The organism is Bradyrhizobium elkanii USDA 76, assembly GCF_023278185.1.
Classification (GTDB): Bacteria; Pseudomonadota; Alphaproteobacteria; order Rhizobiales; family Xanthobacteraceae; genus Bradyrhizobium; species Bradyrhizobium elkanii.
Genome location: NZ_CP066357.1, coordinates 287,995 through 402,731, shown reverse-complemented (window position 1 = coordinate 402,731; position 114,737 = coordinate 287,995). Strand labels below are relative to the sequence as shown.

Annotated in this window: 73 protein-coding genes and 38 pseudogenes (1 of these 111 running past the window's edge); 55 read left to right on the top strand and 56 right to left on the bottom strand. The window is 60.0% G+C overall.

All coding sequences use genetic code 11. The features are described from left to right. Positions 1-101: 101 nt before the first annotated feature. From istB to JEY66_RS45005, 3 pseudogenes are all read right to left on the bottom strand, one after another. Positions 102-823, bottom strand: a pseudogene (istB, locus tag JEY66_RS45015) (IS21-like element helper ATPase IstB). Positions 824-841: 18 nt separating this feature from the next. Further along, positions 842-2,370, bottom strand: a pseudogene (gene istA / locus JEY66_RS45010) (IS21 family transposase). Between the two features lie 173 nt (positions 2,371-2,543). Next, positions 2,544-3,218 (bottom strand): annotated as a pseudogene (locus JEY66_RS45005) (transposase); the annotation flags it as partial. A 709-nt stretch (positions 3,219-3,927) separates the two neighbouring features. On the opposite strand from JEY66_RS45005, the pseudogene JEY66_RS45000 reads away from it, so the two are divergent. Both JEY66_RS45000 and istA (JEY66_RS44995) read left to right on the top strand, forming a co-directional pair. Next, positions 3,928-4,197, top strand: a pseudogene (locus tag JEY66_RS45000) (transposase); the annotation flags it as partial. 172 nt (positions 4,198-4,369) lie between these two features. Further along, a pseudogene (gene istA, locus JEY66_RS44995) lies at positions 4,370-5,335 on the top strand (IS21 family transposase); the annotation flags it as partial. 248 nt (positions 5,336-5,583) lie between these two features. Here the strand turns inward: istA (JEY66_RS44995) and JEY66_RS44990 are convergent. Next, positions 5,584-6,211: pseudogene (locus JEY66_RS44990) on the bottom strand (IS256 family transposase); the annotation flags it as partial. Positions 6,212-7,063: 852 nt separating this feature from the next. Next, a pseudogene (locus JEY66_RS44985) lies at positions 7,064-8,344 on the bottom strand (IS256 family transposase). Between the two features lie 239 nt (positions 8,345-8,583). On the opposite strand from JEY66_RS44985, the gene JEY66_RS44980 reads away from it, so the two are divergent. From JEY66_RS44980 to tnpC (JEY66_RS44965), 4 genes and pseudogenes are all read left to right on the top strand, one after another. Continuing rightward, complete coding sequence (locus tag JEY66_RS44980; RefSeq protein WP_198390678.1) at positions 8,584-12,669, top strand: amino acid adenylation domain-containing protein; 4,086 nt, start codon at positions 8,584-8,586, stop codon at positions 12,667-12,669. 72 nt (positions 12,670-12,741) lie between these two features. Beyond that, positions 12,742-13,140, top strand: coding sequence for a transposase (locus JEY66_RS44975; RefSeq protein ID WP_026193420.1), 399 nt, complete (start codon positions 12,742-12,744; stop codon positions 13,138-13,140). After that, the gene (tnpB, locus tag JEY66_RS44970) at positions 13,137-13,493 is read left to right on the top strand and encodes an IS66 family insertion sequence element accessory protein TnpB (protein WP_011090953.1); all 357 of its coding nucleotides are present in this window, start codon (positions 13,137-13,139) and stop codon (positions 13,491-13,493) included. The genes JEY66_RS44975 and tnpB (JEY66_RS44970) overlap by 4 nt, the downstream gene beginning before the upstream one ends. A gap of 134 nt (positions 13,494-13,627) precedes the next feature. Continuing rightward, positions 13,628-15,179 (top strand): annotated as a pseudogene (gene tnpC, locus JEY66_RS44965) (IS66 family transposase). Positions 15,180-15,290: 111 nt separating this feature from the next. Here tnpC (JEY66_RS44965) and JEY66_RS45260 read toward each other — a convergent pair. The 3 genes and pseudogenes from JEY66_RS45260 to JEY66_RS44955 all read right to left on the bottom strand — a co-directional run. After that, positions 15,291-15,413, bottom strand: a pseudogene (locus JEY66_RS45260) (IS256 family transposase); the annotation flags it as partial. 372 nt (positions 15,414-15,785) lie between these two features. Then, positions 15,786-16,667: an aldo/keto reductase gene (locus tag JEY66_RS44960; protein WP_018273895.1), complete on the bottom strand. Its 882-nt coding sequence runs from the start codon at positions 16,665-16,667 to the stop codon at positions 15,786-15,788. A gap of 398 nt (positions 16,668-17,065) precedes the next feature. Further along, positions 17,066-18,130 (bottom strand): IS630-like element ISRj1 family transposase, encoded by a 1,065-nt coding sequence (locus tag JEY66_RS44955; protein ID WP_011084514.1) that lies wholly within the window; start codon positions 18,128-18,130, stop codon positions 17,066-17,068. Positions 18,131-18,567: 437 nt separating this feature from the next. Here JEY66_RS44955 and JEY66_RS44950 point away from each other — a divergent pair. Further along, positions 18,568-18,892: pseudogene (locus tag JEY66_RS44950) on the top strand (hypothetical protein); the annotation flags it as partial. Positions 18,893-19,034: 142 nt separating this feature from the next. On the opposite strand, the pseudogene JEY66_RS44945 reads toward JEY66_RS44950, so the two are convergent. The 3 genes and pseudogenes from JEY66_RS44945 to JEY66_RS44940 all read right to left on the bottom strand — a co-directional run bounded on the left by JEY66_RS44945 (position 19,035) and on the right by JEY66_RS44940 (position 21,172). Further along, positions 19,035-20,196 (bottom strand): annotated as a pseudogene (locus JEY66_RS44945) (transposase). A gap of 512 nt (positions 20,197-20,708) precedes the next feature. Further along, entirely contained in the window at positions 20,709-20,861 is a 153-nt protein-coding gene (locus JEY66_RS45690; RefSeq protein WP_018273892.1) for a transposase, read from the bottom strand. Between the two features lie 95 nt (positions 20,862-20,956). Beyond that, positions 20,957-21,172 carry a hypothetical protein gene (locus JEY66_RS44940; RefSeq protein ID WP_129557537.1) on the bottom strand — a complete coding sequence of 72 codons (216 nt, stop codon included), beginning with the start codon at positions 21,170-21,172 and terminating at the stop codon, positions 20,957-20,959. Between the two features lie 1,822 nt (positions 21,173-22,994). On the opposite strand from JEY66_RS44940, the gene JEY66_RS44930 reads away from it, so the two are divergent. The 5 genes from JEY66_RS44930 to tnpC (JEY66_RS44910) all read left to right on the top strand — a co-directional run bounded on the left by JEY66_RS44930 (position 22,995) and on the right by tnpC (JEY66_RS44910) (position 28,884). Next, positions 22,995-24,080, top strand: coding sequence for an HlyD family secretion protein (locus JEY66_RS44930; RefSeq protein WP_018273889.1), 1,086 nt, complete (start codon positions 22,995-22,997; stop codon positions 24,078-24,080). A gap of 30 nt (positions 24,081-24,110) precedes the next feature. After that, complete coding sequence (locus JEY66_RS44925; RefSeq protein WP_018273888.1) at positions 24,111-26,264, top strand: peptidase domain-containing ABC transporter; 2,154 nt, start codon at positions 24,111-24,113, stop codon at positions 26,262-26,264. Between the two features lie 189 nt (positions 26,265-26,453). Next, a complete protein-coding gene (locus tag JEY66_RS44920; RefSeq protein ID WP_026192391.1) occupies positions 26,454-26,852 on the top strand; it encodes a transposase in 399 nt (132 codons plus the stop codon). Next, entirely contained in the window at positions 26,849-27,205 is a 357-nt protein-coding gene (gene tnpB, locus JEY66_RS44915; protein ID WP_018273887.1) for an IS66 family insertion sequence element accessory protein TnpB, read from the top strand. Before JEY66_RS44920 ends, tnpB (JEY66_RS44915) begins: the two co-directional genes overlap by 4 nt. A gap of 134 nt (positions 27,206-27,339) precedes the next feature. Beyond that, on the top strand, positions 27,340-28,884 hold the full coding sequence (gene tnpC / locus JEY66_RS44910) for an IS66 family transposase (RefSeq protein ID WP_224517700.1): 1,545 nt from the start codon (positions 27,340-27,342) through the stop codon (positions 28,882-28,884). A gap of 261 nt (positions 28,885-29,145) precedes the next feature. Here the strand turns inward: tnpC (JEY66_RS44910) and JEY66_RS44905 are convergent. From JEY66_RS44905 to JEY66_RS44875, 8 genes and pseudogenes are all read right to left on the bottom strand, one after another. Continuing rightward, positions 29,146-29,251: pseudogene (locus JEY66_RS44905) on the bottom strand (transposase); the annotation flags it as partial. 92 nt (positions 29,252-29,343) lie between these two features. Further along, positions 29,344-29,611 (bottom strand): annotated as a pseudogene (locus tag JEY66_RS44900) (IS110 family transposase); the annotation flags it as partial. Position 29,612: 1 nt separating this feature from the next. Continuing rightward, on the bottom strand, positions 29,613-31,022 hold the full coding sequence (locus JEY66_RS44895; protein WP_166354042.1) for an NAD(P)/FAD-dependent oxidoreductase: 1,410 nt from the start codon (positions 31,020-31,022) through the stop codon (positions 29,613-29,615). Continuing rightward, complete coding sequence (locus JEY66_RS45685) at positions 31,015-31,308, bottom strand: (2Fe-2S)-binding protein (RefSeq protein WP_080650474.1); 294 nt, start codon at positions 31,306-31,308, stop codon at positions 31,015-31,017. Before JEY66_RS45685 ends, JEY66_RS44895 begins: the two co-directional genes overlap by 8 nt. Continuing rightward, positions 31,301-32,476 carry an NAD(P)/FAD-dependent oxidoreductase gene (locus JEY66_RS44890; protein WP_018273884.1) on the bottom strand — a complete coding sequence of 392 codons (1,176 nt, stop codon included), beginning with the start codon at positions 32,474-32,476 and terminating at the stop codon, positions 31,301-31,303. Before JEY66_RS44890 ends, JEY66_RS45685 begins: the two co-directional genes overlap by 8 nt. Beyond that, the gene (locus JEY66_RS44885) at positions 32,469-33,404 is read right to left on the bottom strand and encodes a dihydrodipicolinate synthase family protein (RefSeq protein ID WP_018273883.1); all 936 of its coding nucleotides are present in this window, start codon (positions 33,402-33,404) and stop codon (positions 32,469-32,471) included. Before JEY66_RS44885 ends, JEY66_RS44890 begins: the two co-directional genes overlap by 8 nt. Positions 33,405-33,806: 402 nt before the next feature. Further along, positions 33,807-34,061 carry a hypothetical protein gene (locus JEY66_RS44880; protein ID WP_141382139.1) on the bottom strand — a complete coding sequence of 85 codons (255 nt, stop codon included), beginning with the start codon at positions 34,059-34,061 and terminating at the stop codon, positions 33,807-33,809. A gap of 116 nt (positions 34,062-34,177) precedes the next feature. Continuing rightward, positions 34,178-35,392, bottom strand: a complete 1,215-nt coding sequence (locus JEY66_RS44875) for a hypothetical protein (protein ID WP_244620934.1) — start codon at positions 35,390-35,392, stop codon at positions 34,178-34,180. 676 nt (positions 35,393-36,068) lie between these two features. Here JEY66_RS44875 and tnpC (JEY66_RS44870) point away from each other — a divergent pair. The 3 genes and pseudogenes from tnpC (JEY66_RS44870) to JEY66_RS44860 all read left to right on the top strand — a co-directional run. Then, positions 36,069-37,223 (top strand): annotated as a pseudogene (gene tnpC / locus JEY66_RS44870) (IS66 family transposase); the annotation flags it as partial. A gap of 23 nt (positions 37,224-37,246) precedes the next feature. Continuing rightward, the gene (locus JEY66_RS44865; protein ID WP_018273878.1) at positions 37,247-37,708 is read left to right on the top strand and encodes a hypothetical protein; all 462 of its coding nucleotides are present in this window, start codon (positions 37,247-37,249) and stop codon (positions 37,706-37,708) included. Positions 37,709-38,000: 292 nt separating this feature from the next. Next, positions 38,001-38,369 (top strand): hypothetical protein, encoded by a 369-nt coding sequence (locus tag JEY66_RS44860; protein ID WP_018273877.1) that lies wholly within the window; start codon positions 38,001-38,003, stop codon positions 38,367-38,369. A gap of 547 nt (positions 38,370-38,916) precedes the next feature. Here the strand turns inward: JEY66_RS44860 and JEY66_RS44855 are convergent. Further along, positions 38,917-39,351, bottom strand: coding sequence for a hypothetical protein (locus tag JEY66_RS44855; protein ID WP_018273876.1), 435 nt, complete (start codon positions 39,349-39,351; stop codon positions 38,917-38,919). A 798-nt stretch (positions 39,352-40,149) separates the two neighbouring features. Here JEY66_RS44855 and JEY66_RS44850 point away from each other — a divergent pair. Then, positions 40,150-40,410, top strand: a pseudogene (locus tag JEY66_RS44850) (transposase); the annotation flags it as partial. Between the two features lie 238 nt (positions 40,411-40,648). Here the strand turns inward: JEY66_RS44850 and JEY66_RS44845 are convergent. Then, positions 40,649-41,444: pseudogene (locus tag JEY66_RS44845) on the bottom strand (IS110 family RNA-guided transposase); the annotation flags it as partial. Positions 41,445-41,477: 33 nt separating this feature from the next. Then, positions 41,478-41,564 (bottom strand): annotated as a pseudogene (locus tag JEY66_RS45755) (hypothetical protein); the annotation flags it as partial. Positions 41,565-41,660: 96 nt separating this feature from the next. Here JEY66_RS45755 and JEY66_RS44835 point away from each other — a divergent pair. Together JEY66_RS44835 and JEY66_RS44825 are read left to right on the top strand one after the other, a co-directional pair. Continuing rightward, on the top strand, positions 41,661-43,301 hold the full coding sequence (locus JEY66_RS44835) for a flavin-containing monooxygenase (RefSeq protein WP_018273874.1): 1,641 nt from the start codon (positions 41,661-41,663) through the stop codon (positions 43,299-43,301). A gap of 1,048 nt (positions 43,302-44,349) precedes the next feature. Continuing rightward, the gene (locus JEY66_RS44825; RefSeq protein ID WP_198390676.1) at positions 44,350-44,901 is read left to right on the top strand and encodes a VOC family protein; all 552 of its coding nucleotides are present in this window, start codon (positions 44,350-44,352) and stop codon (positions 44,899-44,901) included. A 200-nt stretch (positions 44,902-45,101) separates the two neighbouring features. On the opposite strand, the gene JEY66_RS44820 is transcribed toward JEY66_RS44825, so the two are convergent. Then, positions 45,102-45,362 (bottom strand): hypothetical protein, encoded by a 261-nt coding sequence (locus JEY66_RS44820; protein WP_018273870.1) that lies wholly within the window; start codon positions 45,360-45,362, stop codon positions 45,102-45,104. A 103-nt stretch (positions 45,363-45,465) separates the two neighbouring features. Between JEY66_RS44820 and tnpA (JEY66_RS45680) the strand changes: the two genes are divergently transcribed. Together tnpA (JEY66_RS45680) and tnpB (JEY66_RS44810) are read left to right on the top strand one after the other, a co-directional pair. After that, positions 45,466-45,771, top strand: a complete 306-nt coding sequence (gene tnpA, locus JEY66_RS45680; protein ID WP_018273869.1) for an IS66-like element accessory protein TnpA — start codon at positions 45,466-45,468, stop codon at positions 45,769-45,771. Between the two features lie 130 nt (positions 45,772-45,901). After that, positions 45,902-46,237, top strand: a pseudogene (gene tnpB / locus JEY66_RS44810) (IS66 family insertion sequence element accessory protein TnpB); the annotation flags it as partial. A gap of 110 nt (positions 46,238-46,347) precedes the next feature. Here tnpB (JEY66_RS44810) and tnpC (JEY66_RS44805) read toward each other — a convergent pair. The 3 genes from tnpC (JEY66_RS44805) to tnpA (JEY66_RS44795) form a co-directional block, all read right to left on the bottom strand. Further along, complete coding sequence (tnpC, locus tag JEY66_RS44805) at positions 46,348-47,946, bottom strand: IS66 family transposase (protein ID WP_018270215.1); 1,599 nt, start codon at positions 47,944-47,946, stop codon at positions 46,348-46,350. Positions 47,947-48,046: 100 nt separating this feature from the next. Further along, entirely contained in the window at positions 48,047-48,400 is a 354-nt protein-coding gene (gene tnpB, locus JEY66_RS44800) for an IS66 family insertion sequence element accessory protein TnpB (RefSeq protein ID WP_018270214.1), read from the bottom strand. After that, on the bottom strand, positions 48,381-48,821 hold the full coding sequence (gene tnpA / locus JEY66_RS44795) for an IS66-like element accessory protein TnpA (protein WP_035693717.1): 441 nt from the start codon (positions 48,819-48,821) through the stop codon (positions 48,381-48,383). Before tnpA (JEY66_RS44795) ends, tnpB (JEY66_RS44800) begins: the two co-directional genes overlap by 20 nt. A 161-nt stretch (positions 48,822-48,982) precedes the next feature. Here tnpA (JEY66_RS44795) and tnpC (JEY66_RS44790) point away from each other — a divergent pair. The 8 genes and pseudogenes from tnpC (JEY66_RS44790) to JEY66_RS44755 all read left to right on the top strand — a co-directional run bounded on the left by tnpC (JEY66_RS44790) (position 48,983) and on the right by JEY66_RS44755 (position 55,648). Further along, positions 48,983-50,543, top strand: a pseudogene (gene tnpC / locus JEY66_RS44790) (IS66 family transposase). 29 nt (positions 50,544-50,572) lie between these two features. Further along, positions 50,573-51,163, top strand: coding sequence for a UPF0149 family protein (locus tag JEY66_RS44785; protein ID WP_018273867.1), 591 nt, complete (start codon positions 50,573-50,575; stop codon positions 51,161-51,163). 164 nt (positions 51,164-51,327) lie between these two features. After that, positions 51,328-51,800, top strand: a pseudogene (gene tnpA, locus JEY66_RS44780) (IS66-like element accessory protein TnpA). After that, positions 51,781-52,146, top strand: a complete 366-nt coding sequence (gene tnpB, locus JEY66_RS44775; protein ID WP_041483025.1) for an IS66 family insertion sequence element accessory protein TnpB — start codon at positions 51,781-51,783, stop codon at positions 52,144-52,146. Before tnpA (JEY66_RS44780) ends, tnpB (JEY66_RS44775) begins: the two are co-directional and overlap by 20 nt. Before the next feature lie 39 nt (positions 52,147-52,185). Further along, positions 52,186-52,512, top strand: a pseudogene (locus JEY66_RS44770) (transposase domain-containing protein); the annotation flags it as partial. A gap of 23 nt (positions 52,513-52,535) precedes the next feature. Next, entirely contained in the window at positions 52,536-53,297 is a 762-nt protein-coding gene (locus JEY66_RS44765; protein WP_224518127.1) for a DUF2169 domain-containing protein, read from the top strand. Between the two features lie 144 nt (positions 53,298-53,441). After that, positions 53,442-54,224 (top strand): annotated as a pseudogene (locus JEY66_RS44760) (IS5-like element ISBj2 family transposase). Between the two features lie 74 nt (positions 54,225-54,298). Beyond that, positions 54,299-55,648, top strand: a complete 1,350-nt coding sequence (locus JEY66_RS44755; protein WP_018273862.1) for an IS701-like element ISBj6 family transposase — start codon at positions 54,299-54,301, stop codon at positions 55,646-55,648. A gap of 98 nt (positions 55,649-55,746) precedes the next feature. Here the strand turns inward: JEY66_RS44755 and ltrA are convergent, their stop codons facing one another. The 4 genes and pseudogenes from ltrA to JEY66_RS44735 form a co-directional block, all read right to left on the bottom strand. After that, on the bottom strand, positions 55,747-57,222 hold the full coding sequence (gene ltrA / locus JEY66_RS44750) for a group II intron reverse transcriptase/maturase (protein ID WP_011084718.1): 1,476 nt from the start codon (positions 57,220-57,222) through the stop codon (positions 55,747-55,749). A 394-nt stretch (positions 57,223-57,616) separates the two neighbouring features. Further along, positions 57,617-58,141: pseudogene (locus tag JEY66_RS44745) on the bottom strand (IS630 family transposase); the annotation flags it as partial. A 280-nt stretch (positions 58,142-58,421) separates the two neighbouring features. Then, the gene (locus JEY66_RS44740) at positions 58,422-59,465 is read right to left on the bottom strand and encodes an IS110 family RNA-guided transposase (protein ID WP_018273859.1); all 1,044 of its coding nucleotides are present in this window, start codon (positions 59,463-59,465) and stop codon (positions 58,422-58,424) included. Between the two features lie 89 nt (positions 59,466-59,554). After that, positions 59,555-59,824 (bottom strand): annotated as a pseudogene (locus JEY66_RS44735) (integrase core domain-containing protein); the annotation flags it as partial. A gap of 79 nt (positions 59,825-59,903) precedes the next feature. Here JEY66_RS44735 and JEY66_RS44730 point away from each other — a divergent pair. Next, positions 59,904-60,923 carry an IS110 family RNA-guided transposase gene (locus JEY66_RS44730; protein ID WP_018273858.1) on the top strand — a complete coding sequence of 340 codons (1,020 nt, stop codon included), beginning with the start codon at positions 59,904-59,906 and terminating at the stop codon, positions 60,921-60,923. Positions 60,924-61,150: 227 nt separating this feature from the next. On the opposite strand, the pseudogene JEY66_RS44725 reads toward JEY66_RS44730, so the two are convergent. Continuing rightward, positions 61,151-61,282: pseudogene (locus JEY66_RS44725) on the bottom strand (integrase core domain-containing protein); the annotation flags it as partial. Here JEY66_RS44725 and JEY66_RS44720 point away from each other — a divergent pair. From JEY66_RS44720 to JEY66_RS44710, 3 pseudogenes are all read left to right on the top strand, one after another. Next, a pseudogene (locus JEY66_RS44720) lies at positions 61,283-61,621 on the top strand (IS30 family transposase); the annotation flags it as partial. 41 nt (positions 61,622-61,662) lie between these two features. Continuing rightward, positions 61,663-61,957: pseudogene (locus tag JEY66_RS44715) on the top strand (integrase core domain-containing protein); the annotation flags it as partial. A 191-nt stretch (positions 61,958-62,148) separates the two neighbouring features. Beyond that, a pseudogene (locus JEY66_RS44710) lies at positions 62,149-62,406 on the top strand (transposase); the annotation flags it as partial. A 2-nt stretch (positions 62,407-62,408) separates the two neighbouring features. Here the strand turns inward: JEY66_RS44710 and JEY66_RS44705 are convergent. Continuing rightward, positions 62,409-63,773: an IS110 family RNA-guided transposase gene (locus JEY66_RS44705; protein WP_018273855.1), complete on the bottom strand. Its 1,365-nt coding sequence runs from the start codon at positions 63,771-63,773 to the stop codon at positions 62,409-62,411. A 227-nt stretch (positions 63,774-64,000) separates the two neighbouring features. Here JEY66_RS44705 and JEY66_RS44700 point away from each other — a divergent pair. Then, positions 64,001-64,876 (top strand): annotated as a pseudogene (locus tag JEY66_RS44700) (IS3 family transposase); the annotation flags it as partial. A 30-nt stretch (positions 64,877-64,906) separates the two neighbouring features. On the opposite strand, the gene JEY66_RS44695 reads toward JEY66_RS44700, so the two are convergent. Further along, positions 64,907-65,194 carry a hypothetical protein gene (locus JEY66_RS44695; protein ID WP_390894018.1) on the bottom strand — a complete coding sequence of 96 codons (288 nt, stop codon included), beginning with the start codon at positions 65,192-65,194 and terminating at the stop codon, positions 64,907-64,909. A 27-nt stretch (positions 65,195-65,221) separates the two neighbouring features. On the opposite strand from JEY66_RS44695, the pseudogene JEY66_RS44690 reads away from it, so the two are divergent. Then, positions 65,222-65,515 (top strand): annotated as a pseudogene (locus tag JEY66_RS44690) (class I SAM-dependent methyltransferase); the annotation flags it as partial. A gap of 339 nt (positions 65,516-65,854) precedes the next feature. On the opposite strand, the gene JEY66_RS44685 reads toward JEY66_RS44690, so the two are convergent. Then, the gene (locus JEY66_RS44685) at positions 65,855-66,034 is read right to left on the bottom strand and encodes a hypothetical protein (protein ID WP_209911823.1); all 180 of its coding nucleotides are present in this window, start codon (positions 66,032-66,034) and stop codon (positions 65,855-65,857) included. A gap of 440 nt (positions 66,035-66,474) precedes the next feature. Here JEY66_RS44685 and JEY66_RS44680 point away from each other — a divergent pair. Further along, a protein-coding gene (locus tag JEY66_RS44680) for an IS3-like element ISRj2 family transposase (RefSeq protein ID WP_109866565.1) occupies positions 66,475-67,604 on the top strand; the annotation gives its coding sequence in 2 pieces (ribosomal slippage) (positions 66,475-66,727 and positions 66,727-67,604; 1,131 coding nt in all). Positions 67,605-67,639: 35 nt separating this feature from the next. Here the strand turns inward: JEY66_RS44680 and JEY66_RS44675 are convergent. The 5 genes and pseudogenes from JEY66_RS44675 to JEY66_RS44655 form a co-directional block, all read right to left on the bottom strand. Next, on the bottom strand, positions 67,640-68,431 hold the full coding sequence (locus JEY66_RS44675) for an LPD7 domain-containing protein (protein ID WP_209911821.1): 792 nt from the start codon (positions 68,429-68,431) through the stop codon (positions 67,640-67,642). Next, complete coding sequence (locus JEY66_RS44670; RefSeq protein ID WP_209911818.1) at positions 68,415-70,361, bottom strand: type IV secretory system conjugative DNA transfer family protein; 1,947 nt, start codon at positions 70,359-70,361, stop codon at positions 68,415-68,417. Before JEY66_RS44670 ends, JEY66_RS44675 begins: the two co-directional genes overlap by 17 nt. Then, complete coding sequence (gene virB11, locus JEY66_RS44665; protein WP_018273651.1) at positions 70,327-71,358, bottom strand: P-type DNA transfer ATPase VirB11; 1,032 nt, start codon at positions 71,356-71,358, stop codon at positions 70,327-70,329. The genes JEY66_RS44670 and virB11 overlap by 35 nt, the downstream gene beginning before the upstream one ends. Beyond that, positions 71,355-72,500, bottom strand: coding sequence for a type IV secretion system protein VirB10 (virB10, locus tag JEY66_RS44660; RefSeq protein ID WP_026193368.1), 1,146 nt, complete (start codon positions 72,498-72,500; stop codon positions 71,355-71,357). Before virB10 ends, virB11 begins: the two co-directional genes overlap by 4 nt. An 11-nt stretch (positions 72,501-72,511) precedes the next feature. Beyond that, a pseudogene (locus JEY66_RS44655) lies at positions 72,512-72,877 on the bottom strand (TrbG/VirB9 family P-type conjugative transfer protein); the annotation flags it as partial. 3 nt (positions 72,878-72,880) lie between these two features. On the opposite strand from JEY66_RS44655, the pseudogene JEY66_RS44650 reads away from it, so the two are divergent. The 4 genes and pseudogenes from JEY66_RS44650 to JEY66_RS44635 all read left to right on the top strand — a co-directional run. Next, positions 72,881-73,816, top strand: a pseudogene (locus JEY66_RS44650) (lactate dehydrogenase); the annotation flags it as partial. A gap of 246 nt (positions 73,817-74,062) precedes the next feature. Then, the gene (locus JEY66_RS44645; protein ID WP_018273647.1) at positions 74,063-75,748 is read left to right on the top strand and encodes a ParB/RepB/Spo0J family partition protein; all 1,686 of its coding nucleotides are present in this window, start codon (positions 74,063-74,065) and stop codon (positions 75,746-75,748) included. A 92-nt stretch (positions 75,749-75,840) separates the two neighbouring features. Further along, positions 75,841-76,317 (top strand): hypothetical protein, encoded by a 477-nt coding sequence (locus JEY66_RS44640; protein ID WP_018273646.1) that lies wholly within the window; start codon positions 75,841-75,843, stop codon positions 76,315-76,317. 43 nt (positions 76,318-76,360) lie between these two features. Then, positions 76,361-76,741, top strand: a pseudogene (locus JEY66_RS44635) (DUF7007 domain-containing protein); the annotation flags it as partial. A gap of 970 nt (positions 76,742-77,711) precedes the next feature. On the opposite strand, the gene JEY66_RS44630 reads toward JEY66_RS44635, so the two are convergent. Together JEY66_RS44630 and JEY66_RS44625 are read right to left on the bottom strand one after the other, a co-directional pair. Then, positions 77,712-78,841 (bottom strand): IS3-like element ISRj2 family transposase gene (locus JEY66_RS44630; protein ID WP_086023025.1). Its coding sequence is split into 2 segments (ribosomal slippage): positions 77,712-78,589 and positions 78,589-78,841, totalling 1,131 coding nucleotides; the frame shifts between segments, so codons are not numbered across the junction. 521 nt (positions 78,842-79,362) lie between these two features. Further along, complete coding sequence (locus JEY66_RS44625; RefSeq protein WP_018273642.1) at positions 79,363-79,548, bottom strand: hypothetical protein; 186 nt, start codon at positions 79,546-79,548, stop codon at positions 79,363-79,365. A 381-nt stretch (positions 79,549-79,929) separates the two neighbouring features. Between JEY66_RS44625 and JEY66_RS44620 the strand changes: the two genes are divergently transcribed. Continuing rightward, positions 79,930-81,264 carry an IS5 family transposase gene (locus JEY66_RS44620; protein WP_018273626.1) on the top strand — a complete coding sequence of 445 codons (1,335 nt, stop codon included), beginning with the start codon at positions 79,930-79,932 and terminating at the stop codon, positions 81,262-81,264. Between the two features lie 21 nt (positions 81,265-81,285). Here JEY66_RS44620 and JEY66_RS44615 read toward each other — a convergent pair whose 3' ends face one another. Then, the gene (locus JEY66_RS44615) at positions 81,286-81,639 is read right to left on the bottom strand and encodes a hypothetical protein (RefSeq protein ID WP_018273641.1); all 354 of its coding nucleotides are present in this window, start codon (positions 81,637-81,639) and stop codon (positions 81,286-81,288) included. 780 nt (positions 81,640-82,419) lie between these two features. Here JEY66_RS44615 and JEY66_RS44610 point away from each other — a divergent pair. Next, positions 82,420-83,457, top strand: a pseudogene (locus JEY66_RS44610) (winged helix-turn-helix domain-containing protein); the annotation flags it as partial. A 156-nt stretch (positions 83,458-83,613) separates the two neighbouring features. On the opposite strand, the gene JEY66_RS44605 reads toward JEY66_RS44610, so the two are convergent. Continuing rightward, positions 83,614-84,957: an IS1380-like element ISBdi2 family transposase gene (locus JEY66_RS44605; RefSeq protein ID WP_018272321.1), complete on the bottom strand. Its 1,344-nt coding sequence runs from the start codon at positions 84,955-84,957 to the stop codon at positions 83,614-83,616. 551 nt (positions 84,958-85,508) lie between these two features. On the opposite strand from JEY66_RS44605, the gene JEY66_RS44600 reads away from it, so the two are divergent. The 3 genes from JEY66_RS44600 to JEY66_RS44590 all read left to right on the top strand — a co-directional run bounded on the left by JEY66_RS44600 (position 85,509) and on the right by JEY66_RS44590 (position 88,597). Next, positions 85,509-85,952 carry a hypothetical protein gene (locus JEY66_RS44600; protein WP_224518123.1) on the top strand — a complete coding sequence of 148 codons (444 nt, stop codon included), beginning with the start codon at positions 85,509-85,511 and terminating at the stop codon, positions 85,950-85,952. A 567-nt stretch (positions 85,953-86,519) separates the two neighbouring features. Continuing rightward, positions 86,520-86,957: a YybH family protein gene (locus JEY66_RS44595; protein WP_018273628.1), complete on the top strand. Its 438-nt coding sequence runs from the start codon at positions 86,520-86,522 to the stop codon at positions 86,955-86,957. A gap of 510 nt (positions 86,958-87,467) precedes the next feature. After that, a protein-coding gene (locus tag JEY66_RS44590; RefSeq protein WP_109866565.1) for an IS3-like element ISRj2 family transposase occupies positions 87,468-88,597 on the top strand; the annotation gives its coding sequence in 2 pieces (ribosomal slippage) (positions 87,468-87,720 and positions 87,720-88,597; 1,131 coding nt in all). Between the two features lie 103 nt (positions 88,598-88,700). Here the strand turns inward: JEY66_RS44590 and JEY66_RS44585 are convergent. The 9 genes and pseudogenes from JEY66_RS44585 to JEY66_RS44545 all read right to left on the bottom strand — a co-directional run bounded on the left by JEY66_RS44585 (position 88,701) and on the right by JEY66_RS44545 (position 97,683). Continuing rightward, a complete protein-coding gene (locus JEY66_RS44585; RefSeq protein WP_018273968.1) occupies positions 88,701-90,224 on the bottom strand; it encodes a hypothetical protein in 1,524 nt (507 codons plus the stop codon). Between the two features lie 125 nt (positions 90,225-90,349). Beyond that, positions 90,350-90,976: pseudogene (locus JEY66_RS44580) on the bottom strand (LabA-like NYN domain-containing protein). Positions 90,977-91,226: 250 nt separating this feature from the next. Beyond that, positions 91,227-91,466, bottom strand: a complete 240-nt coding sequence (locus tag JEY66_RS44575) for a hypothetical protein (RefSeq protein WP_041482974.1) — start codon at positions 91,464-91,466, stop codon at positions 91,227-91,229. A 141-nt stretch (positions 91,467-91,607) separates the two neighbouring features. Beyond that, on the bottom strand, positions 91,608-91,886 hold the full coding sequence (locus JEY66_RS44570; RefSeq protein ID WP_157183511.1) for a hypothetical protein: 279 nt from the start codon (positions 91,884-91,886) through the stop codon (positions 91,608-91,610). 176 nt (positions 91,887-92,062) lie between these two features. Continuing rightward, on the bottom strand, positions 92,063-92,851 hold the full coding sequence (locus JEY66_RS44565) for a class I SAM-dependent methyltransferase (protein WP_080650490.1): 789 nt from the start codon (positions 92,849-92,851) through the stop codon (positions 92,063-92,065). After that, complete coding sequence (locus JEY66_RS44560) at positions 92,844-93,476, bottom strand: HAD-IA family hydrolase (protein ID WP_157183510.1); 633 nt, start codon at positions 93,474-93,476, stop codon at positions 92,844-92,846. Before JEY66_RS44560 ends, JEY66_RS44565 begins: the two co-directional genes overlap by 8 nt. A gap of 240 nt (positions 93,477-93,716) precedes the next feature. After that, entirely contained in the window at positions 93,717-94,835 is a 1,119-nt protein-coding gene (locus tag JEY66_RS44555) for an amino acid--tRNA ligase-related protein (protein ID WP_018273962.1), read from the bottom strand. A 17-nt stretch (positions 94,836-94,852) separates the two neighbouring features. Continuing rightward, positions 94,853-95,848: a S66 family peptidase gene (locus tag JEY66_RS44550; RefSeq protein ID WP_026193427.1), complete on the bottom strand. Its 996-nt coding sequence runs from the start codon at positions 95,846-95,848 to the stop codon at positions 94,853-94,855. A 752-nt stretch (positions 95,849-96,600) separates the two neighbouring features. Next, on the bottom strand, positions 96,601-97,683 hold the full coding sequence (locus tag JEY66_RS44545; RefSeq protein WP_018273960.1) for an IS630 family transposase: 1,083 nt from the start codon (positions 97,681-97,683) through the stop codon (positions 96,601-96,603). Positions 97,684-97,808: 125 nt separating this feature from the next. Here JEY66_RS44545 and nodU point away from each other — a divergent pair, with 125 nt between their 5' ends. Both nodU and JEY66_RS44535 read left to right on the top strand, forming a co-directional pair. After that, positions 97,809-99,491: a nodulation protein NodU gene (nodU, locus tag JEY66_RS44540; protein WP_018273959.1), complete on the top strand. Its 1,683-nt coding sequence runs from the start codon at positions 97,809-97,811 to the stop codon at positions 99,489-99,491. A 566-nt stretch (positions 99,492-100,057) separates the two neighbouring features. Beyond that, a pseudogene (locus JEY66_RS44535) lies at positions 100,058-101,393 on the top strand (IS5 family transposase). A 193-nt stretch (positions 101,394-101,586) separates the two neighbouring features. Here JEY66_RS44535 and JEY66_RS44530 read toward each other — a convergent pair. After that, positions 101,587-101,790, bottom strand: a complete 204-nt coding sequence (locus tag JEY66_RS44530) for a hypothetical protein (protein WP_141382161.1) — start codon at positions 101,788-101,790, stop codon at positions 101,587-101,589. A gap of 623 nt (positions 101,791-102,413) precedes the next feature. On the opposite strand from JEY66_RS44530, the gene JEY66_RS44520 reads away from it, so the two are divergent. The 5 genes and pseudogenes from JEY66_RS44520 to JEY66_RS44495 form a co-directional block, all read left to right on the top strand. Then, positions 102,414-102,809: a hypothetical protein gene (locus JEY66_RS44520; RefSeq protein ID WP_157183509.1), complete on the top strand. Its 396-nt coding sequence runs from the start codon at positions 102,414-102,416 to the stop codon at positions 102,807-102,809. 770 nt (positions 102,810-103,579) lie between these two features. Then, complete coding sequence (locus JEY66_RS44515) at positions 103,580-103,762, top strand: hypothetical protein (RefSeq protein WP_141382157.1); 183 nt, start codon at positions 103,580-103,582, stop codon at positions 103,760-103,762. A 114-nt stretch (positions 103,763-103,876) separates the two neighbouring features. Then, positions 103,877-104,800: a radical SAM protein gene (locus JEY66_RS44510; protein ID WP_018273954.1), complete on the top strand. Its 924-nt coding sequence runs from the start codon at positions 103,877-103,879 to the stop codon at positions 104,798-104,800. A 1-nt stretch (position 104,801) separates the two neighbouring features. After that, on the top strand, positions 104,802-105,734 hold the full coding sequence (locus JEY66_RS44505; protein WP_157183508.1) for a DUF4097 family beta strand repeat-containing protein: 933 nt from the start codon (positions 104,802-104,804) through the stop codon (positions 105,732-105,734). 738 nt (positions 105,735-106,472) lie between these two features. Next, positions 106,473-106,907: pseudogene (locus JEY66_RS44495) on the top strand (helix-turn-helix domain-containing protein); the annotation flags it as partial. Between the two features lie 396 nt (positions 106,908-107,303). On the opposite strand, the pseudogene JEY66_RS44490 reads toward JEY66_RS44495, so the two are convergent. Beyond that, a pseudogene (locus JEY66_RS44490) lies at positions 107,304-108,817 on the bottom strand (ISNCY family transposase). Positions 108,818-109,265: 448 nt separating this feature from the next. Here JEY66_RS44490 and JEY66_RS44485 point away from each other — a divergent pair. Together JEY66_RS44485 and JEY66_RS44480 are read left to right on the top strand one after the other, a co-directional pair. Then, on the top strand, positions 109,266-109,514 hold the full coding sequence (locus JEY66_RS44485) for a hypothetical protein (RefSeq protein WP_018273951.1): 249 nt from the start codon (positions 109,266-109,268) through the stop codon (positions 109,512-109,514). Between the two features lie 616 nt (positions 109,515-110,130). After that, positions 110,131-111,213: an Acg family FMN-binding oxidoreductase gene (locus JEY66_RS44480; protein ID WP_018273949.1), complete on the top strand. Its 1,083-nt coding sequence runs from the start codon at positions 110,131-110,133 to the stop codon at positions 111,211-111,213. Between the two features lie 210 nt (positions 111,214-111,423). On the opposite strand, the gene JEY66_RS44475 is transcribed toward JEY66_RS44480, so the two are convergent. Then, positions 111,424-111,645, bottom strand: a complete 222-nt coding sequence (locus tag JEY66_RS44475) for a Mom family adenine methylcarbamoylation protein (RefSeq protein WP_018273948.1) — start codon at positions 111,643-111,645, stop codon at positions 111,424-111,426. 319 nt (positions 111,646-111,964) lie between these two features. Between JEY66_RS44475 and JEY66_RS44470 the strand changes: the two genes are divergently transcribed. Then, positions 111,965-113,233, top strand: a complete 1,269-nt coding sequence (locus tag JEY66_RS44470; RefSeq protein ID WP_018273947.1) for an IS256 family transposase — start codon at positions 111,965-111,967, stop codon at positions 113,231-113,233. 29 nt (positions 113,234-113,262) lie between these two features. Here JEY66_RS44470 and JEY66_RS44465 read toward each other — a convergent pair whose 3' ends face one another. Continuing rightward, positions 113,263-113,523, bottom strand: coding sequence for a hypothetical protein (locus JEY66_RS44465; protein WP_141382153.1), 261 nt, complete (start codon positions 113,521-113,523; stop codon positions 113,263-113,265). 457 nt (positions 113,524-113,980) lie between these two features. Here JEY66_RS44465 and JEY66_RS44460 point away from each other — a divergent pair. Then, positions 113,981-114,737 (top strand): IS3-like element ISRj2 family transposase gene (locus JEY66_RS44460; protein WP_129557670.1). Its coding sequence is split into 2 segments (ribosomal slippage): positions 113,981-114,233 and positions 114,233-114,737, totalling 1,131 coding nucleotides; it runs 373 nt beyond the window's last position; the frame shifts between segments, so codons are not numbered across the junction.

Genomic DNA, 114,737 nt, shown 5'->3' with positions numbered 1-114,737 from the left:
CCTCGATAGACCCGCACCGGGAGCATCTGCGGATTTCACGGATCGTGAGCATCGATTTCGCGCGATCGTGAGCAGCCCGCTACGGCCGATGGGAGATAGAGTCAGTGTTCTGGTTGGCCGTCAAGGGTGATGGTTTTGGCGCTGCGTTTTCGCATGCTTTCTCCGGTGAGCTGGAGGCGGTGGCGTTGTGGACGAGGCGATCGAGAATGGCGTCGGCGACCGTGGGGTCCCCAATGGCTCCATGCCAGGTGTCCACGGGGAGCTGACTTGTGACGATGGTGGATGCGCGGCCATGGCGGTCCTCGAGGATTTCGAGCAGATCGCGGCGTTCCCAGAAGCTGAGCGCGGCCGAGGCTTTTGAGGAGCCGGGCGTAACGTCCGTCTCCGCGCGCGAGCGCGAGCGCCTCGAACAGCCTTGGAACGCGATGATAGAGGACTGATCGGTTGTCGCGGCAGGCCTTGTGGCCGAGCGCGCAGGCTAACCAACTTTTGCCCAGGCCGGTTGCCACCGGTGACGAGCAAATTCTCGTGGCGATCGATCCAGCGACCTTCGACGAGTTTGGCGAAAACGGCGGTCGATGCCCCCGCGGGTGCGCAGATCGACGTCCTCGACGCAAGCAGTCTGGCGCAGTGCGGCGATCTTGAGGCGCGTGGTGAGCCGCCTGGTGTCGCGTTCGGCGGCTTCGCGGTCGACCAACAGGCCGATGCGATCTTCGAACGGCAGGGCTTCGAGATCGGGCGATCGGCGCTGCTCCTCGAAGGCCTTGGCCATTCCGGTCAGGCCAAGCTCGATCAGCCGTTCGTGGGTTGGGTGGTTAAGCATGCCGGGTCTCTCCTTGCTTCAGTGGAAGTAGTCGCGTCCGCGGATGTTGCCGTGGCGCAGGGGCTGGTGCTCGAAAGATTCGTCGAAGAACGTGCGATCGAGGCCGTTCTGGAGGATCGATCTAATCGAGGGACGGAGCGCGCCTTGATGAGGATGCCCCTCCGGCAGGCTGCGTCGAGGCGTTCGGCGCCGTAGCTTTTGACGAGCGCCAGAATGCCAAGGCAGGTTCGAAAGCCTTGTTCTGGATGGGGCCGGGCGTCGATCACGGCCTGGAAAAACGCTGCTGTCGAAGGACCGATCCGCTCGCCGGCGGCGATCACCGCGGCGGGGGTCCATTTGCCGTAGCGGCGATGGGCGCTGGGCATGTGGTCGGCGATGGGTGTGTCCGCGTCGGTTGGGCGCGCGGGCATGGCTGGCGATCCGCTGGCCCTTGTGGAAGATCTCGACCGTCCGATCGTCGATACGGGCATCGACCAGCTCGCCAATCAGACGATACGGCGCGGAGTACCAATGGCCGTCGACCTCGACATGATAATCGGGAGCGAGGCGGCAGCGCTTCCAGCGCGAAGCCATAAGGCTGATCTGGCAGCGGGGTTAGCTTGGGTTTGTCGAGTTCGGCAAACAGTTCGGCGCGGCTTGAGCCGAAGCCACGCATTTGACGAGCATTGAGTTCGTCGACGAGTGTCTTGATGGCGGCGTTGAGCTCGGCCCGGGAAAAGAAGCACTGATTGCGCCGGGCCAGAATCCAGCGCTGGGCGATTTGCACCGCGACCTCGACTTCGCCTTGTCTTTTGGGCGCCGCGGCCGTGCGGCGAGAATGGCCGTGCCGTAATGGCTCGCCATCTCGGCATAAGTGCGATTGAGCCGGGATCGTAGCGGTCGGGTTGCTGACGGCGGCTTTGAGGTTGTCGCAGACCACGAACGTCGGCGTTCCGCTCAAAAACGTGAACAAGTTGACGTGGGCCCGGATCCAGTCGGCCAAGCTCTCGCTGGGGCAGGCCTCGGCGTAGGTGTAGTTCGAAGCGCCCATCGCCGCGACGAACAGCTTCATCGGCTGCACTTCCCCGGTCAGGGATCGACGATGTCGATGGTGTCGCCGGCGAAATCCACGAACACCTTCTCGCCGCCCAGATGAATCTGCCGCATCGAAGGTCGGACCCGCCCCTTCCAGGCCTCGTAGGTAGTGCAGAACCACGTGTACCCGAAACCGTCGGGATTAACGGCGCGATACTCCTCCCAGAGCAGGCGACGGGTTACGTTGCGCCGGCGGAGCTCTTTATCGATGTAGCTCCAGTCGGGCACCGGCCGCTGCGGGCTCTGAGACGCTGGTCGTGGGCCGGGAAAAGCAAAAGCTCCAGGTCTTCATCGGTCATTCCCTCCGGAAGCGGCCAGCTCAACCCAGCAGAGCGGGCGCGGCTCAGGTAGCTGTGCACAACGCCGTTGCTGACGCCCACGCTCCGCGCGATGGCCCGCTCTGGCAGGCCTTGAAAATGTTTTAACCGAAGGACTTCCTTGATCCGGCGCATCGACAATCTCTGGGTAGGCATTGGACTTCCTCGTTAACCACGAGGTCATCCCTAAGCCGGTTGAGTTGTCGGCCGAAGCGCTGCAAGGCTCCGAAAGCCTTGCTCACGATCCCGCGAAATCGTTGCTCACGATCGTCTGAAATCTCTGCTCACGATCCCCTGAAATCCGCGCTCACGATCCCCCGAAACGCGCATGGGGACCCGCCAAAATACCGGAACGCCTCTTCGTGGAGCTGCGCCCAGACTTGTTGGCTGGACTTCCAGACTACCCGCCGGAAGCTGCGCCGCGAGTAGCGTAGCGTCATCACGAACAGGCGGGGACGACGGTACCGCCCGTTCTTCGGATCAACCGTCGGCGCGCCCTCGCCATAGTCGACCTGAGCTTCCTCGCCGGGGAGGAACTCAAGACGATCAAACTGCTCAGGATCAGCGTGCCGCAACCGGCGCACAAACCGCTTGACACTCTGGTAGCTGGACGGAAAGCCAAATTGATCAACCAGGTCCTGGTAAATCGCCTGCGCGTTCCGCTTCAGCCGGACCTGTTCTTCGATCCACGTCCGATGCGCTTCGCAAGCCGAACGGGCCAGGCTGCTGGTAACCGTCGCTTCCGATGTCCAAAACGGTGGTCGGGGTGGAGGAATTTGGCCGTCCGCGCTCACCGAGCCGGTGGTCACTTCCCCGGGGGAATTTGCCTCCGCACCAGCCCGCAGCGCCTGATAACGCCGGATCGTCTTGCGATCGACACCCGTCAGCCGGTGAATCTCGCGCTGGCTGGTGTTGCGATCAAGTAATGTAAGTACGGTGCTTTGCAGATGTCGCTTCAAGACGTTCAACTCCCCGGCCCCTTGCTGGCTAAAGGGGTCGAACATAAACGTCCTGCCTGACCGGCTACTGCTGTTCAGCGGCGCTGACGGCGATCATCAGGTGGGGGAGTTTCAAGTGACCCATACCCGGGGGATTTTGACCGACCCACGGGGCGTTATCCGGTTCTTGTCCATCGGTCGCGGATTGCTCCACGCTTTCTTCAGACCCCGTCTTGCGACGACGCCCTTGCGCTTCGCTAACCCTTCGCCACCATCAGGCTGGGTAGAGGACTTCCACCTCCAAGCTGTCGTTCATACTCGGCACACAGAAAAGGGGCCGCGGGGCCCCTTGCCGGTTGCAATCTTACTCGTAATGAAACGCCAGCCCCGGCGAACCCAACCTAGAGTTTTCCACGCCTAGTGAAACCCCGATAAAATACGGTGTATGCGCAAATAGCCAATCGCAGGCCACACGGGGCGGGCGATCATCGGGCTACATTCTGCGGCGAGTCGGCGAGATCCTTTGAGCCCTCGATCGCCTTTAGGTTCGGTTTCGCCGATTCAAGCACGACCGGCAGCGCAAAAAGCATCGATCGCGTGATTGAATAGTTGTCCGTGAACAAGCCTCCAAGCACTTGATTGGGAGTCTGTTTTCCGCTTGTGCGGCATTTGAGATTGCAGGGGATTGAGGCTTCACAGCCCAAAACCCTGCAATTTCGATTTTGGATTTCCCTGCCGCTGCGAACCGTGATTCTGTGCTGCATCGGAGGCACCGATGCGACCAAAGAAGCACAGGACGACAGGCTCGAACGATCTGTTCCGGTCCCGGCTGGACCAGATCATCAACATGCGACACGAGCTGGTTCTGCTCGCCGGCAGGGTCGATTGGGACTGGATCGACGGCGAGATCGCGCCGCTCTACAGCGACAACGGTAGGCCGGGTATCGCGACCCGATTCATGATCGGATTGCTGCTGCTCAAGCACATCTACGGCCTGTCCGATGAGGGGGTGTGCGAGCGCTGGGTCCACGATCCGTACTTCCAGTTGCGCGTTTCGGGGGATCGTGAGCGCGGATTCAGGGGATCGTGAGCAGAGATTTCAGACGATCGTGAGCAACGATTTCGCGGGATCGTGAGCAAGGCTTTCGGAGCCTGCAGCGCTTCGGCCGACAACTCAACCGGCTTAGGGATGACCTCGTGGTTAACGAGGAAGTCCAATGCCTACCCAGAGATTGTCGATGCGCCGGATCAAGGAAGTCCTCGGTTAAAACATTTTCAAGGCCTGCCAGAGCGGGCCATCGCGCGGAGCGTGGGCGTCAGCAACGGCGTTGTGCACAGCTACCTGAGCCGCGCCCGCTCTGCTGGGTTGAGCTGGCCGCTTCCGGAGGGAATGACCGATGAAGACCTGGAGCTTTTGCTTTTCCCGGCCCCACGACCAGCGTCTCAGAGCCCGCAGCGGCCGGTGCCCGACTGGAGCTACATCGATAAAGAGCTCCGCCGGCGCAACGTAACCCGTCGCCTGCTCTGGGAGGAGTATCGCGCCGTTAATCCCGACGGTTTCGGGTACACGTGGTTCTGCACTACCTACGAGGCCTGGAAGGGCGGGTCCGACCTTCGATGCGGCAGATTCATCTGGGCGGCGAGAAGGTGTTCGTGGATTTCGCCGGCGACCATCGACATCGTCGATCCCCTGACCGGGGAAGTGCAGCCGATGAAGCTGTTCGTCGCGGCGATGGGCGCTTCGAAACTACACCTACGCCGAGGCCTGCCCCAGCGAGAGCTTGGCCGACTGGATCCGGGCCCACGTCAACTTGTTCACGTTTTTTGAGCGGAACGGCCGACGTTCGTGGTCTGCGACAACCTCAAAGCCGCCGTCAGCAACCCCGACCGCTACGATCCCGGCCTCAATCGCACTTATGGCCGAGATGGCGAGCCATTACGGCACGGCCATTCTCGCCGCACGGCCGCGGCGCCCAAAAAGACAAGGCGAAGGTCGAGGGTCGCGGTGCAAATCGCCCAGCGCTGGATTCTGGGCCCGGCTGCGCAATCAGTGCTTCTTTTCCCGGGCCGAGCTCAACGCCGCCATCAAGACACTCGTCGACGAACTCAATGCTCGTCAAATGCGTGGCTTCGGCTCAAGCCGCGCCGAACTGTTTGCCGAACTCGACAAACCCAAGCTAACCCGGGGTCGGAACAAGAGCTGTTCCTCCAGACACGCTAAGATCGAACGAAGTGGCGAACACTCGTGAGAGATCTGTAGAAGAACCGGCTGGCCGGTTGCATCCTTGCGGCTAGTTCTGAACCACTTGCCCATTGGAGATGAGTCCCTGTAGGGCAGCGGGAGATTGCGGGTGGGTAGAAGAAAGCTGATCAGTTCGAAGGAGACGACAACGCTCCTGGGGATCGCGGCGGACGAGCATCTTCCACCAGCGGCCAACGGATGCTTGTTGCCTTCGCCGTCAACTCCGATCGCGGCGACCAGCACGAGATCGTCGCCGAGATGCAGCCCGTCGATTTGGACCACCAGAAGGTCGAGCGCGGACAGATCGGCAGCCATGAAATCGGCCAGCCGCGCCGCCGACAGCGCTACGAACCTCCGCGAGGCCGCCCGACTTCGAACCCCCGATCGGGGCGGTGCCGGGCACGTCAACCCTCGGGCAGCCGGACAGCGCGGCCGAACCGGCGCGTCGACACATTGATCAGCATCAGGTTCATCGGCCCAGCGACCGAGCCAGTCCTCCTGCGCCGCCGTTTCCCAGCTCGGGATCGTGACCCTCGCGGCCGTCCACGCCCCCGAACCCGCGGGCGCTCGACTTCGATCTTGCCGCCGTGGAAACCAATCCCGTCCCCGCGTTCGGCCCCAACGGTGCGCCCGCCGCGCCGCATCGCGACCGTGGCGCGGTCCGCAGGCCGCCACAACATCCGCCTCCATCATCATGCCGAGCGCCTCGATCCCTGCCGCCAGGCCAGAACCGATCGAAGCTCGCCCGCACTTCCGCAAACGCCTCGTCCACAGCCCCGGTCGCCGGCCAACCAGCCGGTGTGATATCTCTCGTCATGGCGTTGCTCTCCTTTGTGGAATCAGCACCCCGAGCCTACCGGCTCAAGGTGGGCAACGCCGACCTCTTCAGAAATTCAACAGAACCCGGGACATCCCCGGCTCGTCCGGTTCAAGCCGTCAATGTCCTAAGATCGACAATTGGACAGCAGTATTTCCGCGTTCGGCGCGAAACGACGAGATCTTTCTTTAGGAAAGAGCTTGCAGAACGTCTTTGGCACGGCGATTGCTGCGACGGTGGGCGTCACATCACAATGGTCTGCACTCCGCCAAGAGTTCAGATCAACCCTGTTCGATTTATCCATGTCCCATGGCATGCTGATGCTGCCGCTTCCATGGCGCGCACCCGTCGCGAGGTCTCTCACATGCTCATGTCGCTTGGAGTTCTGGCGATGACTTGGCCACAACGGTGCCAAGGAGGAGGTGCTGCGCGCCACGTTCCAGGTGAGAGGTGCCGCGAGCCATTCGTGGCAGATCGAGCTGGCGAGCGTCAATCTACAGCTGAAGCGGGGCGATCCCGACGCCAGCAGGTGGGTGCGGACCTAGTTTTCTCAGGAGCTGACGGCGATGGAAGGATGTCAGTGTTGGCTTAGATAGGCAATTAGCTGATGCGCTGGCGTATCTCTAGTCATGTTCAGAGTTGGTGGCCAAGCGGTCGGGCGTATCACATGCCGCCAAGTTTAATCGCTAGTCGTCGCAGATCCTGTGCGGATTGTGGGGGCTTGGCCGGTCAATCGACCTGCCGTTGAAGTGGGGTGCCACGCTAGTGGCAGAGATAAGGCTTTATCATGGATGTGAAGCGCGATCGTCATGACCCAGAGCTATCGCCAAATTTTGGTGACGGCCGGGCCGGTCAGGCGGCGGCGGTTTTGGGCTCACGGTCAGCCGTGCTTGGCGATGACCTCAATCCCGTCGTTGAATGTCACACCGAGCACGAGTTTTGGCAACTGGTTGTGACCATCGAGGTCGACGCCAACTTTTCTGCGCGGCCTCGGCCAGTTTGAAGACCATCGCGAGCGCCGTCCTGTTGGACAGGCAACCCTTCGATCGGATCGTGCGGTGGCGCACGGTGGCGAAGGTGCTTCAATGGGATTGGTCGTCCGCAGGTGTTTCCAGTGCTCGGCGGGGAAGTCGTAGAAAGCCAGCAGCGTGTCCCGATCCTTGCCGAGGCAGTCGGCCGCCTTTTCGTATTTGGGTGTGTAGCTCTCGATGAAGGCGTCGAATGCCAGCTCGGCGGTGGCCTTGGACTCCGCCATCCAAATCTCCTGCAGCGCGCGTTTGGCTTTCGGCTGCTGGCTCTTTGGCAGCTTGGCGAGCACGTTGGTGGTCTTGTGCACCCAGCAGCGCTGCTCGCGCGTTGTCGGCCAGACCTCACCGGCGGCCTTCCAGAACCGAGCGCGCCGTCGGCAATGACGAGCCGCGGCGACACGTCGAGCCCACGCCGCTTCAGATCGAGCAGCAGATCGCGCCAATCGTGCGCGCTCTCGCGGGCGCCATCGGTGAAGCCGACCAGTTCCTTGCGGCCTTCCGGCGTCGCGCCGATCAGCACCAGGATGCACTGCTTCTCGTCCTCGAGGCGAGCTTCGAGATGGATGCCATCGGCCCAGATGTAGACATAGCGCCTGGCCGAAAGATCGCGCTTTTGCCACGCGGCGTACTCGTCGAGCCAGCCGTCCTTCAGGCGACCAACGGCGGATGCCGACAACCCGGCAGCATCCTTGCCGAGCAGCGCCGCCAGCGCCTCGGAGAAGTCGCCGGTCGAGATCCCCTTCAAATAGAGGATCGGCAGCAGCGTCTCGATCGACTTCGACCGCCGCATGTAGGGCGGCACGACCGATGGCGAGAACCGGATACGGTCGGGATCGGCGGCGGCCTCGCGATCGCGCACACGCGGCTGGCGGACGGAGACTGGACCGATCCCGGTCATCACCTCGCGCTCCGGCAGGTGACCGTGGCGGACCACACGCTGCTGGCCGTCCTCGGTCTTCACATCGGCATGCTTGCCGAGAAAGTCCGCGACCTCGGCCTCGACCGCCTGCGCCAACAGAGCGCGGGCCCCGTTACGCAAGATTTCGGTGAGTTGGTCGTCGAACACTCCTGGCTGAATCAGCTTGGTGACGTTATCGTTGGACACGGCATATCGCTCCTTCGGTGGAGAAGTGGAGGCGTCAAGCACCCCCACGATATGCCGCCTTCCCGATTCCCGCCGTCACCAACTTTCAGCGATAGCTCCATGACCCATGTGGGTTGGCATTGTTGAGCAGCGAAGCAGGCGATTTGGATGAGCAGAGACCCCTAGTGTCACCAATCGGTTCTACGGTCTTTGTTGGTGGCGGTACGTTAGCCATTGGGTGCGCTCAGCTAGCAATGGAGATGGGGCACGTCATCCGCGTGGCGCTGTGTGTCGACGCCATATTCCGCGATTGGGCTGCTCGCGCTAATATCTTGTGTGTCGCGAGCGTTGAAGAGCTCTCGATAGTGCTCAACACCGAGTCAGTGGAGTGGGTGTTTTCCGTCGCCAACCCATTCGTATTGCCACCGGATGTGATGAGTCTCGTACGACGAGGCGCTTTCAACTATCATGACGGTCCATTACCGCGGTATGCTGGAGTTCATGCGACGTCTTGGGCGCTGCTGGCCCAAGAGACCGAATATGCCATCACGTGGCATCGTATCGATGATGGTGTTGATACGGGGGACCTGGTTGTTCAGCGCCAAGTCTTGATTGCGCCCATCGACACGGCGTTAACTCTGAACCTCAAATGTTATGAGGCTGCAGTCGAGAGCTTCCGCGAGCTTTTAACCGGTCTAGCGAATGGGGCGTTAAGTAGCTGGCCGCAGGCGCTGGCGGACAGAAGTTACTTTCCGAGACGTCGACGTCCAGATGCGGCAGGCTGTCTGCGATGGGGTCGCTCCGCGCAAGATCTGTCAGCGACGACACGCGCCTTAGATTTCGGGCTGTATCATTTCAATCCGTTATGTCTGTCTAAGGCTCTTGTGGGCGATGACGTTGTCGCAGTCAGGTGCTTGGAGGTGTCGTCTGGCCGCTCGGGCTTTTCAGCGGGCTCCCTGGTTGAAGTCGACCCCGGCCATTGGCGGGTGGCGACGGGTACAAATGACGTTTATGTCTTCTTTGGCAGTTTAGGTGCTGAAGTTTTGGACGCGCAGACACTCGCGCGGCGCTGCGATCTTTATGTAGGCGATCGCCTCCCGATCTTGAGCGATGACGAGGCGCGGAGCATAACCGTTGCGCACGAAATGCTGGCGCCTCGGGAGGATTTTTGGCGACAGCGGCTTCAGCAGTTCAAAATGTCGCAGCTTCCTTTTCTGTCGTCTTCAGAGGCTATGGCTTCGCCCAGATGGCAGTCGAGTTCCCGACTCATTCCAATTGCTTTGGCCGAGTTGTCGGCAGTTGATCGCACTGAACACTTGCTGAGTGCTTGGCTGATATATCTCGCCCGCATCACTGGTGAATCAGAGCTTCAATTGGGATGGACTCCCGCGCCGAGCGGATCGCGAGCCGGGTTGAAATCGTCGATGGAGATGCTTGTTGCCTCTGTCGTGCCCATGCAAGTTACCATTGATCTTGATCGTGATTTTGCAGAGGTGCACAGGGCAATCGCCTTCGAATGCGCTCAGCTGAGGGAGAACGATAGCTTTGCGCGGGATCTTATCGTGCGCTGCCCGACGTTGCGGGGTATGGGGGCGCTACGGTCGCGCCGACCTTGGCCGATGGGCGTTACTGTTACGGAAAACAGCTGTTGCGCTGCGGATGATCTAGCTTCGAGCCCGACTTCTGAAACGGTCCTATCCGGCGATCTCTTGACGTTTGAGGTTTGCGCTCTGGATGGCAGCTTCCGATGGCACTTTGATGCAGGTCGCTTGGCTCCAAGGCAGGTCGACCGCCTGACGGAGCATTTGCAAAATTTGTTGTTTGCTGTGATGGCCGATGCGCAACAAGCGGTGGGGCGGATTGATCTGCTGTCGACTGCTGAGCGCGCGTATCTGTTGGAGGAGCTGAACCGGACGGCGGCGCCGTATCCTGAGCAGCAGTGCATCCATGAGCTGTTCGAGGAGCAGGTGCGCAAGGCGCCGGAGGCGGTGGCGGTGGTCTTCGAGGACGAGCGCCTGAGCTACGGCGAGCTCAATGCGCGGGCCAACCGGCTGGCGCATCACCTGATCGGGCTCGGGGTCAGGCCGGACCAGCCGGTGGCGATCTGCCTGGAACGCAGCCCGGCGATGGTGGTGGGGCTGTTGGCGATCCTCAAGGCGGGTGGCGCCTACCTGCCGCTGGATCCGGCCTATCCGTCGGCGCGGCTGCGCCAGGTGCTCGACGATGCCGCGCCGCAGCTGCTGCTGGCCGATGCGGCGGGACGATCGGCGCTTGGCTGCGATGCGCTGGGGGATGTGACGGTGGTCGATCTCGAGACGGCGACACCGGCCTGGGCCGAGCTGCCGGCCTCGAACCCCGACCCGCGTGCCCTCGGCCTGAGCTCACGCCATCTCGCCTATGTGATCTACACCTCAGGCTCAACAGGCACCCCAAAGGGCGTCATGGTCGAGCATCGGGGATTGGTCAATCTTGTAGCATGGCATGTGCAAACGTTTTGTCCGCAACCAGAAACCAGCTGTGCACTCACAGCTGGAATGGCATTCGATGCCAGCACTTGGGAGCTATGGTCTGCGTTGTACAACCGCAGCACATTGCTGCTCCCGCCCAGAGCACCGGCCGGAGATTCTCTACTTCTGCTGAAGTGGTGGCGTGATCAATCGCTGGGAGTTGGCTTTTTGATCACGCCGCTGGCCACGATCGTGTTGGAAGATAAGCTGGTAAATTCCACATTGAAGTACTTGCTTATTGGCGGTGATCGTCTCCAACGTGTGCCTGCGCCTCTACCAGCGGGTCTAAAGCTAATAAACAACTATGGGCCTACGGAAGCTACGGTCGTAGCGACCTCGGGACGGCTCTTCGTCGAAGACGTAGTGCCGCATATCGGCCGTCCGATTGCCAACACGCGAGTGTATCTGCTGGACGGTCATGGTGCGCCGGTTCCGTTTGGGGCGGTGGGGGAGCTTTACATTGGCGGGGCGGGAGTTGCGCGGGGCTATCTGAACCGGCCCGCGCTGACGGCGGAGCGGTTCATCGCCAGCCCCTTTGTGGAGGGCGACCGGCTGTACCGGACCGGGGATCTTGCGCGGTACTTGCCGGACGGCAATCTGGAGTTCCTGGGCCGCAACGACGAGCAGGTGAAGATCCGCGGCTTCCGGATCGAGCCCGGGGAGATTGCGGCGCGGCTTTGCGAGCACCCGTTGGTGCGCGAGGCGGTGGTGGTGGCGCAACAGGATGGCGCCGGCGACAAGCATCTTGTGGCCTATCTGGTGTGCGCGCCCGAGGCCGGCTCGGACGAGGAAGATGGAAGCACGTTGGCCGGCGCCTTGCGCGCGCATGTGAGTGCGCGGCTGCCGGACTACATGGTGCCCTCGGCGTTCGTGCGGCTATCGGGGCTGCCGCTGACGGTGAACGGCAAGCTCGACCGCAAGGCGCTGCCGGCGCCGGAAGATGATGCGTATGCGCGTCGGACGTACGAGCCGCCGCGGGGCGAGATCGAGACGGCGCTGGCCGAGATCTGGGCCGAGCTTCTGGGGCTCGAGCGGGTCGGGCGCCACGACAATTTCTTCGAACTCGGCGGACACTCGCTGCTGGCGGTGCAGTTGCTCAGTCGCGCAGTCGATCTCGGGATCAAGTTCAGCGCCGCCGACCTCTTCCAAGCCCCCGCTCTAAAGGAACTTGCATCGAACGTTCATTTGGAATCTCAGCCCAGCAGGTCGGGACTGATTTGTGTTCGAGAAACCGGATCGCAGCCGCCGCTGTTCTTTGTTCCCACAGGTTTGGGCGATTGCTCCTATATAGCCAGTTTGGCGCAAGAAATGGATGTCGACTGTCCTGTCTACGGTTTGCCATGGCCGCAATTCAGTGCAGCTCAATTTCCAACTGTTCAAGAGATCGCCTCGCAAGCTAGCATGGCGATTCGCGAGATCCAGCCGCGAGGTCCATATCGGTTCTCTGGATACTCATCAGGAGGAATCTTGGCTTATGCAATTGCGCAGCAGCTACTAAAGCTCAACGAAGCTGTTTCCTTCATCGGCCTAATTGACGTTGTTTTATTTGCAAATGCATCAAGGACATCACCCACCCAAATGATACAAGAAGTACTGCTGGAATCTCTCGAATTAGATGACGAGAAGTTCGAAATCCTCGACCGCTTCGCTGGACAAAATTCAATTTCCCGACTGCTTGAAAAGGCTCAGAGAATTGGGGCGATCCCTCTGGATCGTGATCTCCGCAATGACATTCTGACGTATGAAAGGGCCACGCAGTTCCAACGGGCGCTGGCCTTGTATCAAGTTCCGTCCCTTCCGGTTGAGATACACCGTAAGCGGAGCTTTTCTCCCATTTGATTGATTGGTTTCGCTTCGGCTTTCGCTCTGCGATTCTTGGCTGGTCAGAGAGCCAAGAGGAGACTGAAGGCGATGGAACAATCGGGGGAGGAAGCCGAAGCTGATGGCTTTGTAGGGAAGCTTACGCGCCGGACGCGTTCTGGAGGCCGGTTATGGTCTGCGGAGATCAAGGGGCGCGCTGTTTTCGAGAGCATGAAGCCCGACGCCCGGGTATGTGATGTCGCACGGCGTTATGGTGTGAAGGCCCAGCAGTTGACGAGGTGGCGCAGATTGGCGCGTGCTGGCCGGCTCGCATTGGTCACGGACGACGCGGCGGATTTCGTGTCGATCGAGCTGAGCGATCCAGTGGCGTCAGGCAAGAGCGAGGGGCCCGTCGAGATTACGATTGGCAAGGTTTCGGTCCGCCTGGATGCGGACGTGTCGGCGGTGCGGATCGCGGAGATCGTGACTGCGATCGAGCGCGGCGCATGATCATTCCGGCGCAGGGACTGCGGATTGTGCTTGCTGTGCGTCCTGTTGACTTCCGGTGCGGGCACGACGCGCTGGCCGGTCTTGTGCAAAACACGCTTGGGCTCGATCCGCATTCGGGCCTGATCGTGGTTTTTCGTTCGAAGCGCGCCGACCGGCTGAAGATTTTGCTATGGGACGGCACGGGCCTCGTTTTGGTCTACAAGCGCCTTGGCCGCGATGGTCGTTTCGAGTGGCCGCAGATCAGCGACGGCGTCATGCATCTGACGCGCGTGCAGTTCGAAGCGCTGTTTGAAGGGCTGAACTGGAAGCGAGTGGGCGAACGGATTGTCGCGACGCCAGCTGCGGCGAACTGACTCAGACCCGACAACCTGTTTCGCGCGGGGCTTTGGGATGATAGCTTGCGGATGTGCCGCCGTCCCCCATTGATCCCGCCCGTCTTGCAGCGCTGCCCGCCGATTTGCGCGCGCTCTTCCGCGCGCAGGAAGCGATGATTGAAGCCGAGCGTCGTCGCGCAGACGATGAATGCTCGGCGCGCCTTCATGTCGAGAGTGAACTGGCTGCGTCCAAAGAGAGCGTCGAACGCCTCGAACTGCTCGTGAAGGAGTACGAGCGCGCACGTTTCGGTAAACGCTCGGAGAAGTTCAATCCCGATCAGATGCAACTGGTTCTCGAGGACATCGAGATTGCCATCGCCGAAGTCCAGGAACGCCAGGACGATCGTGCGCGCCGCGCCGGCACGGCGCCGTCCAGCCGCCGGACCAGGCGCGCTGCCCGTGCCTTTCCCGCGCACCTGCCGCGCATCGAGCAGGTGATCGAACCCGAGAACCTCGAGTGTCCCTGCGGCTGCGGCCGGATGGTCCAGATCGGCGAGGATCGCTCCCGCCGTCTCGATGTCATGGCCGCCCAGTATCGTGTGATCGAGACGGTGCGACCGCGCTACGCCTGCGCAAAGGGCTGCACCGGTGTTGCTCAGGCGCCGGCGCCCGCCCATCTCGTGGAGGGTGGCATCCCCACCGAGGCGCTGCTGGCGCAGGTGGCGGTCGCCAAGTTCAGCGAGCACATGCCACTCTATCGTCAGTCGCAGGTTCTGGCTCGGCATGGCATCTTCATCGATCGCGCCGTTCTGGCAGACTGGATGGGAACGGTCGCCTTCCACCTCGCGCCGCTGGTCGAGCGCATGAGCGTCGTGATGAAGCAATCGGGCCGCTTGTTCATAGACGAGACCAGGGCGCCTGTGCTCGATCCGGGCCGGGGCCGAACGAAGACCGGCTATCTGTGGGCTGTCCTGCGCGACGATCGCGGCCACGGCGGCGCTGATCCACCAATCGTGGTCTACCACTACGCGCCAGGACGCGGTGGTGACCATGCTGAGCGCATCCTCGAGGGCTTCGACGGCATCCTTCAGGTCGACGGATACCAGGGCTATCATCGGCTCGCACGGCCCAAGCGCAAAGGCGGCGTGCCGCTGCGGCTGGCCGCATGTTGGTCCCACTCAAGGCGCAAGATCATCGCAGCGACTCCGAAAGCCGGCTCACCCATCGCCGAAGCCGTTCTCGCGCGCATCGCCGCACTCTATGCGATCGAGAAGGAGATCCGTGGCGCCGACGCCCCGGCTCGGCAAACGACCCGTAACGAGCGATCACGGCCGCTCGTCGCTGAACTCGAGAGGTTTCTGCGCGAGCAAGCCGCTCGCCTGTCGCCTGTCGCCGGGCAGCGAGATGGGCAAGGCGATCGCCTATCTCCTGAACCATTGGGATGGCCTCACCTTGTTTCTCGACGATGGTTGCGTTGAGATGGACACCAATCCCGTCGAAAATCAAATCAGGCCGCTGACTCTGACGCGTAAAAATAGTTTATTTGCTGGTCACGACGAAGGTGGTCGTTCATGGGCGCGCATAGCTTCGCTCATCGCCACCTGCAAAATCAACAGCGTGGAGCCCTACGTCTGGATGAAAGCGACGCTCAAAGCGATCGCAACCGGTCACCCGCAGTCCCGGATCGACGAGCTCCTGCCCTGGTCGTTCGGCCGCACCTCGTAATTCTCCGTCGTTGCCGCCTCCATACCCCCCGCCAACGATTTGCAAACACGTTGATCAACAGACTGCAATCCCCACGCCAAACCTTTGCGAATGGGACGCGAACGTCGCTTACGTCTGGCCTTCGACTTCCAGCTCCATCAATCGCTGGGCGGCAAAGCCGATCATCTCGCGCAACAGATCGGCATCAGGGGTCTTCTCCACGAGCGTGCGGAGGTTCATCATCTCATCGGTCACCGGTGGTTCCTCGAATCAGGTTGGTGTCAGCAACCCGACCCTACCGGCGAACTGCCGGTGACCACCGCAAAGCCGCCCGCCCGCTACGGCGCTATTGGGGGGCGCGCGTCCGGGCGGCTTTGCTCTACCGAGCTACACCACATCCGGGGACACGACCGAGCTCGGATCGAAAAGTCGTCGAATATCCGTCGAATAAGCGCTGACGAAACTTGCCGCACTCATTCATTGAATCCGATCACTGAGCTCTCTTGATAGCTGAATAATCCAACCCGACGCGCGAAGCAGATCGCGGCGAGCTCGTCTGCCCGCAATTGTGCGAGAAGTCGTAGATGGTAATTCGGGGCAACGCACGCAGAGTTGAGTCTTGCTGAATCAGTCTGCGGCTCGGGCAACCATAAGGTGATCGAGGGCAACTCGCTGCTCCGAAGATAGAGGCACCGACGCTGCGGCAAAGTTCGCATTCAGTTGCTCTACCGAAGTAGCGCCTGGAATGACCCGGATGTTGGGTGACCTCCCCAGCAGCCATGCGAGGGCGACTGTAGCTGGCCTGACCAAGTGAGCAGCCGCTATGTCCCAAAGCGGATCGAGAGCAAGGCTGAGCTCGGCCAGACGTGTCGGTTCGAAGCGGGGGTCCTTGTTACGATAGTCGGTCGGCGAACGCTTTGCTTCCACGTCGGGTATCCGCGCGAGGATGCCCCGCCCAAGTGGTGAGTAGCACACGAAATCGGTGCCTGTGCCGTTCAGATAGGCAAGTAGTCCCTGCTCGGGCTGCCGCTGGATAAGGGAGTATTCGTTTTGAACGAAAGATATCCGGTGTATTGCGGACGCTCGCTGCACCGTTTCTATATCGGTAGCAGACAGGCCAAGCTCAAGCACTTTCCCTTCTTTCACGAGGTCCGACATCGTGCCGACGACCTCTTCGACCGGAATGTTTGGGTCAGGGCGATGCTGATAGAGGACGTCAATGTAGTCGCGCCGCAGTCGGCGCAGCGACCCTTCCACGGCTGAACGAATCGATTGCGGACGGGAATCCAATCCTGCGATCTTGCCGGCTTCGAGCCGATATCCGAATTTCGTGGCTATCTCGACACGGGTGCGACGGGAGCCAAGCGCATCAGCTAATAGCTCTTCGTTGACAAACGGACCGTAGAGCTCGGCCGTGTCGAAATGGGTGACACCCATGTCGAATGCGTGGCGGATGATATCAATGGCAACATCGCGGGCGATATGGCCGTAAATGCCAGTCAGTGCCATGCACCCCAAACCGCGCAACGGCACGCTTTCAAGATATTTGACCCGGCGATTTTTCAGATTGCGTTGCGGATCGGTACAAAATTCGAGGGGCTAATGTGAGCGCGACGGGCGGTGCGCCGGGACAAGCACGAGCAGACCCGCTCGGCCTCATTCTGCTCTGGAGAACGTGACGACATACATAAAAAGAGAGGCCGCCTGCGTTGCCACAAGCGGCCCAAGTCTAGGGAGGAAACGCCCAAGGAGGGCAGCGATAGCGAGAGCGCTACCGCATACCCTAGCTAAGACGATCGCGATCAGCGGCTCAATTGCACGTAGGTAAACGTCGGGCATCTAAAGGGGTCACGGACCTATACGAAGGTTTATGGCAGAGCCGACCACTTCCGCACTAGTACCCGGAATCAGAGCTGAGTGATACGGCGGCCTTTGAAACGGCGTTGACGGACCTTTTTCTTGGTCCAGACGAAGGGCTCGGCTCTGTCGTTGTATGCGTTGACGTAGGCATCGATGTGTTCCTGAAGCTGCTTGAGGCTCGTGAAGGAGGTGCCGCTGAGCGACTGCCCCTGCAAGATGGAAAACCATACTTCGACCTGATTGAGCCATGACGCACTTGTCGGCGTGAAATGAAATTGCACGTTGGGGTGGGCCTTGAGCCAGTCCTCGTTCTTTTTATGGGTGTTGAGGTTGTCGAGGATGACGTGAAGCTTGCGGTTCGGAAAAGTCGCGGTGACGCTGTTCATGAAATCGAGAAACTCGACGCGGCGCCGGCGTTTTGAATGGGTCGCGATGATCTTTCCGGTGGCGACTTCGAGCGCCGCAAACAATGTTGTGGTGCCATGCCGCTTGTAATCGTGGCTTTGGCCGGTCAAGGCGCGGCCATTGGGCAACTTCAGATAACCCTGCGCTCGCTCCAAAGCCTGGATCGAGGGCTTCTCGTCCACGCACAGCACAATGGCCTTCGCCGGCGGCGCGACATAGAGGCCGACAACATCGGCGGCTTTGGCCGTAAAGTTCGGGTCGTTGCTCTCGCACCAGGACTTGCGAGCCACCAGGTCAATCTTGTGGCTGCGCAGGAACCGCCAGACATATTGGACATCGACATCGCCCAGCGCCTCGGCCAGCAGGGGGCCGGTCCAGCGCGCAAACCCTTGCGGTGGCGGCTTATCCAGCAGCTTCAGAATCCGCTTGTCGGTCGTCTTCGTATAGATCGGCTGCTTGCCAGGCCGCGGCTTGTCTTGCAGCCCTTCAAGGCCATGGTCGGCATAGCGATGCCGCCAAAGGCTGACAATCCGCGGCTGGACCCCAACTTCCTTGGCGATCGACCGGGTGCTGCGCCCATCCGCCGCCAACAGAACTATCCGCGCCCGCTTCAAATCGCGCTGCAACGTCACCGGTGAGCGACAGCACGCCTCAAGCACCTTGCGATCTTTCCTCGAAAGGTGGACTTCTCTTGCTTCGGGTATCATCCCGACCTTGAATCACGACTCACGTTCCAAGAAAAGTGGGTACTAGGTGTAGGCCGTCACTGCCTGCGCATTACGTCGAGCATCGAGTACGGCATCGCCCTCGACCTCGATGCGTGGTGGTGACCGTCATTGGATATGCGCGGAGACGAAAGCGCACAGTAGCGATTTGTCGCACGCGACCGTCCTTCTGATGAATTAACATTAGGGAAGAGACCGGCCTGACGGAGATCAGCGCTATGGGGTCCCTTGAAGCACTCGCCATCGTCGTTGTTTTTGTTCTGGTGGCAGTGGTCGTGACCACGCTCGTGCAAACCCGGAAACGATAGCAGCTTGATCCGCCGCTTTTGGGACGTGGTCGCCTCCGTTGTGCCCGGCGCGTTATCCACCGCAAGCTGTAGCGGCTTGCCGACGCTCTACCTCCGGGCGATGCTCGCGCGATGGGCACCAAATCACGCGAGACCATTTACGGTGGGTCGGTCCGGGCAGCGGCAGAACGGGCGACCGAAGCGCGGAAGGAGGCCGACCGGCTCGCCGTTGCGGCGTGGAACGCGCGCATGCTCGGTTTCCAGGGGCCCGCGCAACCGTCGCCCACGCTCGGCGATGCGCTTAATGCCGGTTACCGCTACCTCGAAGTGCGCTGCCTTGGCTGCGACACGCACCAGACCGTCGCCCTTGGACATCGTGCGGCGACCGAAGGCGACGCCGGTTCATGAACTGGAGCGCTACATGCGGTGCAAGGACTGCTCGGAGGTGCGCGGCTACAGGAACCCGAACCGACGTGATATATCGACGGTCGTAACACAAAGGATGTCCTGAGCGTTCGAAGCTTTTTGTCCGTCGTCAGATAATTTGAGACTGGTCAGGCTTTTTGAGAAGGGAGGCTCTGGTTCATCAGGGTTAGAGTTTAAGCGACCTGCAGTTGATGCTGCAAGCGGCGGTTCGCGATGGTGTCGCGCTTGATGCGGTTTCGTTCTGCGAGGATCGCCTCAGCCCTGCCGAAGTAGACATCGGCTGGCGTGAGGTTGTCGATGCTCTCATGATAGCGGACGTGATTATAGTGTTCGACGAAGGCTCCTACTTGACGCTCGAGATCACCGGGTAGGTAATAGTTGTCGAGCAGGATGCGGTTCTTCAGCGTCTGATGCCAGCGCTCGATCTTTCCCTGGGTCTGAGGATGGTACGGAGCGCCGCGCACATGCTGCATGCCCTTCTGGTCGAGCCACTCGGCCAGATCATCCGCCACGTAACTCGAACCATTGTCGCTGAGAAGCCTTGGCCAGTGCGCGACGGCGCCGTCGTCTTGTCCTCGAACTCGTTCGCGGCCTCGATCACCACATAGGCCGGGCTGGTGATGAGGTCATGCGCCTTCAGCAGCCGATAGATCGACGCCTCGGATACAAAGTACTTTCGTTCGTCGGTGAACCGCACGGCCAGCTCGCGTGGCGACAGCTCAGGTAACTCCAGCGCCAGGTCGATGATCTGGCCCCGCACATCGTCCGGGATGCGGTTCCAGACCCGGTCTGGTCGAGACCGATGATCGGCCAGCGCCTCAACGCCTCCCTCGCGGTAGCGATCATACCAGCGATAGAATGTGGCGCGCGGGATCCCGAGCTTGTCCAGTGTGCGCTTGGCCGGAAGGTGCGATTGCTCGACCAAATGGATGATCTCGGCCTTCTCTGAGGCGGGATACCTCATGCCTCGTCCTCCCCATCTCCGTTCATACTTGTTTGAACAGACGGTTCTCCAGGGGCAGATCGGCGACGGCCTCCTTCAAGGCGGCGGCCTCCCGGCGGAGGTCCTTCACCTCGCCGGAGGTCGTAGCTCGTGCCGTGTCGCCGGCCAGGCGGCGCTTGCCGGCCTCGAGAACTCCTTGGACCAGCCGTAGTACACATCGAGGCGGCAATGCCTTCTCGGCGACAAAGCTCGGAGATGTTCTCCTCGCCGCGCAATCCTTCCAGCACGATGCGGATCTTCTCTTCCGCCGAATACTGCCGGCGGTTCTGGCGCCGAATGTCCTTTCGCACTTGGTCTGCCGACGCTTTGCCCGGTCCGGATTTCTGTTTCATCTTCGCTGCTGGTGGCTACGATGAACCAGAAATCCTTCCAGGGCTGCGTCCTTACGGACACGCGAAAGGAGTTCTGGGGTAAGCCGGTCCGTGGCTGCGCCGCGGACCGGCTACAAAATGCCTTTACAAGAGCTCCTCGTGAGAGCTCAGGGGGGGGCAGGACCATTTCTGCTCATCCGGGTTCCAAACACACCAAGGCTGACCGCCGACAGCGGCGCACGCATCTTCGAAAGTCAGTTCGGTTACGCCATAATCTGAGATATCCATAGTTGTTTCCTTTCCTACAAGGCGTCAGCTGCCGCTGCCGCAACGCAGAGAATTCAAATCGCGTGCCACGCAGCGGAGTGGCGATAGAGGCGCCAAACAGGCCTTTTTTGCCGGAGCGTATGTGAAAAGCGCGGCGGTCTCTTCGTGCCAACGTCGTCTGCTGGACATTCATGTCGCGGCGCGTATCCAGCATTCCCTTTCGTTGTGCCGACGCGCATTCCGATGTCGGCTTTCCCTCGCCGTCCCTAATTCATCTTCCGCTCGAGCCACTTCTTGATGCTGTCGCCGGCGCGTGTAGTCAGGCCAAGCCTGTTCTTTCCGGCCGTCGAGCGGTTCTTTAGTTTCAGGCAGAGCCATGCCGCAAAGTTTCTTGCCGACTTGAACCCGCGCGCATCCACGACCTTGATCGACAGCAGCTCGCAACGATCGAATCGACCCCCGAGATAGCCGGCAGCCGTTCACTCATCTCTTTACTCCGGCGGAGTTGCATGAGCTACTTGCCGACCTTTGCGATCTGGTCCTCGACGTGCGCCAGTTCTGCTGCCAGAGCGTCCACCCAGCTGCTTTGTAAAGTCGGAGACTTTGCGTCGGCCTGAATGTCGATCAGCAACCGCGAAAGCCCCTTAGGCGCGGCAAAGCCGTATTCCGCGGCGTAGCCGCGGATTGAATTGGCAAACCGGGTCCGCCTGCCGATGAACTGGTTGCGCACACGCTCCAACATTTGTGCGCCCTTGCTCGGGACTTTTGATGGGCACAAAGTTCTTACGCAGTTTCGGCCGGCTTGCCGCACGCAAATATATTGCGATCGGCATCATCGCCACTTCATGCCGGTTTGATTGCAATTCCCACGCCTAACAATGCGATGCCCGCAGGCCTCCAGAGCCACAAGCGCACGCGGCAGCGCTTGAAGAACTTCTAAACCAGCCCGCGGCTCAATTTAAGCCGCAAAACCGGCTGCTCGTTCCCATCAACGCCATGCAGCTGAAACACACTCTGGACGTATGCAAACCGACGCGAACAATCGCTTTTATGCGCCCCGACGCGTCGCACTCTGCGCCGTTCTTTGCCCAAGCCTGCCAAGCGATTTGGATTTGATCGCTCAGCTCGCCCCGCTGCTTCTTTGATGATACCGAAAGCGACCTAGTGGGGCCGCGGCGACATCCGCATTGCCGCGATGCCGAATGAACCTCTCGCGCAGCCAACCCTGAAGGCCATGGAGTCGTTTCGGGGCGTTCAGGCGACTTGAACGTTTCACCCCGCCCGCCACCACGTAGTCTTTCACCGAGATGGCTGCAGCCCAGCTGCCGCGGAATCCGCTTCAGAGCCAGCCGCACGCCCTCAGGCGCAACACGTCCGCCACGTCATCCGGCGTCTTCATCACCTGCCCCCCGTGGATCAATCCACGAGGAGCCTTCCGTGATTCGTTCCTCGTTCATTCGCTCTCTCCTCAGCTATCCAAGAAGGGGCAATTGCTCGTGACGCTGAGGGGGCATGACCTTTTGCCCCTAAGTGTTATCAAGTCCTGAGTTCGCCCCGGCTGTTGGATTTGCCCAGGTTGGGCGGTGGTAGCGACGTGAGCTGGCGGATAGCTCGAAGGCTTCCTGAAGCATGCCGTGTTCGCCCTGTTCGATTTGTCGCATTTGCAACCACAATGATGTTCGGGCGGTCTGCCGCACATTTGCTGTTTAGCATCATAAAAGCAAGGAGAGCGTTTTCTGCCGTTCCTGAGCAGTTGGCACGAGACTTGAAGTTGCTACGGGGTCGGCAGCAGTTGCTGGTCGACCACACTCACGGCTATTGAAAAGGAAACAACATGAGAAGCTATATGTCAGCTTCCGGAATTGACTCCTGAAGAAGCATGGGCAACTGCGGGAAGGAAGGTATCGCTCGGACGTGGCGCGGTTGCGGTTGGGAGGTTCGTCCCATTGAGGGCGGTGGTTGCAGCATCATTCCAATTCCTTGCCCTGAGGAGCCTAGCCCTTAATTGCAAAAGTGTCTGCAGCCTGCCTGCGGCGCCAGGCAGGCTCTTCTTCATGCCGCCCCGCGAAAGTTTCGCGCCGGACGAAAGGTCTTTGGGCGCGCCGCGGTTGAACGTTTGAGAAATTCCGTTCAACGGCTCTGTCGCGGGCGCAACGATAAGACTTCACCGGCGTGCGGGGGCTCTCAGCTGAGTGGCAGGATCGAATGCAAATCAAATACAAAGCGGCTGCTCTGGATTTGTTGTGGAGCAATCGCATGATCGCTCCACACCTCTTTTCGGGTAATCAACGAAATTGGCCGAGCAGCACCAGCGAGTGTTCCACATCTGACAAGGAGATAACAATGAAAGTCGATACGTTAGTTGGCTACCCTTAGGTGTGAAGGACAATAGCTGGCGCACCTTCCCCGTGCGTCGCTCAATCCTGATGAGTCGTTTGGCACTGCCAATCGTCGTAATCCGTGACAGGGCTGCTATGGCTGATGTAATGCTGCCTCCGGAGACGGTCTGCTACACTGCAGAGAGCATCCTATCGCGAGAATCAGGACGATCTTTGGCGATCTACAAGATAATTGTGTTGTCTGTCGTTGCGACGTTTGTGTCGCTGCCAGTCATCACCGTGACGCTGTCTGCTCAAAGTGCCGGTACCATTCGTCCCACAATCGAGAAAACTCCTCTGATAGCACCCGTCTCCGGACGAATTTCTCGTGTTCTTGCCGTCGAGAACGATCTCGTTGCACAAGGACGAGAGATCCTAGCTCTCGACGATGTGGTCATTAAGGAAAAGATCGGTGCGCTTACAGGCGAAATCCGTCTGAAGCGCGATCGTGCCAGCGACCTCCAGGCCCTGATCTCTTCCGGCGCACAGTCCGACGCCCCAGTCCGCCTCCGCTCGGAGTTCGCCACGGCCGAGCGCCTGCATTTTCTCAACCTGTTGCGGGAGAACCAATATGCCCGCAGCAACGCCGCGGCAGAACTCGAGCGCGCTCAGCGACTCGTCGCGGTTGCTGCAGCGCCCACCAAGGCGGTTGAAGAAAAGGCTTTCGCGTTGCAGAGCCTCGAGGTGAAGGGCGAGATCCTCGTCCGGAGCAAATCCGCCGAATGGAATCAGCAGCTCTTCGATACAAACCTCCGCCTTCAGGAACTCACCGCCAGCTTGCACCAACTTGAGAACGAACGCGACTTGACCCAGATTCGCGCTCCCGTGTCCGGCGCACTCGAGCAATTCAACGGCGTCACCCCAGGCAGCTACGTCCAGGCGGGGCAAACTGTCGGTTGGGTCTCGCCCGACGGCGAACTGGTGGCGGATATCTACGTTTCGCCCAAAGACATCGGCTTCGTGCAGCCTGGCCAGGCGGTGAGGCTCCAGGTCGATGCCTTCAACTACAATCAATGGGGGATGATTGACGCGACAGTGCTAGACGTCGCGCAGGACTTTACCCTGCAGGAGAAGAGCCCGGTCTTCAAGGTTCGCTGCGCGCTTTCTCGCAGTTACCTCGAGCTCACAAATGGCATCATTGGTCATCTGAAGAAAGGCATGACGGTGAGAGCCCGTTTTCTCGTGGCGGAGCGCACTCTGCTGCAACTTCTCTACAATGAGATTGACGATTGGCTCAACCCGGTCCTAGCGGCTCGTTAATTATCCATTCCAAGAAGCCGGTGAGCCGCCATGTTGGGTCAAATCATCAAAGTCAAGCAGCGCGACATCACGGATTGTGGGGCTGCCAGCCTCGCTTCCGTTGGAGCCTTCTACGGTTACAAGTTGCCATTGTCGCGCATTCGCCAGTATGCGTCGACGGACCAATCGGGCACCACCGTGTCGGGTCTTCTGCTAGCGGCTCATCAGCTGGGGTTCATTGCCAAGGGCGTCAAGGGCGGCTTCGACAGCTTGTACAAGATCCCCAAGCCGGCCATCGCGCATGTGATCATCAAGGATGTCTTGCACCACTTCGTAGTGATCCAGGCGATCGACACGAGGTGGGTCACCGTCATGGACCCCGCGTACGGCGAAATCCGCAAGCTATCGCATGAAGAATTCAAGAGGCAATGGACTGGCGTCCTGGTGCTCCTGGTTCCGGCCGACACCTTCAAGCGCCGCGATGAGACCACCTCACCTCTTCTCCGCTTCGCCCGGCTGCTTGCATCGCACAAAGCGGCGCTAACGCAGGCTCTCGTCGGCGCACTGGTAACCACCCTCCTGGGGCTGTCGACAGCCATTTACGTCCAGAAGATCGTCGACCACGTGATCACAGCGGGCAACCGCAATTTGCTCAATCTCATGAGCGTCGTGATGCTGCTGATCCTGGTGCCGCAGATCGTAATCAACCTGCTCAGAAACCGGCTAGTCCTGCAAACAGGTCAGAAGATCGATGTCTGCTTGATCCTCGGCTACTACAATCACATCCTAAGCCTACCACAAAAATTCTTCGACAGCATGCGCATGGGAGAAATCGTCTCCCGGATGAATGATGCGGTGAAAATCAGGAGCTTTCTGAACGACGTCTCGATCACCATGTTCGTCAACATGCTGGTCATACTGTTCTCGTTCGGCCTGATGTTCATCTACTCGTGGAAGATCGCCTTGGTCGTGGCTATCTCCATCCCACTATATGTCTTAGTCTATTGGACCGTTAACCGACTCAATAGGAAGCGCCAGCGCGCGATCATGGAGAATGCCGCCGAACTGGAGGCGCAATTGGTTGAATCACTCGGAGCTGTTTCCACGGTCAAGACTTTCGGCGTGGAGAGCTTCGCTTGCCTTAAGATGGAAACTCGCTTTGTCAAGACCCTGCAATCGGTCTACAGCTCCGGCCTCATCTCGATCGTCGGAGACAATGCTTCTACCTTTCTCTCAACTCTCTTCACAATCCTGCTAATGTGGTTTGGCGCGACGCTTGCTATGGATCAGGCCGTGACTCCGGGTGAGTTACTTTCCTGCTACGCACTGCTCGGCTATATCACCCGGCCTGTCGCCAACCTGATCCAAACCAACAGAATCGTTCAGGACGCGTTTATCGCGGCGGATCGCCTGTTCGAGATTTTCGACCTTGAGCCGGCACGCAGCGGCGGTATTGATGCCACCAAATCCGAGCTTGGTGATATCCGCCTGGAGAACGTCACCTTCCGCCATGGCTCGCAGCCGAAGCTCTTTGAAGATCTTAACCTCACCTTTCGTCGAGGTGAAATGACGGCCGTGGTGGGAGAAAGCGGCTCAGGCAAGAGCTCCCTTGCGGCGCTGCTGCAGAACGTCTACCCGCTCGAAAGCGGCCGCATTCGGATCGGTCCCTATGACCTTAAAGACTTCTCGACCGTATCCTTGCGTAGGGTTATTGCTTCGGTACCGCAGTCGACGGACGTATTCTCAGGCTCGCTGATCGAGAACATCGCGCTCGGCGAGTTCGAACCGGAGATCGACAGGATCATGAAGGTCTGCGATCAAACTGGGCTGCGGGAGGCGATCGAGAATTGGCCGGGAGGCTTCCAGGCCTATCTAGGCGAAAACGGCGTACGGCTCTCTGGCGGCGAAAAGCAGCGCCTTTCGTTGGCCCGAGCTCTGTATCGGGATCCGGACATCCTGATCCTTGACGAGCCTACCTCTTCTCTGGACTCCGTTGCCGAAGCCACCATTCACCAGCTCCTTGATGATTTGCGTGGCGCCGGCAAGACCATCGTGGTCATCTCTCACCGACCCAGCACCATCCGCACTGCCGAGAAGCTTGTCATGTTACACAAGGGGCGGATCGTTGCTGAAGGCAGGCATACTGATCTGCTGGGTGAAGCCGCTTACCTTCGCTTGTGGCAGACGCAAACAGGGGTCAGCTAGAGTTGCAGAATTTGCTGTGACCTCCTCCGAATGAGTGGACACCTGTAGTAGGCTCATTGAGCCCGGAGGTGTCGAATGGAACGTCAACGTCGTAAGCGGAGCTTTTCTCCCATTTGATTGACTGGTTTCGCTTCGGCTTTCGCTCTGCGATCCTTGGCTTGTCAGAGAGCCGAGAGGAGACTGAAGGCGATGGAACAATCGGGGGAGGAAGCCGAAGCTGATGGCTTTGTGGGGAAGCTTACGCGCCGGACGCGTTCTGGAGGCCGGTTATGGTCTGCGGAGATCAAGGGGCGCGCTGTTTTCGAGAGCATGAAGCCCGACGCCCGGGTATGTGATGTCGCACGGCGTTATGGTGTGAAGGCCCAGCAGTTGACGACGTGGCGCAGATTGGCGCGTGCTGGCCGGCTCGCATTGGTCACGGACGACGCGGCGGATTTCGTGTCGATCGAGCTGAGCGATCCAGTGGCGTCAGGCAAGAGCGAGGGGCCCGTCGAGATTACGATTGGCAAGGTTTCGGTCCGCCTGGATGCGGACGTGTCGGCGGTGCGGATCGCGGAGATCGTGACTGCGATCGAGCGCGGCGCATGATCATTCCGGCGCAGGGACTGCGGATTGTGCTTGCTGTGCGTCCTGTTGACTTCCGGTGCGGGCACGACGCGCTGGCCGGTCTTGTGCAAAACACGCTTGGGCTCGATCCGCATTCGGGCCTGATCGTGGTTTGTCGTTCGAAGCGCGCCGACCGGCTGAAGATTTTGCTATGGGACGGCACGGGCCTCGTTTTGGTCTACAAGCGCCTTGGCCGCGATGGTCGTTTCGAGTGGCCGCAGATCAGCGACGGCGTCATGCATCTGACGCGCGTGCAGTTCGAAGCGCTGTTTGAAGGGCTGAACTGGAAGCGAGTGGGCGAACGGATTGTCGCGACGCCAGCTGCGGCGAACTGACTCAGACCCGACAACCTGTTTCGCGCGGGGCTTTGGGATGATAGCTTGCGGATGTGCCGCCGTCCCCCATTGATCCCGCCCGTCTTGCAGCGCTGCCCGCCGATTTGCGCGCGCTCTTCCGCGCGCAGGAAGCGATGATTGAAGCCGAGCGTCGTCGCGCAGACGATGAATGCTCGGCGCGCCTTCATGTCGAGAGTGAACTGGCTGCGTCCAAAGAGAGCGTCGAACGCCTCGAACTGCTCGTGAAGGAGTACGAGCGCGCACGTTTCGGTAAACGCTCGGAGAAGTTCAATCCCGATCAGATGCAACTGGTTCTCGAGGACATCGAGATTGCCATCGCCGAAGTCCAGGAACGCCAGGACGATCGTGCGCGCCGCGCCGGCACGGCGCCGTCCAGCCGCCGGACCAGGCGCGCTGCCCGTGCCTTTCCCGCGCACCTGCCGCGCATCGAGCAGGTGATCGAACCCGAGAACCTCGAGTGTCCCTGCGGCTGCGGCCGGATGGTCCAGATCGGCGAGGATCGCTCCCGCCGTCTCGATGTCATGGCCGCCCAGTATCGTGTGATCGAGACGGTGCGACCGCGCTACGCCTGCGCAAAGGGCTGCACCGGTGTTGCTCAGGCGCCGGCGCCCGCCCATCTCGTGGAGGGTGGCATCCCCACCGAGGCGCTGCTGGCGCAGGTGGCGGTCGCCAAGTTCAGCGAGCACATGCCACTCTATCGTCAGTCGCAGGTTCTGGCTCGGCATGGCATCTTCATCGATCGCGCCGTTCTGGCAGACTGGATGGGAACGGTCGCCTTCCACCTCGCGCCGCTGGTCGAGCGCATGAGCGTCGTGATGAAGCAATCGGGCCGCTTGTTCATAGACGAGACCAGGGCGCCTGTGCTCGATCCGGGCCGGGGCCGAACGAAGACCGGCTATCTGTGGGCTGTCCTGCGCGACGATCGCGGCCACGGCGGCGCTGATCCACCAATCGTGGTCTACCACTACGCGCCAGGACGCGGTGGTGACCATGCTGAGCGCATCCTCGAGGGCTTCGACGGCATCCTTCAGGTCGACGGATACCAGGGCTATCATCGGCTCGCACGGCCCAAGCGCAAAGGCGGCGTGCCGCTGCGGCTGGCCGCATGTTGGTCCCACTCAAGGCGCAAGATCATCGCAGCGACTCCGAAAGCCGGCTCACCCATCGCCGAAGCCGTCCTCGCGCGCATCGCCGCACTCTATGCGATCGAGAAGGAGATCCGTGGCGCCGACGCCCCGGCTCGGCAAACGACCCGTAACGAGCGATCACGGCCGCTCGTCGCTGAACTCGAGAGGTTTCTGCGCGAGCAAGCCGCTCGCCTGTCGCCGGGCAGCGAGATGGGCAAGGCGATCGCCTATCTCCTGAACCATTGGGATGGCCTCACCTTGTTTCTCGACGATGGTTGCGTTGAGATGGACACCAATCCCGTCGAAAATCAAATCAGGCCGCTGACTCTGACGCGTAAAAATAGTTTATTTGCTGGTCACGACGAAGGTGGTCGTTCATGGGCGCGCATAGCTTCGCTCATCGCCACCTGCAAAATCAACAGCGTGGAGCCCTACGTCTGGATGAAAGCGACGCTCAAAGCGATCGCAACCGGTCACCCGCAGTCCCGGATCGACGAGCTCCTGCCCTGGTCGTTCGGCCGCACCTCGTAATTCTCCGTCGTTGCCGCCTCCATACCCCCCGCCAACGATTTGCAAACACGTTGATCAACAGACTGCAATCCCCACGCCAAACCTTTGCGAATGGGACGCGAACGTCGCTTACCATCAACCGCGGACGGCTGACGGAAAGCAAGAACATTGGTAGTCTCGGTCATGGCGTATCGCTCTCCTCGAGAGGTTCTGGCAGGCTCGTCACCCGCCTCGATACGCCGCCTTCCTCACACCGTCATCACCCAGATTCCGCCATAGCTCGCCATAGCGCGACCGCCACTTGTAGAACGTCATCGCTGATGTCGTGCTTACGGCAGAGATCGCTCGCCGACATCCCGGCGGCGTGTTCCTTCAAGACCCCGATGATCTTCTGTGAACCTGCCTTTACGCATCGCCTGTCTTCTCGGTGGAGGACAGAACCCTAACTCAAAACCGAGGGCGTTTCAGGGGAGCAGGTCACTTCTGTTTCTGAAACCAGCGCAGATAACTCCAGCCCTTCTTGCGGGGATAGGTGCGGCCGTGCTGGGCATGAACGCGCTCACCTGTTGCCGATGGGACCCGCAGCGCTTCAACCGCTGCCGCTCGGGCGCGAACGAGATCGCGCATCGCCTCGGGCCTTCATCGGGAACCCATATGTTGCCACCACCGTGCGTTCACGGCCGAGGAACCGGATCAGGCGATAAAGGCCATAGCCAGTCGGGCCGGCCTCGTAACAGAAAAGGCATCTGCTAAACATCTGATAAATCTCTGGCCGAAATTGGCTTGATCGGCACCCGAGCCGTAAACTCTCCGCACCGCTCAACGGGCTGACTTGTGGCATTGGACAGGATTTGCGCAAGTGTGTGATGACAATATCGTCCTTGACAAAAGCCCATACCAGTACGGCAGGCTAGCTTAACACTGTTGATCGAGGTCGTGTGGCTATTTCTCTCTAGAAACTTCGTGACTGCAGAACGTTTCACATCCTCGCATCGACAGATCACAGTTCCATCGCTTGCCAGATCAGACAGCGCTCTCATGTTAGGTTGAAAAAATTTCGCGACTCGATCCGAGAATTTCCGATTACGCTTCGTCTGCGACAGGTTACGGCGGATCAATCGATCATCTCGCCGCTGCGGGATCAAGTCTTGCACAATCATTAGCCCCGCGAGTTCGCCTTCAGTACGAGCGCTCGCAGCGCCGCGGATGCCCGCTGGTTCTCCCGCCACGTAGACGTTTCTCACAGTGGTACGCTGAAATCCATCATGCTTCACTATCCAGCCGCCATTTCGGCTATCCCATTGTGTTGCACAACCTATCTGGCGGCAAAGCTCAGTGGACGGAAGCAATCCGAAGCCCGTCCCGAGAATATCCGTTTCAAACACACGGTGCGCTCCGCTCGGAATCCAATCGCGATCACAATCTGACAACGTAACGTGAGTCAGTCCCTCCTCGTTACCGCGAGCTTCGACCATAATCCTCCCGAACCGAATCGACACACGCGCTTTTGTGAGTTTGTAAAGAGAGCTAGCAGTCTCTTTAAAAATTGGAATATTCCCAGGAACGGCGAGCAATCCATCCAAGATCTCTCGAAAACGAGGGCGCGACCTCGCGATTGCAACTTCCTGTATCTCCGCACCGGCCGCGAGAAGCATATCGGCAACGAGAATAAGAAGCGGGTGTGATCCCGCCAATACGAACCGCCGCCCAAGCAAGACATTTTGGCTCCTGAGCAGCGTCTGGATCGCTCCCACCCCCATTACGCCAGGAAGCGTCCATCCCGGGAAAGCTACTGGCATTTCATAGGCGCCGGTGGCCACCAACGTCTTCCTCGCCAAGACGGTTGTTTTGTTTGTACAAACGCGGATTCGATCCTCATCGGGAAATATGCCCCAAACTGTCTGTCTGAATCGCCAGTCTATGCGCGACTCGGCCTCCGCCTTTCTCACTAATACATCGCCAAAGGGATAGAGACGGCAAGCGGGAGAGTTCACTTGGACGGAGGGGTGCGGCGGCGGCTGTCGAAATATCTGCCCCCCTGCCCGTCCTTGCTCATCGAAAACAACGACGGATAGGTTTCGACAACATTCAAGCGCTGCGGACATACCGGCCGGACCTGCACCAATGATGGCCACGTCAAAACACTTGAGATCAGCCATCAGTCTTGTCTCCGGTCTCGACGGCCATCCCGGGCTCGGCATCAATCATGCATGCCCTTATGTATGACGTCCCATTCACAGTAACCATGCAGTCGAAACAGACCCCCGTATTGCAGCATGGCGCACGCGGCTCATTGCTAACGATCGACCGACGAAAGGATCGCAGGCCGGACGCAAGGAGGGCGGCAAGCAAAGTATCACCGCGGTGGCAAACGACGGAATTGCCATTCACGGATAGTTCTATTTCCGAACCGCGTGAACCCGGGAGGTAATGCCCATTAAGCATTATTTAGACTCACGAAGCGGCCGGGATCGAAGCGCGACACATCGAGATCAACAGGCTTCTCCAAGATCATGCTTGCAAGTACCCGCGCGTAGGTGGGCCCGAGCGTGAACGCGGATCCTCCTGTTGCAATGAAGAGATCCGAGCGGCGCGGCAAGGCTCCGACAAGAGGCAATTGATCGGCAACGAGCAAGGTTGCACCACTCCATATGCGAAGGACCGGGATCTCACCAATCCTCGGCACCACCGAAACGGCGGCGCGCAAATTGCCCTGAATCGATGAAGGCAAGATTTCGGGCGGCAGATCCAGATCATAAACTCCGCCTGTCTCATGCAGGCGTGCGGGCCATCCCCCACCTACCAGAATGGTACCCTCGGCCGATTGATTCAATGATAGACGCCGTCCTGCATGTTGGATGAGATGCTTGATAAATGGCGCCACTTGGACCGTTGCCGCCATCATCAATCCGATCGGCACGACTGGAAGGGCAATCCCTGCCATAGCGGCGATGCGAGCCGACCAGGGACCTGCAGCAATGGCGACCTTACGCGCTAAAATTTCGCTCCCGTCGGAAAGGGTTGTCCTCCAGCGGCCCCGTTGTTGTTTCACGCCGGTCACGGCTATACCCGCCCGGATCCGTGCTCCAAACTCCTCAGCAACTTTGGCAAATGCCAAAGTGGCGCCGCGCGGATTCGCCTTACCCTCTAGAGGGCAAAGCGCCGCTGCAACAATTGCCGAGCTGAGATAAGGTGCTCTCTGGTGAATCTCATCGCTCGAAAGCATTCGATTCTCCAGCCCATAACTGCGCTCGAGTTCGGTTTTTCTCTCCAGGAGTAGCGCCTGCTCGCTCGTTTCCGCAAGCATCATTCCGCCACTCTGCAAGACGCCAACATTCTCACCTATTCTAGTGCTCAGCAGGCTCCACTCCCGCGCGGCATCGAGATGTAGTGGCAGGGCCTCAGCCGCCTTCTTCGCTGCATCCAGTCCGTGCTCAATCATTCGATATTCGAGCTGGAAATGGAGGCTGCCCGCATTTCGCCCGGAGGCGTGCTGATTCAGTTGGTCTTTCTCAACAAGACACGCGGTGCTCCCCGAACACACCAAGTAATACGCCAGTGCCGAGCCTAGCAAGCCGCCGCCGACCACTAGGCAATCGACTGTTTCAGGCATCTTCGTTCACAACCTCAATCCCGAGGCGCTGGAGCGTGTCCGCGACGCGTCGAACCTCCTCGGCAGCGAGATCAAGAAGGGGCCTGCGAACGTACCCAGCAGGGACACCCCGCAACCGCAGAGCAGTTTTGAGAATTGCCTGCGCATTACCAAATGCACCAGCGTAGTCCTTGTTAAACAATTCGCGCATGATGATCCGGTCGCGCTCCCCGAGCACCACGGCTCGTTGACGGTCGCCCTCCTGAATCGCACGCCAAAAGTCCGGATGCCCGGATCCCAGGATACCGCCAGCTCCCATGAGCCCATCCGAGAGACCAAGACCCGCAATGTCCGCTCCGAGCTCGGAAGTGGGCATGTTGAAGTAACGCACTTTTCGACCCAAAGCATACAGGCCGTCCAGGAAGGCGGAGAAATTTCCAGTCGAGTTTTTTATAGCAACGACGTGATCTATATCGGAGATCTCGCTAAGAGTCTCTATATCCATGTCGACGACACAACCGCGGGGCCAGTTGTATACACAAATAGGTATGTCGGTTGCGTCTGAAACTTCGCGGTAAAATTGAACAAGCTCGCGCCTGTTTGGCACAACATATGGAGGCGGCGTCAGCAGAATGCCGTCCAGTCCAGCCCTCTCCGCGGCCCTGGCGTGACGAATCGCCTCATCTGCCGTGTAGGCGTTACAACCTCCCAATGTCGTGATGCGGCTATCGATACCGCGGCTGGTTTGACTAAATAGTTCACTGCGCTCGTCTTCGCTCAGACTAAACCATTCACCCGACGTGCCAGCCACTACGACACCATGCATTCGCTCGGTGACATACCAATCTAGTTCCACCGCAAAGTCGTCCCACGCGATAGATCCATTCTTGCGAAAGGGGGTGGTGATTGCAGGAATATAACCGAACCAACTCACACTATTTCTGTCCATAGCCCTTCCCAGTTCAAATTTCTCACGGCGTCGGCAGTGCAATCGATAGGACCACTTCCGCAATCTCCTTTCCATATTTTTTTACAGATGCCCGGTGATCCAACCAGTGCTGCCGGCCCGATTCGAACAAAACGTCTCCCGCTCCAGTTCGAGCCGATACGGGAGCTTCTCTCAGCTTTCCTCAAGGAAGCTAAGCGCGGATGAGTCACATTGCGCTCAACCTGGCCCAATCATTGCTGCCGATAGACCGAATCTGCGAGTGCTTTCCCACAAAGAAAGCCCCTTGGGAGCGCAACCTCCCCGTTTATGCGCCTCCCGATCATCCGTCCTCTCGCGGTGCGCGCCACTCCAATTGATAGCCACTGGCTGTACCCACCCAGAGCAACAGATCTTGATTCCAATTCACGAAGAATCCTCCTTCCAAGGCCGCGTTGATGAAAGGCGGGATCTGACCCGGATGCGCTTCAGCTCTGCGACATCACGATCAACAGCTTTCAATCCTCCCATTGCAGCGAGCCGAAAAGCAATATGCGCAATGGTAAAGTCGCCACCTGACCGAATGTATGCTTTCCCGATATCGCGTAAATCATCGGCGCACGCCCCGTCCGGGCGCACCAGCATCCGCAAACGCGCTTCTGTGTAGGCGCCATACAGCATCGCTATCTCCTGGTGCGAACCTACGAAAGACTGCTTCGTTTTGGGACATCGACCATACGTCCCGACTATCGGACGGCTACAGCATCTCGTTACTAGACAATTGCGTCGGATCTTTATCAATACCGCGCCGTCAATAGCCGTTGACAAAGGATGGCCTCAACACACTCCTCCGCTTCGGCGCCGCTAACTGAATGGCCCGGCTCAATGGTATATTTTAACGCCGTGTTACGATGCATTCGGGTGAACTGATCTAACGCACGAACACAGGATGCTCGCAGTTTTCCGATCTCGTAGCCGTGGCGTTCTACAGCGGACGAAACAGTCGCAGACCTGGGAAATGCCGCCTCCCCCCCTTCTAACCAAGTTGGGTCGAGTTCACCACTCCCGTTATCTGGCACTAGCCAGCGGAATACCTCGCGAATGCAGGCTTGGGGATAGTGGTCAGATAGTCGATATATGTCCCTATAAAATTGCAGGCTCTGGTGAAAGAGTTCTTCACCCATGAGAAGAACTGAGACAGCCACCATGCGAGCAGAAAAGCGGCCGCTTGGGCCAAGCCGATTCTTGTAGGGATTTTTTACATAGTACGCACGAAAATGCCCAAACAGATCAAGCGACATCCGCTCATGAAAGCGGGTCAGAACATAAATTGCCGAGTCAAGGTGCTTCAAGCACCGCGTAAGACATTGACGCGCATCCACGTCGAGCGTATCGCGCAACTCAAGCAGAGCATCCATCGCTGATTGTAAGTCGCCCTCGATCAGTTGATGGCCCAAACAAAAATCTCGCTCCTCGACCCCGGCCGCTCCGAGACAATATAAGCGCGGGTCGCTCTGCAACGGATTCGTGAGAATGACATCTTCATAGGAGAGGACATCAATGCTGGGCTGCTGCTGACAGCTTAAGCGTGCGAGGCGGTTTAGCGGGTCGCCCACCGTCCGCCCGGCGTCCATCGGATTAAGACCCGCAAACGCCGACATCTGATACAAACAATTGACAAGATAATGGATGTCGGTCTTGGCGATGCCAAAATCGGACTGCGGTAGGCTCAGCAGCTGAGCATCATAGTCCGCCTTCGAAAGTATTGCGTTGATGCTGCGGCCAAGGAGCCGGACCGCCTCATTTGGTTGTTCACTGCATCTAATCTCCGCAACGCGGTGCGGCAGTTCATCGGTGACAAAATCGCTGAGCAGGCCAAGCGGGCGTTTTCGCTGCCGGCCAGCAATGCTAACGGACTTGTGCGAAAATAGCCCCTGCGCCGGGTGCGGCGACTGCTCGCGAGTGGAAATGGAGAAATTCGCGGTGAGCTGAACGGGTGGGTTGGTATTCATCTGGTCTGCCTCCGGGGCGCATATACTCAGCAGCACGTTGCAATAAAGCGCGAACGACAGCAGCGATCGGGGATCGGCGGTCGGGGCACACCCCCCCGTGTCCAGGTCGCGGGCCTGCGCCATCATCATCGATGGCGACGACCTGATTACCATTGAGGAGGTCTAGCAGGTCTTGCACCGCTGGCGCCAAGGCAATCTCGGAATCGAGCCCCGCAGCCAACCGTTCGTGAAATTTGACCAATGCCAGGCTTCCGGGCTCGAGCCTCCGGTCGCGCAGTGAACTGGGGTACGGCGCGATCTCCAACTGCGAATGACCCTGCTTGCCCTTCTCCTTAATTACAGCCCCCCAACGTCATAAAGCGCGCAGCCTTAGGTGGATCTGGCTGGGCGTCCTTCAATTTGGAACTGACAACAAGGAAGCTTGGCATCACACGAGACTTTCGGTGATTGGAGCCGCTCCAATGCGGCCGCAAAGCCCGTCACCGCGATGATTTCGAATGTTAAGCCGAATAGCAGCTTCCGTAAGCTACAAATTGTTGTAGTTGACCGTTTTTCGGGCCGAATCGCTTCAGATCAACGTCCCCTCGATCAGAGCGCGCCTCGCCAGAGCATTGCCGCCCTTGGTGATACCGTCGGATGGTGGCGCCGCTCGAATGCTCCAACGGCACGAGACCGAGAAATGACCCGCTGTCCGTGCTGCCGCGCGCCTCGGCATGTGATCGGTGAGGAGACCTCACGGCGGCCCGATGTCGTCTCGGCGCAATTCCGCGTGATCGTCACCCATCGCCCCAAATATGGCTGCCGGGCCTGCACGGATGGCGTGGTTCAGGCGCCGGCACCGGAGCGGCTGATCAAGGGCGGGTTGCCAACTGAGGCGATGGTCGCCCATGTGCCGGTCGCCAAATATGCTTGGCACCTGCCGCTGTGCCGGCAGGTTCAGGTGCTGCTGGCGCAAGGTATTGACATCAAGCGCTCGGTCCTGGCGTTCTGGGGCGGCCATGCGGCCGTGGAGCTTCGTCCGCTCTGGCTCAGGCTGCGCAGATCATTCTGACCGCGAGCAAGATCGCGGTCGACGAGACAACAGCGCCGGTGCTCGACCCCGGCCGCGGCCGCACCAAGAAGGGCTTCTTCTGGGCGATCGCGCGCGACGATCGGCCGTGGGGCGGGGCCGACCCGCCGGCGGTGGCCTACACTTACGCGCCCGGTCGCGGCGCCGTCCACGCCTTCAAGCTGCTCGACAGTTATCGCGGCATCGTGCAATGCGACGGCTATATCGTCTACAAGACCGTCGCCGACACCGGGCCTGACGCGGCGATCACGCTCGCCTTCTGCTGGGCTCATCTGCGGCGGCGCCAGGACGGCCTGCCCGATCGCGAGTGAAGCACTCGAGCGTATCGCCGCTCTCTATGCCGTCGAGAAGTCGATCAGGGGCCGCAGCGCCGATGAGCGCCGTGCCGTCCGCCAGGAGCTCAGCAAGCCGCTGGTGCTGGCGCTCAAGGCCTGGTTCGAGCAGCAACTCACCCGCGTCTCGGGCAAAGCGACAATCGCCGAGCACATCCGTTACGCCTTGAACCACTGGGTTGGCCTGACGCGCTTCCTCGACGACGGCCGTATCGAGCTGGACACCAATGTTGTCGAGCGAAGCATCCGTCCTCTTATCCTTAACCGCAAGAATGCGCTGTTCACGTGGCATGATGAGGGCGCGGAGAACTGGGCCTGAGTCGCTTGGCTGATCGAGACCTGCAAGCTGTGCGGCGTCGAGCCGCAGGCCTATCTGACTGACGTCCTCACCGGACGGATACTTAGCAACTACCGCCGATGCGCAATCTGATGAAGCGGCGGCGAAAGTAATGATTGTTCAAGACGCTTGAAGCGCACGTGGCGTCAGGTTGTACTCTCAGAGAGGTTGAGAGCGATTTGTCATCCAACGAGCATGACGCCTGTGGCTTCGACCGTGCAAGTAGCGAGAACGAGCCATTGAGCGACGATTCTCATCTTGAAGAGCGGACCGTCGAGGCGGTACGGCGTTATCGTGACGCGCTAGCCGCTGCCGCGGACTCTGAAAAGGCGCAAGCGCGCGCACATCGAGCGCTCATGAGCACCCTCGCAGACCTGAAGCGGGCAGTACTCGAGGATCGACCTCCATCAATCAGGAAAAAGCTCTTTGGTGCCGGTGCAAGAGCGGTCACTCAATCAAATGAAGCGCGGCAGCTCTTTAACAAGGCGACAGCGACGCTGGAGGAAGCTCGCCAGGCCCTGGCCGCTCTCACGCAGCAGCTCGGATACATCCCAGATGTACCCGCGAAAGGAACTTGAGCGCGGTCTTAATCTGCCGCGCGGCGAACAGGATGGAAGTGGAGCGCCGAGCAGATTGGGTTCGTTCCGCCTATTTGGTGTCAAACGCCATCCGGAACTGCCCCCTCATATTGCCTCAGATGATAATGCTACCGAAGCGCACCCTGGTGTCCTGGATCGGCTGCCGCGAGTCGGAGCAAGCCGCTCGCGAAGCGCGCCCTCCAGAGCGCCGTAGCGAGCGAGCGGCTTGCGGTGCTTCGGCGAAAGAACCTGTCAGGATTAAATACTAAGGCACGAAGCTTGGACCGATAGTGTGATCTCTGTGCTGCTGATGAGCTGTCGAGCGGCCTTTTATCGCCAATTCTTCACCAATCGCCCGCTGATGGCCGCTGAACCGGCCGGGCGCATGCGCTTCCAGCCGGGAGAGAAGATCGACCGCGGACAAGTGCGGAGCCGCGGCGAGCCATTCCTCGATGGTGGGAATGTAGGGGTCGAGCATCGATGGCCGACGTGGCACAGGCTTGCGCCGCACATAGCGACGCCGATGAATGCCCCGCTGCTCACCCTGTTTCCAACCATCGCCGAGCTCTCGGGCAAAGGCCGCCAAGTCGCTGTGCCCCTGCGCGACAGTCATCGCTGGCTTTCCAGCCCGTTGATCGACGCCTTACCCAGCTCATTCTGAGCGTCCCGCATCTGTGCCAGCAATGCCACCGGATCAAGCGTCCGGTAAATCTCTCGCAGCCGACCTTTGAATGCCTCATTGAGCCTATGCTCTTTCGTACGGCGTAGCGGGAGGAAGGTCAAACTCCCCTAGATTAGCGAGACATCTGGATAAGGCTTCTTGTACCCATTGGTGGCGCATTGGTTTGGTGACACGCCACACTTCTCGATTGGACCAATGCCCCTGAACTCTCTCCATCTGCGAGGCGCTCCAAACCCTCAAAGCCCGGGGTGTGAGGCTTGCACTAACCAGTTCCCTCCAGGACTTGCGCACGCTGATCCATCGGCTTTTACGCGCGGGCAACGTATCAAGCATTTTCTGCGCAATCGGTGCGAGGCGCGCGGCATCGGAATCGGGCGCATTCTTGGCATCTTCAACAACGCTAAGGCGACCTTTTCGGACCGGGCCCACCCCGATTCAGTGAACCTGCACTCCGCGAAATACTCAAAACAGCTCCGGAACGTCAATGCGCGGCCAATGATCGTCTGGTTTGATAATTTCGTCTCGCTCAGCCACTGCCGAAGATATTCCCACCACGCTCGGCTGCCAAAGTCGAGAAGATCATGACCTTTGAACACCAGAAGCGCCGCCATGCCGGAATCTCAGTTCGCGCCTCTTCATCCTGTCGTTCGAACCAATCCCAGATTGCCTGCAATGGTGTTGCCGGCTGGCTCGCCATCGATATCTGTGTTGGGCCGGCGCGATGGAACTGGACCACGTTATCCAACGGGGGCATGCACGGCCACGGCTTCCCCTCCGCGTCCCAAAAGACCCAGCGCTCGGCGATCTTTCTTGCCTCTTCAGGAGACTGGGTTTGCCAAAGCTCCTTGAGTGCTTTGTTAACGTAGTGGGAGACGTCATCTCTAAGGCCGCATGTGCGGGCTATCGTTGCAAGGCGCCCGGCATCAATGAGCCGCGCCGCGAAGTCGTTCTCTGCGTTCACTTTCCGAAGCCTTCGCGCCTTCTCGTCGTCCGTGTTCCCTTCATGTTCATTCGGCTCGATGTGATCGAACCAGGAGCCCGGGGGAAATGCCGCGATACGCGTGGTGACCTAACGCCCGTCGGTGTCGGCCGGGCGGACGCCGTCCCGCGCCTCAAGTCACGCGCCGCTAACTCCGCTGGCCAACCAAAGCTTCAACTTGCGATGGTAACCATACCCAAGAGAGGGCGGCCTGGGCTATGCCCGAAGAACTGCGTTCTTTGTGCCAAAACAAAACTCCTGCAATCTGCAGCGTAGTTGTGACGGCTTTGTCTACTTTCGGACTTGCGTGTCGTTGTCTTGCCAACATGTACTTTGGTACCCAGGGCATCCAGCCAGGCTGGAGATCGATCAGCTCTTCACCTTTACGGAACGCGCCGGCATTGTTGGCTTTGAAATCGCTCCACAACATCCAGGTCTGGCCAGCGCTTCAGCTCGAAGCTGTAATTCCGCGATACCAGGTACCCATGCGGCGAATACTTCCAATGCCGATGCAGCCACTCGCGCGCGACTTCCTCCGGCACATTAGGAAATGATGATTGAACCCCGAGCCCACCATTCATCGAATGGTGTTTTGACCGCACCACTCGGCTCAAACTCTGGCGCCAACGCCGTGGGGTACTTGTCCATAATGGTCATTAGATAGGCTGAGAACTTGACGAGGTTCAAGACCTGTGCGCGTGATGATCTGAGGCCGGCAAACTGGACCATTTTTGGCTAGAGTTTTCGCATCGATTCCCTCGGCTGGGAGGAGTGAAGACGATGAAGGCCTCGAAGTTTTTCGGACGCCCAGAAGGCGTTCATCCTGAAGCAGGGCAACGATGGCGTTGCGGTGGCGGAGATCTGCCGCAAGGCCGGGATCAGCCAGGGCGGACCTATTTCAACTGGAAGAAGAAGTACGACGGATTGCTGCCGACCGAGATGCGACGGTTGAAGCAGCTCGAGGAAGAGAACAGCAAGCTGAAGAAGCTGGTGGCGGATCTGCCGCTCGACAAGGAGATGCTGCAGGACGTGATCCGCCGAAATGTATGGTCCACTCCGTCCGTGCAAGGCTTTTCGGTCTCGTAACGAGCATAGTCTGCTTAAATGTATTCGGCCTCTCGCGAGCGAGCTGCGGTTGCAGCCAAGATGAGATACGCGCGCGCTGTTCCTGGATAGCTTCGTCGTGCTGGAGCACGCTTTCGGCAGGAAGGCTTACAGTGCGCCGATCAACGTTCTCGTCATCGCTTCCTCAAGCCTCGCAGTCTGCCGGCCAGGAACTCTATGCCACCGTGGGGTCACGGCGTTCGTAGGTTGCTCCCGGCCGATTGAGAATCACCCATGCGACGCGCGACCTTTGCCGCCAATGCCACCGTGACTTTGTTGATGTGCATGCGCTTCTGCAAGGTGTCGATCCAGGCGCCGAGCCGGTCTCGGCTTCGATCAAGGTGGATGACACAGGATCGTGCGCCGTGGATGAGCACGCGCCGCAAGTAGTGGTTCCCTCGGCGGCTGATTCCCAGCAGCGTCGTCTTTCCGCCAGTCGAGTGCTGTCTTGGGACGAGGCCCAGCCAAGCAGCCATATCACGTGCGGTGCGGAACTGCCGACCGTCTCCAGCCGAAGCCAGGATTGCGGTGGCTATGAGCGGGCCGATGCCGGGTATTGTCATCAGCCGTCGAGATCGCTCGTCCTCTGCGGCATTTGCTTCGATCTCACGGGTGACTTCGGTGATCCGCTCTTCGAGATGGCACAGGTCGCCGAACAGATCTCCCAGCAGCCGGCGCATCATCGGCGTCAGGTCGTTTTCCTCGCTGGCTAGTACTCGCGGCATGTCGGCCTTGAACTTACCCACACCCTGATGGATTGCGACGCCGAACTCGATACACAGCGCCCGCATCTGGCAGATCAGTCGGGTTCGCCCGGTTACCATGCGGTCGCGGATACGGTGAAGCGCTTGCAGCTCCGCCTGCGTCTCCGTCTTGATCTCAACAAAGCGCATGGTCGGCCGCGTGACGGCCTCGGCGATCGCAGCCGCGTCGATCACGTCGTTCTTATTCGAATTGACACAGGGCTTCACCGTCAGCATGTGGCTGTGGTGCAGGAGCCGGTCGAGGATCGCAGTGGCGACGACGGGATCACCGAACACGTCAGAGTACCGCGTGGGGCGCTGCTCACAGCCATTCTTTGGCGGCTTCATCTCGCTTAGGACTGCGGACTTCTTGCGCCCCCTCCCCTCATTGGTACGATACTTGCTGTTCTCCTCGCAGGTCGTCAAAAACAGAAGGGAGGAGAAATGACCAAGACGCCGAACAAGGACAATTGTCGTAGTGGCGGGCGTGCGACAACGAAATTCGATGCCCTGGTCGTCGGAGCAGGCATCGCCGGTCTTTACCAGCTGTACCGGCTACGAGAGCTCGGGCTGAACGTCAGGGCGATCGACGCTGCCTCGGGTGTCGGCGGCACTTGGTATTGGAACCGTTATCCTGGTGCGCGGGTCGATTCAGAAGGCTACCAGTACCAGTACCTTTTCTCCGAAGACCTCTACAAACGATGGAGCTGGAGCGAAAGATTTCCGAGCCAGCCCGAAATCGAACGCTGGCTGAATTACGTGGCGGATCAGCTTGACCTGCGCAAGGACATTCAGTTCGGCACGACGGTCCAGAGCGCGCATTTTAATGAAGCGACGGAGCGATGGGTGGTCGTGACCGACAAAGGTAATGTGATCGATACCCAGTTTGTCGTCACCTGTTGCGGTGTGCTTTCGGCACCCCATGTGTCCTTTCCGGGGCAGGAGGCGTTCAAGGGGCAGGTGTTTCATACGGCGCGATGGCCGCAGCAACCGGTCGATCTTGATGAGAAGCTCGTCGGCGTGGTTGGTAACGGACCAACGGGGATCCAGGTGATCCAGACGATCGCGGAAAAGGTTGGCCATCTCAAAGTATTCGTCCGCACGCCGCAATACATCATACCTATGAAGAATTCCAAGTACACTGCCGGGGACGTCGAGGCCTACAAGTCAAAGTTCAAAACCCTTACCGAGCGACTGCCGCACACGTTCACGGGCTTCGAACATGACGTCGAGTACGCCTGGGCCGGTCTGCCACCGCAACAACGCCGCAGGGTGATTGAAGACTGCTGGAACGACGGTTCCGTGAAGTTGTGGATATCGTCCTTCGCCGAGCTGTTCTTCGATGAGGCGGTGAACGCGGAGATCTCCGAATTCGTGCGCGCGAAAATGCGCGAGCGGCTCAGAGATCCAAAACTTTATGACCTGCTGATCCCGAGCGATTACGGATTCGGCACTCATCGGGTGCCCTTGGAGCAGAATTTCCTCGAGGCGTTCCATCGAGTCAATGTGGAAGTTGTCAGCGTCAAGACCAACCCTATCGAGCGCATCACGACCGAAGGGATCCAGACGGTGGACGGCACAGTTCACCCGCTCGACGTCATCATCTTGGCAACGGGCTTCGATGCAGCAACGGGCGCTTTGACCCGCATCGACATCCGCGGCCGCGATGGACGATCCCTGAAGGAGGATTGGGGCCGAGACATCCGGACCACCATGGGGTTGCAGGTGCACGGCTATCCCAATCTCTTCACGACCGCAGTGCCGCTTGCCCCGGTGGCCGCGCTTTGCAACGCGACAACCTGCTTGCAGCAGCAGGTCGAGTGGATAACTGGATGCATTAGCTATCTCCGGGACAACAATTTGAAGGTAATCGAACCCTCCGAAGAGTTGGAAGATCAATGGGTGGCGCATCACGACGAGCTCGCCAACGCAATGCTGATCGCCAAGACGAATTCCTGGTACTTGGGGTCGAACGTTGAAGGCAAACCGCGCCGAGTACTCGCCTACACCGGGGGCGCAGGCAACTATCGGCAAAAGTGCGACGAAGTCGCCGCAAGTGGCTATCCGGGCTTTACCGCGCACTAGGAGTTTCAAGTCGCGGAGACTCGTGGACGAGCCCATCATGCGATCTCAGTGACGCCGGCAGGTTTGCACCAAGACGCGATCCAAGACCCTTGCGCGGTGAACAAGAACTTGTCGCACAATCGGACATATGGTAAGTTGCTGCCAACGCTTCATTCCCGCATTACAAAATGCGCATCCCGTCCGGTGGCGTCATAGAATTAGGTTCGATAGCCTGAATTGTCGAGGTAGCTCGCGGATTTCTCCGGGGTGAATGCTGTCAGGACTCTGAAATGGACCCGCGGAGCGGGACCGCTTGAACCGGTTTGTTAGTTGGAAACTGACCGCTCCTGTTCCCTTTCTATCACGCTGCCAGAGACTCTGTCTGCTGCTGTTGCTGTGGACATGATGGTCAACGCGCCGGCGTTGTCCATCATGTCCACAACGTTCGCGACCTGCATCTGTTCGCCGCCATCGGCGCGCGATAGCCGGGTGCCTGATGAAGGCGACAATCGTTGTACAACAAGGCTTGAGAACGCCCACGGGACCATTTACCGTGAGGTTCTGTACTGGCCTCGCCCTTAAGGCAAGCCGGGAGGTTTTCGTCCATGCTGTGATCGACAAGGCGGACGGCGATGTTCTCTGCTGCACGCTGGATGGATCAGAGACGGAGCGTCTTCTGGAGATCCCATCGGGGATGATCGAACGCGCGGCAGGCGCTGCTGTGGTTCCATGAACACTGCCTCGACCTACCGGGTGTAGCAGCTGAACGGCGACACAGCCTGGCGGCGGCCCAGCTACGCGACCCTCCATAGGATGGTCGAGAATTCGGTCTACGGCGGAGCCTACGTTTATGGTAGAATAGCCGCGACGGGTTACGGCGTCCATGGGGCAGGTGCGAAGATCCGCCGCAAGGTGGCACTGGCGCGGCAGAACCCCAAAATACCCCCAGGATTGCATCCCAATCAGCAAAGTCTCTTCTCTTCAACAACATAGACAAATGGTGTTCTGATGCGCGGTCGTAGAAGCCGATCGCAGTTTGCGATGCAGTCTGAAGCTGTGATGAAGCGAGGTGGATCTCATTTTTCGCAAGCGCGGCATGTCTCAAAATGCGATGGAGGCGCCGTGTCAACTGGATGGTGCAGCTATGGAAAAGCCAAATTTCCTTGAAGCAGACCATGTTTCTTGGACGGTGCCGGATCTTGATGCCGCCATTTCTTTCTACTGCGATGTCTTCGGCGCCACCGAGCTCTTTCGCTTGGGACCGCTGGATGCCGCCGACCTACCTCGCGGAACGGACGGTCGAGACTGGATGGAATCTCACGTCAACGTGGCGGAGGCCAGGTTGAAGTTCGCTATGTTGAAACTCACGCCGAATCTGAAATTTCAACTTGTTCAATACGACAAGCCTGAACAGCGCCGGTTTGACTTGCCCCGGAACTGCGATCGTGGCGGACACCACCTTGGCCTTCGGGTGGATGATGTCGGTAAGGCGGCTAGCTATTTGGCCGCTCACGGCTGCACTGTCCTCGACGCAATTTACATCGATGCGGGCCCGCTGGCTGGAAAGACCAATCTCTATGTTCTTGATCCTTGGGGGCACCAACTTGAAATCGTCGACTGAGTGCTTGCTGGCACATCTCGTAGGTCGTCGGTGATCATTTACCCTTTATAGGGTCCGGTGCCGGGCCGGTCACCGAGGCGTTGACCTCCTCATCCGGAAACTTTTCGGTCTTCTCGGCGAGCCGTGCTCCTCCTCGGTCAATTCATCGGTGATGGCGCAACAGTCCGCGAAGGAACTCGCGGGCGTGATGGATTTGGCGATCAGCGCTTGAAGCTCGCGCTTAAACTGTTCGTTGCCGAGTTGTTGAATTGGTCCGTCATCGCCAGGCGCAGGAGAAGTTGGTGGTGCCGACCACGTCCCGCTTCGTCGTGACGGACCCCAAGGGCCTTCATGGCGGCGCAGAAGCGGATCGACGGGCTCGAGAAGGCGATCCGGCGGCCGCTGGCCGATGCGCGCTGCCGAAAGCTATGAAGCCCGGCCGGAAGCGCAAGCTGGTCGACGAAGTCCGTGGCGAATGGCAAGTCTCGATCCGCAAGGCCGTAACCGGCATGAGGCCCCCACCTAGCCCTCTGTGGGGTTGCGCGCGATAGAGCCTGGCATGAGCTGATTGGAGGAGGTGGATCGATGGTAAATGCCATGCTTGATGCCAGGCAGGAAGGTGACTCCTATCGTCGTGTCGAGGTGATCACCCGGGAGCGCCGGCGGCGACGATGGACGGGCGAGGAGAAGGCCCGGATCGTGGCGGAGAGTTTTGAGGAAGGCACGAACATCTCCGAGGTAGCGCGGCGCAACGGCGTTTCCCGCGGGCTGCTCACGGTGTGGCGACGCCAGATTACGGCAATGGCCGGCAAGGCGCCGAGCTTCGTGCCGATCCAGATTGGCGCCGAGAGCGGCCAGCTCTCTCAGCCTCGGCGCAAGCGAGGCCCTTGAAGGTGACCGCGCCGCCGACCAGGGCCTGTGGGGTGGTCGAGATCGAGGTGAGTGGGGCGCGCATTCGCGTCGAGGGAGAAGTGGATGCTGCGACGCTTTGCACGGTGCTGTCGGTGCTCAGAGGCGGTCGATGATAGCGCTGCGGCCCGACCTCAAGGTGATGCTGGCGTCCCAGCCGGTCGACTTTCGCAAGTCGGTGCACACGCTGTCGGCGCTGGTGAGCGAAGCGTTACACACGAATCCTTATGACGGCACCGTCTTCGTTTTCCGTTCCAAACGTTCCGACAGAGTGAAGCTGCTGGCGTGGGACGGCAGCGGCATGGTGCTTGTAACGAAGTGGTTGCACGAAGGGCATTTCACCTGGCCGCCGATCCGCGACGGCGCGGTGCATTTGAGTGCGACGCAGCTCGCGATGCTGGTCGACGGGCTCGAGTGGACGCGTGTCTCCCCCAAGCCTGTGAAGCGTAAGCGCGTATTTTACCGCACAGGCTACGCGCGCGGCTGGCCGCGGCGTCGCGTGACGCCGGGCCCCAGCAGTGTCATCGGAACGGCTTGGTTGACCTGAGCGTTCGAACGTCAGCCGCTATTCTCAGCTGGCAGGTTTTTTTGAGCGGTGCAGTTGAACGGCAACAGATCTTCGATATCGGCGTCTGGCGCGCGCTGGGGCAATTCGGTGAGCGCGTGACGTAGCCATGCATAGGGATCGACGCCGCATGCCCGGCATGTCAGCACCAAACTGTAGATCACGGCGCTTGCCTTGGCGCCGGCAACGGTGTCGCTGAACAGCCAACTTTTTCGTCCGGTGCAAAACGGCCTGATGTCGCGCTCCAGAACATTGTTATCGATCGGGGCGAGACCGTCACTGGTGTAACGGGTCAGATAATCCCATTGGTTGCGCGCATAGGCGATCGCCTTGCCGGTCAAGCTTTCGGGGAGGACCTTCGGCGCCTGGTCGTCGAGCCAGGTCCGGAAGGCGGCCAATACCGGCAGGCTATGCTGCTGGCGCAGCCGCAAGGTGTATGCGGCGCGCGTTTCGTCGTCGGGCGGCGTCTGGCGCGCCACCCTCTCGACCTCATACAACGCCTCGAAGAACTTGAGCGCCTGCAATGGCGGACCGCCGGGCGTCTTCCTGGCCTTGAGCGCATCGGTAAATTTCCTGCGCGCATGCGCCATACAGCCAAGATGGGTCGCGCCTGTCAGCGTGCCCCAGGCGTCATAGCCGTCGCTCATCAACAAGCCACGATAGCCGGCCAGGAAGGCCTGAGGATGTTCCTGGCCGCGACCGGGCTGGTAATCGAACAGCACGACCGGCTGCGCGCAGTCCTGGCCGCTGCGATAGGCCCACATGAAGGATTTGGCCTGCGCATCCCGGCCGTCCTCTTTCAGAACCTGGACCCAGGTTTCGTCGCCGTGGACCAGGGGCTGCGACCTGAGCTTTTGCTGTAGCGCGTCATAGACCCGATGCAGATGCAACTCGCTCGCCCGGATCACCCAGTTGCCCAGCGTCCCGCGGCTGATGCTGACGTCGGCGCGCCCCAGCGCGTCCGCCACACGGTACAGCGGCGTGCCGTCGACGTATTTGTTGGCGAGCACCAGCGCCAGCGTCGATGGCGTGGCGACGCTACCCGGCAGCGGCTGCGCCGGCATCGGCGCGGTCACGATCGGGGTGTTCAGCGCGGTGCGCTCGCAGTGACGGCAGGCATATTTGAACCGCACATGTTGCAGCACTGACGCCTTCACCTCGACGTGCAACTGCTCGGTGACGGTCTCGCCCATCCGATGCATCCGATTGCGGCAGCACGGACAGTCCTTTTGATCCTCACCCAGATCATGTTCGACGCGTTGGCGCGGCAGATCGTCAGGCAGCGGCTTGCGGCCGCGTGTCTTCGGTGCCGGCTTTGGAGCCTCCGGCAATCCCGTGTCCGGCACGGCGACCGCCTCGACATCGTCGTCGTCCCGGCTTTCAGCGGCGGCCTGCTCGGCTTCGTTGAAGATGCGCTCCTTGAGCTTTTCGCTCTTCGGCGCGTAGCGGCGCAAGCGCTCCAGGCGCAACTGCTCCTCAAGATGCAGGACGCGTTGCGCGAGTTTCTCGTTCTCCGCCTTCAGCGCCGCGAGCTCGGCCGCGTGCGCCGCGATCAAGGCTTCCAGCTCGTGCGTCGTGGGCCTGCGACTCATCGTAGTCTTGAATCGAAGTCATGCCGCCGCGTCAACCGAGTTCCATGCGGTGGCCGGCGTCATCCGATAGCGCTGATGACGCCGCCCGCATCGAACACGCTCAGCCCACGCTGTGATATTGCCGCACCGGATGACGACGCACCGCCGCGATGTTGATGCCGTCAAGCAGCCAGTGCAGCTCCTCCGTCGTCAGCGTCAGCACCGCCTCCTGACTTCGGGGCCAGTGGAATCTGTCGGCCTCCAGCCGCTTCAGCAGCATCCAAAATCCTGACCGGTCATAAATCAGCAGCTTGATCCGGTCGCGGCGACGATTGCAGAACGCGAACACCGCGCGCTGGAACGGATCCAGCCCCATCGACTGCTCGACCACGATCGCCAGGCTGTTGATGCCCGCCCGGAAGTCAATCGGTTCGCGGTGAAGGTAGACCCGAAGATCAGACGCCAGCCGGAACATCGCAACGCCCCAGCGCTTCAATCACCGCCGACAGCAACTGCGCGTCGCCGCCTTCCAGCGAAAGCGTCACGCCGTTGGGCATCGATGCCGTCAGCCGCCCTGCACAGGATCGCTCCGTCGCGCAAACCGCGATCGCGCCAGCAGATCGAGTTGGCGACGGCGACGGCGCGCGAACCGGAACAAAGGCTGGCGCAATCGGCGCCTCCGGCTGGCCATCCCCGTTCTGACGTTGTCGCTTGGCCACCCATTTGCGCAGCAGGTTCGCGTTCACGCCGTGTTGCAACGCCAGCCCCGCCAGCGACACGCCAGGCTGCAGACAGGCCTCGACCAGCCGCTGTTTGCTGGCCGGATCATAGCGACGCCGCCCATTGCGCAACACGCCGACCGTCTCAAGTCTCAAAAGTTCTTCTGGAGTGATCATCGATGGTGTCCACCTCGTTCATGGTGGACACCTCATCCCATCCCCGCGCTCAACTGCATAGGTGCGTAGAAAGGAGCGCTTACTGTGAAGCAGCCGGCCGTTGTCGGCTGAGAGGTGAGGATTTCGCTGGAGCGTGTCGCGCGCGGATGTATCGTCTGGTCATGGCGATTCGCCCCGACGCTCTCCCGACCGATCCGTCAGCTCTGACCGAGATGGTGCTCGCGCTTGACGCCGAGAATGAGAAGCTGCGTGTGGCGATGCAGACGCTCAAGGAGATGATCTTCGGGAAGCGCTCGGAGCGACTTGCGGTGCTCGTGGACGAGCAACTCGCGCTCGAGCTGGGCGATCTCGAGACCGACGCCACGCCACCTGCCGCTGCCAACGACGATGCGGCAGCGGCGAAGCCGCTTGGCAAGCCGCCGCGGAAGAAGGCGCGCCGCAACATCGGCGCACTCCCAAAGCACCTGCCGCGCTGCGAGCAGGTGCTGGAGCCGGAGGCGACGGCCTGCCCGTGCTGCCAGGGTCAGCTCCACAAGATCGGCGAGGACGTCACCGAGGTGCTGGACATCATCCCGGCGATCCTGCGGGTGCTGCGCACGATCCGTCCCAAATATGGCTGCCGCAGCTGCACCGATGGTGTGGTCCAAGCGAAGGCGCTGCCGCGGCTGATCGAGAGCGGCATGGCCTCGACCGCACTCATGAGCCACGTGGTGGTCTAGAAGTTCGCCTGGTATCTGCCGCTGTACCGGCAGGTGCAGATCTTGGCCGGCTAGGGCATCCAGCTCGACCGCGCGACGCTCGCCAGCTGTGAGGCGTACCGCCTGGTGGCTCAAAAGCCTCTTTGAGCTTCAGCTGAGGACGATCCAGAGCGCGCCGCGCGTGTTCTGCGACGAGACGCCGATGCCGGTGCTCGACCCCGGGCGACATCGCACCCGCATCTGCCAGTTCTGGGCGCATGCCATGGATGACCGACCATGGGGCGGGCCCTCGCCGCCGGCGGTTGCCTACGTGTTCGCGGCCGGCCGGGGCACGGAGCAGATCGCCGGACAATTGACGGACTTTTCCGGCATTCTGCAGGTGGACGGCTATGCCGCCAACAAGGCGCTCGCCCGCGATCATGGCGGCGAGATCCAGCTCGCCTTTTGTCTTGCTCATGCCCGACGTAAGTTCGTCGAAGTGTTCAAGACGACGCAGTCGCCGTTCGCGCGCGAGGTGATCGAACGCCTGCAGGCGGTCTATGCGATCGAAGCCGAGATCCGCGGCTCGAGCGCCGAGCAGCGGCTCGCCGTCCGTCGCGCCAGGACCGCTCCGTTGATGGAGGCGCTCAAGGCACGATTGACCACAATGGTTGGCCAGCTCTTCTCGCAGTCGAAGCTGGCGGAGGCGATCAACTATGCACTCAATCACTGGGACGGGTTGACGCTGTTTCTCCGCGACGGCCGCGTCGAGGTCGATTCCAACACGGTAGAGCGTTCCATGCGCCCGATTGCCATGGGAAGACGCAACTCATTGTTCAGCGGCAGCGAAGGCGGCGCCGAGAGCTGGGCGATTCTCTCGTCGATCGTGAACACGGCAAAACTCTATGAACTCGATCCTCAGATCTATCTGACGGACGTGCTGGAGCGGATTGTCTCCGGACGAACCAAGAGCCACCAGCTCCACGAGCTGCTCGTCTGGAACTGGAAGGGGGCGCGTGAGCGCATCGCACAGGCTGCAGCATGAGCCCACGTCGCCCTAAAGCTTCATCGTCGATGGCGGCCGCCGCCATGCCGCTTGCGGAGCTCGAGCAATGGCTCCAGGCTCGCCTCGATCAGCATCCCGCCACCACCAGTCTCCCCATGCTCGACGGCTACGTCGCCGCGATCGTGGCCGGACCGGCGTCGATGAGCCCGCTCGATTGGATATGCCCACTGCTTGCCATCGATGCCGATGCTTTCAACCACGGCGGTACCCCGGAGTTCGCTGCGTTCTCCGCCGTCGCGCTGCGTCATAACGAGATCAGCCGGATCCTTTCCACCACGCCTAACCAGTTCGCCCCGATGCACCGGCGTCAACCCAACGGCGACGTCGATCCGCGACCATGGTGCCAGGGATTCTACGCCGCGATGCGGCTCAGGCTGTCGGCGTGGGCGCCATTGCTGGACGCCAGCAACGTCAATCACCGCCTGCTGCTGCCTATTCTGCTGCACTGTCGCGACGATCAGGCCGGTCCGCTGCTCGGACCGCCACGGACCGGCCGCGAGACCCGCGCCTCTCTGCGCAACGCCCACCTCGATATTCCCGCAGCCGTCGAGGCCATGCGCCAATACTGGATGCCGATCCGCTATGCACGCGCACGCTGATCACCGCCGACGTGGGAGCTCATACCGGTTACGCAAGGCCTTGTGACGCGATCGAGTTTGACCGATCGACCTATCACTACAAGTCTAAGCACGAATTTCTCCGCACCTTTTGCTTTTGAGTGCTCTGATGCGAGGTGTCCACCAAAATAGGTGGACACCTTGTGATGGCAGCGGATGATCAGAAAGTGCGGGTCAGGCTTGTTGGCCGGAACGGTCGCCGGCGCTACGAGGCGGCATCGAAAGAGCGTCTTGTGACGGCCTGCCTTGAGCCTGGGGTTTCGGTATCGAGGCTTGCACTCGAACATGGGGTCAACGCGAACCTGCTTCGGAAGTGGATCAAGAAGCACACCGCAGCCAGGTCGCTGCCGCCGTCCTCACGCCCGGCGTTCATCCCGGTTCAGCTTGAGGGGGCCGCCGATCGAGCCCTGTCGCGGCAAGACAGCGTGGCGACGGTGGATTTGCCGGCGACTTGCGATGAAGTGGAGGTTCGGAACCCAAAGGGACTCCAGCTTTTTATTCTCCGGCCAAAGTGAGCGTGTCGCTGCCGAACGGCGTGAAGCTCGCGCTGGAATGCGGCGATGTGGATGCATTGACGGCGATCATCGGAGCACTGGGCCATGTTCAGACTGGGCGGTGACCTGCAGGTCTATCTGCACCGTGAGCCGATCGACTTCCGGGCTGGCATCAACAGCCTTGCGGTCCTGGTCCAGGAGACGATGGCGCTCGATCCATTCACGCCGGCGGTTTTTGCGTTCTGCAATCGCCGTTGCGACCGGATGAAGTTGCTGTTCTTCGACCGGTCCGGCTTTGTGCTGGTCCTGAAGCGGCTGACCGAGGACAAGTTCCGATGGCCGCGCCGCCAGGAGGCGGTCGCCGGCTTACGACCGAGCAATTGCACTGGATTCTTGATGGCATCGATATCGATGCGATGGTCCGCCATCCGGTGCGGCACTATCAGGTTGCCGGCTGAGCTCTCGAGTTGAGCGGTTGACGCGTCGGTACGGTTCAGATTCAAGAATCCGATGAATCGAACCGGCGATCCGAGTGTTGAAGTGCTGTTGGCGCGCACTGCTGCGCTGCAGGCGGAGAACCATCAACTCGCCGACCGCGTCGTCAAACTCGAGGAAGAACTGGCGCTGGCACGCCTGCATCGTTTTGCGCCACGCAGCGAAAAGCACGTCGATCGTCTCTTCAATGAAGCCGAGCAGGCCGCCGATGAGGATGACGCCGGCAGTGAAACGAACAATATCGCCGAACTTCCGGACACGGGCTTGCCACCCGTCGAAAACACAACGGGAAAGAAGCGCGGCCGCAGGCCGCTGCCGGCGAACCTGCCGCGTGAGCGCGTCTTCGGCCTTCCCCGCTCCTGAGCGTGGATCACGGTCAGGCGCTCCGCCGCAGTAGGGCCGGCGAACTGGTGGCCCTGCCCAACGTAGAAAGCCCCGAGCATGCGATTCAGTTGATTGAGTCTACCGCGCCATCCGCAACCTTCGGACCAATTGCGGTTGACGATAAGGAGCGCTTACAATACGCGGGCACCTATGACAGCGCGTGGCTGCGATCAATTGCGCCCGCTCTGGCGGCCGACGCCGATCCGCGGCTATTTCTCTTCGCTCCGCCAGACCAACGCATGAGCGGCTTCATCTGCGGCGGAGAACCCTACGCGCTGCAGAACTTCTCTGCCGAGCATCCGTTGATCGAAGGCCGCCTGCCCACCTTTCGCGTGCGGTGCTTCATCGGCTGGCGCGATGCGACACGTGGCGTCACAGAACTGCAGACGCGCATCGATACCCTGTGGCTGTTCGCCGGAGCCCGCCGCGGCGTCATGATCTACCGCACCACGATCGCCGTGGAGGAATTGGATGGCAGCGACATTGGCGACATTATGGTCGCTTACGAGCAACAAGGCGACCCCGCGCGGCCGTTCGATCATTATCTGAAAGTTCGGCAGCTGCGGCTCGACCCGGCGAGCGCCGCACGGCATGCCTTTTCGGAACATCAACTTACTCCCGAGATTTCGGCTGCCGAACGCGAACGCCGCGCAGCGCGGCGTCGGCATCTGGGCCGAACAGCGCGCAGCCCGGCGGCTGGCCTCCATGCGCTGGGCCCTAGATCAGGAACTCGCGCGCGTTGAGCTTCCGCCTTCGCTGCGCCCGACGATCGAGATATCGTCGATCGAACCGTCGAGCGTTCCGGAACTGTTTCCGGAGGAACTCGAGCGTGGCGAGATCGAACTAGGGTCTGTACCTAAATAGCGCCACGTGATTCTCTTGCCTACGTGTTGATTCGGGGGCGAGAGAATGCGCGCTGGTTTGTTTTGGCTGAACGACAGGCAATGGGCGCGTATCGAACCGCATCTGCCGAGGGGACTGACGGGGCCGGATCGGGACGACGACCGACGCATCGTCAGCGGCATCATTCACATGCTGCAATCGGGTGCACGATGGCGTGATTGTCCACGTGAATACGGCCCTTACACGACGATCTACAATCGCTTCAATCGCTGGGCCAAGCGAGGACGATGGTGCGCAATCTTCGAAGCGCTGGCCAAGCCTGGCGAAGACGGCGTCGTACTGTCGCTCGACTCGACCTCGATTAAAGCTCACCGGTGTGCCTCCGGCGGAAAAGGGGGGAGCACAATCAAGCAATCGGCCGCTCGCGCGGAGGCCGCACGACAAAAATCCATGCGCTGAGCGATCCGCTCTGCCGGCCGGTCGTCCTGCATCTGACTCCAGGCCAGGATGCCGATATCGCTGCGGCTCCCGATGTCCTGGCGCTCGCGCCACCCATGAGCGTGCTCCTCGCCGACAAAGGGTATGATGGCGACAAGCTTCGCGGCGAAATCATTCGTCGTGGCGCCAAGCCCGTAATCCCCAATAAATCTAACCGTGTCGTCATCCATCGCTTCAACAAACGCGCCTACAAAGGACGAAATGTCATCGAACGCTGCTTTTGCAGGCTCAAGGACTTCCGGCGCATCGCCACGCGATATGACAAGCTCGCCCGTAATTTCTGGGCCGCTGTTCATCTCGCCGCTCTCGTCGCATATTGGCTCAATTGAGTCTGGACCCTAGCACTACTTTGGCAGATTGTTGATTTTGCCGCGTTTTATAGGATTCCCGAATCAATTTTTCAATGATTCATGGGTGGTCGGCTCTTGGAGGGCTGACCATGCCGGGATGGGAAGACGAACTCGAACGCTGGCTGATGCCGTTCTTGGACCGGCTGGGTCATAAGACCCGGCAGCGGATGTGTCCTCTGTATGTTGCGGGATTGATCGGTCCTGGCGATCGCAAGAGCGTTCAGCCGATGGCGGAACGCCTTGCCACGAGCAACTACGACCAGTTGCACCATTTCATTGCGGACGGTGTCTGGGACGCGACGCCGCTGGAGACAGAACTGCTCAATCAGGCGGACCGACTTGTCGGCGGCAGGGATGCGGTGCTGGTTATTGATGACACCTCACTGCCGAAGAAGGGTGAGCGATCGGTCGGTGTTGCGGCGCAATACGCATCGGCTCTCGGTAAAACTGCAAATTGCCAAACGCTGGTGTCTTTAACGCTTGCGCGCGGCGAAGTGCCAGTGATGGTCGCGTTACGTCTCTTTCTGCCTGACAGCTGGACAAGCGACATGCCCCGTTTGAAGCGCGCTCGCGTGCCAGTCGAACACCGAACGCCACGGTCCAAGCCGGAGATCGCTTTGGCCGAGATTGACCGCGCGATGGCAGCCAACATGCGCTTTGGATGTGTGCTGGCGGATGCAGGATACGGCCTCAGCGCACCGTTTCGACAAGGGCTAACAGAGCGCGGGCTGGCCTGGGCGGTCGGTATCCCTCGGCACCAGAAAGTGTATCCCGTCGATGTGAAGCTCATTTGGCCGATCACCAAAGTCCGTGGCAAACCACGAAAGCACCACGTGCCCGATATCTTATCGATTGCGGCAGAACAAATGCTGGCCAGCGCCAAATGGAAAACCGTGAGTTGGCGTAGCGGGACGAAAGGTCGGCTCAAAGCCCGATTTGCTGCTCTCCGTGTCCGCACCGCCGACGGCCCTCCGCAGCGGATATGGGATAAAGGTCAGCAGCATCTCCCAGGCGACGAAGCCTGGCTCATTGGCGAGCAACGTGCCTCCGGGGAGAGGAAATACTATCTCGCCAATCTTCCGGCGACGACGGATCTGCGCACGCTGGCCGCCACCATCAAGGCACGGTGGATTTGTGAGCAGGCGCATCAACAGTTGAAGGAGGAGCTTGGACTTGATCACTTCGAAGGGCGATCATGGCAAGGTCTTCATCGCCACGCCCTTATGACAATGATTGCCTACGCCTTCCTGCAACATCGTCGCCTCGCATACGCGGGGCGGAAAAAAAAGAATCAACGGGCCTCCGCCTCAACCAACCATGCCCGCCGTACGCCACGCCATCGTCGATCTCATCCTTCGGCCGCCGCCTCAGCAATGCCCATATTGCCGAAAGCAAATCCTTGAAAAACAGCGGCCAAAACACATTCTGTTCGCGGTAGGGACACCCATCACTGGGCGCCCCCCGCGCAGATCCCGGCGAGCCCAATTAAGGCACCGGGCTCCTACCTCGGGTGTTTGACGGCGAAGCGCAGCTTCGGCCATGGATGAAGGATGCGAGCCTTGGGAAGCCAGTCGTCGGTGATCTGCGTTATGCGATCCCAGGTCAGACAGGTCCGCTGACTGCGCCGCCGAAGCGTACGCCTCCAGAGATCGGTCAGGTAGAACCGAAACGCATTGAGCGCTCGGCCATTCGTCGGAACAGCAAAGTACGCAAAGTGGCCGGTCAAGACCTGCCTCAGCCATCTCCCCTGTGCAGGGATCGGCCAGTGCATTCGGCGCCTCAGCTCCTCCTTGATTTCGCGGAGTTTGGTTCGCATGCGGTCGCCACGGGTCTTCCGTTGAAGCTGGAAGCGCCCTCGGCGTGATTTGCCGCAGATAAACGTGAACCCCATGAACGCAAAGGTTTCCGGCTTTCCGAGTCCGCGCTGCTTGCGTTGAGCCGCCGCATGGCGACCAAACTCAATCAGGCGGGTCTTGGCCGGATGGAGCGTCAGCTCGAACTCCTCCAGTCTCGCGCGCATCGCGTCAAGGAAACGACGTGCGTCATCCTCGCGCTCAAAGCCGACTACTACATCGTCCGCGTAACGCACGATGATCATGCCGCCGGAGACCTCGCGCTGTCGCCAGCGTTTGGCCCACAGGTCGAGAGCGTAGTGCAGGTAGATGTTGCCAAGGAGCGGTGAAATCACCGAACCTTGACCCGTTCCCCTGTCATCAGCGGTTACGACGCCGTCTTCGAGAATACCCGCCTTCAGCCATTTCTGAATGAGGCGGATGATGCGCTTGTCGCCGATCCTATGTTCCAAGAAGCGAACCAGCCAAGGTTGACTGACTGCGCCAAAGAAATTTTGGATGTCGGCGTCAATGATCCAGTTCACCTGCCGCGTCTCGATCGCTGTGCAGAGCGCGTCCAACGCATCATGTGGTCCTCTGCCGGGCCGAAACCCGTAGGAAAAGCCACAGAAGTCTCCTTCGTAGATGGCGTTGAGCACGATGACGGTGGCCCCCTGGACGATTTTGTCTTCGAGAGCCGCGATCGCTAACGGACGCTGCTTGCCGTCTGCTTTTGGTATGTACGTCCGGCGAGACGGTTGCGGGCGGTACGTTCCTCGTTGGACCCGTTTGTGCAGATCGGCGAGCCGGGGCTCGAGATCTTCCTCGTAGTCCTGCCACGTCATGCCATCCACTCCGGGAGCAGCCCTACGCCTGAGCGCAAAGAACGCCGCCCGCAGTGTATCGACATTGATGTGGTGAAAGAGCGCGGTGAACCGGTCCTTCTTCCTCAGCCTTGCGGCTGTCCGTACGCGGTCCAGCGACTGGGTCATGCGAGCCCGGCCCTGTGTCCGGTGCATGCGCTGCTGTTCCGCGTTTCCCTTGGTCCCCGGCCTTGGCTCCGCCCACTCCGCCGCCAGTAATCCAGCTTTGTTCGTCGGCTTCTCAGCTACTATGCCAGAGTCAGACTTCTCCGTGTCATGCATCAGCGGCTACGGCTCCTCGCCTTCCCGCTGCGGACCACCTCCTCCGAGGAGGAAGATGGCCGACCCGGAGATATCCCGGTTCCCGTACAAGGAGCTTCCATGCATGCCAGGGTCTACGACCACGCCGGGTTGGACGGGTGCTCGCAATTGCGCACTCATCCATGTTGCCTTCCGCTCTTTGGACAGCGTCGGCTCCCGAGATAACACTGTTTCGCGGCTCAATGGCTGGCCTGCATGCTCCCCTACCGACGCTTCGCCGACACCCTCGCGGACGCCTGCGCACGGCTCGGGGCCGATGTGGTTCGCTACACCTTCATCGCAATGGACTTTCACCATCTCCTCCTTGCCGGTCTCCCGGCGCACCCAAAGTAGTGCTAGTACCTCTGCACAGAGATTATGACTCTTTGGCAGTATCTGGGTAGGCGCGTCCCATTTTAGCGCGAGCCCTGTCTGTTCTGAACATCCATTTGATGCGAGCGCGTGCTGCGTTTCTCTGCCGTTCCCAGGCGGAGATTTCGTGGCGCAGCCGCTTTGGGTCGTCGATCCTGCGGTCGAGGCACTGTCCCCGCAAGACGCCGATCTCGATCTCGACCATATTGAGCCAGCTTGCGTGCTTGGGGGTGTAGTGGAACTCGATCCGCCGCAGGATACGCCGTGCTTCAGCGGGCGGGAACGTCTGATACAGGGCGCCGGCTGAGTGGGTCGATAGATTGTCCTGAACGACGCGGATGATCTCGGCATCGGGATAATGGATGTCGACGAGTTCCCGCATGCATTGGGCATAGTCTTTCGCCGTTCGCCGCTCGGTTAGCTTGACCTTCCGCCATGGGCGATGCACGTCGAGGAGAACGAACAGGTTGACCGTTCCATTGCGCCGATATTCGTAGTCGTAACGTTCGAGCCGATCTGGCTTTGGCGGTGACCTTGCCCCCATATGTGGAACGGCCCGCGAGGCAAGAGCTTTTTCAGTCGATTTCACACATTGGAACGGTGCGGTCATATGTCCGGCCTTTGCGCGCGGCACAATATGGCCGCTGGCCTCGATGAGATCCGCGGAACGAGGAGCTAAATCAAGTTTACGCGCTTGAGCGCATTGGGGGCAGTAGCTTCACTCGTTTCGGGATTTCGTCCCATGGGTTCATCGCCTGTTGTTGCACCTCGCCCTCTGCCGGCCTGCGCCGGTCAGATCGTTTTGGCGGTCACTGCGTCACCGCGGCAATCGCCAATGGGTCGGGACGCCGATAAATTCCGCCCTTGTTCAGGAGCGCCCAGATGATCCGCGCCGTCTTATTGGCCTGCGCGACGGCGGCAACCTTGAAGGGGCGTCTGGCGAGAAGCGCCTTCAGCCACGGCCGCGCCCGAACGTCGTTTCGGACAAGCCGCAAGACGGCCGTTGCCCCGACAACGAGGAGAGAGCGGAGTTCTGGATTTCCCATCTTCGATATTCGTCCCAACCGCTCTTTGCCTCCGCTTGAATGAGGCCGCGGCGTCAATCCCAGCCAGGCGGCAAAGTGGCGAGCCGACTTGAACCCGCCGGGATCCGGCACAAGCGCTTTGATGGTCGCCGCCGTAATGGCGCCGACGCCAGGGATCGTGGTCAACCGACGCATGTCCTCGTCGTGCTTGGCCTCCGCGACGATTGCGCGCTCGAGCCTCTCGATCTGGTCGGCTGAAGCTTCAATCTCGTCGGCAATAGCCATCAGCGCGAAGCGCGCTGCTGCGGGCAGGCGTGCATCTGTCTCATCCCGTATGATTGCGACCAGCGCCTCAACCTTTGCCAGGCCGGCGGTGGCGATGATCCCCAATTCTGCCAGATGCGCGCGCAACGCGTTGACCGACTGCGTTCGCTGCCGCACTAGAAGAGCGCGGGTCTTCAGCACCATCGCGGCAGCCTGTTGCTCAGCCGTCTTAATCGGCACGAAGCGCATGGTCTTTCGGGTCACCGCTTCGCTGATGGCCTCAGCGTCCGCCGCATCCGTCTTGCCACGCTTGACGAAGGGTTTGACATAAGCCGGCGGAATGAGCCGGACCTCATGACCGAGAGCTGCGATCTCGCGCGCCCAATAGTGGGCGCTACCGCATGCTTCCATCCCCACCAGGCATGCTGGCAGCTTCTCAAAGAAACGCAGAACTTCGCTGCGCCGTAGCTTCCGGTTGAACACGGGTGAGCCCTCGGCATCCGCCCCGTGAACCTGGAAAACGTGCTTGGCCAGATCCAGCCCGATGGTGATAACCTGTTTCACGGAACGGTCCCTCCTTTGTGGCGTTCGAACAACGACCACGTTCTAGCACTTTGATGCTGTTGGAGCGGGCCGTTCCACCACATCAAGTTTTATCCAATTCTGAGTTCGCCCTTGCCGTTGGATTTGCCCGGTTGGGCGGTGGCAGCGACGGGGGCTGGCGCGGAGCCTTCAGCATAGCGCAGCGCCAGATCCCGGCGCGGGTGGCAGGTCATCGCGAACTCGGACGGGGTTCTCCATCCGAGCTGCGAGTGTGGTCTTCTGTCGTTGTAATCGGCCCGCCAGTATCCAAGTGTGACGCGGGCCTGGGCCAGTGACGTGAACAACGTCTCGTTCAACAGCTCATCCCGCAGCCGGCCGTTGATGGGGAAGACGGCCCCGCTCCCTCGGCGCCGGCGATATACTGGCGATGGACGAACCCGCTAACAGGAGCAATTCACCATGGAAATCGCGACAATTGGGTTGGATATTTCGAAGCACGTATTTCACATCCATGCAGTTGATGGCCAAGGCCAAGTGGCCGGTCGCCAACGCCTCCGGCGAGGCGAGATCGTGTCGTTCTTCTCCTCGCTCGCACCTTGCCTAGTCGGCATTGAGGCCTGTGCGACTGCTCACCACTGGGCGCGGGAGATTCGGCAGTTTGGACACGATGTGAGATTGATCCCGCCAGCCTATGTTAAACCCTACCTACGAAGAGGAGCCAAGAATGACGCCGCTGACGCGGCCGCGATCTGCGAAGCGGTCACCCGTCCCAATATGCGGTTCGTTCCAATCAAGAGCGTTGAGAACCAGGGCTTCTTGATGCTTCATCGTGCAAGAGGCTTGTTGGTCCGCCAACGAACCATGACAGCCTGCGCGATTCGGGCTCACTTTGCTGAGTTCGGAATCATTGTCGGGCAAGGCCGGCAACGGGTGGATGGTCTGGTGGACTTGTTGGATGACGAGGAACTGACGCTACCGGCCCACGCCCGTATCGCACTAGCCGTCCTTGTGAACCAACTGAAGGAATTGGACCGGCAGGTCGAGGCCATCGAGCGCGAGATAGCTCAGATCCAGCGAGTAAATCCGATGGCGAAGTTGCTGTCCACAATTCCCGGGATCGGTCCCATAACGGCCACGGCTCTCGCCGCGACCGTACCGGACGCAACAATGTTCCGCTCCGGGCGGGAGTTCGCGGCCTGGCTTGGCCTGACGCCTAAGCAGAATTCCACCGGCGGGAAGGATCGGCTCGGCCGGATTACGAAACAGGGCGATTCCTATCTCAGGCACTTGCTTGTCATCGGGGCACGTAACGTCGTTCGGTACCCAAAGGCTCGCTCCCGGGTTGGAGGCGGCTGGATCGAAGCCCTGCTTGAACGGCGTCGGCCGATGGTCGTCGCCATCGCCGTTGCCAACAAGTTGGCCCGGATCGTCTGGGCTCTGACGACCGGGGAATTCTATCGGCCTAAGCTCGCGGCCTGACTTTCCGCGTATGTTGGCCACCTTATGGTGTGAGGGCAAATGACAGCATGATGGACACCGGCGGAGCTGGGGATCGAGCAAGCCCGAAGAGCTTTAAGCGCAACAAGCGCGACCCGTTGATGAGGCCTCGATCCGCGATCTCCATCAGGGCCAGCGGCCATGGCATCGGTCGCACTAACAGGCCGGATACATGAACGCACCCGACCGGAATCCAAAGTGCTGCTGAAATCCCTTGCATCCGCGGGGCCGCTCTCGATGAAGGCGTTCTGCATGGGCTTGCCCGGCGCGATGTAGTGCCATGCGACATGGCTGTGATCCGCCCATGCAAGAATGGCGTTGCTGGTGAGTTCGCTGCCGTTGAAGCCGTGCGCGATGCGATCACGCGCACCGTCATCACCTTACCCGAAGAACTGCGTCGATCGCTGACTTGGGATCAGGGAGCCGAAATGGCTCAGCACGATCGTCTCAAGATCGATGCGGGTATCCAGGTCTACTTCTGCGACCCGCAAAGCCCTTGGCAGCGCGGCACTAACGAGAACACCAACGGGTTGCTGCGGCAGTACTTCCCGAAAGGCACAGACCTGAGCATCCACAGCGCCGACGAAATATCCGCTGTGGCGGCGGCCCTCAATGCCCGACCGAGAAAGACACTAGGCTGGAAAACGCCAGCGGAGGCGCTTGACGAACTGCTGTCATGAGTGAAAATAATTGGTGTTGCGACGACCGATTGAATCCGCCCAAATACGTATCCATTAAGTACACCGAGCGCCTGGCTGAAGCTGGCGTCGAGCCCTCTGTCGGCAGTGTCGGAGATTCCTATGACAACGCTCGCGCCGAAACCATCAACGGTCTCTACAAGGCCGAGGTGATCCATCGGCGCGGGCTATGGCGCAGCTTCGAGGCCGTCGAGTTCGCCACTCTCGAATGGGTCGATTGGTTCAAAAACCGACGGCTCCTGGAGCCCAAACATCCCGCCGGCCGAAGCCGAGCAACGCTACTACGCAATGCTGGAACAATCGGCCATGGCGGCATAACTTAAACCAAATTGCCTCCGGCAAACCCGGGGCGGTACAATGTGCATCTTCGAACCAATGTCGATGGCTGCGGCCCCAGAGTTGACCGGCTTCAACTCCGGGCGGTTAGAGCCGGCTCCGCAAATTTGAACAGGGCGATAAGTGGAGTTTTTGCCTGAAAGCGGCGATGATTGCCGCGAACAGGAGAGACCATGAACAGACCACCGCGCCGGAATCACAGCCCGGCCTTCAAGGCGAAGGTGGCGCTTGCCGCCGTCAAGGGCGATCGGACGCTGGCCCAATTGGCCGAGCATTTCGACGTCCACACCAATCAGGTGACGGCCTGGAAAGCCCAGCTTGAGGGCGGGGCTTCTGACGTGTTCGGCACGGGGAGCCCCGCGACGGCGGTGCCCGCGGTCGATGTGAAGTCGCTGCACGCCAAGATCGGAGAACTTACGCTGGAGAACGATTCCTAAGAAACAGCATCGCCGACGTTCGGCTCCAAGGGCTGGAGAACGAAGCCGAATGCCTTGGCACGCCGATGCAAATTGTTGACCACTCGCGTCCGGTAGCGCGTCTCGTACGACGAGGCCCCGGGATCGACATAGTCCATTCCGTATCGCACAGCATTGTAGAACAGAACTGCGATCTTGCGGGCCGTGGCGGTCACTGCCTTCGCCTTACCGATGCGCGATGAAAGTCGCCTGTAAAAGGCGCCGAGCGCAGTATTGGTGCGTCCGACGGTGACGGCAGCAAGGCGCAGAAGCGCCGCCGCCCGGCCGCCGGATCGGCACGTTCGGGACGAGAGCCTTTTGCCGCCGGAGACCTTGTTGCTCGGCGCCAGTCCTAGCCAGGAGGTAAAATGCTTTGCACTTGGCCACGAGGAGAGGTCGTCACCGCATTCAGCGATCAGCTTCAGCGAGAGGTAAGGACCGAGGCCGTCGATCGTGGTGATGTCTTTTCCCAGCAACGCGAATAGCGCCTCGCGGACGTCGAAAGCTAGAGCGTTCCGACGCAGCGAGGCCGGCGGTGCTGGTCCATGACCACGACCGCGATGGTTGCTCAGTTCCTTCAACACGGCTTCGATCCGGGCGTCGCAGGCAGATGCCTTCTCGTGGTAGGTGTCGTAAAGCGCAAGTGCCTGCTCGAGCGCAAACAGATGCTCGGCGCGGTAGCTCCCGGTGAGCGCCTTCGCAATCGTCTCGGCACTGGAGTGGCAACTGTAATGGCGCAAGCACGCCAGCGCCTCGGGATCGCGCTCGCCGGCAAGGATCGCGCGTATGATACGCAGGCCGGTCGCGCCGGTGATGTCGGCGACGACGTGGTGGAGCTGAAGATTCATCTCCGTCAAGGCCTTCTGCATATGCTGGATGTGTGAGGCCGCGTACTCCAGCAGACGCTCGCGCTGACGCACGTAGGCTCGCAGCTCGGCAATCTGCCCTTTGGGCTGAAAGCTGGCCCGCAGCAACCCGAATGAATGGAGCCGCTGCAGCCATTGCGCGTCGCTGACATCGGTCTTACGCCCCGGCACGTGCTTGGCATCGCGCGCGTTGACAAGAAACACCGTAAATCCCCGGGCATCGAGAAGCTCGAAAATTGGAATCCAGTAGACGCTGGTCGATTCCATGACGACGGTCTCGACGCCGCATTCCGTAAACCAGTCGACCAGCCGATGCAGATCGGCCGTGAAGGTACCGAAACTGTGGACTGGCTCCGGTGCGCGATCTGCCCTAACGGCCGCCATATGCATGGTGGCGCCAACGTCGATGGCAGCCGCGTTCGGGTGCACCATCGGCATCTTACCGCCGTCCTTCGACTTCGATCTTTTGGGATTCATCTGTAGCTCCTCCTGACTCCGGCGGAAGGGCTGGGCTGCGCAATTCATTCAAATTCCTAAACGGGATCGCCGAGATGGCGTCACCACTCTCAAGTGCGCAACAGCCCATGGACCAGGTTTTTTGACGGGGTCACGTGCCACCAAAATCGTATCGGCCGCTCCCTTCCGGCCGCAGTCTAGCGGTTGCCCGTTTCTATCCCACAGGGGGCGCGCAGCGCCGCGCTCAGTTTTTTAGAAGGAGCGCTCACCAAGGCGGGATTGCTGAGCGCAAAGCGATGATCGACCGTGAGCACGATCTGCCGATTACGAAACAGGCGGAAGTTTTGAAGATCAGCCGCGGCAGCGTCTATTACCTGCCGCGCCCGGTATCAGTCGCCGATCTGGCGATCATGCAACGGCTCGATCGGCTGCACCTGGAGTATCCCTTCGCCCCTTCGCGGATGTTGCGAGGCTTGCTGGCTTTGCAGGGGTGCAAGATCGGCCGCCGGCATGTGAAGACGCTGATGCGGCGGATGGGGATAGAGGCGCTCTATCGCCGTCCGCGCACCACCAAGCCCGAGCCCGGCCGTAAGATCCATCCGTATCTGCTGCGCGGCATCGTGATCACGCGACCGAACCAAGTCTGGGCCATGGACATCACGTACATTCCGATGGCGCGCGGCTTCGTCTATCTCGCTGTCGTGCTCGACTGGGCAACCCGCCGGGTTTTGTCCTGACGGTTGTCGATCACGATGGAGGCGGCGCTCTGCGTCGAGACCCTGGAAGATGCTCTCGCTCGTCATGGCAGGCCTGACATCTTCAACACGGACCAAGGCTCGCAATTTACCGGCTCGGCCTTCACCGGCCTGCTCGCCAGCAATGGCATCGCCATCAGCATGGACGGCAAAGGGGCCTGGCGGGACAACGTGTTCGTCGAGCGGCTGTGGCGCAGCGTCAAGTACGAGGAAGTGTATCTGCGGGCCTACGAAAGCGTCAGCGAGGCCCGTAACTCGATCGGCCGATACCTCGATTTCTACAATGGCCGCCGACCGCACCAAAGCCTTGACGACGCCACACCAGATCAAGCCTACTTCAACAAGCCGCCAGTCCGCTTGGCGGCCTAACCCCGGCAGAGGCTCCACTTATCGCCCTGTTCAAATTTGCGGAGCCGGCTCTGAGAACGGTTGCGCCCACATAGGCGGCACATTGTCTGCAGCAATTCTATTCGGCCATCTTTCGACTGTTTGAAAAAGGGCGTCTTCCAACTCTCCCGGAAACCCGCGATCACCCGCCAAGCGCACAGAGGCTGCTCCGTCAACACCGAGCGAGACGGCACCACCGAGGCGCGCCATCGCGTCGGCGGGCGCGACGCCGGAGCCGAGGCGGCAGTTGGATTGCAGGCAATGCGCCATCCCGGTACCGGTGCTTGCGAGAATGTGCACCTCCTTCTCGTCGAGATGGACCAGATGCGCAAACCGACGGCGGCCCACTTCAATCGAACTGTCTACGAGCGGCTGAAGCCCAGTGAGTCCTACGTCATCGTGGCCGACGCGGCCGCCGTCGGGGCGGGCACGAGCGACGCCCAGTCTCTGCATCGGATTGAGTCTGCATCCGTTCGCGAGGAGGTGGAGGTGGCCGGCTTCGTACTGGACGCGGAAAGCACCATGCTCGCGAACAAGGACGATCCGCACTCGATCAAGGTGCTCGATCCCTCGACGAAGGGCGAGACCGATCGCTTCGCCTATCGGTTCGTGAAGCCCTGACAGGTCCCCGGCGCCGATTTCATGTCGACCTCCCCACGGGGGCAAACAAGCCCCTCGAAGACATCGACGCAACTCTGCTTGCCGCCCGAAGTCGGCTTTGGATGGACTCGTCTGGTAGGTCCGCGCGACAATGGCGGCGAGGCCTCTGAAGTTTCATAATGACGGCCTCGCATGCTCTCAGACCTTGTACGCATTGAATCTTCGTCCCTGCCACTCGCGTCACAATCACATATGGGGCGGGGGAATGCCGGTCGAGCTGACGTTGAATACAGACAACGGTCAGCAGAAGTCAGTGCGGTCGGGCGGGGACAGGATTCAAGCTTCTATGAACCGAAGGGACTAAAGCGTTTCCACGGCCCCGTCGCCGGCTTCAGCGTTCTCGTTCCTGAATTCTAACACGCTCGCTATTCTGGTTATGGTGAGCGTCACCTTTTTCGCGTCCGGATCGGTCTTGGTCTTGAGCGGGTTCGAAGATTGACGCTCGATGAAACGAACGCCCCTGCTGTAGGTGTTTTGCAATCCGATCTCGGGCCGCTGCGACGATGCTATGACGGGCGCGCTTATCATCGGGAAATGCCCGTTCTAAAGCCTTCTCAATGACTACGAGTTGTGATTGCGCTGCGGCGAGGTCGGGATCACGTGCGGCTGTCTTTCGATCTGCCGCACGGAATTTCTCTGCCGTCACCCGCCAACGGTTGCGCGGCACCTGCCGTCGTTCGATACGCGCACTCCCGCTCGCGGCGTCTATGACTTTGATGTCTTTGGCGACGCGGTCGACACCATCCCTGCGCACCTGGATGCGATCGCCGGGTCTTGCCCTGCTATCGGCGGTTGCCTGTTCCAGCCCGACGCCCCACACTTGATGTTGCCGAGAGCTGGCCCCGCAAATTCGGACAGTAGCTTGAGTGGATTTTCTGCCTGACAGCGGCGAGGATTCTTGCTGCGAATCAGGAGCGAAGATGACGAAGAAGAGCCGCCGGACGCATTCTCCGGCATTCAAGGCGAAGGTTGCTTTGGCTGCGGTCAAAGGCGACAAGACACTGGCGGAGCTGGCGCAACTGTTTGATGTTCATCCGAACCAGATCACGATCTGGAAAAACCAGCTCCTGGAAGGCGCCGCCGGCGTGTTTGGGCATGACAAGACATCGGCCGAGACGCCGGTCGATTTGAAGGCGTTGCATGCCAAGATCGGCGAGCTGGCGTTGGAAAACGATTTTTTGTCCGGCGCGCTCACCAAGGCGGGCCTGCTGAGCGCAAAGCGATGATCGACCGCGGTCATGATCTTTCTATCGTGCGCCAGGCGAAGGTCCTGAAGCTGGCTCGCAGCACGGTCTACTATGAACCTCGGCCAGTTTCGGCCGAGGACCTTGCCTTGATGCGTCGGCTCGATGAGCTGCATCTCGATTATCCCTTCGCGGGAGCGCGTATGCTGCGATCGTTGCTGCGGCGGGAGGGGGTATACGCCGGTCGCCGCCACATCGCGACGCTGATGAAGCGCATGGGGATCGAGGCGGTCTATCGTCGCCCGAACACGAGCAAGCCGGCTCCGGGTCACAAGATCTACCCGTACCTGTTGCGCGGATTGAAGATCGAGCGGCCCGACCATGCGTGGGCAATGGACATCACCTACATTCCGATGCGGCGTGGCTTCGTCTATCTCGCGGCGGTCGTCGATGTGTTCAGCCGACGGGTCCTGGCCCATCGCGTCTCGATCACAATGGAGGCGGCCTTCTGCGTCGAAGCGGTCCAGGAGGCGTTGGCGAAGCACGGCAGGCCCGCGATTTTCAACACGGACCAGGGCAGCCAGTTCACCAGCCTCGAGTTCACCGATGTGCTGCTGGACGCGAAGATCGCCATCAGCATGGACGGCAAGGGCGCCTGGCGCGACAACGTGTTTGTCGAGCGGCTCTGGCGCACGGTCAAATACGAAGAAGTTTATCTCCGCGCCTACGACAGCGTGTCCGAGGCGCGAGCGTCAATTGCCAAGTATCTGGCCTTCTACAATCAGGGACGCCCTCACTCGAGCCTTGACGGGCGCACGCCCGACGAGGCTTACTTCGGCACGCAAGCTATGGTGATGGCCGCATGACCGTCGCCGACGATTTTGTCGTCGCTCTGGTCGGGCTACGCCCTCCCGACGCAACGACAAAATCGTAAAGCCCCGCGTTCAGCATAACCCGGCAGGAATCCACTTAAATCCAGCGGGGCGCTGTCCAAACAACCGGGGCCAGCTCTCCGACCGTTGTCAAGCTCGATGACTATGTAGGCGGATGTCTCGGCATCGTCACGATTGCGATAGGGTGCCCGGCTGACCTCGATCAATTGTCCTGAGACACCTCTGTCGTAGTCAAGTCGCTCCCCGCGCCGGTCTTTGTCAGAACCCGAACGAACCTCCACCTCGTGCGTATGTCGATGTGTTCGGTCCAAGGCTTCCTGCCGATCGGAGAGTGCCTGCCGATCGAGAACAGTCGGCTGATAACCCTGGACTTCGATACCGCGCGCGCCGGCTTCAAGCCAGGCCTCGCGCCGGAATTCCACGGAGCCGCGGACGTGGAGAGCGTCCCACTGTCGATGTTGCGCTACATTGACCATGTCGCGGATGACCTCGGCGGCGGCCAGCCGCGTGACCAGCCGATCTTCTGTGACCTTGAATGCGAGATACTCGCCCCGTTCATCCGCGTACAACCGCGCTTCGCCGTCCGGCCCTTCTTTGCCGGGCTCGTTGGCCACTACATAGTATTTGCGGCGGATACGATCAGGCAATGGGTTGTGCTGGACCGTCGCAGCGTCTGGCTTGTCGCTCGGCGCTGAGTTGGCTGCTGAGTCCTCCCCTCCCCGGTCCGCGTCGGGACCGCGCCCCGTGCGATGTTGCCGGCTAAGGCTGAAGTCCCAGCTTTCGTCACGCGTGTCGTTCATGCTGCGGCTCGTTTTTCTTGCGGCCGGACCGTCGCGCCGGCGGGATGGTCTGGGCATCGATGTAGTTCAGGGTCCAGGCCTTCATGTCGTCTTCGGAGAGACCTTCGAGGTCGACATTCACGTCACCAAAGTCGAAGGAGGCATTGTCGGGAATCGTGGCGGGGTCGGCCACCTCGTCGTCGGTCATGGGCCGAGCCCGGAATACGGCGCGAAGCTCGGCAATCTCGGAGCGCAGCTCCTTGAGTTCGGCGTCGAGCAGTGCATTTGAGCGCCCTTTGGGCAATTCCGGGACCGGGGCCGGCAGCAATCGCTGCAGGAACGCCTTGTCCTCGTAATAGATGATCTTGTCGGCAATGATGGGTGGAATACCCGCGCCGAGGATAAAGGCCTTGGATTTCGGAAGAAGTTTCAGCTCTTGCGGCAGCATCAGAGCGCGACGATGCTCGGACACCGTCTCGCTGGTTGCGCGCATCGCCAGCCCCTTTGGCCCACTGCGACTGCGCGCGTTCACGGTCTCGTAGCCGATGCGCTCCGAAAGCTCATTTGCCACGTCCTGCTCCTTCGGAGCAAACACGACCTCGACAGCGTGATTGGTCATGAAGTTGCGCGCGGCATCAATCCCGTAGATGGCGCGTAGCTGCGCCGGGCTCTGGACCACCGTGAGAAGGCGGATGCCGTACCCGGCGATGAAAGCGACCGATTTTGCCAGCACATTGACATTGCCGAGCGCCGGGAATTCGTCGAGCAAGAGCAGCACCTTGCGAGTGAGCTTGGAATTTTGCTCTGGAAGTTCGCGGGTGTTGAGATCAACCACCTGCTGAAAGAAAAGGTTCAGAAGCGGCGCCATGCGGTCGAGATTATCTGGCGTCACCCCGAGATAGATCGACATGGGCTCTTTGCGTAGCTTCCGCAGGTCAAAATCATTGGTCGAGGTTGCGGTATCGATGCGGGGATTGAGCCAGAGGCCGAGCCGTGCCGTCACGGTCTTGCGGACCGAGTTCAGCGTGTTCTCGGAGGCCGCGAGAAAATCATTCAGCGCCGTGATGCAGTGCCGCGACAGCGGGGAAGGACCCGCCTTGCGGTCGGCGATGATCGTGTCGAAGTGGGCTTTGAGATCCTGCGTCGCCGACAACTGGCGTAGGATCTCTCCGATCGTCAATGGTAAGCCCGGCGTTTCCGAGATATAGCCGCCGATCGCCACGAAGGATGAACGAGCCGCCTCGTACCAAAAAGGATCCCCGCGACTCTCGGCCGGAAACAGCATCACCGCAATGCGCTGTAGGTCGTCATACAGGTCGGTGGGATCACTGCGCACATACCCCAGCGGATTGTAACGCGCAGTGCGACCGTTCTCGTCGAGCGGATCGAACAGATGGACCTCCTGCCCGTGCGCGGCGCGGAAGCCGGCCGAGCGATCCCAGTTCTCCTTCTTCACGTCCAGCGCAACAACCGAGTCCGGCCAGTTGAGCAAGTTCGGAATGACATAGCCGACTCCCTTCCCGGCCCGGGTTGGGGCATAGAGGAGGACATGTTCCGATCCGCCGAAGCAGAGCATTTTTCCGTCTTTGCGGCCGAGCAGCAGTCCGTCCTTGGATCGTAGGCCGGCGGCCCTGATCTCTCGCTCGGAGGCGAAACGGGCTTTGCCATGAAGTGGAAGCGGACGGTGCCGGAGGATAGCGCCTAGCAGGCCAAAGACCACAATCAGACCAGCGAGCGTCGACAGAGTCAGCCAGCGGTCGAAGCGGGGGGCGGCGCCATAGCGCGGCCAGCCTGTGGCGATCTCCGACCAGTGAAAGCCGCCATCGTGGAGCCTGAGCCCGAGCAGCAGAACGTTCGAGGCAACCAGCAGGAAGACCGCGCCGGCGCCGAACGCAAGCGCGGTGCCGAGGGCAGTCTTAGCGGGCGTGGTCGCGTTTGCGATCGGGGTCATAGTAGATTTCCGAAATGCGATACTGGCCATTGCGCTTCTGCATCTGGACGACCACGTCGACGAGATGCAGCAAAAGCGAACGGATATCGTCGCGATGAAGGTCCCGTCCCTCCGCACTCTCCTTGACCAGCAACGTCATCTGTTCGAAGGCGAGGCGAGCGCTGTCAGCGTGAACCGTCGTGATCGATCCCGGGTGCCCCGAATTCACGTTCCTGAGATAGAAGAAGGCGGTGCCGTCACGTAATTCTTGCAGCAGGATGCGGTCGGGCCGCATCCGCAAGGACGATTCCAGGAGTTCGCGGGGGCCGATCTTGGCCACACCCTGTCCATCCTTGGCATAGAGCAGCCGAACGCTATTCTGATGCGGGATGACGAGCTCGGCGGTGTCTTCAATGGTGATCAGCCGCTCATGCGCCGGGATCGCCGCAATCAGTGCCTTGGACAGAGTGGTTTTGCCGGAACCCGTCGCCCCCGAGATCAGGATATTGCGGCGGGTGCTTACCGCAAGTTCAAGGAACTCCCGCCAGTGGCCGGCTTCTTTCAGCGCGAGCAGTCGATGCTCGTCGGCATCCAGCTCGTCACTGGCGGAGCGGACCTCATCGAATAACTTTGCCCGCTCAAGAGCGTCCAGGTTCATGGTCAGTATCGAGGGCTTGCGGATCGTGAGACTGATCATGCCAGCGGAGACGGCCGGCGGTACCACGATCTGACAGCGCTCGTCACCGATCAGGCTGGTCGAGACCACCGGGTACTCGGGCCCTATATCTTGGCGGGTGTGACTGGCGGCTGCGGTTGCAAGGTGTGAGAGGTAAGTTTGCGTGAGGGCAGCTAGCTCATGCCGGGTCCATCCGTCGGGTCCTTCCACGAAAACCTCGCCTGGTCGGTTGACGACGATTTCGGTGAGGGTGTTGTCCGCCAGGTACGGCGCCAGCGGCTCAAGGTAGCGCGCCAGCACCAGCCGCCCGCCCTCGCGTTCGATGGATGCACCTGCGCTCATTTCGTCACCACAGCCGGGCCCACAATGCTTCCGGGGAGGGTGCGGTCGAGAATCTGGGTGCGGCTTTCGATCCGCTTGAGTTGGTAGACCGACGAGAAATCGAGGTCGCGCGCGACGAAGATATTCACGAGCTCACCCTGGTTCTTGTTCAACGTCGGCGGGATGTTGATGGACTGCTCGACCGCGATGCCGGCGGCGGTGTTTGTCGCACCAGGGGTGTTGTTGATCTGAATCGAGCCATCTTGCAATTGCTGGCGCCCGATGGAGGAGGCATCTCCAACGATCGACAGCAACAGCGCCGAACCGAAGCGCTCCCAGAAATGCCTGTCGACCTCGCCGTCGAAGCCGGCGCGGCCGAGCGCATCTGCGGCAGGCGAGGCCAGGGCCACGATCACTCCCGTCGGCGTCTTGGCGCGAGCCCAAAGCACAAACATCCGTTTGGAGCCGCGCCGGACATTGCCACGATATTCCCCGACCACTTGCGTGCCCTTTTCCATGAGCACCACGTTGCCGGAATCCGACATCACGTCGCGCAGCACGACGCAGGAGACGAAGCCCGCCACGTCCGACGACATCGCGGTCTCCAGCACGCAAGGGATCGACGTGCCCTGGGTGACCAGAAGATTGCGATTGGCAAGCCGGGCCGCGCGCACGCCTTCGATCGGCGTGGGTTTCAGCTTGTCCGCAAGCTCGTTGCGTGGCTCGGCCAGCCCAAAATCATAGGGATCGATGGGGACGCTTCCGGTCGGGCCATTATGGGGCGGACGCCCCGACGCGACCGGCCGGTTGTAGGCGAGCACCGGCGCGCGCCGTGCGCTTTCGAGCATCTGGTCCGCGGCCGGCACGGCGGCCGCAGGTGTGGCAGCAATGGGTGCGACCGGAATGGACGCGGTGGTGATCGGTGCGGCAGGTGGCTCCGCGGCGGGCTCGAAGGCTGCCGCCTGGCGGATCATGAGCTTGCGGGCGGAATCAGCGACAGGCTTGTCGCTTTTCCAGGTCCCCCAGATGATTAGAAAAGCGAATGCGGTGAGCGCGAGCGCGCCGAAGCCGCGTTTGAGCATCGCTGTTCGACCATTGTCCCCCCCTCCCACCGGGGTAATGCCACGTTCGCCGGCAAGCGTCTCATTCTCATGCTCGGTCATGTTGCGCTCGCCTATCGTGCCTTAAGGGTTGGAGATGACCTCTTCGCCCGCCGCTCGACCGAGGGGCTCGTGGTGTTGGTGCCGGGATTGACGCCGACAGCATCGAACGCTTCGTTAAAGATGCAGAGCACGATGTCGCCCTTGCGCAGTCGAAACTCGCGGGCCGTGGCGTGGACCACCACGAGCTCGCCACGGACATCCTTAGGGACGAGACTTTCAGAGCCGTCCGAGTTGATCAGATAGATCGCCGGGATCTCGCGATTGCCAGCGAAGCGAAAGGTGGTTTCCTTGCCGTCGTCGAAGACGGCGTCGGGTTCGAGGTCGATCGAGCCTTGGGCAGAAAAGCGCCAGTTCCGGGCGCCGTAAGCATAATGCAAGTCAACCTCGACGTGCCGTGGCTACCGTCGCAGATCGCACAGCGCGAGGGCCGGATCGAGCGCCAGGGCAACCAGCACGACGTCATCGACATCTTCTCCTATGCTACCGAGGGCTCGCTCGACGCAAGCATGTGGCAGAACAACGAGCGCAAGGCTCGCTTCATCGCCGCGGCGCTCTCCGGCGACACGTCGATCCGTCGGCTCGAGGATCTCGGTGAAGGCCAGGCCAACCAGTTCGCGATGGCCAAGGCGATCGCGAGCGGCGACCAGCGGCTGATGCTAAAGGCTGGGCTCGAAGCCGACATCGCCCGGCTGGAGCGTCTGCGCGCGGCGCATATCGACGACCAGCACGCCGTCCGTCGGCAGATCCGAGACGCGGAATGCGACATCGAGTTCTGCACGCGGCGGATCGCGGAGGTCGGCAAGGATATCGAGCGCCTTGTTCCGACCGTTGGCGACGGCTTCGCCGCGACCGTGGCCGGCAAGCGCTGTGTCGAGCGCAAGGAGGCCGGCCGTGCCCTGATGAAGGAAATCCTGACCCTCGTCCAGCTTCAGCAGGAGGGCGAGACCATCATCGCCACGATCGGCGGGTTCGACCTCGCGTACTCCGGCGAGCGTTACGGCCGTGACGGCTATCGGTACAGCACCTCGCTGATCCGCACCGGGGAACAGCATGAGATCGAGTTGCCCGTCACGGTAACGCCGCTCGGCGCGATCTCTCGCCTTGAGCATGCATTCGACGATTTCGAGGGCGAGCGGGAGCGCTATCGCCGGCGTCTCGCCGACGCACATCGCCGGCTCGCCTCGTACCGGTCGCGCGAGGACGGCGAATTCGTGTTCGCAGCCGATCTCGCCGAGAAGCGCAGGCAGTTGGTGGAGGTCGAGAAAGCCCTTGCGACAGATGTGGAGGGCGCGGGCGAGAGCGCAATTGCAGCGTGATGAGGGAGGAAGGGAAGGCCTGCTCGCAGAGCGGTCAGGCCGGCAGCGCTGACGCACAACCGCCGCCTGCGCGATCCCAGCCCGTCGTCCTTCGCAGGGCTGTTAGCCCTGCTCGTCCGGCCTGGCAGGGATGCTCGGCCGCAGTTGTGCCGGCCCGACCGCTCCGCGGGCCGGGGGGTGTCTTCGGGAAGAAGACGAGGAAGGGCCCGCAAGGCGCGGTCCGCGAACCCGAACAGGAGAAAACCCATGCAACTCATCAAAATTGATCCGCGTGCGCTGAACGAAAATCCCGATCGCATGCGCCAGACGAAGTCGACGCCGCAGGCGGACGCCCTACTGCTCGCGACGATCAAGGCGGTTGGCATCGTCCAGCCGCCGGTCATCACGCCCGAGACCGGCGGCGGCAACGGCTATGTCATCAATGCCGGTCATCGCCGCGTGAAGCAGGCCATCGCCGCCGGCCTTGAGGAGATCGACGTCCTCGTCGACGAGGCGGCGAACGACAACGGCGCCATGCGCTCGATGATCGAGAACATCGCCCGCGAGGCGCTCAATCCCGTCGACCAGTGGCGTGCGATCGAACGCCTCGTCGCGCTCGGTTGGACCGAGGAGGCGATCGGTGTCGCTCTCAGTCTGGCAGTCCGGCAGATCAGGAAGCTCCGCCTGCTGGCAAACGTGCTGCCTGCCATGCTCGACCACATGGCCAAGGGCGACATGCCCGACGAGCGTCAGCTCCGCACCATCGCCTCGGCAGCGCTCGATGAGCAGAAGGAGGTTTGGAAGAAGCACAAGCCCTCCAAGGCCGATCCGCAGGTTTCGTGGGGGAGCGTGGCGCAGGCACTGACCAAGGCCCGCATGTACGCACGTCACGCCAGCTTCGGCGACGACCTGGCCCAGGCCTACGGCATCCAGTGGGTTGAGGACCTGTTCGCGCCGGCGGATGAGGACAGCCGCTACACCACGGATGTCGAGGCGTTCCTTGGCGCACAGCAGGAATGGATGACGAACAACCTGCCGAAGCGCGGCATGATCGCCGAGACGACGAGCTGGGGCGAGGTCAAGCTGCCACCGAAGGCGGAGCGCGTCTACGGCAAGCCGTCGAAGTCGGATTGCACGGCGATGTATCTCGATCGCGACGGCCGGGTGCAGAGCGCGCATTACCGCTTGCCTGCGGTCAAGAAGGCGAAGGACAAGGGCGCGCCGGCCGGCACTGATGCTGCCGATGAAAGTACGGCGGTCTCGAATCCGCGTCCCGACGTGACGCGCAAGGGCGTCGAGATCATCGGTGACTTCCGAACGGACGCCCTCCACGAGGCGCTGGCACGCGCGCCAATCGAGGACGATGCGCTGATGGCGCTGCTGATCCTCGCGTTCGCGGGCCAGAACGTCTCGGTCGATTCCGGTAGCGGCGGCACCTGTTACGGCAACCGGCGCATTGCGCGCCATGCCGCAACGCTGTTCGATCAGGACGGCAAGCTCGTCTTCGACATGGACACGCTGCGCGTCGCGGCGCGCTCGATCCTCGTTGAGGTTCTCTCGTGCCGGGAAAACCGCACCGACAGCGGCATCGTTGCGCGCGTCGCCGGCGAGGTGGTCGTCGCGGACAACTTCCTGCCGAACATGGGCACCGACGACTTCCTGTCGTGCCTGTCGCGCGCCGCGCTCGAAGGCTCGTGCAAGGACGCGTCGGTTCTCCCGCGCCAGAAGGTGAAGGACACCCGCGCCGCCTTGGTCGAGCACTTCAAGGAAAGCCGCTTCGTCCATCCGGCAGCGCTGTTCGCTCCGGACAAGGTCGCCCTATTGGCCTGGATGGCGAAGAACGTCGTCACTGCCGCCGACGAGGCCGACGATCAGGTCGAGGACCCGGACGCCGGCGAGGAGGATGGCGGCGAAGCCTCGGACGTCGAGGCCTTTCGTGAGGCGGCTGAATAGCAAGCCCGCCATCGACAATCCGAATGACACCCCGCCGCCGGCCCAGCCGGCGGCGGCTTCGTTTCCAACACCCACGAACAAGGAGGACGTCCATGTCCGCGCAGTTGATCTACGACCTCGTCCCGCTCGGAGCGATCATACGGTTTTCCGACGGCATGCCGCGGCCACCGGAGCGGCACCGCAAGAAGCTTGCGGCCTGGGAACACCGCAACAGCGGCGGCCGGCTGATCCGCAAGCAGGCAGAACGCCGCGTCGGCAACACCGTCATCGGCGCCACCATCACACTGCACGCCGGCGACTATGGCGGCGGCGGAGTTGTGGTGCTTCGCGTCCACCGGACCTTCTCGGTCGACAGCGACCTGAGGTTCGTCGTGACCGAACGCCCGAGGGTCGGTGCGGTCCGCGTGCTCAGCCGACCCGGCGAGGACGCCGAACTCGTCTATCTCGCCAGCAGCCGCGCCGACGCCGAAACCTGGCTGAAGAGCCACGGCTATCCGGATGCGGTTCTCGACGAGGTGACAGCCGATGCGCCGACAGCCAACGTCATGGAGGGGAGGACGGCCGAATGACGACGCCCTCACCTCTCACCACCGTGAGGGACTCGAATTCGAGATAGAGTTCGGCCGCAGCGGCGACGGCTATCTCGTCGCTCGTGTCGGCGACACGGCCTTCGCCATGCTGCCGGGACGCAACGCCCGCCACTATCTCGCGAGCGGCTGGCGCATCAACCGGCCGATCGCCGAATGGAAGCGCTCTGACTTCTACGGCCATTCCGGCGGGCTCGCCGACGAGGTGGCCTTCCGGACAAAGGTCTTGGAGAACGCCGAGCATCAGCGCGAGAAGCGTGCGCTCGGCCGTCGCGACGCCGGTTCCAATGCGAACACGCCATGGGGGCCGTCGCAGGGTGCAACCGTCTATGCGGAAGGCGTTGTCTGCCATTCGACGGCAGGCCACGGCGGCTTTCATCTCTCGGCCGAGCGCAACCGCAAGGTCTCATTTCGGTCGGCAGCAGACCGTCGTACTTAGTGGGATGGTTTACCGGCGTCAGATCACTTGCTGTCTCCTAGAGAAGTACTTCTAAATTGCCTGAAGAAAATGAGAAACAACCACGCCGAAAGGGGTACAAGAGAAGACACAAATGAGGTGGACAGCGATGGAACCCGATATTGGTGAACCTCTCAGGCGACATGAGGTGATCCCTTTGAACGAGCCTGTGATCAGTCCAGAACCGCCTGATCTTCCCGAAGTTCCGACTAAGGTGCCTGAAAAGGAACCGGCATGAGCTTTGTGGTCGGCGAACTTGTTGGCTATCGGTATTGGGTTGTCTCTTGGCAAGAGAATCTGTTTGGACCACACAGCTGGCGCCATTGGCACCCTGAAGAGCCGATGTCAGGCCGCGGTATGAACGATAGTGGCCATGCCGGGGTGTATGCCTTCAAGACCAGAGACCTGGTCGAGCGCTTCATTACGAGCGTACCGGCCCGGAGAGAGCTTGCAAACACCTGGCGGTCCCCGCCTCTTCTTCCACCACCAACGGGCCAGCAAGGGCCAGTTGCTCTCGCAATTGGCTCAGTCTGGCTGTGGGGTACAATCTGGGAGCACGAGTCAGGTTTCCGTGCTCAGTTCGGGCGCGTGCGGACTATCGATGAGTGGTGCGTGGGCGAAGAGTTTGAACAGCGTCAAACGGAAGGTGTCCTACTCGAACGATTACGAAACAAGTACGGTTGTGCTTCTAGACAAGACATGAGTTTCAACTGAGACTCCGCACGAATTGCACCTCTCGACGGCAGTGTCGATGGCGCTCGTTTTGATCGCATAGAGCTGGCCCCGGTTGTTTGGACAGCGCCCCGCTGGATTTAAGTGGATTCCTGCCGGGTTATGCTGAACGCGGGGCTTTACGATTTTGTCGTTGCGTCGGGAGGGCGTAGCCCGACCAGAGCGACGACAAAATCGTCGGCGACGGTCATGCGGCCATCACCATAGCTTGCGTGCCGAAGTAAGCCTCGTCGGGCGTGCGCCCGTCAAGGCTCGAGTGAGGGCGTCCCTGATTGTAGAAGGCCAGATACTTGGCAATTGACGCTCGCGCCTCGGACACGCTGTCGTAGGCGCGGAGATAAACTTCTTCGTATTTGACCGTGCGCCAGAGCCGCTCAACAAACACGTTGTCGCGCCAGGCGCCCTTGCCGTCCATGCTGATGGCGATCTTCGCGTCCAGCAGCACATCGGTGAACTCGAGGCTGGTGAACTGGCTGCCCTGATCCGTGTTGAAAATCTCGGGCCTGCCGTGCTTCGCCAACGCCTCCTGGACCGCTTCGACGCAGAAGGCCGCCTCCATTGTGATCGAGACGCGATGGGCCAGGACCCGTCGGCTGAACACATCGACGACCGCCGCGAGATAGACGAAGCCACGCCGCATCGGAATGTAGGTGATGTCCATTGCCCACGCATGGTCGGGCCGCTCGATCTTCAATCCGCGCAACAGGTACGGGTAGATCTTGTGACCCGGAGCCGGCTTGCTCGTGTTCGGGCGACGATAGACCGCCTCGATCCCCATGCGCTTCATCAGCGTCGCGATGTGGCGGCGACCGGCGTATACCCCCTCCCGCCGCAGCAACGATCGCAGCATACGCGCTCCCGCGAAGGGATAATCGAGATGCAGCTCATCGAGCCGACGCATCAAGGCAAGGTCCTCGGCCGAAACTGGCCGAGGTTCATAGTAGACCGTGCTGCGAGCCAGCTTCAGGACCTTCGCCTGGCGCACGATAGAAAGATCATGACCGCGGTCGATCATCGCTTTGCGCTCAGCAGGCCCGCCTTGGTGAGCGCGCCGGACAAAAAATCGTTTTCCAACGCCAGCTCGCCGATCTTGGCATGCAACGCCTTCAAATCGACCGGCGTCTCGGCCGATGTCTTGTCATGCCCAAACACGCCGGCGGCGCCTTCCAGGAGCTGGTTTTTCCAGATCGTGATCTGGTTCGGATGAACATCAAACAGTTGCGCCAGCTCCGCCAGTGTCTTGTCTCCTTTGACCGCAGCCAAAGCAACCTTCGCCTTGAATGCCGGAGAATGCGTCCGGCGGCTCTTCTTCGTCATCTTCGCTCCTGATTCGCAGCAAGAATCCTCGCCGCTGTCAGGCAGAAAATCCACTCAAGCTACTGTCCGAATTTGCGGGGCCAGCTCTTTATTCGGGCAGGCATTGTCACCGTAGGCACCGTGAACGCTGGCCTAATCGTCTGGCTAATCCTGACGATTTGAGGCCGCCTCAGTTGGCGGCTCGGCGTGATTTGATTTAGATCAAAAGACGCTGGCCGCCATCACGGACGCTGGGCCTCATGGGAAAGCCTGAGGAACAGAGCGAGCCCGAAAAGCCCAAGCCCTCGCGCTTAGACGAAGCGCGCCGGATCATTGAGGAGTATGCCGCTGAGCTTCGTGAGATCGTTCGGAAGCTCAGGCGCAAGATGAACTAAGGCCGCGTCAGTTGGCGGCCCCTTACCTCCCAAAGATACAACTTCAGATTCGTTGTCGTCGGCCGACCGCCATGAAATATCCGATGCGCCTTGCATTGCCTTTTATGGGAATTGGTTTCTGCGCGCTTCTCTCGGGCTGGTTGTGTTTTACGCTGATCTATTGAGTGAGTGGGCCGCCCGGGCCAAGCGCACGTAAGTCCCGCTCTCGTGCAGCTGGAGCCAGCCGCGCTCGATCGCGTGTTTGAGCCCGGCGCCGAACTCGCTGCCGCTGCCCTTCAGCTTGAACAGGAAGGGCGCGTTGATCCGCTCGATGTAGATGCGGCCGTCCTGCACGGCTTCGACGCTCGCTGCGAGCTCGACGAGCTTGCGCGCGGCCGCTTCCGGATCCGCATAGGGGCGTTGTTCGGTGCTTCAGCGTGTCCCATTGGCCGCCTGGGCGGCGGTGATGTGTGCGCGGTGCGGGTAGCTCTCCGCCGGTTTCCAGCTGTCGAATGTCGTCCCGCAAACGCAGCGCATCAGCGTGCTCCGGATCTCGCTGTCGAGTCGTTCGTGAAGAATGCAGATCGGCCTGAGAGATAGGCAGAAGTTGTCTCGATAAAGTATTCGATTTTGCAGGAAAGCCGGGTGTCGGGCCGCGCATTCTTGCGTTTTGGGATTTTGCTTTCGCGCGATTCGTGATTCCCTGACCGCGGGTCATCGGCATTGGGAACGGCGATGAGCAAACCGCGGGACGATCGCCAGAAGGACCTGTTGCTTCCGGCGCTTGATCAAATCCTCGACATGGGCCACCCGCTGGTGCGGTTGGCGGCGCTGATCGACTGGAAGTTTCTGGATGACCGCTTTGGTTCGGTGTGCCAGGCCGGTCCGGGGCAGCCAGGCCTGCCGACGCGGCTTGTCGCCGGCCTGTTCATCCTGAAGCACATGCACAATCTGTCAGATGAGGCGCTGTGCGCCCGGTGGATTGAGAATCCCTACTACCAATACTTCTGTGGCGAGTTGAGCTTCTGCCACCGTTTGCCGTTCGATCGATCGTCGATGACACGCTGGCGCCAGCGGCTCGGCGAGGAGCAACTCGTCGCGCTCATCCAGGAAAGTCTGTCGGTGGCGCACAAGACTGGCGCCATCGGCCCTAAGGACCTGGAGCGGGTGGTGGTCGATACCACGGTGCAGCCCAAGGCAGTTGCGCACCCGACCGACGCGCGGCTGATGCATCGGGCCATCATCAAGCTCGTCGGGCTCGCCAAGCGCAACCGTGTGCCGCTGCGCCAGAGCTATCTGCGCCTGGCCAAGCGCGCCGCCATCATGGTCGGCCGCTATACCCACGCCCACCAGTTCAAACGCGCCCGGCGCCAGCTCAAGTTCCTGCGGACACGGCTTGGCCGGATCATCCGCGACATCCGCCGCAAGATTGATGGCGATGCGGTGCTGGAAGCTCGCTTCGGCCCGCTGCTCGGTTTAGCGCAGCAGGTGCGCAGCCAGGATCAGCATCAGCGCGGCCCCAAGGTCTATGCATTACATGCGCCGGAGGTCGAGTGCATCGGCAAAGGCAAAGCCCGCGCGCCTTACGAGTTCGGCTGCAAGATCAGTATCGCCACCCCCGTGACGTCTCCGAAGGGCGGACAGTTCGTGCTCCATGCCAAAGCGCTGCACGGCAATCCCTTCGACGGCCACACGCTCGGCCCCGTGATCGCCGACATGGAGAAGCTGACCGGCGTGGAGGCTCGTCGCATCCACGTCGACAAAGGGTACCGCGGTCACAACCACCCGCATCGGTTCAGGGTCTGGATCTCTGGTCAGGTTCGTCGCGTCACGGCTTCCATCCGTCGCGAGATAAAGCGTCGCGCGGCTGTCGAGCCCGTCATCGGCCACATCAAGGCCGAGCACCGCATGGATCGAAACTATCTCAAGGGACGCCTCGGCGACCGCATCAACGCCGTCCTCGCCGCTGCCGGCTACAACTTCGGCCTGCTCCTACGATGGCTCGCAGAGCTTTTGCGCGTCATCATCCGGGCGTTGGCTGAAACCGTCCTGCCACAAAAGATCGCTTAAATCAGCGCTCGTCCGCGTTCTTCACTGCGGACTAGAGAGTTTCTCGCCACGCGCCCGCTTGGCCGCCACCGCGGCCCGCCAGTCGCGATCGCGGTGCCATTCGGCGAATGCATTGTCCGGGATGCTCAGCTGTAGCTCAGACCAAGCGTTCTCGAAAGCCTCGCGCGCGGCTTCGAAGGTGGTGGCTATGCCCCTTCGCCCGGTGCCTGGATCCATGCCGGGATAGAAGCCGAGCGACCATTCCCATTGATCGGCGTGCACAGGTACGCCGGCGCGTACGCCGATGGCCCCGTTGCGGACATCGGTGAAGTAGATCTGCCAGGTTTCCTCATGCGGATTGTCGGCGCGGCGGCGGGTGAGCGCGGTGTTGATCATGGCGACAGGATAGGGGCTAGCCGAGCCTTGAGCCAGTCGCTGGGGCTTGCGCGTGGTCTTGGGTCGAGCCCAATAGGTTGGTCAATAGGCCGCCCAGAAGCCGCCGTACCGATGCGCAGCGGTTCTGGTCGTTTTGAACCCCTCACTACCGCTTTCTTCGCTAGGCATTTTCAATTGGTCCATTTTCGGGGAATGAATCTTTGCGCAATTATTGCGAGTTGGCCCAAGCCATTCGTGCAGCTTCAACCCTGATTGCGGCCTTCTTGTCGTTCGTCATCCGCGAACGCATGTTCATCAAAGGAGATTGGAATAACGGGAAAAACATATTGCTACTAGCCTTCATCACGTAAATTTTTTCATGACCTCAAGCCCTGCAGCGATGCCGGGCTTTTCTTTTGGTCCGGCGCAAGGATAGGTCGTCTGCCATCCGGTATGATTCCGCGAGCGACGAAAGCGGTCAGCCAACGATTTCCGCAATCTCGATTTGCGCCTTCGCTGCGCAAAGGGCGCGACCAGTGCGCTACGGGTCACACCCGGAAGAACTCGGCCTGAGCATATCAAGTCTGCTTCACCCCCAAGGAGCGGACATCTAGCGGACATGCTGGGTCGACCTCTAAGGGCCACAAGCGGGAGGAGAGGGAATAAGGAACGCCAGTCCGGCCGCGGATCTAAGGACGAAGGCGTTGGTCGCTAGTGGCGCACTAACAGCTCGCTTACATTTTCCTCACTGGCAGCTTATTGGTATGGTTTCCGAGGGTGGCCCCGGAGAGGGAATGCAGCTTGCGGTTTCTTTCTGAGGATTACGCATTTGATACCGACAGGCGCGAACTGCAGCGCGCAACAGACGTGGTTGTTTTCGCACCACAAGTGTTCGATCTACTCGAATACCTGATCCGAAACAGAGAGCGCGTCGTCAGCAAGGACGACCTCATCAACGCCGTTTGGAAGGGTCGCATCGTCTCGGATGCTGCGCTGACGACTCGCCTCAATGCCGCCCGGAGCGCAATCGGCGACACGGGCGAGAAACAGCAGTTGATCAAAACATTGCCGCGCAAAGGTTTCCGCTTCGTTCGTGCAGTGCAGGAAGACCGGAGGCCCGCAAGTCAGACGGTGGGCCCAGTCGAGCGAACCGACGACGCGCCGCCGCGCCTGTCCATCGTCGTGCTACCCTTCGCGAACCTGAGCGGTGATCGCGAGCAGGACTATTTCGTGGATGGTGTAACCGAGAATCTGACCACGGACTTGTCGCGCATCGCTGGTTCATTTGTCATCGCACGGCACAGCGCCGTCTCATACAAGGATAGAGCAGTCGATGTACGGCAAGTCGGCCGCGAATTAACCGTTCGCTACGTGCTCGAAGGCTCAGTGCAACGCAGCGGCAAGCGACTTCGGATGAATGTTCAGCTGATCGACGCCAGGAGCGGCCAGCATCTTTGGGCCGAGCGCTTCGAGAAGCCTGTCGTCGACCTGTTCGATATGCAGGACGAAATCGTGTCGAGGCTCGCCGGTACACTAGGTGCCCAGCTCATCGAGGCTGAGGCGCGACGAGCCGAGCGTACGCTGCATCCCGATGCGATGGACTTGTGCTTCCAGGGCCGGGCCTGGTTGATGAAGGGGATTAGCCTTGAATGCGTGACGCAAGCGCGGGGCTTCTTCGAACGCTCGCTGGAGTTCGATTCCGGCAACGTCGAAGCAATGATTGGTCTGGCAAATGTTGATACGGTAGTTGGAGGTAGCTTTACGACGGATGATGGGCCCGCGCGGCTTGCGGCGGCCGAGGCGATGGTGAACAAGGTGTTGTCGATTAGCCCGTCCTATTCGTGAGAGTGCGGCTTTTGGGCCCGATTGATGCGGCCGCACATCTTGTCTGACGAGGCGCACAGGATTGCCTTCGGCTTTTCGCCGCCTGACGACCGGTACTTTGCAACGCGCTTGAGGGATGGGTTGGGCGAACGGGGGCGGACGCCCCGCCGGTCAAGGACCGAGCGGCAGCAGCGCGCCGGGCAAGCCGCAGATCAGGTCGGCTTCGGGACATGCCGCGGCAAACGCAAGGCGAATGCGGCTCGTGGTCTCGACGACACGGGCGGCGATTTTCAAGAGCCGAAGACGCAGCGTCGCGAACTCGGCAGCGGCCAATTCCCGGACTTTGGGAATGGCGTCGCGCACGGTCAGCATCAGCCAATAAGCGGCCGTATGGAGCACGAGACGGACCTGGTTGGCGAGCGCCGAACGGCAGCTGGTGCGGTCGGAGGCGAGCTGCGTCTTATGCAGCTTGATCAGATTCTCGGCTTGGCCGCGCGCGCAATACAGGCTGTCGTAGATCCACTCGGCCGAGCCGACATCGAGGCTGGTGACGACGAAGCGGATGTCGAGGCCGAGCATCGTCGCCTCAATACGGGCGACGGTGCGCCGTTCGCGATCCCAGGACTTTGCCTTGTGGCGCGTCTCGGTATAGCCACGCAGAACCGGCAGGTTCTCGATGGCGCGTCGGGTGCGGATGTCGTCGGCGACCTCGTCGACTTTTCTGGCGAGAGGCTTGGTGCCGGACAGACCGAAGATGTAGTCGATGCCGTTGGTCTCGCACCACGCCATTGCCTCCGGCCGGGCATAGTGCCCGTCGCCACGGAACGTAATTTGCGTGTTGTGCCATCGCGTCCGGATATGCCGTACCAGGCGGCGCAGATGGGCACGCACCTCGACGCCGCCCGGCGTCTTGCCGGGCCGCAGCACGACGGCCACGGGCCGGCTCTTCTCCGTGTCGTAGACGTGGATCGGCAGGAAGCAGCGTTCGTCATAATGAGCGTTGAACAGCGAGAGCTGCTGATGGCCGTGGACGACATCGCAGGTATCATCGATGTCGAGCGTGACGGATGCCGGCTCGCGCGGGTAGCTATCCATCCATGCGTCGACCAAAATGTAGGTCAGTCGGATCACGTCGCGCAGGCGCGGAGCATTCTCCAGCCGCGACAGCGTCGGTTGGGAACACAGATCGCGGCCCGTGTCCGGCAGCCGTCCGCAGGCCAGCTTGAATGCGGGATCGGACCGCAGATGATCGAGGTCGTCGGCGTCCTCGTAGCCGCAGCAGATCGCGAACATGCGCGCGCGGAACATATCGACAAGGCTGTGCACGACCCGCGTCGGATCGCGCCGATCCGGGAACACCCGGGCCAGATTGTTGGCCAAACCGAGACGCCGCTCGGCCATCGCCAGAAGCATCACGCCCCCGTTCGAGGTTAGGCGCCCACCATCGAAGGCAGCTGTGACTTTCTTGGCGTGAACGGCTGGAAACGAGAAGGGCGGAATCGTATCGTCGGTCATGGCGGGCGTGGCGTTCGCGGTTGGAGGTGATGGGGTTGGCTTCGCAACCGAATCCTACGCCGCATCAGCGCTTTACCCCTCAGACGCACTCTTACGAATAAGACGGGTTAAGTTGAAGAAAGATTGAGTGACTCCCGATCATTTCTGTGCCGAAACGTGGAGTCGCGGTCGTGCCGCGTCCAAAGAAACCGGCGCGAGCGGCCTATTAGACGCGGTAGGTGATCAGCCTCCGAAACGAGACTATCAAGCATGAAGAGATCGAGCGCGAGGCAGAGGTTTTATTTGTGTTGAATTCTTGCTTCTCGATAGTGGTCTGAAATCGTATCATCGGTCATGGCGGGCGTGGCGTTCGCGGTTGAGGTGATGGGGTTGGCTTCACAACCGAATCCTACGCCGCATCAGCGCTTTACACCACGCTCGCCAGCCTCTCAGGCGCCCTCTCGCGAATAAGACGGGTTAGGCCGAACAGTGCCTCAGCCCACATGGCTCGGGGTTGGGTCCAGACCTTTACGAACCGGGCCGCCCAAGGCATCCGTGAGTTCGAACATGCGTTGGCGCTGGCTCCGAATTTGGTCAACGCTCATGCTGCCCTTGGTTTCGCCAAATCCTACATAGGTCGCGCTACCGAGACCGAAGGCCATATACTCGAAGCTTTACGGCTCTCTCCTCGCGACGTTTTCGCCTACCAGTGGGCGTGTTTTGCGGGCGTGGCCAAGCTGCTGCTTGGTTCAGACGTCGAAGCCGTCAGTTGGCTGCGAAAAAGCACCGAGGCGAACCGTAACTTTCATCTCGCTCATATATCGCTCGCCGCTGCCTTGGCCTTGACCGGCGCGCTCGATGAGGCGCGAACTGCTGCGAGAACGGGACTTGCGCTCAACTCAGGTTTCACCATTCGTCGCTTGCTCGCAGCTCAACAAAGCGACAATCCAATTTACCTTGCCGGGCTGCAGCGCTTGTGTGAAGGCTGGCGCCTCGCTGGCGTGCCGGAAGGATGATGAGCGCTTCGGGTCAGAAGTCGACTTCAGCGCGTTCCTGACCTACGTCGGCTTTGGGTCACAAGCGGCTGTCTAGCTGGTGTCCGACCTTGGTCAGCTCAAAGCCCAAAGCCGACAATACGGCGATTGAGACAGATGATAGCTAAGGGCCAAGGCCGAATTACACTGTAACCAACGCAGGGATTTCCGACCTGGGCAATGGTGTGCCGCGTCTCCCATTTGTCAGCGCCGTTGACGGTAATTGCCCGGAATTGCTGTTCCGCGAACTATTGGGTGGAGTCCTACCAACCAATCATGATGAATGTGCCTTCGCAGAACTGGTCATGGTGGTTGAAGTTCGGCGCATGTGTGACCGGCTGCATTAGCGGTGTCATGGCGCGCGATGTGGACTCCCGAGGTAAATGGCGCCGTTGAAGTTAGCGCCGCCTGCGCCTCCTTCCTAATGAACCAATGGCCGGCTACAGCGCGACCGGCGACGGTGTCGTCATGCTGGCGGGAGCGCAGCCGCGGCGGACGATCGGATTGATCATCTGAGAAATCGGGAAAGGCAGAATAGAGGAGTATCCTATGAAGTTGGCTCAAACATCAGCACTAATCATTTGTCTGCTCGGCGCGCCGGGAGTTTCGTTGGCCGCGGACGCCAAAGAGGACGTGGAGAAGGCTTACGCCGCTTGGGATGCCGCATTCAACAAGCAGGACGAGAAAGCCATCGGCGCCACCTATGTCGCAACGGCAAAATTGATGCCGCCAACACATCAGGTGGCGTCGGGTCCGGCCGAGATCGAGGAGTTCTTTGCCGGACTCTTTGCCAACGGTGTGACGGGTCATAAGTTGGAGATGATCGACGCCGGCGGAGACGACAAAATTGTGTTCGGCACAGCCAAGTGGAGCGCTACGGGTAAGGACAAGGAGGGCAAGCCGTCTCCCTTCAGTGGTTTAGCGACGCACGTCTTCGAACGCCAAGCCGACGGATCGCTCAAATTGAGGCTGCAAACATTCAACTAAAGCGGTCGAGGCTTAATCCGTCCGGTGAGGCGGCGGCCTTACCGGACACCCAAAACGGCTACTTGCCGCCGGTGCAAGAGATGTCCGGGTTGGGTCGGTAGCAGAAGCTGGCGGGCAGGAGTGCGACTGCTGGATCAGGCGGAGCCGGCGGCGGCGCGGGCTGGGGGCGCTGGATCCGGCGGCGGCTGCAATTCTCCGGCGGCCGCTAGCGGTCAAGGCGCTTCGAGCAGCCCTGGATCGACCAACCCGGGCGCGACATCAATGACCCGAAGATGAAGGGGAAGTAGTCCCATCGCGAACAGCCCGCCGGATATGATCCAGCGGGCTATCTTCATGATGCGTTCGCTTATGAGCAGGAGCAGTCGCGGTTGAGGACCGAATTCGTTGGAGCGATTGCCTTGGATTTGAGGATCGGTGACTAGAGAGCTGGCCCCGCAAATTCGGACAGTAGCTTGAGTGGATTTTCTGCCTGACAGCGGCGAGGATTCTTGCTGCGAATCAGGAGCGAAGATGACGAAGAAGAGCCGCCGGACGCATTCTCCGGCATTCAAGGCGAAGGTTGCTTTGGCTGCGGTCAAAGGAGACAAGACACTGGCGGAGCTGGCGCAACTGTTTGATGTTCATCCGAACCAGATCACGATCTGGAAAAACCAGCTCCTGGAAGGCGCCGCCGGCGTGTTTGGGCATGACAAGACATCGGCCGAGACGCCGGTCGATTTGAAGGCGTTACATGCCAAGATCGGCGAGCTGGCGTTGGAAAACGATTTTTTGTCCGGCGCGCTCACCAAGGCGGGCCTGCTGAGCGCAAAGCGATGATCGACCGCGGTCATGATCTTTCTATCGTGCGCCAGGCGAAGGTCCTGAAGCTGGCTCGCAGCACGGTCTACTATGAACCTCGGCCAGTTTCGGCCGAGGACCTTGCCTTGATGCGTCGGCTCGATGAGCTGCATCTCGATTATCCCTTCGCGGGAGCGCGTATGCTGCGATCGTTGCTGCGGCGGGAGGGGGTATACGCCGGTCGCCGCCACATCGCGACGCTGATGAAGCGCATGGGGATCGAGGCGGTCTATCGTCGCCCGAACACGAGCAAGCCGGCTCCGGGTCACAAGATCTACCCGTACCTGTTGCGCGGATTGAAGATCGAGCGGCCCGACCATGCGTGGGCAATGGACATCACCTACATTCCGATGCGGCGTGGCTTCGTCTATCTCGCGGCGGTCGTCGATGTGTTCAGCCGACGGGTCCTGGCCCATCGCGTCTCGATCACAATGGAGGCGGCCTTCTGCGTCGAAGCGGTCCAGGAGGCGTTGGCGAAGCACGGCAGGCCCGCGATTTTCAACACGGACCAGGGCAGCCAGTTCACCAGCCTCGAGTTCACCGATGTGCTGCTGGACGCGAAGATCGCCATCAGCATGGACGGCAAGGGCGCCTGGCGCGACAACGTGTTTGTCGAGCGGCTCTGGCGCACGGTCAAATACGAAGAAGTTTATCTCCGCGCCTACGACAGCGTGTCCGAGGCGCGAGCGTCAATTGCCAAGTATCTGGCCTTCTACAATCAGGGACGCCCTCACTCGAGCCTTGACGGGCGCACGCCCGACGAGGCTTACTTCGGCACGCAAGCTATGGTGATGGCCGCATGACCGTCGCCGACGATTTTGTCGTCGCTCTGGTCGGGCTACGCCCTCCCGACGCAACGACAAAATCGTAAAGCCCCGCGTTCAGCATAACCCGGCAGGAATCCACTTAAATCCAGCGGGGCGCTGTCCAAACAACCGGGGCCAGCTCTATGGTGCTAGTTCCGCTTTGAGTGATGACAAGGTCATCGAACGACTGCACACCCGCAACATCAATGAAAGCTATCTTGTCATCCTGGCATTGGCTGAAATCCCGGATGAGATTGTTGGCACCAACGGTCATTAGACCATTGTCCTTGAATACAAACGTATCGGCACCTCCATGAGCATTGCCGCTCAGTTCACCATCTCCCCACATCTCATTGCTGACTGTGCCACCTTGCCCAGCCGTCCCCGCGTATAGGACATCGCTGCCGGCCTTGGCGCGACCTGAAACTTGCGCCGCATCGCCCCATAAGAAGTTGTCGACCCGGCCGCTACCAGCGGCATGGCCCCCGAAGATAAGATCATCGCCTCCTTGGGTCGCCCCGCCCATGATCTGTGCGTCGCCATAGAGCTGGTTCACAACGTCCGTCAAAGACCTGTCGCCGCCACTAAGACTGTCATTACCTCCGCTGGCAGCGTCGAGCATCGTAATAGCATCGCCGACGGCGAAGTTCTTGCTCCCCTGCAGCGCTGCAACGTCGTCGCCGCCTTGCGCACGGCCGGACATTGTGGCGCCGGCGTCCCCGTAAAAAGACACTGTGGAGCCGCCCTCGTTTACGAAAGTATCATTGCCGCCCTTGGCAAAACTGGAAATGTCGCCGCCGGCATCGCCATAGAAGGTCTTTGACGTTACCGCCCCACCGGATCCCGTGAAACTGTCGTCGCCTCCCTCAGCATGGCCGGAAATGTTGCCTCCGGCATCACCGTAGAACACCTGCGTTGCGAACAAGGCCCCGTTGAAGGTGTCGTTGCCACCTTTGCTGTGGTCGGTCATGTTACCGCCGGCATCTCCGTAGAATGAGTTGCCTGAGTCCGTTCTGGCTGTGAATGTGTCATCGCCGCCTTGGGCGTGACCGGTCATGTTGCTCCCGGTGTCACCAAAAAACGTGTTTGTAGCCTGTCTGGAGCCTTGGAAGCTGTCATTGCCACCCTTGCTGTGGCCAGACATGTCGCCGCCCGCATCGCCGTAAAAGGTGTGGGCGCCGCCCTGTACCGTCTGAGTTATGAAGGTGTCGTCGCCGCCCTGAGCGTGACCCGACATGGCGCCGCCAGCATCGCCGAAGAACGTATTGATTTGCTGTCTGCCAGTTCCACTCAAGAAGGTGTCGTTGCCCCCCTTACTGTGGCCCGACATGTCCACGCCAGCGTCCCCGTAGGCAGTGACACCTCCCGTTGGGAGTCCGTTGAATGTGTCATCGCCGCCCTGCGCAAAATCGAAAATGCTGCCAACCACGTCGCCATAAAATGTGTAATTGGAAAGTCCGACTTCATCGAAGGTGTCGTTCCCTCCCTTCGAAAAGTCAAACATGCTACCACCAGCATCACCGAATAGGGTCGGTGCGTCAGGGTTGCCTATCAGGTTGTCGTCGGTGCCAAATTGACGATTGACTAGGTCACCCGGAGTAAGCGGAACAGGCTGCCGGCGCATCGGAAATCCTCCTCGACTGCATCCAGCACAATCTTAGGGTGTTTCGTCAGGCAGCGATCAAACTATAAGTGGGTACACCCCGAGACCGAAGTCCCCAAGCGCCCACAAACCTGTATGAACAGGTTTCACTCTTGAGGGTCGTTCCCCTTCGGCTCTTCTAACTTCGGCAGATGACCGCGTCCGTCGCGACGCTCGCCGCGGTCACGCGGGGCGGGGCGTTCGGACGGGTCGCGGCCGAGCTTGGATTGCAGCTCGACGAGGTCGGTGAAGACGTCGGCCTGGCGGCGCAGCTCGTCGGCGATCATCGGCGGCTGGCTCGCGATGGTGGAGATCACGGTGACCCGGACGCCGCGGCGCTGGACGGCTTCGACCAGGGAGCGGAAGTCGCCGCCACCCGAGAATAGCACCATCTGGTCGATGTGCTCGGCGAGCTCCATCGCGTCCACGGCGAGCTCGATGTCCATGTTGCCCTTGACCTTGCGGCGGCCGGAGGCGTCGATGAACTCCTTGGTCGCCTTGGTGACGACCGTGTAGCCGTTGTAGTCCAGCTAGTCGATCAGCGGGCGGATCGAGGAGTATTCCTGATCCTCGATGATCGCGGTGTAGTAGAACGCCCGCAACAGCGTCCCGCGACTCTGAAATTCCTTCAGCAGGCGCTTGTAGTCGATGTCGAAGCCCAGAGTTTTCGCCGTCGCGTAGAGATTGGCCCCATCGATGAAGAGCGCGATCTTGTTAGTGGCAGAAGGTGACATGGCTGCCGTTTCCGAGCGAAGTGCGAAATTATAGCTGAGCGAAATTACGTCCACACCGGGAATGCCGCCGGCGGCTGAACGACCGAGATCATCATCGATCACTTCAATCTCGGACCACCCGAGTGCCGTCAGCCGGTCTCGCATGGCGTATTGGAGCGCGCCGATCTCGCGATTGTGCAACACCTGATGGGCCGAAGACTGACGCACGTAAAGAATCGCCTTGCGCTCCAGATGATGAGGCCTGACCTTGTCAGAGATCATGATCGACCTCCTTCGCGGGCGGCGTCGCTGTCATCGCTGCATGGTCGAGGATCAACTGCGTCATCAGGCTCGTGAGCGCTGCCCGCGCTTCTGCGGGCAGATCCAGCCATGTGGGCGCGCCGATGGCGCCGTTCGATAGGCCACTCCCGAACAGATCCATCTGCTGCTGCGGCCGCGGTTGTCGATTGTGTCGGTATCCGCTCGCTGGCACTGCCGTCTGCCGTGACATGAGTCTCTCCCCGATTCTGGTCGTGAGAGGCTCTGGATGCGCCAGAAAGCAGGGCAGCTAATGGCGTTCGATCCTTCAACGCCAGATCGAGAAGCGTAGAGAGCGCCGCAAGTGCGTCAATGCTGACAAACGGCTGAGCTGTCAAAGGCTCAGCGTCAGGGCATGCCGTCCGGTCGAACATCCACGCTGGAACTTCCAGGCAACGATCTGTTTGCGATCCATCAAGAGAGCAGCGGAAAGCGACATCATCAGCCTTCTCGACCCTTCCATGAACGCAAACTCGGAGACCAAACCAGGGATGATGTCGATAAAAAACCTCGCGAAGAACGGTCCTGTGGGCGTTCTTGAGCCTTGTTGTATAACGAAGAACGGCCCCATAGGGCGATCGGCAATCGACCGCCGATTTTGCTGCAAACCCACGTCGGCGCGACCAGCCCGCCAACGTGACAGCGGCGCAAAACTCTAGTTCTGGGTGGTCCAAAGTTCGGTCTCGCTACACTTCGGGGCGGACTCTAACTCCTTCTGGAGGAAATACTCAGTGGCAGGTCAGCCTCACATCACCATGTCTGGCAAGGTCCTGAGCCTTGGCCTGGCATCTATAGTCTCGAAATGGCTACGATGAGAAACTTCCGATGGGGCCATCGCCGCTCCGCCGCAGGTCCGAGCGATCTCAGCAGCCAAGCAGGTGATCCCATCGGCAGCGGATTTCCAAAATTGACAATCTCTGTGCTCTTAACGGAGCGTCCCTCAAGATGACATGCCCCTTCAATAAGCTCGATTAGTTGCGGCGGCGTATAGGGTCTCTCGGTGCCCAATCGATAGCCAGGAACGAAGTGCAGAATAGGAGATCGCAGCGTACGAGCTTTTTGGATCGCAAAGGCTCCGAAGTTCGGCACTCCGACGGCGAGATAGCCACCATCAACTGTAACTCGGGACATTTCCTTCAAGATCTGCAGGGCTGCTTCAGGGTGATAGTGCTCTAGTACACCAATATTCCATGTGAGGTCGAATGACCGCTCCTCAAAAGGGAGCTTGAATAAGTCGCCTTGAATGAAATCAACATTTTGGCATCCAAACCGCTCGGCGAGATATTTTGCGAATCGCAGAGCGCTCGGCGATATATCTAGCAACACTCGCCTCATATTCGATGATAACAGTAGAGACGCTTTTCCAGATCCACTTCCCGCCTCCAAGACATAGGGATCGGATCGAAGTTTGAGAATGTGCCCTATGTGGTCTGTTATCTCCCTATAATAGAGCCGCCACCAATCTGATGAGAAGTTGACTGGGTTCTTTTTATCCCTTGCAGCCTCCTTTTGAAACTGAGCACTCCAGAATAAATTCTCCTGCTCAACGAGATGTCTGATGTCATCGAGTTTAGTCATGGCGAGTTCTCGCGGACGGGAGCGCTATCCCGAATAAGTGCAGGTCACGCCGCAGCCGCGCAGCTGAAAAAAATTGAAGGGTGTGCATTCCAATCATAGAGGCTGCATCGAGATTTGCCGGCATATCGTCAATGAAAAGAGCCTCCTGAGGCCGACATCTCAGCCGTTCAAGGATCATGACAAAAGACTGGGGGGCGGGCTTGCATGTGTCAGTTTCGAACGAGTAGCTGATCTCGTCAAACAGCTCTCGAAATGAGAATTTCTCTTCGCAATAGCTGATCCATTCCCGGGCATGAACGGATAGCAAGCCTATCCGATAGCCGGATCGTCGAAGCTCATGAATTATCGATCGTGTGCCGGGGATTTCCCGAAAACCCTCACGTACGAGGTTGTGAAGCTCCTCTGAGCTTATGGTCCAGCAGTGCTTATCAATTAGCGCCGACCAATAGTCTTGCTCGCTGATGCGTCCTTCGAAAAGGGCTTTAAGTTCAGGAATCTGCAATTCGAGCCTGCTCGAAGACACGCCGACACTCCTGCCGAGCCGCTCATGAAGTCCGAGCAGGCCGTGCAAGAGAACCTCTGAAAGATCAAATATGATTGCCTGGATATCCGACGCTTTCGACAAGTTCATCACCTATAACGCATGACATTCCTGATTTTGGCTGTTTCCAACAGTCAACGGCTAATTTGCGATCACGGCTGCGCCCTCAAAGCTGGCCAGTTGTCGAGGGGCGACGAGTTTAAGCTCTTAGGGCGGCCTGGCCGAGACGCGGCTCCGTCGCGACTCTTGTCAATTTTCTGGATGATCGCTTCGGGCCGCTGACACCAGACGCGCAACAGTCGCGCGCGCGTAACTGGTGATCTCCTAGGGGTACGTCATAATATTCTTCAGTCTTGGGTAGGCAATCACATCCCGAATGTTCGTCCGGCAGAGGGCCCAGGCTAGAAATCTCTCTATCCCTAAGCCAAAGCCGGACGTAGTAGAGTAGTTTGGCTGCCGTCTTAGTTCGATGTACCATTCATATGGTCTAGGACATATGCCTTGCCTCGCGAGCGATTCGATCAACTCGTCCGCGGCGTCCTGGCGCTCGCCACATCCCACAATCTCACCACCAAAACATCCACCATCGAGGGGCGGGAAGATAAGGTCTGCGTTGATCGCTTTTTCCGGGTGCCGGCGATCGGGCTTTAGATAAAACGGTACTTGGTCTCGATCATAGTTGGTTATCCAGAAAGGAGTATCTAGCTTCAAGAGATCGGCTAGCCGCATCTCACCTTCGGCTGTAATTGTTCGGCGATGCGTGGCCAGTTCAGTAATTCCCTTTCCTCCGTGCTCGCGGAGAAGTTCGCACGCCTGATCGAAGGAAACGCGAGGAAATGCCGCCGCCGCAGTGATGGAGTTGATAGCATTCCTGGTCTGTTTCGGATTCGTACTAATCTTCTCGACGATGTTGTTCATCAAACTCAATGCACGACATAGTGCCTTTATGTAGCCTTCTATCAGCGGGAACAATTGACCAATGCTCCCGCGGATCTCGGCCTCACAGTGGAAGAATTGGTTTAGGTGCCTACTATCGGCATCTTCCCCTCTCATAGATGGGAGGTAGCAATAGACCATCGGCATGCCGTTCAAGAGGAGCGGTTCGAACCCGAACTGAGAGGAATCGACAAGATATGAATCGAGTTCGCCAAACTTGATAGCAATTGCCTCCGAGTCTGAGCCGGCCCCCATTGGCGACGATATGCTGGGTGTTAGCATAAACAAATCTATGTTTCGCCCTTCGTGCATGACCGAGAAGTAGTAGTCAGACACGGCGCGAACGTAATGGCGAAGGGTGAGCAGAGCGTGGAAGTATTTGTTGCGCGTCAGATCAATATAGTGAGTTGAGGGATTGTACACGGGCATCGAGAAGAGCGACCGCTCCTGAAGACGATACGATGCATCATCCCGCAGAATGGCGGCTTCGAAGTGGCTATCGAACATCTCGCCTCTCCTTCTCGCTAATGTTTGTCGATCCAGATTCGTGGTGTATCGTCTTCTGCAATGATCCTGGCTTCTCCTCCAATCGGAAGTGTCACAATTGGGCTTGTGTGGCCGAAACCCAGATTGGCCACAACCGGAATGCCTTTGAGCTCGGCTTTATTCGCCACGATGCGCTTTAGAATGGATCTTGACATTCCGCTTGCCGCTTGAAACCTGCCGATCAGTACTCCTCGGACGCCTTCAAAATCCGGCTGCAAGATCAGGGATTGGAGTTGCCTGTCGAAATGTCGCGGGGTGATGTCGGCAGTTTCTTCAAGGCAAACGATGCTGCCGAGAAGACTTGGCCAATAGTCGCTCCCCTGCAGTGCGTTCAGTGAACGACAGTGCCCGCCCACGAGCCGTCCATGGGCAACACCCGGATTAAGAACCCAGTAGCCTTCATTCGGTAGCCATTTCCGATTCTCCTGATCAATGTACCAGTCGTCGTCGCTCCATTCGGGAGAGGCGAGCAGCTCAAACGGCTCACTCCCCATGCAGCACGTCAGGAAATTCTCTGCGCTAAACTCAAGTCCGTATTTCATGCCCCACGTTGAGAAGTGCGGTCCGGAATACGTCACTAGGCCTGCTTGCGCGAGAATTGAATTCGTAAGAGTCGTTGTGTCGGAAAATCCGCATATGATCTTTGGATGTCTTTCGATTAATGTGAAATTGATATGGCGTAGGAGTTGATTGCTATTGTATCCGCCAATGGCGCTCAGGATAACCGTTACAGAGTCATCAAGAAACGCTTCATGAAGGTCGCTGACTCGAGCGGCGACCGATGTTGACTGAAAGCTATCCATTTCGGCCGCGTGCCGTCCAAAACTGACGTGCATTCCGTGTGATTTTAGGAATTGCGTCGCCCTGTCTCTGACGCTCGGAGTGATAAAGCTCAGACTGCGTGACGGCGCTACAACGCGTAAATGCGCGCCTTGAACAAGGCGGGGCGGATACGTTGCATGGGATGCGCTCATCGGCGATCACTTCCGTTTATCACCTTAGTCGATTGCGCAATCGTCGTTTTAGCTGGCGTGCTGGAGCACTTCCAGAGTTCGCGATGGCGCCGCCGCAGCTCTTGGTCTGCAAAAGCGGCACCCAAGAATCGGCTAGTACCTCGACCGAATCGAGGGCGCCTCGGAGTTCATGTCGGCCGCATGTAGGAATAGATTTAAGCGTAGGTCCACAGCAACTCTCAAATCAGGGAGCCTGCCAAAGCTAGGAGGCTAGGACCTCCGGCACTCGACGGCGACAGGCGATCGGAGGTAAGTTTCTGGACAATTAGGCTGTCGACAGCATTGCTGTGACTGTCACCCCACCAATCAGGGCGAAACGAAACGGCCTTGTTCGTGATTCGATCGTCCGGACCGCGAACCGGAGGCTGCTGTTTCGCCCCTCAGAGTTCCGCATCGTCTAAGGTCTGGTCGTGCCCGCTAGGTTGGGCGAAAATTCGTGAGCTTCAACATGGATCGAATTCAAGTTGTCAACCTGTATATCGCGGGCCGACGATTTCGCCGCTTGAGTGCGGCCGACTACGACAGGCTCCGGCTGCCGTTCCCCGAAGGAATGTTCATAATGCGCTCCCGGTCGTGTGCAGGTCGCCGCAATTCTTCGCATCGGTGTTTGTGCTTCCTTATTCGGTCGCGCCGCTGACGCGGTGATCTTCGCTATGCGGAATGCGTGCTCCATCGACACCGAATTGTCGGCAGATGCTAGTGTTCTGACTCATTCATTTGCATCCCGCTATGGCGAGCGCGTTTTTGGCTCGGCGGTGCTTTGCGAGGATGGACTTGGCGCTGGCGGTCCATTTGAATGGCTTTGGGTTTTGGTTTCGATGCTCGATCCACTCGTCAATCGCGGTTTTGAGTTCGGTGACGTCGTTGAAGGTTCCTCGCCGGATACGCTGGCGAGTGATTTCGGCGAACAGCCGCTCGACGAGGTTGAGCCAGGAACTGGATGTCGGCGTGAAGTGCAGCGTGAAGCGTTTGTGTCGCGCCAACCAGCGCTTCACGGCCGGCGTCTTGTGGGTGGCGTAGTTGTCGAGGATCAGATGCAGATCGAGATGTGCAGGCGTCTCGCGGTCGATTGTTTTCAGGAACGACAGGAACTCGTCTGCCCGATGGCGTGCCAGACATTCGCCGATGACGGTACCGGCCGCCACATCGAGCGCGGCGAAGAGTGTTGTGGTGCCGTTGCGCTTGTAATCATGGGTCATCGTGCCGGCACGGCCCTTTTTCAAGGGCAAACCCGGCTGCGTGCGGTCGAGTGCCTGGATTTGGCTCTTCTCATCGACGGAGAGCACCAGGGCCTTCTCCGGCGGATCGACGTAAAGGCCGACGATATCCTCGACCTTCGCGACGAAGTCGGGATCGTTGGAGATCTTGAAGCTGCGCACGAGATGCGGCTTGAGGCCGTGCTCGGCCCAGATGCGCTGCACGCTCGTGTGGCTGATGCCCATTTCTTCCGCCATCGATCGCACGCTCCAGTGCGTGGCATTGGCGGGACGTTCCTTCACGGTCTTCTCGACGACCTTGAGCTTCATGGCAGCGCTGAGCGGCTTTCGGCCAGGCGGCTTGGAGCGGCCTTTGATCAGACCATCGACACCGGCCTCGGCAAAGTAGTCCTGCCAACGCCAGACGGTGGTTTTCGAAACCCCGACCTCACGCATCATCGCCACGACGCCATGACCGTCCGCCGTCATCAGCACGATCCTCGCTCGCTTGGCGATTTTCTGAGCCGTGTTCCCATCGGTGAGCAGTTGCTCCAGTTCCCTGCGAGCCTTGCGATCAAGTCCAATCAAGTCGTTTCCCATGCCGCGAGTGAATCATGTTCGCGACAAGCTGGGATTCAAATGTCAGTGACAGAACACTAGGGACTTGCCGGCGAGAGTTCCTCGTTCGAAGCTGACCCTTCGAGGTCAAACAATTTGGTGGGATCATGCGCATCTGCGGTATAAAGCTGACTCATGACGGGGCAGTCGCTCTAGTCGAGGATGGACGGCTTGTCTTTTGCGTTGAAGAGGAAAAACGGGGCAATAATCCTCGGTATCAAAAAATCGATAACCTCGATGCAATTGTCGTTGCTCTGGCGGAGTATGGCCTCGATGCGCGAGACGTCGATGAGTTCGTCGTCGACGGCTGGATCGGGCGAGAAGAGTCGCGGTTGGAGATCATCAGCGGTACGGCGCCCATCACGCTCAAAGGGGCGCCATATCTCGAACGCCATGCTGACCACCCCCTCACCTCGTGCGACGCCTTTGGCCTGATGCTTGACGGCAGGGCCTTCCCTTACAAGAGCTATCCGCATGTCACGGGACATATGGCCTCCGCATACTGCACCAGCCCCTTTGCCAAAACAGGCGAACCGGCATTCTGTCTGGTTTGGGACGGCGCCATGTTTCCACGGCTCTATCATATTGAGCGCGGCGGAGCCCAGTTCCTCGAATACCTATTCCCGATGATTGGGCATGCCTATCCTGCGGCGAGCCAGCACTTTGGGCCGTATATGAGGGCAAATCGCGGTGGTTGGGGCGACCGGGCAATTGCGGGCAAGATAATGGCCTACATTGCGCTTGGGTCGGCGGACAAAGACATTGTGGAGGTGTTTCGGGAGGAATACGAGAAGCGCTTTGGCGACCATGCGGAGCTTGCTCACTGTGTGGATGTCAACGGTATGGAATCGGCGATTTCCGCTGTGCATGATTTCTTCGAGGCCAGCGCGTTGCGGTTCAAAGCCAAACCACCAGAAGATGTGCTTGCATCGTTTCATTGCTTCGTCGAGCGTCTGCTCGTGCGAGAAATCGAGAATGCTCTGCAGCGGCATTCGTTCGTTGCGGGACCACGGAATTTGTGCATAGTCGGCGGTTGTGGTCTGAACATCAAGTGGAACAGTGCACTGCGTGCAACAGGCTTGTTCAAGGCCGTCTGGGTGCCCCCGTTTCCCAATGACAGTGGCTCAGCAGTCGGCGCCGCTTGTTCCGCGTTGGCAGCGCACAATGGCTTCTTCGGACCGTTGGAGTGGTCCGTCTACAGCGGCCCCGCGCTGAAACGGGGTGATGTGCCGCGCGGGTGGAAAGCGGCGCCGTGCAGCTTGCGCGAATTGGCAATCATTCTCGCGGCTGACAAGCCCGTGGTCTTCCTTGCCGGACGTGCCGAGTTGGGACCACGGGCGTTGGGTGGCAGAAGCATTCTCGCAGCGGCGACCTCGGCGGGAATGAAGGACTATCTCAACGACCTCAAGCTTCGAGAACACTTCCGGCCGGTGGCTCCTATATGTTTGGAGGACCGTGCGCCGGACATTTTCAGTCCTGGAACGCCCGACCCTTACATGCTTTTCGATCACGAGACGCGGGTTGATTGGCGTAACAAAATTCCTGCTGTTGTTCACCTCGACGGGTCTGCGCGATTGCAGACGATTCCCAGAACCTCTCAGCATGCAGTGGCTGAGCTTCTCGTCGAATATGAAAGGCTCACGGGCATCCCGCTGCTTTGCAATACAAGCGCCAACCTCCATGGAAGGGGGTTTTTTCCGGATACCGCAGCGGCGTGCCAGTGGGGACGCGTCGAACACATATGGTGCGAGGGTCTGCTGTGGACCAACGTCAAAGCGAAACCAAAATGACGAACTTGCCTTTGTTCTAAGGCCGGCCCCCAGCCTCATTAGCAGTTGCTGACGCGGCCTGATGGGGGCAAGGCTTATCACGTCACCACGATTGGAAGAGCCCTGATAAAGAGGGGGACTGCCTGCGTGGCTGGAAAAGTCTCACAATCGGACGCTTCTGGGATCAGTGTTCTAAGATCGCTGGGAGCGTTACGCCGCGCAGGTTCCGGAATTCGAGGAACCGATTCGGCGCGCGTCAATAGGCCAATGGTCACATGCCGCATCAATATCGGGCGTTAGTGTTGTCGTTCGGTCCTCATCGGGCGCGATGAGCGGCAGATCATCATCCGAGAGGGTGGATTAAGGAGTTTACCTGCCACTGTGGGTCAGCGTCGCAAGTGGAGGGCCTTAGTGGGTCGTTCGTGAAGAATGCAGATCGGCCTGAGAGATAGGCAGAAGTTGTCTCGATAAAGTATTCGATTTTGCAGGAAAGCCGGGTGTCGGGCCGCGCATTCTTGCGTTTTGGGATTTTGCTTTCGCGCGATTCGTGATTCCCTGACCGCGGGTCATCGGCATTGGGAACGGCGATGAGCAAACCGCGGGACGATCGCCAGAAGGACCTGTTGCTTCCGGCGCTTGATCAAATCCTCGACATGGGCCACCCGCTGGTGCGGTTGGCGGCGCTGATCGACTGGAAGTTTCTGGATGACCGCTTTGGTTCGGTGTGCCAGGCCGGTCCGGGGCAGCCAGGCCTGCCGACGCGGCTTGTCGCCGGCCTGTTCATCCTGAAGCACATGCACAATCTGTCAGATGAGGCGCTGTGCGCCCGGTGGATTGAGAATCCCTACTACCAATACTTCTGTGGCGAGTTGAGCTTCTGCCACCGTTTGCCGTTCGATCGATCGTCGATGACACGCTGGCGCCAGCGGCTCGGCGAGGAGCAACTCGTCGCGCTCATCCAGGAAAGTCTGTCGGTGGCGCACAAGACTGGCGCCATCGGCCCTAAGGACCTGGAGCGGGTGGTGGTCGATACCACGGTGCAGCCCAAGGCAGTTGCGCACCCGACCGACGCGCGGCTGATGCATCGGGCCATCATCAAGCTCGTCGGGCTCGCCAAGCGCAACCGTGTGCCGCTGCGCCAGAGCTATCTGCGCCTGGCCAAGCGCGCCGCCATCATGGTCTGGCCGCTATACCCACGCCCACCAGTTCAAACGCGCCCGGCGCCAGCTCAAGTTCCTGCGGACACGGCTTGGCCGGATCATCCGCGACATCCGCCGCAAGATTGATGGCGATGCGGTGCTGGAAGCTCGCTTCGGCCCGCTGCTCGGTTTAGCGCAGCAGGTGCGCAGCCAGGATCAGCATCAGCGCGGCCCCAAGGTCTATGCATTACATGCGCCGGAGGTCGAGTGCATCGGCAAAGGCAAAGCCCGCGCGCCTTACGAGTTCGGCTGCAAGATCAGTATCGCCACCCCCGTGACGTCTCCGAAGGGCGGACAGTTCGTGCTCCATGCCAAAGCGCTGCACGGCAATCCCTTCGACGGCCACACGCTCGGCCCCGTGATCGCCGACATGGAGAAGCTGACCGGCGTGGAGGCTCGTCGCATCCACGTCGACAAAGGGTACCGCGGTCACAACCACCCGCATCGGTTCAGGGTCTGGATCTCTGGTCAGGTTCGTCGCGTCACGGCTTCCATCCGTCGCGAGATAAAGCGTCGCGCGGCTGTCGAGCCCGTCATCGGCCACATCAAGGCCGAGCACCGCATGGATCGAAACTATCTCAAGGGACGCCTCGGCGACCGCATCAACGCCGTCCTCGCCGCTGCCGGCTACAACTTCGGCCTGCTCCTACGATGGCTCGCAGAGCTTTTGCGCGTCATCATCCGGGCGTTGGCTGAAACCGTCCTGCCACAAAAGATCGCTTAAATCAGCGCTCGTCCGCGTTCTTCACGGCGGACTAGTGGGCTATACAGTAGACGCAGCGAATAGACGTTTGGTCCTCGCTGATGCTGCTTCTGATCAAGCGCCAACATGCGTTCGAGGACACCAGTCGGAACAGTGTTCCGGAGGACAAAGTCCTTCGTTAGCCAAATGAGCGGATGCTCAGTCGTGAGCACCGTCATGTCTTGGTCGGATCGAAATCGCGAGGTGTCCATTCCTCTCCGGGTTCTAGGTCAGCTAGGTCAATTACATGGCCCGTGCCTTCAACCGGCCACCCTCCCATCTTGGCTGCCCCCTCGTAGGTGGCCATGCGTCGAGAGATAACCACTTCATCCGTAGCGATGTTGTAGAGCTTCACTTTGTAAACGGTGGTCCTGGCCATCTCCATTTCCATTTGCTCTTGATCTGCGTCCTGGGCGTATCCCTGCAAATGGTTCAGCACTAAGTTGCCCCCGCCTGGGCAGCGGCGCAAGCTTGTCGAGGATGTGCCGCGGGGCTCCTTCTTTGATCTCTACGCCGTATCCGTAAACCAGCCCGTCGTCGTTGCGATCTCGTGTATCGTATACTCGATTTGATTTAGTTCATCGGGCCTGAGGTAAAGTGCCGCGGCAATCGCCTCAGCTTCCTCGCAGTCGTGCTCATCTTCAAGCTGTCTCCTCTCATTGTACACCACGCATCATTCCGAATGCCGTATCTTAAAGATCAACTTCGTCCGCATCGGCTGCAGCATATACTCCAACGCCTATACTTGCTTTACATAATGAGTGAGCGGTGAGGTTCGTCGAATATCCTGGGTGGTACTCGGAGCGACTGCGGCATTTTGGAGAGGCTCTAACGTTTCAGCGATAGGAAATCAGTTCAGTCTCGGAGGTAGTTCAACATGCGGTTGCACGCATTCTCGGCCTCAGCGAAGCTTTGAAGCGGCGAGCCGAGAATCCGTATCGAGCCACGGCTCTGGTGAAGCGGACGCCAGGAGGCGACGTAGCCCAACCTTCCGCGAAAGCCATGACCAGTCGGGCTCTGGAAGCTGATCACGAACGAATAGCCGTCGCTGCTCGCACTCCATATTTCCATGTCTTCGACAGCGCGATGGAATTGCAGGGGCATCAGGCTCCGTTCGCCTGGTCAACCCGAGAACAAAATGCTTCGGTCGAACGACGTGACGGGTCAATGGGCGGGCTGTGGCGCGTCGAGCTTTCGGTCGACTGCAATGTTCCCGCACCTAGTTATTTCACCCGCGACGGAATCATTATTCTCGAGAAGCGTGAAGGGCAAGATTGGGAGCCACAATCGTTCTTTGCCAAGCTTATCGCCACGTATGCACCCGGCTCTTGGTTTAAGCTTGCAGACCCGAAAGATCAGGAAGCGTTCGAGGCGGACAGGAAGGTGTTGTCAAAATGACGTTCGCCGTCGATGATGAAGTCGCATCGCTCTTCAAAGTGTCTGCGCTTCGTGCTGCACTTCTCGATCTCGGCAACCAAGCGCAAGTGGAGTTTGTCGGACGGTTTGGCGAGGCAAGATTGCAGACCAACACGGTTGCCGTGCTTTGGCGTTCCGGCCAATCGTCTCGCCGAACTGCGATAGCTCCGTCTCCGCAACGTGGTCGATGAGGGCTCACTTACTCGGCCGCCAGTTTTGGTCTCTTTCACGCAAAAGCCGCCATATGGCGGCTTTTGCGCTATGCTTCATCACCTTTGCCGTATCGCCTTTGCTAATAATAACTGCGTGGTTGCCCACGGGTTGCCCAAAAAGTGATAAAGTCTGACTAATCTCGGCTAACTTGATAGGCTATTCGCTTCCTATCGATCCAATTCGCCGCGTGCGCTCAAGCTCGCGCGACCGAAGTGTTTGTTGCTTGAGCGGCTTGCACTCCTCCGCCTTATCTCTTGATGTCTCGGCGTGAGTTTTGACGTTTGCGTCGTCAATCGCTTTTTTTCAAATCGAGAAGCATATCCTTGACCCACTCTATCGACGTCTCGACCTACCATTACGAGGATCCTTGCTGGCACCCCAAGGATCGGATTGCACGGAATCCCAACGTAGCTCCGATCCCCCTCGATTCAGGTAGTAGCACGCTTCGGTGCATGAGCCTACGATGTTCCATCGAACGCATAAATTACACCTGCGTTTTGGACGCGCATTATCGGGAAATTCACAATAGGGAGTTACAAATGGCTACCTCGGAAAACAAGATCGACCTCAATAAAATCCCAGTCGACTGGATCACGATCGATCCGAAGGGAGAAATAATCATAAAAGACAAAAAATTCGCAGAACATGTGAAAGAATCTATTGGCGAAGTACGCCGCGGGGGGCGCGCTGCAGATAACAATGGCGGCTGCCAGTGCAACTAACGGCGGCTGCGAGTGCAGCAGCTAAAAAGCGCTTTAATTCATCGTAAGGCGGAAGGCTTGCAAGCGCAAGCCTTCTATTATTCTCAACTATGAGATTCGTGTCGGAAAACGATAATGAGCAGTTTTTCCGTCACACTTCTGCTTACAGAGAAATGCAATTTACGTTGTGACTATTGTTACGAACGCTACGAGTACAAAGGCTCCGACGAGCGCCAAGCAGATCTGATAAAAAATTTCTTCGGGGTGCTGTCGCATAAATACGACAGCGTAGATGTTTCGTTTTTCGGCGGGGAACCCATGCTCGCCTTCCACCGCATGAGAGAAATAATGGCGCACAATTCAGAGTTGAATTGCGCCTTTTCTTATTCGCTCACGTCGAACGGAACAATGTTGACGCTCACGAAACTACAGGAGCTGCTCGATGAGAATCTCGTCCAATTCCAGATTACTCTGGATGGATGGAAAGACTCTCACGACAAGGCTAGACACACGAAAATCGGCGACGGGACCTTCAACCTCATATATGAAAATCTCCTCTCCTATCGAAAAGCGGTCGGAGATTTTACGGGCGTAATTCGTGCCAATGCTTCGCCGACCAATGCGGACGATATAGGCCGGTTGGCGGAAAACATCGGGAAGGATTTCGGAGACGACCCTCGGTTCAAGACTTTCATCAGACCTGTCGGCAAGTGGGGCGGGACGAATGATGATGATCTTGCCGTGCTCGATCGTAGAACATACCGCGAGATCGAGGAATCCTTCTATCGAGTCGTTCGGGACACGATGCATTGGAGGATCGACACGGAGTTATGTTACGCGGCCATGCCCAATCACCTGCTGGTTTATCCAGACGGCCGCCTGGGGAAATGCACTGTCGGTCTTCACGACGCGCTCAATGATATCGGCCGTATTCGAGAAGACGGCGGAATACTGGTCGATTCGGAGAAATTCTCATTTTGGTCGCGCGGGTTGATGACCGGAAATGAAGAGCAGAAAGCATGTCCCTATTGGGCGCCGGGCGAGGCTCCGTCGAGTTGATATGCTGTCCGATCGGCTATCGGCCGCTCGAGGAGAGCGGTGGAAGAACGCGGCGTCGATGTCGATCGGGGGCGGTCGAATACGCGCCCTCGAATATTCGAACAATATCGTCGAACAGAAAATGTCGGTCGATTCTATCTTTGGAGGTATGATCATGACGACCATCAACGTCCCTCAAAACGTGCCGAAAAGCGTATCTTTGCCACAGGGAGCCAAAATCAGCGTGCCTGCGGCTTCGGCAAATATAACAATTCATTCAAAACCGACAAACGAGCTGACAGTAAGCTGGCGGTTGCGGACCGGAGACGCCAGCTTCGTGAGAGTCGAAATCCAGACGAGCGGGGATGCTGTGATCAACTGCAGCATACAAAATCGGCAGCCGTCGACATTCATCGACCTGCAACTGGACGTTCCCGCCAACTCGCCGTTGACGATCAAGACGAGCGGCGGTTCGATCTCCTTGGATAAGGCTGATGCGACCGTCGATGCACAGACCAGCGGTGGCGCAATCGAGATCGGCGAGGGAGCCGCCGACCTGACGCTTCACACGAGTGGCGGACGAATTACCGTAGGTTCGGCCGGTAGAGTCGGCGGTCGAATAAACGCAAACACCTCTGGAGGGAATATCGATTTGCATTCTGTTTCAGGAAGTATACCCAATGCCCGAACGTCAGGCGGAAATATCGCGGTGGAACTCCTCGACCCGCAGCCCGTCGCGACGCTCCAGACAAACGGCGGCACCATAACGGTTCAAGTGCCGGATTCGGCGAGCTTCCAGTTGCATGCGCGCACTTCAGGAGGGAACGTGCATATAGATAGCGTATTATATCCAGGCGGTTATGACCATCAAGGGTCTTATGATGGCCCGATCCATGGCGGCGCCGGAGGAAATATTTCAGCGGTCACTTCAGGAGGCAATATAACCATCCGATGAGCCTCCGAGAAACTGAATCGCGGCGGCGTCGCGGAAGATGGGCGAAGCCCAACCGAGATGACGCCTGCCCATCGTCGGCGTATATCTCGTTGTGAGAAATTCCCGGTTCCCGCGGGCGTGGCACATCTTATTCGAGAATTTCGATGCCGCTCGTCGGCGACTGTTTCGTCGCTGACGCCGCCGCCGCGCGCGGCCGGAGGGCCCTCGACCATTCTCAGGCCGCACGCGTAAGCCTCGGCATGAACCTTCGCGCGGAATGTCCATTCCTGGCGCATTGGCGAAATTCAAACTGACCCACTATCAGCCGGTGAGACAGCTTGACTGTTCAGATAACGGCCACAACCGCCAGCGACAGCTGCCGCAGGCGCTCCATCAGCTGGACCGCCAGCAGCGAGTGGCCGCCTAGTGGCTCTTCACAGTGATTTTGACGCGTTGGGTTCGGGCGGTCAGATTAACTCCGGCAGAGTTTTGGGATCGACGAGGAGTTCGATACTGCGAGCCATCCTTGGCAATCTTTTGCCTGCTGTCTCGAGCGATCGTACCATTTGGTGAACCGAAGGCGGGCTGACGCGGAAATATTCCTGCATGTCGGCTTCTGTCGGAGGCCTTCGATGCAGCCTCGTATAGAGGTGGATGAAGGCGAGGTATTGACCCTGTTTGGGCGTGAAGGTTTTAGCCGAAGGACTCACGCCGGCCTTCCGATTCAGTTGTTCGTGCGTGCCTCTCAGGGAGGCAGGCATGAATGTACGCTATCGGATCGAACTCAGCCAAGTCGAGCGCGGCGAACTCAAGGCGCTGCTCACCGGCGGCAAGCATGCGGCCCGCAAGCTCAAGCGCGCCCAGATTTTGCTGGCTGCCGGGGCCGGTGACGAGGAGATCGCCAGGAGCGTCGGCGTGGGCGGCTCGACGGTGTACCGGACCAAGCGCCGCTTCGTGGAAGGCAATCTGGAACGGGCGCTGTGCGAGGAGCTGCGGCCCGGGGCAGAACGCAAGCTCACGGGCAAGGAAGAAGCTCTGCTGGTGGCGACCGCCTGTGCGGCCCCTCCAAGGGGGCGTACCCGCTGGACGCTCGATCTGCTGGCGGGTGCACTCATCAAGCTCACCGAGCACAAAAGCCTGTCGCGCGAGACGGTCCGGCGAGGTCTGGCGGAGAATGACCTCAAACCCTGGCGCAATGCGCGGCGGCGATCAGGGTGAGACTTCGTATTGCCGCACGTAAAAGTGCTCCCTCAGGCTGGTCCGCTGCCTCATCTTTTTTGCTCCCGACTTGAAGAGGAGGCGGCGTCTCAATGATTACCGAAGTGGGCCTAAGATGTGCTGCTGGAGTAACCGCCATTTGGTGGCGGTTCGCCATGAGCTTTGCTGACCGGGACCGGGCCTCAGGGCCGGGCCTGCCAGCAAAGCTCATGGTCGTCCGCGGCCTGATCCGCGCGCAGGGGTCAAGGCTCGCGGAGCGACCCGCGTAGCGGGCTTGGCCTTGACGCCGAGCACGGATCAGGCACTCGGCCGCACCGGATGCGATGATGGTCGCGGTTCGCAGCGCCCGGCTTTTCCTGCGCGAGCCCGCCGTTACTGAGGCGCTACGACGTCAAGGGCGAGCGGCGGCACTTGGGAGGGGCCGAACAGCAGGGCGTTGGCCTGTTCGCTGCGCCAGGTCTTTAGGCGACGCTGTAGCGTGCGCAGAAGTTTTTGGGGATAGACTCCAGGGTATTCTGCCTGCAATCGCGCCAGGAGTTCGCTGCCGGTCCGCCACGGCTCGGCTTCAAACCATTTGCGCAAATCCGGCGTCACTCGAATGAGCGGGTCGGGACGGCGACGGCCTCTTTTTGCTTTGACGATCGGCCGATCTGTCGGCCGGGCACCGCCCTCCTTCCAGGCGGTTCTCAAGCTCGCCAGGAAAAGATCAATCGGCTGCGCGATCGGGCCGGGGTTCGCGGCAGGCTCGGCGTCAGTAAGCGCCGCCAACCGCTCCTGCGTCACTCGGATATCGCGCAACAAGGCGACGGGGTCGAGGCTGGCGAAAGTCTCTTGTAAACGGGCGCGAACTTCATCGGAGGTGCGCGAGTCGGCGGCTAGCCGTTGATGCGGCGTCGCATGCGCGCTGTAGGTCTTGTGCACACGGGCGCCGTCGCGCTGCTTGGCGATCAGCTTGAACGACGGTTGGAAGAAGTTCACGAACAGGCGCGCCGAGCGGTAGAGCTGCGCCAGCAGCGTCGCCGCCTCCAAACCCTCGAACCGCCGGTAGCCGACCATCCTGCGCACGACAGCGCCGTTCTTTTGCTCGACGAACGCCTGATCGTTTTTGAGGTACGGCCGGCAGCGCGTGAAAACGATATTGGCCGTGTCGCAGTACGTCTTGAGCGTCTCGTTCATGAAAACGGTGTCATTGTCCGTGTCCAAGCCAAGAAGCACGAAGGGCAATTGCTTACGCAATTCCGTCAGCACGGTGCTCAGCAGCGTCTGCTCGCGCACGATCAGCGGCGCGCATTCCGTCCAGCCGGTCGCGACGTCAGTGAGGACCAGGGTCTGTACGAAACTGCCGCGCGCCGATGGACCGCTGTGGGCGACAAGGTCCGCCTCCACGAATCCCGGTGCGGGATCATTCCAATCCGCCGAAGTCCGTATCGGAATACTGCGTCGCAGGGCGTGTGCGGCCGGTCGCCGGCGCTGGCGACCGAGCCCTTCCCGAATCCGGCCCAACGCCCGGTCGATCGTCGCCGCGCTCATCGAAAGCAGCTTGCCGCGGATCTCGGGAGCGAGGTCAAGATGGCTGTGCCGCTCCATCGCCTCGACCAGCATCGGCATCAAGGCTTTCAGCCGCTTGCCGCAAACCCGGTCCGACGCTTCCCAGAGGAGTGCGAGCGCATTGCGTTCGGCTTCACCGTAAATCCGGCGCTGCGCCCGACGACCTCTTCGCGACCCATCGTGCCCCGCAGCAGCCGCATCGCATGCTTGCGATGATATCCAGTGATATTGACGAACTCATCCAATATCCGCGCCTTCTCCACGCGATCGCCCGATCGGTAGCGTTCGCCCACAGCTGCCGTCAGTTCCTTCCTAGTCGCCATGCTCAGCCGCCTCATCGTCGCCCCCGCCCGCCCGTCTGGTCGGGGAGCAACTTACATGAGGCAACAGCCTATCATTCGGGAGCTTCTACGCTGACGCAATGCGCGCTCTCATCCTGATTGTCGCGCTATAGCGCAAGGACATGTGGTGCATTCCGCAGGTCGATGGCGAGTACGTCGCCCGAATGGAGGACGTGCTCGATCGTAAGCGTAGCTCTGCGGCCCTTTTGAATGGCGCTTGACGCCTATTTTGTTCGCGTAGCGCACCGCCGCGGTTTCCATATGTCGGACAACGCGTTGACGGTGGCTTCGAGCGCCTTCCGGTCGACGACGTTGGGATCGAACCGCTCCGGGCCCCAGCAAAGTTGCCAATTTGGCAATTTCTACCTGCATTCGCGACAGGATTATTGGCGCGTACCCCAATTACGGTCGGCGATGAAGTATCTCTGGTGTACAATTTCTAAGTATGGAATGGCTGACGAACAATCGTAACAGCGGCAAAAAGAAAAATTACATCGGATTGATAATATGCGCCGCTTCCTTTGCCGCAGGTGGAGTGAGCGCCCATCTCGGTCAGCGATATCTTGTGTCGCTTCTTTTTGGATTTGCAGTCGGCGCGGTCACCGGCCTCGGATACAACATGTTTGCAAAAATGAACAACCGCTGGCCCATGCTGAAGTTTTCCGACGTACTATCTTGGATCTATCCTTGGTAGCTCGTTTGCCAGAGACCACGCACCGGCTCCGCGCGCTCTATAAGCTTCCTTCGCAGCCTTTACTCGGCAAGGTCGAGAAGCCTTCTCCTTCGCCACCACCTCCGGATCAAAGTGCTGCTGGAGACGTTTGATATTTTGCAAGATGCGCTGGCCTTCGTTGGTTTGTAGTTCGCGGAATACTTCTTGTGCCCACTTGGCAAATGTACCATCCAAAGTTCGAACGTCGGCGTCGACTCCCAGCTCAAATTCCTGCGGACACGGCGTGGCCGGCTCATCTGCGACATCCGCACAAGATTGATGGCCACACGGTGCCGGAAGCTCGCCTCTATGTGTCCATTGCTGAGATGGTAAATGGTGTGAGGTCCCTTTAGTTTCGTCCAAAGCTAGCGCGCGCTACAGCCCCGCATGATGGGATCGGTCGACGTGGAACGATAGCCAAGCGCCATGCTCGATATCAGACAGGAAGATGATTTCTATCGTCGCGTCGGGGTGAATCACGGGGACGTCGCCGACAACGACGGAGCTACGACCAGCAGTGGACATTTCGATTGATCCCGATCAAGGCCCGTCTGGCATCTGTTGGTTAGACTCACTCGGATTTCTAAAGGCGCCAACCATGCCGTTCGACCGTCGAGACGTTCTGCGCGCCCTGCTTGGATTCGAAGCTAGCTCCACGAACTGCGCGTCGCCTGCGGCGGCAGCATCCATGACTTACGAGGATGTTGCACGCGAGATTCGAGCCCCGTTGCTGAGCGCACCGAGAGATCAGGAACTCGTGCGGTTTGCCAGCCTTGCCGCCAACAGCCACAACACGCAGCCTTGGCGTTTCAACGCGAGCGATACACGGATCACCATTACTCCAGACTATGCACGCAGGTGCCCGGCGGTGGATCCGGACGATCATCACCTATTCGTCAGCCTGGGATGCGCGACGGAGAACCTCGTGCTGGCGGCGTCCGCCATTGGACTCAGGGCCAGCCCCCGCGTCGAAGGCGACGCCATTACCGTGGAGCTTGAGCCGGGACCGGTTGTCAAGTCGACGCAATTTGAAGCCATACCTGTGCGCCAATGCACGCGCGCCAAGTATGACGGCCGACCGGAAGGCGGCCTGGCGCTACTCGAGAAGGCTTGCGCAGAACCCGGCGTGTCGGCAATCTTCATAACCGACAAAACGGGAATCGCGAACGTCATCGACTACGTGCTTCAGGGCAATTCGGCGCAAATGCGCGACAAGGCCTTCATGGATGAACTGGTGAGTTGGATGCGTTTCAGCGAGGCCGATGCGGTTACGGCGATGGACGGCTTGTTCTCGCGCGCCACCGGCAACCTCGCATTGCCGGGTTGGATCGCGCGGCCGCTTCTTCGGTTATTCTTCACCGAGAGCGGAGAGAACCAGAAATATCGCGAGCATATCGAAAGCTCGGCCGGCATTGTCATCCTGACCGCCGATGCCGCTGACAGAGCTCATTGGGTCGCGGTGGGTCGTTCATGCCAACGCTTCGGGCTGCAGGTGACAGCTCTTGGTCTCAAGTATGCGTTCATCAATCAACCCGTCGAGGTGGCGGCGTTGAGAACGCAATTTGCCTCATATCTCGGCATCGGGCAGCGTCGCCCAGACATCGTCATGCGGTTTGGCGCGGGACCCGATCTGCCAAAGTCACTACGCCGGCCGCCGCAAAAAGTGATCGCCACGCCGTGATCGCAACATTCGCCACAGTATCATTTATCTCCCAGAAGGCCGGGTATGCTGCACCATTCTCCTTGCCGGTACCGAAGACAATGTTCCGCGCACCGTCTTCCGCATCCACTCCCAGCGTTTCCTTTGCGATGCGAAGTTCCTTCGCGCCGACAGTCGCTTCAAGCGTCGCAAATAGTCAAAGGGCCAGCTCAGCGTTCACCGCTCCTACGCTTAGGTCGCGGCTGTTGACCGTAAACTCTCGAGCCCTTGAATGTTGCTCGTGTCCATCGACGGGCCGAACGTCATCGCGCCTTCAAGGCGCCCGTTGAGGAACACGCCAAGCGCGAGGAAAGCATTGTTGTCCGTCTTGTGGCTGTAATGGAGCCGGATGATCATCGCGTCGGCATCCTTTTTTACGATTGGCGCGACGCGGATTTCCTTAGCTTGTCCCATGGGTGGTCACTGAGTTCGTGATTTCAAGGCTCCGGCTCGGGTCAGTCCACAGCCCACAACAGCCAGTCGCGGAGAGGCCCGAAAATGGATCAGGTGTTCACCCTCGCTGGCACCAAGCACATAACCCTGCGGCACCGGGCTGTTCGACCTCGCCTCGATCTCCTGGCTGTTTGGCATACGCCTGCTCCATTGGTCGATATTCAACAATGAGAAAAGCTACAAGAGCTATGCGGGAAACTGGGTGATGACGGAATGAGATAGGCGGCGTATCGAGGCGGGTGTCGAGCCTGCCAGAACCTCTCAAGGAGAGCGATACGCCATGAACGAGACTAGCAACATTGTCCCGCTTCGTCAGCCCGACGAGATCGACGATCCACTGACCAATATCCTGCGAGCCGGAGCGCGGCAGCTACTGGCGCAGGCTGTGGAGATCGAGGTCGAGACGTTTCTTGCCACGATGAAAGACTTGAAGCTTACCGACGGGCGCGCCCGTGTGGTGCGGCACGGTCACGGGCCGGTACGAACGATTGCGACGGGCATCGGTCCGGTCGAGGTGGCGCGGGCGAAGATTCGCGACCGCGGAGCGGCCGGCGAAGGCGAGCGGATCCGGTTCAGCTCGGCGATCCTGCCGCTGTGGGCGCGGCGGACCAGAAGTCTGGATGCGCTGTTGCCGGTGCTATACCTGCGCGGCATCTCGACCGGCGATTTCCAGGAGGCCCTGACCGCCTTGCTGGGCAAGGACGCGCCGAACCTGTCGCTGGCGGTGATTTCCCGACTGACGGCCGAGTGGCAGGGCGAGTACGAACGCTGGCAGAAGCGCGATCTGTCGGCGCGGCGGTACGTCTACGTGTGGGCCGACGGCGTCTTCCTGCAGGCTCGCATGGAAGATCACGGCGAATGCATGCTGGCGCTGATCGGCGCGACGCCGGAAGGCAAGAAGGAGCTCATCGGTTTCCAGGTCGGCGTGCGGGAGAGCGCGCAGAGCTGGCGCGAGCTGCTGATCGACGTGAAGCAGCGCGGACTGCAAATCGCCCCGGAAATTGCCGTTGGCGACGGCGCGCTCGGTTTCTGGAAAGCGCTCGACGAGATCTTTCCCGGCACGCGGCACCAGCGGTGCTGGGTGCACAAGACCGTGAATGTCTTGGACAAGGTCCCACTCTCGGTGCAGGCTGACATGAAGAAGGATCTGCGCGAGGTCTACTGGGCGCCGAGCCGGGCGTCCGCCGAAGTGGCGATCGATGTCTTCGCCGAGAAATACCGCGCCAAGTACAGCCGAGCGGTCGAATGCCTCGCCAAGGACCGCGACGCGCTGCTGGCCTTCTATGACTTCCCTGCCGAGCATTGGGATTACTTGCGCACGACGGATCCCATCGAAAGCGTGTTCGCGACCGTGCGGCACAGGACGGTGCGCACCAAGGGCTCGTTGTCGCCGACCACCGCCAAGCTGATGGTATTCAAGCTGGTCGTCGCCGCATCAAAAACCTGGCGGCGGCTCAAAGGCACAAATCAGTTGCCGAAGGTGATCGCAGGTGTCAGATTCAACGACGGCATCGAGGTCATCCAAGTGCCGGCAAACCACGCCGCCTGATCGCCTCGTCACCCAAAATCCCGCATAGCTCACGAGAAATCCTTCTTTATCTTCTCCCAGAATTCGTTGGATGCTTGATCACCTTGCTGGGTCCAGAGGATCCCATCATCTGGATCGAGACTGAAATAGGGGTCTCGATCATCACATGCGGCTCGAAGAGCCGTCAAAAATAGCGCTGCGTCCATCCGAGATTCTGAAGCGCGGCCTGAAAGCACAATCTTTCCATCGGCTAGAGCGGACGCATCCAACGCAATTTGGAGCGGCATACGTTCAGCCGCAGCCCTGCTCAATGAAACCCCTCCAGGAGTCGGACGAAAGCCTGTAATTGCAGCGGATGGGACAGAACTGGCGGCGGGTTCGACACAATTGCGTTGTGCGGCTGAGTTCGAGCTGCTACTCGGCTATTCGATTGGATAGTCTGAATGCTTGGCGCGGGAGTTTGCGGGACAACCGCGGTGGATTGGCGTGCTGGCTGTTCTGCTTGCGGGATCGCTGGACTGCCAGGTTTGCTGGCTGCGGCATTCTTAAGGCCACCGATAATTCCAGAAAGGGTGTGGGTATCTGAAGCGTAGGGGTCCCACTTTCCTTGCAGCCCAGAGAGCTGGCTCTGAGGTACCGCGCTTGTTGACTGGACACTGTAGGTCTTGCCCGGCAAATAAAGAGCTGGCCCCGCAAATTCGGACAGTAGCTTGAGTGGATTTTCTGCCTGACAGCGGCGAGGATTCTTGCTGCGAATCAGGAGCGAAGATGACGAAGAAGAGCCGCCGGACGCATTCTCCGGCATTCAAGGCGAAGGTTGCTTTGGCTGCGGTCAAAGGCGACAAGACACTGGCGGAGCTGGCGCAACTGTTTGATGTTCATCCGAACCAGATCACGATCTGGAAAAACCAGCTCCTGGAAGGCGCCGCCGGCGTGTTTGGGCATGACAAGACATCGGCCGAGACGCCGGTCGATTTGAAGGCGTTACATGCCAAGATCGGCGAGCTGGCGTTGGAAAACGATTTTTTGTCCGGCGCGCTCACCAAGGCGGGCCTGCTGAGCGCAAAGCGATGATCGACCGCGATCATGATCTTTCTATCGTGCGCCAGGCGAAGGTCCTGAAGCTGGCTCGCAGCACGGTCTACTATGAACCTCGGCCAGTTTCGGCCGAGGACCTTGCCTTGATGCGTCGGCTCGATGAGCTGCATCTCGATTATCCCTTCGCGGGAGCGCGTATGCTGCGATCGTTGCTGCGGCGGGAGGGCGTATACGCCGGTCGCCGCCACATCGCGACGCTGATGAAGCGCATGGGGATCGAGGCGGTCTATCGTCGCCCGAACACGAGCAAGCCGGCTCCGGGTCACAAGATCTACCCGTACCTGTTGCGCGGATTGAAGATCGAGCGGCCCGACCATGCGTGGGCAATGGACATCACCTACATTCCGATGCGGCGTGGCTTCGTCTATCTCGCGGCGGTCGTCGATGTGTTCAGCCGACGGGTCCTGGCCCATCGCGTCTCGATCAC

Coding starts and splice junctions, on each gene's coding strand:
- JEY66_RS44875 (WP_244620934.1), bottom strand. CDS start 35,392: ATGAATACCAACCCACCCGTTCAGCTCACCGCGAATTTCTCCATTTCC.
- ltrA (WP_011084718.1), bottom strand. CDS start 57,222: ATGCATGACACGGAGAAGTCTGACTCTGGCATAGTAGCTGAGAAGCCG.
- nodU (WP_018273959.1), top strand. CDS start 97,809: ATGCGCATCTGCGGTATAAAGCTGACTCATGACGGGGCAGTCGCTCTA.
- JEY66_RS44515 (WP_141382157.1), top strand. CDS start 103,580: ATGGCTACCTCGGAAAACAAGATCGACCTCAATAAAATCCCAGTCGAC.
- virB11 (WP_018273651.1), bottom strand. CDS start 71,358: ATGAGCGCAGGTGCATCCATCGAACGCGAGGGCGGGCGGCTGGTGCTG.
- JEY66_RS44675 (WP_209911821.1), bottom strand. CDS start 68,431: ATGAACGACACGCGTGACGAAAGCTGGGACTTCAGCCTTAGCCGGCAA.
- JEY66_RS44895 (WP_166354042.1), bottom strand. CDS start 31,022: ATGGCTGATCTCAAGTGTTTTGACGTGGCCATCATTGGTGCAGGTCCG.
- tnpA (WP_035693717.1), bottom strand. CDS start 48,821: ATGATCACTCCAGAAGAACTTTTGAGACTTGAGACGGTCGGCGTGTTG.
- JEY66_RS44545 (WP_018273960.1), bottom strand. CDS start 97,683: ATGGGAAACGACTTGATTGGACTTGATCGCAAGGCTCGCAGGGAACTG.
- JEY66_RS44980 (WP_198390678.1), top strand. CDS start 8,584: ATGGGGCACGTCATCCGCGTGGCGCTGTGTGTCGACGCCATATTCCGC.
- JEY66_RS44645 (WP_018273647.1), top strand. CDS start 74,063: ATGCAACTCATCAAAATTGATCCGCGTGCGCTGAACGAAAATCCCGAT.
- JEY66_RS44920 (WP_026192391.1), top strand. CDS start 26,454: ATGGAACAATCGGGGGAGGAAGCCGAAGCTGATGGCTTTGTGGGGAAG.
- JEY66_RS45685 (WP_080650474.1), bottom strand. CDS start 31,308: ATGCTTAATGGGCATTACCTCCCGGGTTCACGCGGTTCGGAAATAGAA.
- JEY66_RS44960 (WP_018273895.1), bottom strand. CDS start 16,667: ATGGCACTGACTGGCATTTACGGCCATATCGCCCGCGATGTTGCCATT.
- JEY66_RS44670 (WP_209911818.1), bottom strand. CDS start 70,361: ATGACCCCGATCGCAAACGCGACCACGCCCGCTAAGACTGCCCTCGGC.
- JEY66_RS44925 (WP_018273888.1), top strand. CDS start 24,111: ATGTTGGGTCAAATCATCAAAGTCAAGCAGCGCGACATCACGGATTGT.
- virB10 (WP_026193368.1), bottom strand. CDS start 72,500: ATGACCGAGCATGAGAATGAGACGCTTGCCGGCGAACGTGGCATTACC.
- tnpB (WP_018273887.1), top strand. CDS start 26,849: ATGATCATTCCGGCGCAGGGACTGCGGATTGTGCTTGCTGTGCGTCCT.
- JEY66_RS44575 (WP_041482974.1), bottom strand. CDS start 91,466: ATGTCACGGCAGACGGCAGTGCCAGCGAGCGGATACCGACACAATCGA.
- JEY66_RS44480 (WP_018273949.1), top strand. CDS start 110,131: ATGCCGTTCGACCGTCGAGACGTTCTGCGCGCCCTGCTTGGATTCGAA.
- JEY66_RS44705 (WP_018273855.1), bottom strand. CDS start 63,773: ATGAATCCCAAAAGATCGAAGTCGAAGGACGGCGGTAAGATGCCGATG.
- JEY66_RS44890 (WP_018273884.1), bottom strand. CDS start 32,476: ATGCCTGAAACAGTCGATTGCCTAGTGGTCGGCGGCGGCTTGCTAGGC.
- JEY66_RS44615 (WP_018273641.1), bottom strand. CDS start 81,639: ATGATCAACACCGCGCTCACCCGCCGCCGCGCCGACAATCCGCATGAG.
- tnpC (WP_018270215.1), bottom strand. CDS start 47,946: ATGAGTCGCAGGCCCACGACGCACGAGCTGGAAGCCTTGATCGCGGCG.
- JEY66_RS44835 (WP_018273874.1), top strand. CDS start 41,661: ATGACCAAGACGCCGAACAAGGACAATTGTCGTAGTGGCGGGCGTGCG.
- JEY66_RS44555 (WP_018273962.1), bottom strand. CDS start 94,835: ATGTTCGATAGCCACTTCGAAGCCGCCATTCTGCGGGATGATGCATCG.
- JEY66_RS44620 (WP_018273626.1), top strand. CDS start 79,930: ATGAGCAAACCGCGGGACGATCGCCAGAAGGACCTGTTGCTTCCGGCG.
- JEY66_RS44880 (WP_141382139.1), bottom strand. CDS start 34,061: ATGCTGTATGGCGCCTACACAGAAGCGCGTTTGCGGATGCTGGTGCGC.
- JEY66_RS44755 (WP_018273862.1), top strand. CDS start 54,299: ATGATTCATGGGTGGTCGGCTCTTGGAGGGCTGACCATGCCGGGATGG.
- JEY66_RS44595 (WP_018273628.1), top strand. CDS start 86,520: ATGAAGTTGGCTCAAACATCAGCACTAATCATTTGTCTGCTCGGCGCG.
- JEY66_RS44510 (WP_018273954.1), top strand. CDS start 103,877: ATGAGCAGTTTTTCCGTCACACTTCTGCTTACAGAGAAATGCAATTTA.
- JEY66_RS44975 (WP_026193420.1), top strand. CDS start 12,742: ATGGAACAATCGGGGGAGGAAGCCGAAGCTGATGGCTTTGTAGGGAAG.
- tnpB (WP_018270214.1), bottom strand. CDS start 48,400: ATGTTCCGGCTGGCGTCTGATCTTCGGGTCTACCTTCACCGCGAACCG.
- JEY66_RS44550 (WP_026193427.1), bottom strand. CDS start 95,848: ATGAGCGCATCCCATGCAACGTATCCGCCCCGCCTTGTTCAAGGCGCG.
- JEY66_RS44730 (WP_018273858.1), top strand. CDS start 59,904: ATGGAAATCGCGACAATTGGGTTGGATATTTCGAAGCACGTATTTCAC.
- JEY66_RS44520 (WP_157183509.1), top strand. CDS start 102,414: ATGACCAGTCGGGCTCTGGAAGCTGATCACGAACGAATAGCCGTCGCT.
- tnpB (WP_041483025.1), top strand. CDS start 51,781: ATGTTCAGACTGGGCGGTGACCTGCAGGTCTATCTGCACCGTGAGCCG.
- JEY66_RS44955 (WP_011084514.1), bottom strand. CDS start 18,130: ATGATACCCGAAGCAAGAGAAGTCCACCTTTCGAGGAAAGATCGCAAG.
- JEY66_RS44885 (WP_018273883.1), bottom strand. CDS start 33,404: ATGGACAGAAATAGTGTGAGTTGGTTCGGTTATATTCCTGCAATCACC.
- JEY66_RS44785 (WP_018273867.1), top strand. CDS start 50,573: ATGGCGGCCGCCGCCATGCCGCTTGCGGAGCTCGAGCAATGGCTCCAG.
- JEY66_RS44485 (WP_018273951.1), top strand. CDS start 109,266: ATGGAATGGCTGACGAACAATCGTAACAGCGGCAAAAAGAAAAATTAC.
- JEY66_RS44475 (WP_018273948.1), bottom strand. CDS start 111,645: ATGGGACAAGCTAAGGAAATCCGCGTCGCGCCAATCGTAAAAAAGGAT.
- tnpC (WP_224517700.1), top strand. CDS start 27,340: ATGATTGAAGCCGAGCGTCGTCGCGCAGACGATGAATGCTCGGCGCGC.
- tnpA (WP_018273869.1), top strand. CDS start 45,466: ATGGTAAATGCCATGCTTGATGCCAGGCAGGAAGGTGACTCCTATCGT.
- JEY66_RS44565 (WP_080650490.1), bottom strand. CDS start 92,851: ATGACTAAACTCGATGACATCAGACATCTCGTTGAGCAGGAGAATTTA.
- JEY66_RS44605 (WP_018272321.1), bottom strand. CDS start 84,957: ATGACCGACGATACGATTCCGCCCTTCTCGTTTCCAGCCGTTCACGCC.
- tnpB (WP_011090953.1), top strand. CDS start 13,137: ATGATCATTCCGGCGCAGGGACTGCGGATTGTGCTTGCTGTGCGTCCT.
- JEY66_RS44585 (WP_018273968.1), bottom strand. CDS start 90,224: ATGCGCCGGCAGCCTGTTCCGCTTACTCCGGGTGACCTAGTCAATCGT.
- JEY66_RS44530 (WP_141382161.1), bottom strand. CDS start 101,790: ATGGCCAGGACCACCGTTTACAAAGTGAAGCTCTACAACATCGCTACG.
- JEY66_RS44505 (WP_157183508.1), top strand. CDS start 104,802: ATGCTGTCCGATCGGCTATCGGCCGCTCGAGGAGAGCGGTGGAAGAAC.
- JEY66_RS44640 (WP_018273646.1), top strand. CDS start 75,841: ATGTCCGCGCAGTTGATCTACGACCTCGTCCCGCTCGGAGCGATCATA.
- JEY66_RS44470 (WP_018273947.1), top strand. CDS start 111,965: ATGAACGAGACTAGCAACATTGTCCCGCTTCGTCAGCCCGACGAGATC.